General features: G+C 64.2%; 89 protein-coding genes, 4 tRNA genes and 3 pseudogenes (1 of these 96 cut by a window edge). 33 read left to right on the top strand and 63 right to left on the bottom strand.

Going from position 1 to position 107562, the window contains the following annotated elements; genetic code table 11:
* Window positions 1–351 precede the first annotated feature (351 nt).
* Window positions 352–612: a DUF2798 domain-containing protein gene (locus tag ACIPZ5_RS20110; protein WP_343598875.1), complete on the bottom strand. Its 261-nt coding sequence runs from the start codon at window positions 610–612 to the stop codon at window positions 352–354.
* A 114-nt stretch (window positions 613–726) separates the two neighbouring features.
* On the opposite strand from ACIPZ5_RS20110, the gene ACIPZ5_RS20105 reads away from it, so the two are divergent.
* Window positions 727–1656, top strand: a complete 930-nt coding sequence (locus tag ACIPZ5_RS20105) for a LysR family transcriptional regulator (protein WP_400810270.1) — start codon at window positions 727–729, stop codon at window positions 1654–1656.
* Window positions 1657–1697: 41 nt separating this feature from the next.
* Here the strand turns inward: ACIPZ5_RS20105 and ACIPZ5_RS20100 are convergent, their stop codons facing one another.
* The 3 genes from ACIPZ5_RS20100 to ACIPZ5_RS20090 form a co-directional block, all read right to left on the bottom strand.
* A complete protein-coding gene (locus tag ACIPZ5_RS20100) occupies window positions 1698–2963 on the bottom strand; it encodes an OmpP1/FadL family transporter (protein WP_261941205.1) in 1266 nt (421 codons plus the stop codon).
* Window positions 2964–3109: 146 nt separating this feature from the next.
* Window positions 3110–3592: a hypothetical protein gene (locus ACIPZ5_RS20095; protein ID WP_085675364.1), complete on the bottom strand. Its 483-nt coding sequence runs from the start codon at window positions 3590–3592 to the stop codon at window positions 3110–3112.
* Window positions 3593–3840: 248 nt separating this feature from the next.
* Window positions 3841–4065 carry a hypothetical protein gene (locus ACIPZ5_RS20090; protein ID WP_012313162.1) on the bottom strand — a complete coding sequence of 75 codons (225 nt, stop codon included), beginning with the start codon at window positions 4063–4065 and terminating at the stop codon, window positions 3841–3843.
* A 958-nt stretch (window positions 4066–5023) separates the two neighbouring features.
* Between ACIPZ5_RS20090 and ACIPZ5_RS20085 the strand changes: the two are divergent.
* Window positions 5024–5365, top strand: a pseudogene (locus ACIPZ5_RS20085) (sel1 repeat family protein); the annotation flags it as partial.
* Window positions 5366–5537: 172 nt separating this feature from the next.
* Window positions 5538–6911: a DNA recombination protein RmuC gene (gene rmuC / locus ACIPZ5_RS20080; protein WP_261944349.1), complete on the top strand. Its 1374-nt coding sequence runs from the start codon at window positions 5538–5540 to the stop codon at window positions 6909–6911.
* Here rmuC and ACIPZ5_RS20075 read toward each other — a convergent pair.
* Together ACIPZ5_RS20075 and ACIPZ5_RS20070 are read right to left on the bottom strand one after the other, a co-directional pair.
* On the bottom strand, window positions 6883–10359 hold the full coding sequence (locus tag ACIPZ5_RS20075; protein WP_261941203.1) for a hybrid sensor histidine kinase/response regulator: 3477 nt from the start codon (window positions 10357–10359) through the stop codon (window positions 6883–6885). The genes rmuC and ACIPZ5_RS20075 overlap by 29 nt on opposite strands.
* Before the next feature lie 280 nt (window positions 10360–10639).
* On the bottom strand, window positions 10640–11818 hold the full coding sequence (locus ACIPZ5_RS20070) for an MFS transporter (RefSeq protein ID WP_400810267.1): 1179 nt from the start codon (window positions 11816–11818) through the stop codon (window positions 10640–10642).
* 150 nt (window positions 11819–11968) lie between these two features.
* Between ACIPZ5_RS20070 and ACIPZ5_RS20065 the strand changes: the two genes are divergently transcribed.
* From ACIPZ5_RS20065 to ACIPZ5_RS20055, 3 genes are all read left to right on the top strand, one after another.
* Complete coding sequence (locus ACIPZ5_RS20065) at window positions 11969–12700, top strand: GntR family transcriptional regulator (protein ID WP_343598889.1); 732 nt, start codon at window positions 11969–11971, stop codon at window positions 12698–12700.
* 139 nt (window positions 12701–12839) lie between these two features.
* Window positions 12840–14114, top strand: a complete 1275-nt coding sequence (locus ACIPZ5_RS20060) for an MFS transporter (RefSeq protein WP_261941200.1) — start codon at window positions 12840–12842, stop codon at window positions 14112–14114.
* Between the two features lie 21 nt (window positions 14115–14135).
* On the top strand, window positions 14136–14969 hold the full coding sequence (locus ACIPZ5_RS20055) for an amidohydrolase family protein (protein WP_400810266.1): 834 nt from the start codon (window positions 14136–14138) through the stop codon (window positions 14967–14969).
* A 213-nt stretch (window positions 14970–15182) separates the two neighbouring features.
* Here ACIPZ5_RS20055 and ACIPZ5_RS20050 read toward each other — a convergent pair whose 3' ends face one another.
* Window positions 15183–16046, bottom strand: a complete 864-nt coding sequence (locus ACIPZ5_RS20050; protein ID WP_400810274.1) for a methyl-accepting chemotaxis protein — start codon at window positions 16044–16046, stop codon at window positions 15183–15185.
* Window positions 16038–17102 (bottom strand): annotated as a pseudogene (locus ACIPZ5_RS20045) (methyl-accepting chemotaxis protein); the annotation flags it as partial. The pseudogene ACIPZ5_RS20045 and the gene ACIPZ5_RS20050, both read right to left, overlap by 9 nt.
* Before the next feature lie 266 nt (window positions 17103–17368).
* Here ACIPZ5_RS20045 and ACIPZ5_RS20040 point away from each other — a divergent pair.
* A complete protein-coding gene (locus ACIPZ5_RS20040; protein ID WP_400810264.1) occupies window positions 17369–19246 on the top strand; it encodes a 1-acyl-sn-glycerol-3-phosphate acyltransferase in 1878 nt (625 codons plus the stop codon).
* A 9-nt stretch (window positions 19247–19255) separates the two neighbouring features.
* Here ACIPZ5_RS20040 and sugE read toward each other — a convergent pair whose 3' ends face one another.
* The 3 genes from sugE to rdgC form a co-directional block, all read right to left on the bottom strand.
* The gene (gene sugE / locus ACIPZ5_RS20035; RefSeq protein ID WP_085675375.1) at window positions 19256–19573 is read right to left on the bottom strand and encodes a quaternary ammonium compound efflux SMR transporter SugE; all 318 of its coding nucleotides are present in this window, start codon (window positions 19571–19573) and stop codon (window positions 19256–19258) included.
* A 231-nt stretch (window positions 19574–19804) separates the two neighbouring features.
* Complete coding sequence (locus ACIPZ5_RS20030) at window positions 19805–20770, bottom strand: bile acid:sodium symporter family protein (protein ID WP_343598900.1); 966 nt, start codon at window positions 20768–20770, stop codon at window positions 19805–19807.
* Between the two features lie 187 nt (window positions 20771–20957).
* Window positions 20958–21878, bottom strand: a complete 921-nt coding sequence (rdgC, locus tag ACIPZ5_RS20025; protein WP_261941195.1) for a recombination-associated protein RdgC — start codon at window positions 21876–21878, stop codon at window positions 20958–20960.
* 216 nt (window positions 21879–22094) lie between these two features.
* On the opposite strand from rdgC, the gene ACIPZ5_RS20020 reads away from it, so the two are divergent.
* The 4 genes from ACIPZ5_RS20020 (at window position 22095) to ACIPZ5_RS20005 (ending at window position 22596) form a co-directional block, all read left to right on the top strand.
* Window positions 22095–22170: transfer RNA gene (locus ACIPZ5_RS20020), tRNA-Val, on the top strand.
* Between the two features lie 13 nt (window positions 22171–22183).
* Window positions 22184–22260, top strand: a tRNA-Asp gene (locus ACIPZ5_RS20015).
* A gap of 170 nt (window positions 22261–22430) precedes the next feature.
* Window positions 22431–22506: transfer RNA gene (locus ACIPZ5_RS20010), tRNA-Val, on the top strand.
* Window positions 22507–22519: 13 nt separating this feature from the next.
* Window positions 22520–22596 (top strand) — tRNA-Asp (locus ACIPZ5_RS20005).
* A gap of 79 nt (window positions 22597–22675) precedes the next feature.
* On the opposite strand, the gene map is transcribed toward ACIPZ5_RS20005, so the two are convergent.
* Window positions 22676–23452 (bottom strand): type I methionyl aminopeptidase, encoded by a 777-nt coding sequence (gene map, locus ACIPZ5_RS20000; protein WP_343598902.1) that lies wholly within the window; start codon window positions 23450–23452, stop codon window positions 22676–22678.
* A 337-nt stretch (window positions 23453–23789) separates the two neighbouring features.
* On the opposite strand from map, the gene ACIPZ5_RS19995 reads away from it, so the two are divergent.
* From ACIPZ5_RS19995 to pcaQ, 4 genes are all read left to right on the top strand, one after another.
* Entirely contained in the window at window positions 23790–27800 is a 4011-nt protein-coding gene (locus ACIPZ5_RS19995; RefSeq protein ID WP_400810262.1) for a molybdopterin-dependent oxidoreductase, read from the top strand.
* Between the two features lie 302 nt (window positions 27801–28102).
* A complete protein-coding gene (gene nirB, locus ACIPZ5_RS19990) occupies window positions 28103–30652 on the top strand; it encodes a nitrite reductase large subunit NirB (RefSeq protein WP_400810261.1) in 2550 nt (849 codons plus the stop codon).
* Window positions 30652–31014, top strand: coding sequence for a nitrite reductase small subunit NirD (gene nirD, locus ACIPZ5_RS19985; protein ID WP_343598908.1), 363 nt, complete (start codon window positions 30652–30654; stop codon window positions 31012–31014). The genes nirB and nirD overlap by 1 nt, the downstream gene beginning before the upstream one ends.
* 134 nt (window positions 31015–31148) lie before the next feature.
* Window positions 31149–32081 (top strand): pca operon transcription factor PcaQ, encoded by a 933-nt coding sequence (pcaQ, locus tag ACIPZ5_RS19980; RefSeq protein ID WP_400810259.1) that lies wholly within the window; start codon window positions 31149–31151, stop codon window positions 32079–32081.
* 74 nt (window positions 32082–32155) lie between these two features.
* Here the strand turns inward: pcaQ and ACIPZ5_RS19975 are convergent, their stop codons facing one another.
* Window positions 32156–33436: a hypothetical protein gene (locus tag ACIPZ5_RS19975; RefSeq protein ID WP_400810257.1), complete on the bottom strand. Its 1281-nt coding sequence runs from the start codon at window positions 33434–33436 to the stop codon at window positions 32156–32158.
* A gap of 325 nt (window positions 33437–33761) precedes the next feature.
* Between ACIPZ5_RS19975 and ACIPZ5_RS19970 the strand changes: the two genes are divergently transcribed.
* The 4 genes from ACIPZ5_RS19970 to ACIPZ5_RS19955 all read left to right on the top strand — a co-directional run bounded on the left by ACIPZ5_RS19970 (window position 33762) and on the right by ACIPZ5_RS19955 (window position 36042).
* A complete protein-coding gene (locus tag ACIPZ5_RS19970) occupies window positions 33762–34520 on the top strand; it encodes an FKBP-type peptidyl-prolyl cis-trans isomerase (protein WP_085675388.1) in 759 nt (252 codons plus the stop codon).
* Window positions 34521–34796: 276 nt separating this feature from the next.
* Complete coding sequence (locus ACIPZ5_RS19965; RefSeq protein WP_343598913.1) at window positions 34797–35237, top strand: YkvA family protein; 441 nt, start codon at window positions 34797–34799, stop codon at window positions 35235–35237.
* 101 nt (window positions 35238–35338) lie between these two features.
* Entirely contained in the window at window positions 35339–35677 is a 339-nt protein-coding gene (locus tag ACIPZ5_RS19960) for a helix-turn-helix transcriptional regulator (protein ID WP_343598915.1), read from the top strand.
* Window positions 35674–36042, top strand: coding sequence for a hypothetical protein (locus tag ACIPZ5_RS19955; protein WP_400810255.1), 369 nt, complete (start codon window positions 35674–35676; stop codon window positions 36040–36042). Before ACIPZ5_RS19960 ends, ACIPZ5_RS19955 begins: the two co-directional genes overlap by 4 nt.
* Before the next feature lie 57 nt (window positions 36043–36099).
* On the opposite strand, the gene ACIPZ5_RS19950 is transcribed toward ACIPZ5_RS19955, so the two are convergent.
* Together ACIPZ5_RS19950 and ACIPZ5_RS19945 are read right to left on the bottom strand one after the other, a co-directional pair.
* Window positions 36100–37080: an EAL domain-containing protein gene (locus ACIPZ5_RS19950; protein WP_343598917.1), complete on the bottom strand. Its 981-nt coding sequence runs from the start codon at window positions 37078–37080 to the stop codon at window positions 36100–36102.
* Window positions 37081–37194: 114 nt separating this feature from the next.
* Window positions 37195–39276 (bottom strand): carboxy terminal-processing peptidase, encoded by a 2082-nt coding sequence (locus tag ACIPZ5_RS19945; protein ID WP_343598919.1) that lies wholly within the window; start codon window positions 39274–39276, stop codon window positions 37195–37197.
* A 143-nt stretch (window positions 39277–39419) separates the two neighbouring features.
* Between ACIPZ5_RS19945 and ACIPZ5_RS19940 the strand changes: the two genes are divergently transcribed.
* On the top strand, window positions 39420–40382 hold the full coding sequence (locus ACIPZ5_RS19940) for an NAD(P)H-quinone oxidoreductase (protein ID WP_261941180.1): 963 nt from the start codon (window positions 39420–39422) through the stop codon (window positions 40380–40382).
* Between the two features lie 121 nt (window positions 40383–40503).
* Here ACIPZ5_RS19940 and ACIPZ5_RS19935 read toward each other — a convergent pair whose 3' ends face one another.
* From ACIPZ5_RS19935 to ACIPZ5_RS19910, 6 genes are all read right to left on the bottom strand, one after another.
* Window positions 40504–41157, bottom strand: coding sequence for an HAD family hydrolase (locus ACIPZ5_RS19935; RefSeq protein WP_343598923.1), 654 nt, complete (start codon window positions 41155–41157; stop codon window positions 40504–40506).
* Window positions 41158–41170: 13 nt separating this feature from the next.
* Complete coding sequence (locus ACIPZ5_RS19930; protein ID WP_400810252.1) at window positions 41171–42160, bottom strand: ABC transporter ATP-binding protein; 990 nt, start codon at window positions 42158–42160, stop codon at window positions 41171–41173.
* 1 nt (window position 42161) lies between these two features.
* Entirely contained in the window at window positions 42162–42956 is a 795-nt protein-coding gene (locus ACIPZ5_RS19925) for an ABC transporter permease (RefSeq protein WP_261941177.1), read from the bottom strand.
* Window positions 42946–43785 (bottom strand): ABC transporter permease subunit, encoded by an 840-nt coding sequence (locus ACIPZ5_RS19920; protein WP_103449558.1) that lies wholly within the window; start codon window positions 43783–43785, stop codon window positions 42946–42948. Before ACIPZ5_RS19920 ends, ACIPZ5_RS19925 begins: the two co-directional genes overlap by 11 nt.
* Window positions 43782–44588 carry an alkaline phosphatase family protein gene (locus ACIPZ5_RS19915; RefSeq protein ID WP_261941176.1) on the bottom strand — a complete coding sequence of 269 codons (807 nt, stop codon included), beginning with the start codon at window positions 44586–44588 and terminating at the stop codon, window positions 43782–43784. The genes ACIPZ5_RS19920 and ACIPZ5_RS19915 overlap by 4 nt, the downstream gene beginning before the upstream one ends.
* 146 nt (window positions 44589–44734) lie before the next feature.
* Window positions 44735–45799 (bottom strand): ABC transporter substrate-binding protein, encoded by a 1065-nt coding sequence (locus tag ACIPZ5_RS19910; RefSeq protein ID WP_261941175.1) that lies wholly within the window; start codon window positions 45797–45799, stop codon window positions 44735–44737.
* A gap of 317 nt (window positions 45800–46116) precedes the next feature.
* Here ACIPZ5_RS19910 and ACIPZ5_RS19905 point away from each other — a divergent pair, with 317 nt between their 5' ends.
* The gene (locus tag ACIPZ5_RS19905) at window positions 46117–46830 is read left to right on the top strand and encodes a UTRA domain-containing protein (protein ID WP_261941174.1); all 714 of its coding nucleotides are present in this window, start codon (window positions 46117–46119) and stop codon (window positions 46828–46830) included.
* Between the two features lie 39 nt (window positions 46831–46869).
* On the opposite strand, the gene ACIPZ5_RS19900 is transcribed toward ACIPZ5_RS19905, so the two are convergent.
* From ACIPZ5_RS19900 to minC, 7 genes are all read right to left on the bottom strand, one after another.
* Window positions 46870–49023, bottom strand: coding sequence for a mechanosensitive ion channel family protein (locus ACIPZ5_RS19900; RefSeq protein ID WP_343598934.1), 2154 nt, complete (start codon window positions 49021–49023; stop codon window positions 46870–46872).
* A gap of 44 nt (window positions 49024–49067) precedes the next feature.
* Window positions 49068–49235 carry a hypothetical protein gene (locus ACIPZ5_RS19895; protein ID WP_177408523.1) on the bottom strand — a complete coding sequence of 56 codons (168 nt, stop codon included), beginning with the start codon at window positions 49233–49235 and terminating at the stop codon, window positions 49068–49070.
* A 205-nt stretch (window positions 49236–49440) separates the two neighbouring features.
* Complete coding sequence (locus ACIPZ5_RS19890; RefSeq protein WP_343598937.1) at window positions 49441–50730, bottom strand: M18 family aminopeptidase; 1290 nt, start codon at window positions 50728–50730, stop codon at window positions 49441–49443.
* 168 nt (window positions 50731–50898) lie between these two features.
* Window positions 50899–51534, bottom strand: a complete 636-nt coding sequence (locus tag ACIPZ5_RS19885; RefSeq protein WP_019472567.1) for an RluA family pseudouridine synthase — start codon at window positions 51532–51534, stop codon at window positions 50899–50901.
* A 176-nt stretch (window positions 51535–51710) separates the two neighbouring features.
* On the bottom strand, window positions 51711–51965 hold the full coding sequence (gene minE / locus ACIPZ5_RS19880; RefSeq protein ID WP_003252572.1) for a cell division topological specificity factor MinE: 255 nt from the start codon (window positions 51963–51965) through the stop codon (window positions 51711–51713).
* 3 nt (window positions 51966–51968) lie between these two features.
* Entirely contained in the window at window positions 51969–52781 is an 813-nt protein-coding gene (gene minD, locus ACIPZ5_RS19875) for a septum site-determining protein MinD (RefSeq protein ID WP_054893840.1), read from the bottom strand.
* Window positions 52782–52880: 99 nt separating this feature from the next.
* The gene (minC, locus tag ACIPZ5_RS19870; protein ID WP_343598940.1) at window positions 52881–53645 is read right to left on the bottom strand and encodes a septum site-determining protein MinC; all 765 of its coding nucleotides are present in this window, start codon (window positions 53643–53645) and stop codon (window positions 52881–52883) included.
* A gap of 111 nt (window positions 53646–53756) precedes the next feature.
* On the opposite strand from minC, the gene ACIPZ5_RS19865 reads away from it, so the two are divergent.
* Window positions 53757–54692 carry a lipid A biosynthesis lauroyl acyltransferase gene (locus tag ACIPZ5_RS19865; RefSeq protein ID WP_343598942.1) on the top strand — a complete coding sequence of 312 codons (936 nt, stop codon included), beginning with the start codon at window positions 53757–53759 and terminating at the stop codon, window positions 54690–54692.
* 136 nt (window positions 54693–54828) lie between these two features.
* Complete coding sequence (locus tag ACIPZ5_RS19860) at window positions 54829–55977, top strand: patatin-like phospholipase family protein (protein ID WP_400810250.1); 1149 nt, start codon at window positions 54829–54831, stop codon at window positions 55975–55977.
* A gap of 216 nt (window positions 55978–56193) precedes the next feature.
* Here the strand turns inward: ACIPZ5_RS19860 and ACIPZ5_RS19855 are convergent, their stop codons facing one another.
* Together ACIPZ5_RS19855 and ACIPZ5_RS19850 are read right to left on the bottom strand one after the other, a co-directional pair.
* The gene (locus tag ACIPZ5_RS19855; protein WP_400810273.1) at window positions 56194–56937 is read right to left on the bottom strand and encodes a VacJ family lipoprotein; all 744 of its coding nucleotides are present in this window, start codon (window positions 56935–56937) and stop codon (window positions 56194–56196) included.
* Between the two features lie 73 nt (window positions 56938–57010).
* Window positions 57011–58309 (bottom strand): serine/threonine protein kinase, encoded by a 1299-nt coding sequence (locus tag ACIPZ5_RS19850; RefSeq protein WP_261941167.1) that lies wholly within the window; start codon window positions 58307–58309, stop codon window positions 57011–57013.
* A gap of 189 nt (window positions 58310–58498) precedes the next feature.
* Between ACIPZ5_RS19850 and ACIPZ5_RS19845 the strand changes: the two genes are divergently transcribed.
* Window positions 58499–58867 (top strand): hypothetical protein, encoded by a 369-nt coding sequence (locus ACIPZ5_RS19845; RefSeq protein WP_261941166.1) that lies wholly within the window; start codon window positions 58499–58501, stop codon window positions 58865–58867.
* Window positions 58868–59031: 164 nt separating this feature from the next.
* Here the strand turns inward: ACIPZ5_RS19845 and ACIPZ5_RS19840 are convergent, their stop codons facing one another.
* Entirely contained in the window at window positions 59032–60597 is a 1566-nt protein-coding gene (locus tag ACIPZ5_RS19840; protein ID WP_400810249.1) for a glycosyl hydrolase family 17 protein, read from the bottom strand.
* A gap of 196 nt (window positions 60598–60793) precedes the next feature.
* On the opposite strand from ACIPZ5_RS19840, the gene ACIPZ5_RS19835 reads away from it, so the two are divergent.
* From ACIPZ5_RS19835 to ACIPZ5_RS19825, 3 genes are all read left to right on the top strand, one after another.
* Window positions 60794–61654 carry a glycine betaine ABC transporter substrate-binding protein gene (locus ACIPZ5_RS19835; RefSeq protein WP_261941164.1) on the top strand — a complete coding sequence of 287 codons (861 nt, stop codon included), beginning with the start codon at window positions 60794–60796 and terminating at the stop codon, window positions 61652–61654.
* Between the two features lie 216 nt (window positions 61655–61870).
* Window positions 61871–62182, top strand: a complete 312-nt coding sequence (locus ACIPZ5_RS19830) for a DUF485 domain-containing protein (protein ID WP_110639578.1) — start codon at window positions 61871–61873, stop codon at window positions 62180–62182.
* The gene (locus ACIPZ5_RS19825) at window positions 62179–63843 is read left to right on the top strand and encodes a cation acetate symporter (RefSeq protein WP_085675414.1); all 1665 of its coding nucleotides are present in this window, start codon (window positions 62179–62181) and stop codon (window positions 63841–63843) included. The genes ACIPZ5_RS19830 and ACIPZ5_RS19825 overlap by 4 nt, the downstream gene beginning before the upstream one ends.
* Before the next feature lie 55 nt (window positions 63844–63898).
* On the opposite strand, the gene ACIPZ5_RS19820 is transcribed toward ACIPZ5_RS19825, so the two are convergent.
* Window positions 63899–64051, bottom strand: coding sequence for a DUF3309 family protein (locus tag ACIPZ5_RS19820; RefSeq protein ID WP_012271016.1), 153 nt, complete (start codon window positions 64049–64051; stop codon window positions 63899–63901).
* A 251-nt stretch (window positions 64052–64302) separates the two neighbouring features.
* Here ACIPZ5_RS19820 and ACIPZ5_RS19815 point away from each other — a divergent pair, with 251 nt between their 5' ends.
* Window positions 64303–65112, top strand: a complete 810-nt coding sequence (locus ACIPZ5_RS19815; RefSeq protein WP_261941163.1) for an SDR family oxidoreductase — start codon at window positions 64303–64305, stop codon at window positions 65110–65112.
* Window positions 65113–65240: 128 nt separating this feature from the next.
* Window positions 65241–65429, top strand: coding sequence for a carbon storage regulator CsrA (gene csrA / locus ACIPZ5_RS19810; protein ID WP_261941162.1), 189 nt, complete (start codon window positions 65241–65243; stop codon window positions 65427–65429).
* 113 nt (window positions 65430–65542) lie between these two features.
* Here the strand turns inward: csrA and ACIPZ5_RS19805 are convergent, their stop codons facing one another.
* From ACIPZ5_RS19805 to ACIPZ5_RS19785, 5 genes are all read right to left on the bottom strand, one after another.
* A complete protein-coding gene (locus ACIPZ5_RS19805) occupies window positions 65543–65770 on the bottom strand; it encodes a YheU family protein (RefSeq protein WP_003252629.1) in 228 nt (75 codons plus the stop codon).
* Between the two features lie 55 nt (window positions 65771–65825).
* On the bottom strand, window positions 65826–67010 hold the full coding sequence (locus ACIPZ5_RS19800; protein ID WP_110639583.1) for an osmoprotectant NAGGN system M42 family peptidase: 1185 nt from the start codon (window positions 67008–67010) through the stop codon (window positions 65826–65828).
* 115 nt (window positions 67011–67125) lie between these two features.
* Window positions 67126–68871, bottom strand: a complete 1746-nt coding sequence (gene ngg / locus ACIPZ5_RS19795) for an N-acetylglutaminylglutamine synthetase (RefSeq protein ID WP_343598961.1) — start codon at window positions 68869–68871, stop codon at window positions 67126–67128.
* Between the two features lie 3 nt (window positions 68872–68874).
* Complete coding sequence (locus ACIPZ5_RS19790; protein ID WP_400810246.1) at window positions 68875–70662, bottom strand: N-acetylglutaminylglutamine amidotransferase; 1788 nt, start codon at window positions 70660–70662, stop codon at window positions 68875–68877.
* Window positions 70663–71068: 406 nt separating this feature from the next.
* Entirely contained in the window at window positions 71069–71992 is a 924-nt protein-coding gene (locus ACIPZ5_RS19785; RefSeq protein ID WP_261944200.1) for a LysR substrate-binding domain-containing protein, read from the bottom strand.
* A gap of 377 nt (window positions 71993–72369) precedes the next feature.
* On the opposite strand from ACIPZ5_RS19785, the gene cprA reads away from it, so the two are divergent.
* Window positions 72370–73518: a cationic peptide resistance protein CprA gene (cprA, locus tag ACIPZ5_RS19780; RefSeq protein ID WP_400810244.1), complete on the top strand. Its 1149-nt coding sequence runs from the start codon at window positions 72370–72372 to the stop codon at window positions 73516–73518.
* 135 nt (window positions 73519–73653) lie between these two features.
* On the opposite strand, the gene ACIPZ5_RS19775 is transcribed toward cprA, so the two are convergent.
* From ACIPZ5_RS19775 to ACIPZ5_RS19710, 14 genes and pseudogenes are all read right to left on the bottom strand, one after another.
* Complete coding sequence (locus ACIPZ5_RS19775) at window positions 73654–74619, bottom strand: 2-hydroxyacid dehydrogenase (protein WP_400810242.1); 966 nt, start codon at window positions 74617–74619, stop codon at window positions 73654–73656.
* Window positions 74620–74636: 17 nt separating this feature from the next.
* Window positions 74637–75921 (bottom strand): annotated as a pseudogene (locus ACIPZ5_RS19770) (MFS transporter).
* A gap of 63 nt (window positions 75922–75984) precedes the next feature.
* Complete coding sequence (locus ACIPZ5_RS19765) at window positions 75985–76935, bottom strand: sugar kinase (RefSeq protein WP_400810240.1); 951 nt, start codon at window positions 76933–76935, stop codon at window positions 75985–75987.
* Window positions 76928–77713: a sugar phosphate isomerase/epimerase family protein gene (locus ACIPZ5_RS19760; RefSeq protein WP_400810238.1), complete on the bottom strand. Its 786-nt coding sequence runs from the start codon at window positions 77711–77713 to the stop codon at window positions 76928–76930. The genes ACIPZ5_RS19765 and ACIPZ5_RS19760 overlap by 8 nt, the downstream gene beginning before the upstream one ends.
* Window positions 77714–77783: 70 nt before the next feature.
* Complete coding sequence (locus ACIPZ5_RS19755) at window positions 77784–78806, bottom strand: LacI family DNA-binding transcriptional regulator (RefSeq protein ID WP_261944194.1); 1023 nt, start codon at window positions 78804–78806, stop codon at window positions 77784–77786.
* A 263-nt stretch (window positions 78807–79069) separates the two neighbouring features.
* On the bottom strand, window positions 79070–80308 hold the full coding sequence (locus tag ACIPZ5_RS19750; RefSeq protein ID WP_400810236.1) for a c-type cytochrome: 1239 nt from the start codon (window positions 80306–80308) through the stop codon (window positions 79070–79072).
* Window positions 80309–80320: 12 nt separating this feature from the next.
* On the bottom strand, window positions 80321–82105 hold the full coding sequence (locus ACIPZ5_RS19745; RefSeq protein ID WP_261944192.1) for a GMC family oxidoreductase: 1785 nt from the start codon (window positions 82103–82105) through the stop codon (window positions 80321–80323).
* Between the two features lie 3 nt (window positions 82106–82108).
* Window positions 82109–82843 carry a gluconate 2-dehydrogenase subunit 3 family protein gene (locus ACIPZ5_RS19740; protein ID WP_400810234.1) on the bottom strand — a complete coding sequence of 245 codons (735 nt, stop codon included), beginning with the start codon at window positions 82841–82843 and terminating at the stop codon, window positions 82109–82111.
* A 285-nt stretch (window positions 82844–83128) separates the two neighbouring features.
* Complete coding sequence (locus ACIPZ5_RS19735; protein WP_400810232.1) at window positions 83129–84412, bottom strand: OprD family porin; 1284 nt, start codon at window positions 84410–84412, stop codon at window positions 83129–83131.
* A gap of 41 nt (window positions 84413–84453) precedes the next feature.
* Window positions 84454–85770: an MFS transporter gene (locus ACIPZ5_RS19730; protein WP_400810231.1), complete on the bottom strand. Its 1317-nt coding sequence runs from the start codon at window positions 85768–85770 to the stop codon at window positions 84454–84456.
* Between the two features lie 67 nt (window positions 85771–85837).
* A complete protein-coding gene (locus tag ACIPZ5_RS19725; protein ID WP_400810229.1) occupies window positions 85838–86362 on the bottom strand; it encodes a gamma carbonic anhydrase family protein in 525 nt (174 codons plus the stop codon).
* On the bottom strand, window positions 86363–87565 hold the full coding sequence (locus ACIPZ5_RS19720; RefSeq protein ID WP_400810227.1) for a CaiB/BaiF CoA transferase family protein: 1203 nt from the start codon (window positions 87563–87565) through the stop codon (window positions 86363–86365).
* On the bottom strand, window positions 87565–88485 hold the full coding sequence (locus tag ACIPZ5_RS19715) for a hydroxymethylglutaryl-CoA lyase (protein ID WP_261944186.1): 921 nt from the start codon (window positions 88483–88485) through the stop codon (window positions 87565–87567). The genes ACIPZ5_RS19720 and ACIPZ5_RS19715 overlap by 1 nt, the downstream gene beginning before the upstream one ends.
* A gap of 98 nt (window positions 88486–88583) precedes the next feature.
* Complete coding sequence (locus ACIPZ5_RS19710) at window positions 88584–89495, bottom strand: LysR family transcriptional regulator (RefSeq protein ID WP_400810272.1); 912 nt, start codon at window positions 89493–89495, stop codon at window positions 88584–88586.
* A gap of 90 nt (window positions 89496–89585) precedes the next feature.
* On the opposite strand from ACIPZ5_RS19710, the gene ACIPZ5_RS19705 reads away from it, so the two are divergent.
* Both ACIPZ5_RS19705 and ACIPZ5_RS19700 read left to right on the top strand, forming a co-directional pair.
* Window positions 89586–90437: a LysR family transcriptional regulator gene (locus ACIPZ5_RS19705; protein ID WP_400810225.1), complete on the top strand. Its 852-nt coding sequence runs from the start codon at window positions 89586–89588 to the stop codon at window positions 90435–90437.
* 99 nt (window positions 90438–90536) lie between these two features.
* Complete coding sequence (locus ACIPZ5_RS19700) at window positions 90537–91532, top strand: aldo/keto reductase (protein WP_400810223.1); 996 nt, start codon at window positions 90537–90539, stop codon at window positions 91530–91532.
* Window positions 91533–91669: 137 nt separating this feature from the next.
* On the opposite strand, the gene ACIPZ5_RS19695 is transcribed toward ACIPZ5_RS19700, so the two are convergent.
* From ACIPZ5_RS19695 to ACIPZ5_RS19680, 4 genes are all read right to left on the bottom strand, one after another.
* Window positions 91670–93019 carry an MFS transporter gene (locus ACIPZ5_RS19695; protein ID WP_400810221.1) on the bottom strand — a complete coding sequence of 450 codons (1350 nt, stop codon included), beginning with the start codon at window positions 93017–93019 and terminating at the stop codon, window positions 91670–91672.
* Between the two features lie 126 nt (window positions 93020–93145).
* Window positions 93146–93475, bottom strand: coding sequence for an NIPSNAP family protein (locus ACIPZ5_RS19690; protein WP_313712402.1), 330 nt, complete (start codon window positions 93473–93475; stop codon window positions 93146–93148).
* Entirely contained in the window at window positions 93475–95193 is a 1719-nt protein-coding gene (locus tag ACIPZ5_RS19685) for an FAD-dependent oxidoreductase (protein WP_261944175.1), read from the bottom strand. Before ACIPZ5_RS19685 ends, ACIPZ5_RS19690 begins: the two co-directional genes overlap by 1 nt.
* Entirely contained in the window at window positions 95190–96017 is an 828-nt protein-coding gene (locus ACIPZ5_RS19680) for an SDR family NAD(P)-dependent oxidoreductase (protein WP_400810219.1), read from the bottom strand. The genes ACIPZ5_RS19685 and ACIPZ5_RS19680 overlap by 4 nt, the downstream gene beginning before the upstream one ends.
* Before the next feature lie 177 nt (window positions 96018–96194).
* On the opposite strand from ACIPZ5_RS19680, the gene ACIPZ5_RS19675 reads away from it, so the two are divergent.
* Window positions 96195–97073 (top strand): helix-turn-helix domain-containing protein, encoded by an 879-nt coding sequence (locus ACIPZ5_RS19675; RefSeq protein ID WP_400810217.1) that lies wholly within the window; start codon window positions 96195–96197, stop codon window positions 97071–97073.
* Between the two features lie 137 nt (window positions 97074–97210).
* On the opposite strand, the gene ACIPZ5_RS19670 is transcribed toward ACIPZ5_RS19675, so the two are convergent.
* The 8 genes from ACIPZ5_RS19670 to ACIPZ5_RS19635 form a co-directional block, all read right to left on the bottom strand.
* On the bottom strand, window positions 97211–98584 hold the full coding sequence (locus tag ACIPZ5_RS19670) for a hypothetical protein (protein ID WP_400810216.1): 1374 nt from the start codon (window positions 98582–98584) through the stop codon (window positions 97211–97213).
* A gap of 181 nt (window positions 98585–98765) precedes the next feature.
* The gene (locus ACIPZ5_RS19665; protein WP_400810214.1) at window positions 98766–99830 is read right to left on the bottom strand and encodes a lipocalin-like domain-containing protein; all 1065 of its coding nucleotides are present in this window, start codon (window positions 99828–99830) and stop codon (window positions 98766–98768) included.
* A complete protein-coding gene (locus tag ACIPZ5_RS19660; RefSeq protein WP_400810213.1) occupies window positions 99820–102267 on the bottom strand; it encodes an ABC transporter permease in 2448 nt (815 codons plus the stop codon). Before ACIPZ5_RS19660 ends, ACIPZ5_RS19665 begins: the two co-directional genes overlap by 11 nt.
* Window positions 102267–102923, bottom strand: a complete 657-nt coding sequence (locus ACIPZ5_RS19655; RefSeq protein WP_400810211.1) for an ABC transporter ATP-binding protein — start codon at window positions 102921–102923, stop codon at window positions 102267–102269. Before ACIPZ5_RS19655 ends, ACIPZ5_RS19660 begins: the two co-directional genes overlap by 1 nt.
* 189 nt (window positions 102924–103112) lie before the next feature.
* Window positions 103113–103886 carry an IclR family transcriptional regulator gene (locus ACIPZ5_RS19650; RefSeq protein WP_400810210.1) on the bottom strand — a complete coding sequence of 258 codons (774 nt, stop codon included), beginning with the start codon at window positions 103884–103886 and terminating at the stop codon, window positions 103113–103115.
* A 69-nt stretch (window positions 103887–103955) separates the two neighbouring features.
* Window positions 103956–105413, bottom strand: a complete 1458-nt coding sequence (locus tag ACIPZ5_RS19645; protein WP_400810208.1) for an amidase — start codon at window positions 105411–105413, stop codon at window positions 103956–103958.
* Window positions 105410–106720: a citrate-proton symporter gene (locus tag ACIPZ5_RS19640; RefSeq protein WP_313712411.1), complete on the bottom strand. Its 1311-nt coding sequence runs from the start codon at window positions 106718–106720 to the stop codon at window positions 105410–105412. Before ACIPZ5_RS19640 ends, ACIPZ5_RS19645 begins: the two co-directional genes overlap by 4 nt.
* A gap of 82 nt (window positions 106721–106802) precedes the next feature.
* A protein-coding gene (locus ACIPZ5_RS19635; RefSeq protein WP_400810207.1) for a M20 aminoacylase family protein crosses the window boundary here: on the bottom strand, window positions 106803–107562 show its 3' portion. The gene runs 416 nt beyond the window's last position; only the last 760 of its 1176 coding nucleotides appear in the window; its start codon lies off the right edge, out of view; its stop codon occupies window positions 106803–106805.

Here is a 107562-nt window from a genome sequence, read left to right as displayed (position 1 = left end):
TCATTTGCGATGGCGACGCACAGTCACCTTTCCGCCCTTACGGCGGGTCACTTTTTGTCAAACGCGACAAAAAGTAACCAAAAAACGCTGGCTCCTATCATCCGGCCCCTGCGCTGCGCTCCGGGGTTCCCTCACTCCGGCCTTGCTCCCGGGAGGACCGCGCTGAACGGCTCATCCTGGGCCGCAGCGCTTGACGGGCATCCATGCCCGTCACCTCCCTCCGCAAGACCTGCGTTCGGCCTCCTGAAGTCGCATCCGGCGTTTGCTGAACTACCGCGCGCTTAGAAGCAAAAGCAGAGCAAAAACAGAGCAAAAGCAGAGCAAAAGCAGAGCGAGAGCCAGGCAGGGCGGTTAGTGTGGGTGCACTGTAATTGCCACCAGTTTTAGCACCACCGGCCTCACCATCAGTACGCATACGAATGCCACTGGCATCGCCAGCTGATAAGCCTTCAGCACGTTGCCCAGATACTCTGGGTTCACCCCGGCATTCGCCGCTGTGATCACGAAGCACATCAGCAGCGCCATGATCGAAGACATGTAGAACGCGAACACATATGGCGTAGCGCGTGGGCCTAGTTTGCGCCGGCTGCGCGCGTGGGACAGATTGCTCATGCGATCTCCTGAAGGTTGGCTGAGGGCGCAGGTTAGCAATGCCCCAGGCCGCGGCTGTAGACCATCGGGATTGAGTTCTTTATAAAGAGATTCTTACGAATCCAAGAGCTTGCCATGGATCTGCTCAACGCCATCCGCAGCTTCGTCAAGGTGGTCGAAGCCGGCAGCATTGCCGCTGGCGCGCGTAATCTGGGCCTCAGCCCGGCGGCGGTCAGCCAGAACCTGGCGCGCCTTGAAGGGCACCTGCACGTGCGCCTGCTCAGCCGTACCACCCGCAGCATGGCCCTCACGCCTGCCGGTGCCCAGTACTATGAACGGGTCAGGCACATCGAGCGCGACCTGGCCCTTGCCGAACAAGCGATCACCACGCCCGACAGTGAGCCCCAAGGGCGGCTGTGCATCGCCTCGACGTCTGCATTCGGTCGCCACGTCCTGGCACCGCTGATCCCGGCCTTCAGTTCCCGCTATCCGCTGCTTTCGATAGAGTTGATAACGACTGATCGCAAGGTCAATCACGCCCGCGAAGACGTCGACGTCAGCCTGCGCATCACCCCGCAACTGGAAGACCAGCTACTGGCGCGGCACATCGCCCGAATCCCGTTCATCTGCTGCGCGTCACCGGGTTACATCGCCAGCAGCGGTCTACCGACCGCGCCAGAGGTGTTGCGTGATCACCGCTGCCTGGTGTTCCGTTACCCGGTGGACGGCCGATTCCTGCGTTGGGGGTTCGTGCGCGACGGCATGCGCTTCGAGGCGGAGTTTGGCACTGTATTGATCAGCGACGACATCGATGCCCTGACCCAGATGGCCCTCAATGATGGCGGAATCACCCGGTTGGCCGAGTTCATCGTCAGGCCACATCTGGCCTCGGGGGCGCTGGTGCCGCTGTTCGAATACAGCGGCAGCGGCCAGGCATATGCCCAGACCGAGCCGATGGATATCTACCTGTGCGTGGCCGACCGTTTCGCCATGACCGCTAAAGTGCGCGCATTCATGGACTACCTGCGCGATGCCTTGGGCGATACCTGGCAAGTCCGGGCATGAAAAAACCGCCACGAGGGCGGTTTTCTTGAGGCAGGTACGAATCAGAAACGGTAGGTGAGGGAAGCACCGATACCGTGAGCGCTGTTCTCGTACTTGGCCTGGTAACGGCCCTTGGTCGGGCTGGCCAGGTTGACCTTGGTGTCCTCTTCCCACAGGTAGGAGTAGGCCACGTCGATGGTCATGTCGTCGGTTGGGCTGTAACCGGCACCAATGCTGATTGCCTTGCGATCACCCGTAGGGATGCGCGGCGAGCGGTCGGTGTTGTTGGTTGGCGACTGGTCGACGGAGAAGCCGGTACGCAGCACCCACTCCTTGTTGACCTTGTAGGACGCGCCAATGGCGTGCGCCCAGGTGTCGTGCCAGTTCTGCTCCTCGCTGATGGTGCCGAACTGAGCGGCCAGCGGTGCCGGGACTTCGTTGTTGACGGTGATGTCTTTCAGGCGGCTCCAGCGGGTCCAGGTGCTGCCTGCGTACAAGGTCCACTGGTCGTCCAGCTCGTGGGTAACCGAGAAGTCCACCGACTCTGGGGTCTTGATCTTCAGGGTGGCGTCGAACTTGCTGCCGCTGAACGGCCCGATCAGGGCGTTGTTGATCTTGGTATTGCCTTCGAGCTTGTAGTCGACCATCGAATGGTAGGTCAGACCCAGGCGAGTGCGATCGGTGGCCTGAACCAGGATACCGACGTTGTAGCCGACGGCAGTGTCGTCGCCCTTGATCTTCACTTCGCCATCATTGACGCCAGGAGAGCGCGGGTTGATGGTGTTCGACCCCAGTTCGCCCTTGATCTTGTTGATGGTTGGGCCAAAACCGATCGAAACCACGTCGTTGAAGGCGTAGCTGACGGTTGGCTGGAAGGTGATGACCTCGACGTGGCTCTTCTTGCCCCAGTAGCGTGCGGCGTCGCCGCTGCCGTAGTCGGTTACCAGGCCGAACGGTACGTAGACACCGAAGCCGACGCTCCAGTGCTCATCGAGCGGCTTGACGTAGTAGCCCATCGGTACCCCTACCGTTGGCACCATGTCACCGTCGGTTTCGCCTGGCAGCGGGCTGCTGCCTGGGCCCGAGATGTCGGTCTTGGCGATGACGGCTGCGCCCCCCACGGTCACTTGCTGGCGCTTCAGGCGGGACATGCCGGCAGGGTTGCCATAAACCGTGCTGGCATCTTCGGCAGCGGAAGAACGACCCGCGAAACCTGTCCCCATGCCGCTGATGCTTTGTTCGTTGAGGGCGAAGCCGGCAGCGAACAGTTGGCTGGAAGCGAGAGCAACGGCTACGCCGAGGGAGGTTTTGAGCATTGCTTTTTTCATTATTAGAAACTCCTTGGGATCTCCGGGGCGAAAAGCTACCAACAAATCACGCGCCGCGCTATAGGCTGAATCACGGGAGATAGAGCGGTTTTGTAGGACAATCCGACCAAAATTCCCTTTTTTCCGGTATTGATGTAGGACGCTTCTTAAGACGCCTGTGGCAATTTCTGCTCAACACACAATTGCCAGGCCTGGGTGAAGTCGCGAAGGCGACCTTGAGGGTGGAAAATCTGCCGCCAGATACGTGCCAGGCCGAGCAGGTCGTCAGCCGCTGGCAAGGGCGTGGATTGCTCTTCGATGAGCATCCAGGCGATGGCGGTGGAGTAGCGCAGGTTCACCGTCAGCTCCAGGTGCGGCCCGCCGAGGAAGGCGTGCTGGCTTGCCAGGCCGCGGACCAGGCTGGCCAGTTCCGGGTCGCGGGCAAGAAAGTGGTCCCAGACGGCCTGGTGTCGGCTTTCGCCAATGCGGTAGAGGCCGTGGCCACGGCGGTCGTGCAAGGCTGAACCGAGTGCCGATTGGCTGGCCGCGATACCGAGCAGAAGGGCCTCGGCGCTGGCGCAATGACGATTCAGATAGACCAGGGTTGGTCGGATCACATACTGACACAATTCATTCGCCGCGATACCCATGATGCCCTCGAGCAGTAAAGGGCCGACGGGCGCTGGAGCTTGGCAGCTGGTGATTGGTCAGGCCCGCCGGAAGCGGTAAGGACCGCTCGAGTTGAAGTGTAGTGTGATAATCGTGGTGTAAAGGGCTGTTTTTAAATCGATTGCTGCCTGCTTCTCGGCGCTATATGCCCTGCGGCAATTAGGCCAAGAACGATCAGGCAGCTCGCGGCAGGTGCCATTCAGGCCTTGAATGCCACGATATTCGCCACTCACGCGGTGAGCGATTGGCGCGTGCGGGCGATCACTGCCTGCAGCGGTTCCGAGCGGCTGTACTGTTCGGGGTACAGGCGTTCGGTGTGGCAGGCGACGCCGTGTTCGTCCACCAGGGTGAAGCTGAAGTTGCCCTTGCGTGGGGCAGTGATCAGGCACTTCAACGGCGAGAAGGCCTGGGAGAGGGTGCCAATGGCAGCCTGAATTTGATGATGAGTTTGCATATTGTTTGGATGTTCCTGCTTTAAACACGGGGTTTATGATCCGTGCATGATAGAAACGTTCCAGTGACGCCTTTATTAAGGGACGAACGAACCTGACTGGAACAGGGCAGCCAGAGAGAGCGCAATCAATGTGTGGGCGCTGGGGCTGACTGGTAGGTACTTCAGAAGGCAGGCAGCACGCCGGGGCCAAGGTTCTAGGCCATCGGGGTGGAATCCTGATCAATCTTCCGTTTGATTCGTGCTTGAACAGCGCTGGGCTGGCGAGGGAATCATCGAGTGGGCCGGTCCTGGTTTCAGCAGCGATCGTTCGGGAGAGCGAGTGGGCTGCAAGGACGCTTTTGGCCAGAATTGACTTTCAGCTTGGGTACTAACGGAGCGAACCTTACCGAAAATGTGCGGGCATTGCAAGCGTTGTACATTTCTTGAGGCGAGCCGCGCAGTATGGCGCGTCTTTGTTCTCATGTGAAGAGGGGGCAACTGGCCTCCAACCGGCCCGATGTGCCAATTTCGTGCATCCAAACGCAGGCTTTCGGTGCACTTGTTCACATTCGAGGCGTGACTTGTAACAGCTCGGCAACAGCCCCGTTCGGGCTCGCCAATGACTTGACTGGCACCTTAAGTCAATGAAAAAAAACACTAATTTTAGCTGGTGAAAAAATCGTCAGTTTGACTGTAGGCCCCATTTCACGGGGCTTTGAGGGCTCATTGAAGGGGTTGTCCACCGAGTTATCCACAGGAACTGTGGATTGTCCCGAGCGCTTGCTCTAGGACGGGCGTGCCAGCAATTCAAAGAACTGTCCGACAATCGACAGGCATCAGCCGACCAGCCAGTCACCCACTCGAAAACGTCAAGAAAAAATCATCGAAAAAAAATTTCAATGCTCCGGAAATCGACAGGTCATGCACGAAAAAAAGGAGTAGAGTGGCGCGCCTTTCGAGTTGCCATTCTTGTTCGGTCATGAAGTTTCGCGGTAAATCCCTCGCCAGCCCCGCTGTTGCCTCGCCAGCCCCTTCGCCCAAACGGTTTTCCCTGAAAGTGGCCCTCTGGTTGCTCGACAGCCCGCGCCTGGGCGACAAGCAGCAGGTCAAGCACATCGCCGGGCACCTGCTCAAGCAGCCCGCGCGCGAAGGCGTGGTGGTGGCGCAGAGCCGGTTGGGGCAGATGCTCTGCCGCGAATGCGGCAATGCCCGGGACCGTCGCATCGGCCATGAACTGCTGCGCCAGGCGGCACGGGCCGGGGACCGGCGCGCGCAGCTGGAGTATGCGCGGCTGTTCCCGGCCGATGTGCCGGAACAGGCGCCCGACTCAGCAGACTGATAAGCTGCACACCACTCGCAATAGTGTGATCGGGGTAAGCATGGCAGTGGATCTGACCAGCATTCTGCTGGGCTTGGTGGCAGGGGCCTTGCCTTGCCTGGGTTGGGTCATGCAGATGCAGCGCCGCCAGGGCGCGCGTCAGGGCGAGCAGGCCCTGCTCGAAGAGCGCCTGGGCAGCGCGCAACTGGCTCTGGCCGGCCTGCAGGCGCAACTTGATGCCAGCCGCGACGAGGTCAGCGACCTCAGCGAAGCCAACACCGTCAAGCAGACCCAACTGGCCGCCCAGGGCCGTGAACTGGAGCTGCTGCAGATCGACCGCGACAACGCCCGTGATGCCGCCCACGCCTGGCACCTCGAACGCGCCACTCGTGAAGCCGAACTGCGTCGTCTGGAGGCCCAGACTGCGCGTCTGGAGGCCGAACTGCGAGAGCAACAGGACAGTCATCAGCAGCGCCTGGAAGACCTCCAGGAGGCCCGTGACACCTTGCGCGCCCAGTTCGCCGACCTGGCCACGAAAATCTTCGACGAGCGTGAGCAGCGCTTCGCCCAGACCAGCCAGCAGCATCTGGGCCAGTTGCTCGATCCGCTCAAGGAGCGCATCCAGGCCTTCGAGAAGCGCGTCGAGGAAAGCTACCAGCAGGAAGCCCGCGAGCGCTTCTCGTTGGGCAAGGAGCTGGAGCGCCTGCAGCAACTCAACCTGCGCCTGTCCGACGAGGCCACCAACCTCACCCAGGCACTCAAGGGCCAGAAAACCCAGGGCAACTGGGGCGAGCTGATTCTCGAGCGGGTGCTGGAACATGCCGGCCTGGAGAAAGGCCGCGAGTACCAGACCCAGGTCAGCCTGAAGAGCGCCGATGGCGAGCGCTTCCAGCCTGACGTGCTGATCATGCTGCCCGGTGACAAGCAGGTGGTGGTCGATGCCAAGGTCAGCCTTACCGCCTACCAGCAATTTGTCGGCAGCAACGACGACGCCGCACTCAAGCAGCACGTGCAATCGCTGCGCAACCACGTCAAAGGCCTGTCGAGCAAGGACTACAACCGCCTCGAAGGCTTGCACAGCCTGGATTTCGTGCTGCTGTTCGTGCCCATCGAGGCGGCCTTCTCGGCGGCCTTGCAGGCCGAGCCAAACCTGTTCCAGGAAGCCTTCGACCGGCACATCGTGATTGTCAGCCCGACCACCTTGCTGGCCACCCTGCGGGTCATCGACAGCCTGTGGAAGCAGGAGCGCCAAGGCCAGAATGCCCGCGAGATCGCCGAGCGCGCCGGGTGGCTGTACGACAAGTTCGTGCTGTTCATCCAGGACCTGGACGAACTGGGCAACCGCCTGCAACAGGTCGACAAGGCCTACGCCGCAGCGCGCAACAAACTGTGTGAAGGGCGCGGCAACCTGGTCAGCCGCAGCGAGCAGCTCAAGCTGCTCGGGGCACGCGCCAGCAAGAGCCTGCCGGCCGAGCTGCTGGAGCGAGCACTTTCGGACGAAGCACTGGCCGACGAGGCGGTTACTGAACCAGGCTCAGATGGCGATTGAGCAGGGCGCGCAAGGCTGCCGGCTTCACCGGTTTGGCCAGGTAATCCAGGCCTGCGGCATGCACGGTGGCCAAGGTTTCCTTGCTGCCGTCGGCACTGATCACCACACCGGGCACCGGCTCGCCCAGGCGCGTCCGTAGCCAGCCCATCAGCCCGGTGCCGGTATCGCCGTCGTCCAGGTGGAAGTCCACCAGCGCCAGGTGCGGGCGCATGCCCTTGGCCAGCAGCGCTTCGCATTCTGCGCGGTTGCGCGCGGTCCAGACCTGGCAGCCCCAGCGGCTGAGCAGGCTGTTCATGCCGATCAGGATGCTGTCTTCGTTGTCCACGCACAGCACCTGCAAGCCGGCCAGTGGCTGGCTCGTCGTCTCCACCGGGGCGCTCGGCGCCACTGCGGCCTGCTGGGCAATTGGTACATTGACGCGGAATACCGTGCCCTTGCCGGGCCACGAGCGCACTTCCAGCTTGTGGCCGAGCACCCGGCACAAGCCATCGGCGATCGCCAGGCCCAGGCCGAGGCCTTTTTCAGCGCGGGTCTGGTGGCTGTCCAGGCGCTTGAACTCCTGGAAAATCACCTGCAGCTTGTCGTCGGCAATACCCGGGCCACGGTCCCATACCTCCAGCCACAGATGATCCCCCTGGCGGCGCACCCCCAGCAGGATCGGGCTCTTGCCATAGCGCAGGGCATTGGTGAGGAAGTTCTGCAGCACCCGGCGCAGCAGTTTCATGTCGCTGTCGACCCGCAGGCGGCTGCCGCGCAGGCGGAACTCCAGGCCCTTTTCGGCCGCCAGCACCTTGAACTCGGCGCCTAGGGTGTCGAACAGTTCGTTGAGGGCGAAGGGTTTGGCGTCGGGGGTGATCTTGCCGTTTTCCAGGCGCGAGATGTCCAGCAGGTCGCTGATCAGCTCTTCGGCCGAGCGCAGCGAGCTGTCCATGTGCTGCACCAGTTGCTGGGCCTCTTCGTTCATGCCTTCGGCCTGTTGCGACAGGGCGGCGGAGAACAGCCGCGCGGCGTTCAGCGGCTGCATCAGGTCATGACTGACCGCAGCGAGGAAACGGGTCTTGGACTTGCTCACCGCTTCGGCCTGGCTCTTGGCTTCCGAGAGTGCCTGGTTGAGCTGCGACAACTCATGGGTACGTTCGGCCACGCGCTGCTCCAGCCTTTCGTTGGCGTCACGCAGCGCCTGCTCGGCTTCGCGGAACGGCGTGATGTCGGTGAAACTCATGACGAAGCCGCCACCGGGCATCGGGTTGCCGATCAGCTCGATCACCCGGCCGTTGGGGAACAGCCGCTCGGAAGAGTGCGCGCGCCCCTGGCGCATCCAGTGCAGGCGCCGCGCCACGTGAACTTGCGCCTCACCCGGGCCGCACAGGCCGCGCTCGGCGTTGTAGCGGATGATGTCGGCGATCGGCCGGCCAACGCTGATCAGCCCGTCGGGGTAGTTGAACAGCTCCAGGTAACGGCGGTTCCAGGCCACCAGGTGCAGGTTCTGGTCGACCACGCTGATGCCTTGGTTGATGTTCTCGATGGCACCTTGCAGCAGTGCGCGGTTGAACTGCAGCACCTCGCTGGCTTCGTCGGCGATGCGCACCACGTCCTCGAGCTGCATGTCGCGGCCCTCGATGGCGGCCTTGACCACGGCGCGGGTCGAAGAGCTGCCGAGCACGCCGGCGAGCAGGCGCTCGGTGTGTTCGATCCAGTCGCCGTCGGCGTTCTGGTTGGGGTTGAAGCCTTTGCCTTGGCGGTAGGCAAAGCGAATGAAACTCTGCCGTGCGCGTTCTTCACCAACGAAGCGCGAGGCCAGGTTGAGCAGGTCATCGATCTGCACCGCCAGCAATGGTTTGCTGCTGGGCCGGGCGCTGGTCTGCTGGCCGATGAAGCGGCCTGCCTGCCAGTGTTCCGACACGCGGGTGCGCGACAGCATCGACACCCACACGAACAAGGTGAAGTTGCCCGCCAGCGACAGCACCACGCCCTGGGTCAACGGGCTGATCGGCAGGTCGAGCGGGTTGCCGTGCAGCCAGGCCAGGCCCGGGAACAGCCCGAGCGACAGGCCCAGGCTATGGGCGATGATCGGCAGCACCAGCGTGTAGAACCACAGGAAGATGCCCGCCGCCAGGCCGGCGAACACGCCGCGGCGGTTGGCCTGCTTCCAGTACAGCGCGCCGAGCATGGCCGGGGTCAGCTGGGTGACGGCGGCAAAGGCAATCTGGCCGATGGTCGCCAGGCTCGCGGTGGAGCCGAGCAGGCGGTAGCTGACATAGGCCAGCAGCAGGATCACCACGATGGTTACCCGGCGCACCGACAGCATCCAGTGGCGGAATGCCTCGAACGGCCGCTCGGCGTTGGTGCGGCGCAGCAGCCACGGCAGCAGCATGTCGTTGGAGACCATGGTCGACAGCGCCACCGCCTCGACGATGACCATGCCGGTGGCGGCCGAAGCACCGCCGATGAAAGCCAGCAGGGCCAGGCTCGGGTGCGCCTCGGCCAGCGGCAGGCTGATGACGAAGGAATCGGAAATCACCGTTCCTGGCAGCAGCATCTGCCCGGCCAGGGCGATCGGCACCACGAACAGCGCGGCCAGCGCCAGGTACAACGGGAATACCCAGCGCGCCAGGCGCATGTCCTGGGGTTCGATGTTTTCCACCACGGTGACGTGGAACTGCCGCGGCAGGCAGATGATCGCCATCATCGCCACGGCGGTCTGCACCACCATCGACGGCCAGTTGATGGTTTCCTGCCAGTAGCTGTCCAGCTGCACCGACTGGCGCGCCTGGGTCAACAGGTCGTCGAAGCCATCGTACAGGTTGAACACCACGAACACGCCCACGGCGAGGAACGCCAGCAGCTTGATCAGTGACTCGAAGGCGATGGCCAGGACCATGCCACGGTGGTGCTCGGTGACGTCCAGGCTGCGTGTGCCGAAGACGATGGCGAACAGCGCCAGCACCAGCGACACCACCAGCGCGGTGTCCTGCACGCGGGTACCGGTGGCGTCGGCGTTGGCGCCGATCAGCAGGTTGACGCCGAGCACGATGCCTTTGAGCTGCAGGGCGATGTAAGGCAGCACGCCGACCAGGCAGATCAGCGCCACCACCACGGCCAGGGACTGCGACTTGCCGTAGCGTGCGGCGATGAAGTCGGCGATCGAGGTGATGTTCTGCTGTTTGCTGATCAGCACCATCTTCTGCAGCACCCAGGGCGCGAAGATCAGCAGCAGGATCGGCCCGAGGTAGATCGGCAGGAACGCCCAAAGCTGTTCGGCGGCCTGGCCGACTGCGCCGAAGAACGTCCAGCTGGTGCAGTACACTGCCAGCGACAGGCTGTACACCCACGCACGCAGACGCGGCGGCAACGGTGTGCTGCGGCGGTCGCCGTAGAAGGCGATGGCGAACATGACGGCCATATAGGCCAGGGCGACCACGGCGATCAGCCCGCTGGACAACGACATGAAAACTCCGGAGCAAAAAGGATAACGCGGTCCCGATCAATCAGTCTGGCACGCGGGCGGCGGTTCGTCAGCGCAGACGATGGTCGCAGCGGCGAGTCGTCGCAGGGTCAGCGTTTGCCTGTACTGGCCTCTTCGCGGGACAAGCCCGCTCCCACAGGGATCGCGCCAGATTCTAGAAACTGAGCAAGACAGTTGCTCCCACAGGAAACTACCGTGCTCAAGAGCTGCAGCGAACCTGTGGGAGCGGGCTTGTCCCGCGAAGAGGCCAGTAGTGACAACCTCAACCTCTGCGGGTGCCCAGCCAGTAAAACACCCCTGCCAGTATCACCGACATCACCAGCAGGTAGAAGATCACCCCCGGCCACCACCGCCCCAGGGCAAAGCCCACCATCACCGGCCCCAGTGCCGCCCCGAGGTTGGACAGGTTCTGCGCCCCGTAATACACCCCACGCAGGTGTTCCGGGGCAATCAGGTCGATGAACATGTACTCGGCGGGTATGACGATGATCTCACCAAGGGTGAACACCAGCATCGCCAGGCACCAGGCCATTACCGACCCGGCCATAGTGAAACCCAGCAATCCGGCAATGAACAACGCCATGCCGGCCAGCAGCCAGGGCATCAGCTGCTGGCGGCCGATGCGCCGGCCGATCAGGTACTGCAGGGCGATCACCGTGACCGCGTTGGTGGTCACCAGGTAGCCGACCAGCCGTGCTGCTTCGCTGGCGCTGCTGGTCACCACCAGGTACTGCGACAGGTAGGCGGTGAACTGGCCGAACACCACCGCGCTCAGCACGCCCCCCAGGGTAAAGCACACCAACCGGCGGTCGCGCGCCAGCCCCAGAGCCACCTGGGCGAACCCAGCACTTTGCTGCTCCTGGGCGCTGGCCTGTAACCCACGGTCGCCGAGCCGCCAGTAAGCCAGGCACATGCCCAGGCCGGTCAGCGCCGAGGCGATGAAGGGCAGGTGGTCATCGAACTCGAGCATGGCGACGCCGAGCATCGGCCCGACGGCGTAACCGATATTGCTCAGGGTGTACTTGATGGCGAACACCTCGGCCCGCTGCGCCACGGGCAGCAGCGCGCAGAAGCCGGCCTTGGCGGCAATGTCGACCACGGCCAGGGCCAGGTTGATCAGCACCAGGCAGAGGAAAAACAGCAACGCCGATCGGCTGGCAATGGCGGCCACGAAGGCCATTGCAAAGACCAGCGTGCTGGCGCTGACCAGAGTGTGATTGCGCACGGTATCGACCAGGTGCCCGCCATACAGGCTCAACAGCGAGGCAACGATCAGCGCGCCACCGATCAGCAGGCCGATCTGGCCGACCGCAAGCTGAAAGTTCTCGGCCAGGTAGACCACCAGGTAGGGCAGGGTGATGGCACGCGCCACGGTGAGGGTGAAAGTGGTGGCCAGCAGCAGGCGGACGCTGGTGGGGTAGCCTTTGAGGGCGGCGAGCATTGCCACGTCCTTGTTGTGGGTGTTTTCCGAAGCCTGAGGATATGTGAGGCCGGCGGCGGCGACCAGCGGAGGATTGACAGCCCGTCAGCCACCGGGAATACTCTGGAAAAATTCATATATATGTTTACATAACAAGACGAGAGCCGACCCATGCACCCACTGTCCGGTGATGCTCGACTGCCACGCTATCAACAGCTGCGCGATCACTTGATCGAGCAGATCGCCAACAACCGCTGGCGCCCGGGCGAGGCCATTCCGACCGAAGCGGCCCTGGCCACCGAGTTCGACATGTCCGTCGGCACGGTGCGCAAGGCCGTTGACGTGCTTGTCGCTGAAGGTGTGCTGGAGCGCCAGCAGGGCCGTGGCACCTTCATCCGTCGCCCGCAGTTCCAGTCTTCGCTGTTCCGCTTCTTCCGCTTCGAGAGCGCCACCGGCGAGCGGGTGATGCCGGAAAGCCGCATCCTCTCCATCGAGCCGGTACCGGCACCCTCGGCCGTTGCCCAGGCCCTGGGCCTGGCCGCCGAGGCCGAGGTCATTCGCATTGTCCGTACCCGTCTGCTCGGCGCCCAACCGGTGCTCGCCGAAGAGATCTGGCTGCCGCGCCAGACCTTCCAGCCGCTGCTCGACGTCGAGCTGCAAAGCAAAGGCCCGTTGCTGTACCCGATCTACGAGGAACTATGCGGCCAGGTGGTCGCCTACGCTGAAGAGACCCTGACCGCCGAAGCGGTCGACGCGGCCCATGGCCGCTTGTTGCAACTGCCGGTCGACAGCCCGGTGGTGGTGATCGAGCGCCTGGCCCGCGATTACGCCGGCAAACCTCTGGAATGGCGCCGCTCGCGCGGCCACGCGCAGCACTTCCGCTACCGCGTCGACATTCGCTGAGCCGTTAACCCGGCCGCTTCGCCTTTTACCCGTCTGCGCCGTTCTGCCACGGCGCAGTGGCTTCGCCTGCCCGGTCGCCAGCGTGCCAAACGCTTCGGCGCGCCCGGCCGGAACACACACGACTAGAAGGATAACAATCATGTTCAGCTGGTACCGCCAGATCACTTCACGGGAACGCAAGACGTTCTGGGCCTGTTTCGGTGGCTGGTCGCTCGATGCGCTGGAAGTGCAGATGTTCGGCCTGGCCATTCCCGCGCTGATCGCCGCGTTCTCCCTGACCAAGGGCGATGCCGGCTTGATCAGTGGCCTGACCCTGGTTACCTCGGCAATCGGTGGCTGGCTCGGCGGCACCCTGTCGGACCGTTATGGCCGCGTGCGAACCCTGCAGTGGATGATCCTCTGGTTCTCCTTCTTCACCTTCCTCTCGGCGTTTGTCACCGGCTTTTACCCACTGCTGTTCGTCAAGGCCATGCAGGGCTTCGGCATCGGTGGCGAGTGGGCGGCCGGCGCGGTGCTGATGGCCGAGACCATCAACCCGAAATACCGCGGCAAGGTCATGGGTACCGTGCAGAGTGCCTGGGCCGTGGGCTGGGGCCTGGCGGTGGGGCTGTTCACCCTGATCTACTCGCTGGTACCGGCCGAGTACGCCTGGCGGGTGATGTTCTTCGTCGGCCTGCTGCCTTCGCTGCTGATCATCTGGGTGCGCCGCAACGTGCCGGAGCCGGACAGCTTCCAGCGCCTGCAGAAAGACAAGGCCATCCCCGGAAGCTTCTTCAAGTCCATGGCCGGCATCTTCCGCCCCGAACTGCTGCGCGTGACCTTGCTTGGCGGTCTGCTGGGCCTGGGTGCCCATGGGGGGTACCACGCGGTGATGACCTGGCTGCCGACATTCCTCAAGACCGAACGCAACCTTTCGGTACTCAACTCTGGTGGCTACCTGGCGGTGATCATCTTCGCCTTCTGGTGTGGTTGCGTGGTCAGTGGACTGCTGATCGACCGTATCGGCCGGCGCAAGAACATCCTGCTGTTCGCCCTGTGCTGCGTGCTGACCGTGCAGGCCTATGTGTTCTTCCCGCTGAGCAACACGCAGATGCTGTTCCTCGGCTTCCCGCTGGGCTTCTTCGCCGCTGGCATCCCGGCGAGCCTGGGGGCGTTCTTCAACGAGCTGTACCCGGCTGACGTGCGCGGTGCCGGGGTCGGCTTCTGCTACAACTTCGGCCGCGTGCTGTCGGCGGTGTTCCCGTTCCTGGTGGGCCACATGAGCGAATCCATGTCGCTGGGTAGTGCGATCGGTATCGATGCCGGCATCGCCTACGGCGTGGCCATGCTCGCCGCGCTGTGCCTGCCGGAAACCCGTGGCCGCACCCTCGAGGCCACACCCGCGCCGGCAATGGCTGGCGCTGTCGCCAAGTAACCTGACTGTTCTGTGAAAACCATGCCCGACGTTCCTGCTTCACACCTGACCGCCATCGACAGCCATGCCCACGTGTTCAGCCGTGGGCTGAACCTGGCCAGCGAGCGGCGTTACGCGCCCTGCTACGATGCGCCGCTGGGCGATTACCTGGGCCAGTTGCTGGCTCATGGTTTCAGCCATGGCGTGCTGGTGCAGCCCAGCTTCCTGGGTACCGACAACCGCTACCTGCTCAGTGCCCTGCAGACCGTGCCGGAGCAACTGCGCGGGGTGGTGATGCTTGACCGGGACGTCGAGCGTGAAACGCTGCAGCAGATGGATCGGCTTGGGGTCAGGGGGGTACGCCTGAACCTCATGGGCCAGCGCCTGCCAGACCTGACCGGTGGCGAATGGCGGCCGTTGCTGGAGCGCATCGGCGAGCAGGGCTGGCACCTGGAACTGCACCGTCATGTGGCGGACATTCCGGCACTGGTGCGGGCACTCGAACCTTATGGCCTGGATATCGTGGTCGACCACTTTGGCCGGCCCGATGCCCGGCTGGGCCTGGGGCAGCCGGGCTTTGCCGAGCTGTTGACGCTGGGCGGCAAGGGCAAGGTGTGGGTCAAGGTATCGGGCATCTACCGGCTGGAAGGCTCGCCGGAGCAGAATCTGGCGTTTGCGCGTCAGGCCCTGGGGGCCCTTGAAGCGCACTATGGTGCCGAACGGCTGATGTGGGGCAGCGACTGGCCGCATACCCAGCACGAGTCATCCGTGAGCTTTACCACGGTGGTCGAGCAGTTCGAGGCCCTGGGGTGCTCGGCGGAACTGCGCCGGGCGCTGCTGGTGGATACTGCGCGGGCGCTGTTCGGCTTCGAGTGATGTGGCGCCTGTGCCGGCCTCTTCGCGGGTAAACCCGCTCCCACAGGATCTCCACCGGCTTGAACACTGTGTAGTACACAGGGTTTGAACACTGTGCAGTAACATGTGGGAGCGGGTTTATCGAGGCGTCGAACCGCCGCGAAAGGGCCGGCACAGGTGAAACACCTCTCACAGGTGCCCCACCGCCTTCACAAGCAGTGGGGCATGTTTTGATCAGAACCGGAACCGGCTGATCATCTGCTGCAACTGCCCACCCAGTCGCGCCAACTCCACGCTGGACGCCGAAGTCTGCTGACTGGCCTCGGCGGTCTGTTCGGAAATATCCCGCACCGTCACCACGCTGCGGCTGATTTCTTCAGCCACCGCACTCTGCTGCTCCGAAGCCGCGGCAATCTGCTGGTTCATCAGCTGGATCCCCGACACACGCTGGGTAATCCCCTCCAGCGCCACCCCGGCCTCACGCACCAGCGCCACGCTGCTTTCGGTCAGGCTCTGGCTCTGCTCCATCAACTCGCTCACCGACCGGGTGCCTTCCTCAAGGCTGCTGATTGCCGACTCGATCTCCAGTGTGGATGCCTGAGTACGCTGTGCCAGGCTGCGCACTTCATCGGCCACCACGGCAAACCCCCGGCCAGCTTCACCGGCCCGTGCCGCTTCGATGGCGGCATTGAGCGCCAGCAGGTTGGTCTGCTCGGCCACGGCCTTGATCACGTCCATGACCTTGCCGATCCGCTGGCTTTCGCTGCGCAGGGCATCCATGGCTTCGCCAGTGGCATCCACCTGGCTGGCCAGGCGGCTGATCTGGACCACGGCGCGGTTGACCACGCTGTCGCCTTCACGGGCTTCCTCGTCGGTGGCGCTGGCGGCCTCGGAGGCTTCGCCGGCATTGCGCGCCACCTCGTGCACGGTGGCGGCCATTTCCTGCATGGCCGTGGCCACCTGGTCGGTTTCCACTTTCTGGTTGTTGGCGCCGGCGCTGGTCTGCTCGGTGATCGCCGAGAGTTCCTCGGTGGCGCTGGCTATCTGCGAAATGCCATCGCGCACCTGGGCGATCAGCTCACGCAGGTTGCGGGTCATGCCCTGCAGGGCGTTCTGCAACTGGCCGACTTCGTCACGCCGGCGGCTGGCCGGTTGTTCGCTGAGGTCACCGGCGGCCACCTGCTCCATGGCGCTCAGTGCCTGGCGCAGCGGCTGGCTGATCTGCCGGGCAATCACCACGGCCGCCAGGGCACCGATCAGCAAGGCGAGCAGGGTGGTGGCAATTTGCAGGGTTCTGGCGAAATGGCTGTCTTTGGCGACCAGCATGGCCTGGTCATCGAGCAGTTGGCCAATGACGCCGTTGAGGGTTTCGATGTCCTTGGCCATGGCCGCGCGGTAGCCGACCAGGTTGCTGACCTCGCCACGGAACGCTTCGACAGCCGCGGCATAAGCCTGTACTTGCTGCTGCAGTTGCTGGAACTGCTGTGGGAAGTTGCCATTGAAGCGAGCGACCAGCCCAGGCAGATCGTTCACCGTGGTGGCGATCTGGGAGTTCATCAGCTTTTCGGTCTCGGCGTTGGTGTTACCCGTGTAGCCGCGAACGTGGTAGCGCAGCAGAATCAGGTTTTCGCGGATCTGGTTGATCGCCTCGCTACGCACAAATCGCTGCTCGGCGTCGGGCAAGGCACGTACCTGGTTGCGAATCTGCTCGATGCTGGCGAACGACTGGGTGGCCAGCACACCCATTTCCTTCTGCGCTGCGCGCATCTTTTCATAGGCACGGAAACTGGCGGCCTGGTTGGCGCTGTAGCCCTGCAGTGCCTGGTCGGCGGTATCGATCAGCGCCTGGCTCTGCGCCCTGATCATCACTTCGCGCAGCTTGGCCAACGTGGGCTTGAACGCCTCCAGCGCGGCCTGCAACTGTTTGCTTTCGGCGGGCGCACCATTGGCCATGGCGTGACGCAGGCGCGCTTCGCGCAAGTCGCCCAGGGCATCGTTGAGGCGCGAAACATCGCTCACCACCTCGCTGCGCCGCACCAGGTTGCCCAGGCCATCCCAGCTGATCAACGATTGCGCCAATGTCAGGCACAGCACCAGGCCGAAACCGAGGAAGAGTTTGTGGGCGATCTTGAGGTCGCCGAACCAGGTAAACATTACTGCCGAGCTCCTTTTCTTATGCGTTGGAGGAGACCTGAGGTCTGTTCCTTCTGTCAGATATAGTCATCTATATGAATTATCGGCGCGTGTAACAAAATCTGAACAGTGCTTTTGATGAAATTGGTGTCACGGTGATATCAAACTGTGCGCTGGTTCCCGAGTCGTCCGGTGTCGCTTGCCAGTCCAAGGCTTTCCCATGCAGATTTGTGGCTTGCAGCGCTCTGCGTGCCTCCAATGACAAAAGACACTCAGGAACAAGGACGATGAGTCACCCCTCGCAATTCACCTTGCTCGGCAAGCGGCGTTTCCTGCCGTTCTTCGTCACCCAGTTGCTGGGTGCCTTCAACGACAACCTGTTCAAGCAATCGCTGATCCTGGCGATCCTGTTCAAGCTCAGCCTGGGCGACGGTGACCGTTCGATCTGGGTCAACCTCTGCGCGTTGCTGTTCATCCTGCCTTTCTTCCTGTTCTCGGCACTGGGCGGGCAGTTCGGCGAGAAGTTCGCCAAGGACGCGCTGATCCGCGCGATCAAGCTGGCCGAAATCGCCATCATGGCGGTCGGCGCCATTGGCTTCGTTACCAACCACCTCACACTGATGCTGCTGGCCTTGTTCGGCATGGGCACCCACTCGGCGCTGTTCGGCCCGGTGAAGTACTCGATCCTGCCCCAGGCTTTGCGCGAAGAAGAGCTGGTGGGTGGTAACGGCCTGGTCGAGATGGGCACCTTCCTCGCCATCCTGGTCGGCACCATCGGTGCCGGGGTGATGATGGCCACCGACAGCTATGCCACGGTGGTGGCCGGTGGCGTGGTCGGTACCGCCGTGCTGGGCTACCTGGCCAGCCGCTGGATCCCACGGGCTGCGGCCGCGTCGCCGCAGATGGCGCTGGACTGGAACATCTTCAAGCAGTCGTGGGTGATCCTGCGCATGGGCCTGGGGCAGACCCCGGCAGTGTCGCGTTCGATCGTCGGCAACTCGTGGTTCTGGTTCGTCGGCGCCATCTACCTGACGCAGATTCCGACCTACGCCCAAGAATGGCTGCACGGTGACGAGACCGCAGTGACCCTGGTGCTGACCCTGTTCTCGGTGGGCATCGCCCTCGGTTCGCTGCTGTGCGAACGCCTCAGTGGGCGCAAGGTGGAAATCGGCCTGGTGCCGTTCGGCTCGTTCGGCCTTACCCTGTTCGGCCTGCTCTGGTGGTGGCATTCCGGCGATGTGCCGGCTGGCGCTGTAGCGCACGACTGGCTGGCGCTGCTGGGCATGCACCAGGCCTGGTGGATCCTGCTGTCGATCGTCGGCCTGGGTGTGTTCGGCGGCTTCTACATCGTGCCGCTGTACGCCCTGATCCAGGCGCGCACTGCCGAGGATCAGCGGGCCCGGGTGATCGCTTCCAACAATATCCTCAATGCCCTGTTCATGGTGGTCTCGGCGATCTTCACCATTGTCCTGCTGAGTGTGTTCAAGCTGAGCATCCCGCAGCTGTTCCTGGTGGTGTCGCTGCTGAACGTGCTGGTCAATGCCTACATCTTCAGGATCGTGCCCGAGTTCACCATGCGCTTCCTGATCTGGCTGCTCAGCCACTCGATGTACCGCGTGCAACACCGCGACCTTGAGCGCATCCCCGATGAAGGCGCGGCGCTGCTGGTGTGCAACCACGTGTCGTTCGTCGATGCGCTGCTGCTGGGCGGGGCGATCCGCCGGCCGATTCGCTTTGTCATGTACTACAAGATCTACAACCTGCCAGTGCTCAACTTCGTGTTCCGCACGGCGGGCGCCATTCCGATTGCCGGGCGCAGCGAAGACCAGGCCACCTACGAGCGTGCCTTCGCCCGTATTGCCGAGTACCTGGCGGACGGTGAACTGGTGTGCATCTTCCCGGAGGGCAAGCTGACCGGCGACGGTGAAATCGATGTGTTCAAGGGGGGCGTCAGCCGCATCCTCGAAGAAACCCCGGTGCCAGTGATTCCCCTGGCGCTGCAGGGCTTGTGGGGGAGCTTCTTCAGCCGCGACCCGGCCAAGGGCTTTTTCAAGCGCCTGTGGTCGCGGGTGACCATCGTGGCAGGCGCCGCCATCCCGGTGGAGGCGGCGCAGCCAGACGCCTTGCGTGAGCAGGTCAGCCGCTTGCGCGGTGGCCTGCGCTAAGGGAGGGGATCAGCTGGCGCTGACTTTCAGGCCGACCAGGCCGGTAACGATCAGCGCCACGCTGACCAGCCGCACCAGGGCCATCGACTCGCCGAACAGGATGATCCCGGCGATCACCGTGCCGACGGCGCCGACGCCGGTCCAGATGGCATAGGCGGTGCCCAACGGCAGTTCCTTCATGGCCAGGCCCAGCAGGCCCAGGCTGATGGCCATGGCGGCGACGGTGAGCGCGGTCGGGAGGGGTTTGCTGAAGCCGTCGGTGTACTTCAAGCCGACGGCCCAGCCGACCTCGAACAGGCCGGCGAAGAACAGGATGATCCAGGACATGATGCGTCTCCATCGTTGCGAAAGATGGGGCCGTCCCCGGGATGGTCACGCGGTGCGTCGTGAGGTCGTCCTCACTGTGGGCACTATGGTGCACACCAGCAGCTTTGCGGGCAAGCCTGTGCCGGCTCTTTCGCGGGCCAAGCCCGCGCCCACAGGTAATGCGCAGCCTTCAGGCCTGAGTTGATCCTGTGGGAGCGGGCTTGGCCCGCGAAGAGGCCAGGGCAGGCGACATCAATGTCGGGCCGGCTCAACACCTTGTGCTTCTACCGATGGTTCCTCCATCCGGCGGAACCAGGTCGATAGCAGCGCCCCGGAAATGTTGTGCCAGACACTGAACAGCGCGCTCGGCACCGCCGCTAGCGGCGAGAAGTGCGCTGCCGCCAGCGCCGCCCCCAGCCCCGAGTTCTGCATGCCGACCTCCAGCGCCAGCGACTTGCGCTGGGCCAGCGGCAGCTTGCAGAGCCGGCCGGTCAGGTAGCCCAGCAGATAGCCGAAGGTGTTGTGCAGCACCACCACCGCCATGATCAGCAGCCCCGATTCGGCGATTTTGGCCTGGCTGGCCGCCACCACCGCGCAGACGATCATCACGATGCTCACCACCGACACCAGCGGCAGCACCTGCACCGCCGTCTGCACCCGTGCACCCAGCAAGCGTTGCGCCAGCACGCCGAGCACGATCGGCAGCATCACCAGCTGCAGGATCGACCAGAACATGTCCATGAAGGACACCGGCAGCCAGGCGGAGGCGAGGAACCAGATCAGCGCCGGTGTCAGCAGCGGGGCGAGCAAGGTTGTGACCGCAGCGATCGCCACTGCCAGCGCCAGGTCGCCCTTGGACAGCCAGACCATCACGTTCGACGCCGTACCGCTCGGGCAGCAACCGACCAGGATCACGCCCACGGCAATTTCCGCCGGCAGGTGGAACAGCTGGCACAACAGCCATGCCATGCCCGGCATGATCACGAAATGCGCCACCACGCCGAGGGCCACACGCCAAGGCTGGCGGGCGAGGGCGGCGAAGTCGTCGAGCTTGAGGGTCAGGCCCATGCCGAACATCACCAGGCCCAGCAGCGGCACGATGGCGACCTTGAGGGCGATGAACCACTGGGGCATCAGGAAGGCCAGCACGGCGAACACCAGCACCCACAGGGCGAAGGTGTTGCCGACGAAGCGGCTGAGGGCGGCGAGGGCGCGCATGGGGCAATTCCTTTTCTAGTTATAGCTATCTGAATTTCACTGGCCCCTTCGCGGGACAAGCCCGCTCCCACAGGTACCCCACAGTTTTCAGATTCTGTGGAGTACCTGTGGGAGCGGGCTTGTCCCGCGAAAGGGCCGGCACTGGCTAAAACTGAACATCAGGCCAGCACCGGTCTTTCAAATCACATCAGACCCCTTGCGGAATCTCTTCGCCACCGAGCACTTCGAACAGCGCCGGCAGGAACTCGGCAAAGGTCATCATCATCAGCTGGAAGCTGGCATCGAACTGTTGCGCGGCTTCATCGCCACCGTCCTGTTCGGCCTGCTCCTGCAGCAGCTCTTCGAACTTCAGGCGCTTGATCACCATCTTGTCGTCGAGCACGAACGACAACTTGTCCTGCCAGGCCAGGGCCAGCTGGGTGACCACCTTGCCAGTGCTCAGGTGCAGCTGGATTTCCTCGCTGGTCAGGTCCTGGCGCTTGCAGCGCACGATGCCGCCGTCTTCGGCGGTGTCACGCAGCTCGCACTCGTCCAGCACATAGAAGCCTTCGGCAGCCTGTTGCGACTTGACCCAGTCCGTCATGGTCGCGGCTGGTGCGATCTTCACCGTGGCCGGGCGTACCGGCAGCGAACCCATCACCTCGCGCAGGGTCGACAGCAGGTCTTCGGCACGCTTGGCGCTGGCCGAGTTGACCAGGATCATGCCCAGGCGCGGGGCGATGGCGGCGAAGATCATCGAGCGGCGAATGAATGCGCGTGGCAGGAAGGCCTGGATGATCTCGTCCTTGATCTGGTCGCGCTCTTTTTTGTAGACCTTGCGCATTTGCTCGGTCTCGATCTCTTCGACCTTTTCCTTCACCGCATCGTTGACCACGCTGCTGGGCAGGATGCGCTCTTCCTTGCGCGCGGCAATCAGCAGGAACTCGCCGCTGACGTGCACCAGAGGAGCGTCTTCGCCCTTGCCGAACGGCGCGATGAAACCGTAGGTGGTCAGCTCCTGGCTGGCGCAGGGGCGGGCCGGCTTGGAGGCCAGCGCAGCTTCCAGCGCTTCAGGCTCGAACGGTACTTCCTGGGTCAGGCGGTAGGACAGCAGGTTCTTGAACCACATGAGGGGGAATCTCTCCTTAATGCATAAGGCGGGCATTATTCTCCGAGCAGTGGTCCCAGGCCAACCCTGTCAGAGGGCCACCAGGGCCATATAAGGCAAGAAAACCCCTGGCTGCGCTAGGTCGTTGAAAGGCCTGGGGTTTTTTTTGAAAAAAGTTGAAAAAGTGCTTGCCAGGGTAACGGGCCCTCCGTAGAATGCGCGCCACACCGAGACGAAGGGTGATTAGCTCAGCCGGGAGAGCATCTGCCTTACAAGCAGAGGGTCGGCGGTTCGATCCCGTCATCACCCACCACTCGATGTATAGCGCAGCGGTAGTTCAGTCGGTTAGAATACCGGCCTGTCACGCCGGGGGTCGCGGGTTCGAGTCCCGTCCGCTGCGCCATATTCCACTTCCAGGGCCCACTGAACACCCGGAAGTAACAAAGAAAGCGACCTTAGGGTCGCTTTTTTTGTGCCCGAAATTCGCGATTGATAATTTTAGCGAAAAAGTTGCATCAATGGCTTGCCAGGCTGCTGGAACGTCCGTAGAATGCGCGCCTCACCGAGACGAATGGGTGATTAGCTCAGCCGGGAGAGCATCTGCCTTACAAGCAGAGGGTCGGCGGTTCGATCCCGTCATCACCCACCACTCGTTGATTAGCGCAGCGGTAGTTCAGTCGGTTAGAATACCGGCCTGTCACGCCGGGGGTCGCGGGTTCGAGTCCCGTCCGCTGCGCCATATTCCGCTTCCAGGGCCCACTGAACACCCGGAAGCCACAAAGAAAGCGACCTTAGGGTCGCTTTTTTTGTTTCTGGTCTTACCGGTTGCGCTCTTCTTCGCGCAACGTCAGCACCTCGACCCCATCCTCGGTCACTGCCACGGTATGCTCCCATTGCGCCGACAGGCAGTGGTCCCGGGTAATCACCGTCCAGCCATCCTTCAATGTCCGCGTCCCGCGCCCACCCTGGTTGATCATCGGTTCGATGGTGAACACCATCCCCGGCTGCAACTTCATGCCCATGCCGCGCATACCGAAATGCAGTATTTCGGGCCCTTCGTGCATCTGCTGGCCGATGCCATGGCCGCAGTACTCGCGTACCACGCTATAGCCCGCCGCTTCGGCATGGGCCTGGATGGCGTGGCCGATATCGCCCAGCGTCGCCCCCGGGCGTACCTGCGCGATGCCTTCCCACAGCGCGGCGTAGGTGGTATCGACCAAACGCTGCGCGTCCTCGCTGATCGGCCCGATGCTGTACATCTTCGACGAGTCGGCAATGTAACCGCCCTGTTCCAGGGTGATGTCGACGTTGATGATCGAGCCTTCCTTCAATACTTCATCGACCTTGGGGATACCGTGGCAGACCACATGGTCAACCGAAGTATTGAGCGAGTAGGGGAAACCGTACTGGCCCTTGCTGGCCGGGCGGGCCTTGAGGGTGTCGACGATGAACGCCTCGGCGCGGTCGTTGATTTGCATCGTGGTCACGCCGGGGCGGATGAAGCGGTCGAGGTCGGCGAACACCTGGGCCAACAGCTGGCCGGCGTTGCGCATCAGTGCGATTTGAGCGGGGGTCTTGAGGATCACCTTGGCCATGGAATGCGGGCTGTAGCTCTTGCTGGAAATTGCCCCAGCATAGCGCCATGGATGGCTTGCTTGCCACCGCGTGGTGCGCTGCCTGTGCCGGCCGCTTCGCGGGTAAACCCGCTCCCACAGGTACTGCGCAGTCTTCAAACCTGTAGCGGTCCTGTGGGAGCGGGTTTACCCGCGAAGAGGCCGGCACAGCTGGCCCACTAATTGCTGAATGACCACTATCCAGGGCGATCAACGTCGATAGCCCAATCAACTCACGACAAAGGCGCCGTGTTGCCCCGCTTGCTTTGCAAGCCCGGGCAGCCGGCGCCTTTTGCGTTCCTGAAAGGGGAGACCGCCCATGACCACCCGCGAAGTACGCAGCGTTTGCCCCTACTGTGGCGTCGGTTGCGGCATCGTCATGAGCGTCGCTGACGGCAAGGTCAGCAAGATCAGTGGCGACAAGCAGCACCCCAGCAACTTCGGCCGCTTGTGCACCAAAGGCCTCACCGCCCACCTGCCACTGACCGCGGCCGGGCGCATGGAGGACGCCTACGTGCGCCAACACCGCAGCCTGCCGCCAGCACGCAGCAGCATGGACCAGGCCATTGCCCAGGCCGGCGAGCGCTTGCGCGGCATCATCGACCAGCACGGCGCGGACGCGGTGGCGCTGTATGTGTCCGGGCAGATGTCGCTGGAGGCCCAGTACCTGGCCAATAAACTGGCCAAGGGCTATATCCGTACCCGCCATATCGAGTCCAACTCGCGGCTGTGCATGGCCAGCGCCGGCAGCGGCTACAAAATGTCGCTCGGCGCCGATGGCCCGCCCGGCAGCTACCAGGATTTCGACCGCGCCGATGTGTTCCTGGTCATTGGCGCGAACATGGCGGACTGCCACCCGATCCTGTTCTTGCGCTTGCTCGACCGGGTCAAGGCTGGCGCCCGGCTGATCGTTGTCGATCCGCGGCGCACCGCCACCGCCGACAAGGCCGATCTGTTCCTGCAGGTGCGCCCCGGCACTGACATGGCCTTGCTCAACGGCCTGCTGCACCTGCTGCACCACAACGGCCATACCGATCCTGACTTCATCGCCCGTCACACCGAAGGCTGGGACGAGCTGCCGGCTTTCCTCGACGATTACACGCCGGCGCGTGTGGCCGCCCTGACCGGCCTGAGCGAAGCCGACATCCGCCAGGCCGCCGAATGGATCGGCACTGCCGGGGAGTGGATGAGTTGCTGGACCATGGGCCTCAACCAGAGCGTCCACGGCACCTGGCACAGCAACGCCCTGTGCAACCTGCACCTGGCCACCGGCGCCATCTGCCGCCCGGGCAGCGGGCCTTTTTCGCTGACCGGCCAGCCCAATGCCATGGGCGGCCGCGAGATGGGCTACATGGGCCCGGGCCTGCCGGGCCAGCGTTCGGCGCTGGTGGCGGCTGACCGCGCCTTCGTCGAGGCACAATGGCAGCTGCAACCGGGCAGCCTGCGCAGCGAAGGCGGCGAGGGCACGATCGCGCTGTTCGAACAGATGAAGGCCGGCGAGGTGAAAGCCTGCTGGGTGATCTGCAGCAACCCGGTGGCCAGCGTCGCCAACCGCCAGCAGGTGATCGACGGCCTGCGTCAGGCCGAACTGGTGATCACCCAGGATGCCTTCCTCGACACCGAGACCAACCGCTACGCCGATATCCTCCTGCCCGCCGCGTTGTGGGCCGAAGGCGAGGGCGTGATGATCAACAGCGAGCGCAACCTGACGCTGATGCCGCGCGCGGTCCAGGCGCCCGGTCAAAGCCTGGCGGACTGGCAGATCATCGCCCGGGTCGCCTGTGCCATGGGCTACGCCGAGGCCTTCGACTACCCCGACGCCGAGGCGGTGTACGACGAGATCCGGCGCTTCTGGAACCCGGCCACCGGCTACGACCTGCGCGGCATTGGCTATCAACAGTTGCGCCACAGCCCACGGCAGTGGCCCTGCGCGCCGGGCCGCGAAGATGACCGCAGCCCGCTGCGTTACCTCAACGACGGCAGCAGCCAGCACCGATTGCGCGATGCCGAGGGCCAGGCGCCTGCCCTGGCATTCCCCACCGCCAGCGGAAAGGCGCGTTTCTACGCCCGGCCCTGGCTGCCAGCGCCCGAGCTGCCGGACGCCGACTACCCGCTGGTGCTCAATACCGGCCGTGTACAGCACCAGTGGCACACCCTGACCAAGACCGGCAAGGTGCCGGCGCTGAACAAGCTGGAGCCTGGCCCCTTTGTCGAAATCCACCCCGAGGATGCTGCCCGTCTGGGCATCGCCGACAAGGACCAGGTCGCCATTCGCTCGCGTCGCGGTCAGGCCGTGTTGCCGGCACGCCTCAGCGACCGGGTCATGCCCGGCAACTGCTTTGCCCCGTTCCACTGGAACGACCTGATCGGCGAGCAACTGGCGATCAATGCCGTGACCTGCGATGAAGTCGACCCACTGTCGCTGCAGCCAGCGTTCAAACATTGCGCCGTGGCCCTGGAGCGGGTCGCTGGCGAGCGTATCGATGCCCTTGAGCTGAACACTACTATTCCGGAGCCTGCGCGCATGCCGACCGCGACCCTGTCCCGCCTGCTTGGCCTGGACACCCTGCCAGCCCCGGTGTTGGCCGATGACGAGCGTCATTATCTGCAGGGCTTTTTGCTCGGCCTCGACCAGGCGCGTGCCGAGGGCGTGCCCAGCTTGCCGGCCAGTGCGCCGTTGGCCGCACATCGGCGGTTGTTCGTCGATGGCTTGCTGGCCGGTTTGTTCGCGCAGCCAGCCGCCGCACCGGCCATCCCAGTGCCGCGCCACCAGGTGCTGTGGGCTTCGCAGACGGGTAATGGCGAAGCGCTTGCCGAGCGTTGTGCCGAACGCCTGCGCAGTGCCGGTCTTGAGGTGCAGCTCAGTTGCATGGACGCGGTCAGTCCCAGCCAGCTGCAAGGCGCCGCCAGTGTGGTACTGATCACCAGCACCTTCGGCGACGGTGACGCGCCTGACAGCGCCACGGCGTTCTGGCAGGCGCTGCAAGGCGAACAAGGCGCCTGCTGCGCGCAGCTGCCATACGCCGTACTGGCCCTGGGCGATTCCAGCTACGACCAGTTCTGCGGTTTTGGCCGCAAGCTCGACCAGCGCCTGACCGAACTGGGTGGGCGCCGCTTGTTGCAGCGGGTCGATTGCGAACCGGATTTCGATGAGGCCTTCGCCGGGTGGCTCGAAGCCCTGCTGCCGGAGCTCGCCAGCGCCGGCTCACCAGCACCGGTCAGCGAACCGGCGCCAGTCGCGCGCTACAGCAAGCAGCGACCGTGGTCGGCCCCGCTGCTGGAAAATCACCTGCTCAACGGCCCGGGTGCCAGCAAGGAAACCCGCCAACTGGTGTTCGACCTGTCCGGCAGCGGCTTCACCTACGTCGCCGGTGATGCCTTGGGCGTATGGCCGCGCAACTGCCCGGCATTGGTCGAGGAACTGCTGACGCTGATGCAGCTTGATGGCAAGCAAATGGTGGAGTTGAAGGGGCAGCTGGCGATGCCGCTGGCCGAGGCCCTGGAAACGCACTTGGAAATCGCCAAGGTTACCCCGCAGCAACTGCAGGTGTTCAGCGGCCATGCTGGGGACCTGCAGCGCCTGCTGCTGTCTGAATGCAAGGCCGAACTGCAGGAGTGGCTGTGGGGGCGGCAGTTGGTCGATGTGCTGCGCGCGTTCCCTCAGCGCTTGCCGTTGGCTACCTGGCTGGACTTGCTCAAGCCGTTGCAGCCGCGGCTGTATTCGATCAGTTCCAGCCTGTTGGCGCATCCGGAGCAGGTGCACCTGACCGTATCCACCGTACGCTATGGCGAGCGCAAAGGGGTTTGTTCAACGTTCCTGGCTGACCGCGCGCAGGGGCTGAAGGTGGCGATCTTCCCGCAGGCCTCGAAGCACTTTCGCCTGCCTGAAGATGACGACGTGCCGGTGATCATGGTCGGTCCCGGCACGGGTATCGCGCCTTTCCGTGCCTTCCTCGAAGAGCGCGAGATGTGCGGTGCCAAAGGTAAAAACTGGCTGTTCTTCGGCGAGCAGTATGCGGCCACGGATTTCTACTATCAGGAACAGCTTCAGGCCTGGCAGGCGAGCGGGCACCTGCGCCTGGACACGGCATTTTCGCGGGACCAGGCCGAGAAGATCTATGTGCAGCAGCGCATGCTCGAGCAGGGCGCACAGCTGTGGCAGTGGCTGGAGGCAGGGGCGTATTTCTATGTCTGTGGCGATGCCCAGCGTATGGCCAAGGATGTGGATGCGGCGTTGCGTGAGGTCATTGCGGTGCATGGCGGCGTGGATGCCGATGCCTATGTCCAGACGTTGAGCAAGGCCAGGCGGTATCGGCGTGATGTGTATTGATGTGCTCCAGGATGGTGAGCGCTGCACTTGTAAAGTGCATCGGCTCTACCGGCCTTTTCGCGGGCAAGCCCGCTCCCACAGGTTTGATGCATCGCAAATATAGCGCAGGCCCTGTGGGAGCGGGCTTGCCCGCGAATAGGCCGTCACAGGAAGCAGGATTGGCACAGTCCCTGCTTTGTTCCCGTTACAACAAAGCCCATTGATCAACGGCGATCAACCCGGGCCACCCACCGTGATGAATACAGGCAAAGGCGCCTGGAGCTTCGGCTCCAGGCGCTTTTTTTTTGATCGAGGATCGGCTTATGAAGGCAACAGCGAGCGGGCAACGAGAGCGACTGGTCATCGTCGGCAACGGCATGGTCGGCCACCATTGCGTCGAGCAACTGGTCGAACGCGGCGCCCTTGAGCGCTTCGAACTGCACGTGTTCGGCGAAGAACGCCAGCGTGCCTACGACCGTGTGCACCTGTCGGAGTACTTCGGCGGCAGCTGTGCCGAGACCTTGGCCCTGTGCGATCAGGACTATTACGGCAACAGCGGTGTGCACCTGCACCTGGGCGAAGCGGTGCTGGACATCGACCGTGAGCGCTGTGAAGTGGTGACTGCCGAAGGCCGCTACGGCTACGACCAGTTGGTCCTGGCCACCGGTTCGTACCCGTTCGTGCCACCGATCGAAGGCTCCAGCGGCAATGCCCGCCTGGTCTACCGCACCCTCGATGACCTCGATGCCATTCGTGCTGCCGCCGGTGAAGCACGCCGCGGCGTGGTGGTCGGTGGCGGCCTGCTCGGTCTGGAAGCTGCCAACGCGCTGAAGTCCCTCGGCCTGGAGGCCCACGTGGTGGAGTTCGCCCCGCGGCTGATGCCGGTGCAGCTGGACGGCGAGGGTGGCGCCGCGCTCAAGGCGCAGATCGAAGCGCTGGGGGTGGGTGTGCACCTGTCGCGCGCCACCCAGTCGATCAGCGCAGGTGAAGCCTACCGCTACCGCATGAATTTCGACGGCGGCGAACACCTGGAAACCGACCTGATCGTGTTCTCCGCCGGTATCCGCCCGCAGGACACCCTGGGCCGTGCCTGCGGCCTGGAGATCGCCGCACGCGGTGGCGTGGTGATCGACAACCATTGCCGCAGCAGCGACCCGCGCATCTTCGCCATCGGTGAATGCGCCTCGTGGAACGGCAGCGTATTCGGCCTGGTCGCCCCAGGCTACAGCATGGCGCGCAACCTGGCGGCGCTGCTGATGGGCGAAGCCGCCAGCGAATTCACCGGGGCCGACATGTCGACCAAGCTCAAGCTACTGGGCGTGGATGTTGGCTCCATCGGCGATGCCCACGGCGCCACGCCGGGTTCGCGCAGCTACCGCTTTATCGACGAGGCCAACAGCGCCTACCGCCGGCTGGTGGTGGATGCCAGCGGCAAGCACGTGCTCGGTGCCGTGCTGGTGGGCGACAACAGTTACTACGACACGCTGCTGCAGTACGCCCAGAACGGTATTGCCCTGCCGGCCGACCCGGCCGTGCTGATTCTGCCGCAGGGCAGTGGCGCACCGGCCCTCGGTGCCGACGCGCTGCCCGACAGCGCGACCATCTGCTCGTGCCACAACGTCAGCAAGGGCGCGGTGTGCGCGGCCATTGACAGCGGCTGCGGCGACCTCGCTGCGGTCAAGGGCTGCACCAAGGCGGCCACCGGCTGCGGCGGTTGTGCGGCGTTGCTCAAGCAGGTCTTCGAACACGCGCTCACCGCCCGTGGCGTCACCGTCGACAAGAGCCTGTGCGAACACTTTGCCTATACCCGGCAGGAGCTCTACGGGCTGGTGCGGGTCGAGGGTATCCGCACCTTCAGCGAACTGCTCGAACGCCACGGCAAGGGCCATGTCGGTTGCGACATCTGCAAGCCGGCGGTGGGCTCGATCCTCGCCTCGTGCTGGAACCAGCCGATCATGGACCCGGCGCTGGTGCCGCTGCAGGACACCAACGACACCTTCATGGCCAACATGCAGAAGAACGGCACCTATTCGGTGGTGCCGCGCATCCCTGGCGGCGAGATCACCCCGGACAAGCTGATCGTGATCGGCCAGGTGGCGAAAAAGTACGACCTCTACACCAAGATCACCGGCGGCCAGCGCATCGACCTGTTTGGCGCCCAGCTGCACGAGCTGCCGCTGATCTGGGGCGAGCTGATCGAAGCCGGCTTCGAAACCGGCCACGCCTATGGCAAGTCGACCCGCACGGTGAAGTCATGCGTGGGCAGCACCTGGTGCCGGTATGGCGTGCAGGACAGTGTCGCCATGGCGCTGCGTCTCGAGGACCGCTACAAGGGCCTGCGCAGCCCGCACAAGCTCAAGTTCGCCGTTTCCGGCTGCACCCGCGAATGTGCCGAGGCGCAGAGCAAGGACATCGGTGTGATTGCCACCGACAAGGGCTGGAACCTGTACATCTGCGGCAACGGTGGCATGCGCCCACGCCACGCCGAGCTGTTCGCCACCGACCTGGATGACGAAACCCTGGTGCGCCTGATCGACCGCGTGCTGATGTTCTACATCCGCACGGCCGACAAGCTGCAGCGCACCTCGGTCTGGCGCGAAAGCCTGGAAGGCGGCCTGGATTACCTCAAGCAGGTGATCCTCGACGACAGCCTGGGCCTGGCGGCCGAGCTGGAAGCGCAGATGCAGCATGTAGTCGACCAATATGAATGCGAATGGACCAACGCCCTCAACGACCCCGAGAAGCTCAAGCGCTTCCGTACCTTCGTCAACGACCGGCGCGCCGACCCGGACGTGCACTTCGTGCGCGAACGCGAACAGCGCCGGCCGGCGGCATCGCTGCACCTGATCCCAACCGTCGAGGAGGCTGTCTGATGAACCTGTCCAATGCTGCTGTGAAAACCCAGGAGAACTGGCAGGCGGTGTGCCAGGCCGATGACCTGGTGGCCGACTCTGGTGTGGTGGTGTGGCTTGACGGTGCGCAGGTGGCGCTGTTCTACCTGCCGGGGCTCGAGCAGAGCCTGTATGCGGTGGACAATCGCGACCCTCGGTCGGGGGCCAACATCATTGGTCGTGGGCTGGTCGGTAGTTTGCAGGGGGAGCTGGTGGTGGCGGCCCCGTTGTACAAGCAGCACTTCAGCCTGCAAAGCGGCGAGTGCCTGGAAGATGCCGGTCAGCGGCTGCGGGTTTGGCAGGTGCGGATGAATGGCGGTGCAGTGGAGCTGGCGGTGGTGTGAGCTGGTCCGGGAGGCGTACCGGCCTTTTCGCGGGCAAGCTCGGTCCCTCCCGAGTCGATCAGCAGAATAGATAGCGAGATTGGCGCCACCCTTGGCGAAGGCGCCGAGGGTGGCGATGCGGTAAGCTTGCCGGCATGAACCTCGACACCCGCATCAAGTACCGCCACCTGCTGTGTTTCCTGGAGATTGCCCGGCAGGGCAGCCTGGCCAGGGCTGCCGATATCCTGGCGATCAGCCAGCCGGCGATTTCCAAGACCCTCAAGGAGCTTGAAGACCTGCTTGAAGCGCGCCTGTTCGAGCGCAGTCGCCAGGGCGTCGAGCTGACCCCGGCCGGCACGCGCTTCATGCGCTACGCCGGGCCCAGCGTGCAGGCGCTGCGCGATGGCGTGAGCAGCCTGCGCGGTGAAGCGCGGGCACCGTCGCAGGTGCGCATTGGCGTGCTGTCGACGGTCGAAGGGCTGCTGATGCCTGAGGTGCTCTGCCGGCTGCATCAGCGCCATGAGGCGTTGGTGATCAGTGTGGTGACCGGAGTCAGTGCGCAGTTGCTCGGCCAGTTGCACTTGGGCGAGCTGGAATTGGTCGTTGGACGCATGACCGAAAGCCCGCAGATTCAGGGGCTGTCATTCGAGCATCTGTACAGCGAGTCCATGGCCCTGGTCGTGCGCCCCGGTCATCCCTTGTTGGCGAGCGCACCCGTGGAGCGGCAGCGGGTCGGGCAGTATCCGTTGGTGCTGCCACCGCCGGGCACCACCATCCGCCAGCATGCCGACAGCCTGTTCGTGCAGTGCGGCATCCCGATGCCAGCGCAGCGCCTGGAGACCTTGTCGTTGGCGCTGAGCCGGCGTTATCTGCTGGGTAGCGATGGGGTGTGGGTGGCGCCGCGGGATGCGGTGCTGCTCGATTTGCGCCGGGGGGAGTTGGCTGAGCTTGATCTTGGTGTGCGCGAGCCAGGTGGGTCGGTGGGGATCTGCCGGAACGCGGCCTTGCCGCTGAGTCTGCCGGGGCAGTGGGTGTGCGAGGTGTTGCGCGAGCTTGCTGAGCAGTATCGGGAGGGGCGGTATCCTTGAGGGCTGCCAGGTGCCTGTTACAGCATCTCACAGGCGCTGAAGATGCTGGGCCAGGCAGCGGTGGCGTGAGTTGCTCAAGACTTCATTTTGTATGAAATGGCTGCCACCGCAGCATCTGCGCTAAAGCCGTTGTTATAAACCCCCTGCCCGGCTACCAGCATCCGTTGGCTCTCTGGCACGAACGCGATAGAGGCATCGCTATTGGCAAAAAATCCATCTGAATTTGCGTCTACACCCAATTCCCCATAGCCATCCGGGGGGACGAAGCTGGAATCGAGTGTGCCTTCAAGCGTGTAACAGACCGCTAGGTGGTAAGTGTAGAAGGAACCATATCCCATTAGGCGACCATCGAATTCATACATATGGTGCCATCCACCAGCTGCGTAGAACCGCACGGGTTTACCATCGTTGAATTGCAGAAGCGGCTGGCCGCTTGCATCGAGTCGCTGGACTTGCGGATACAGCAGGGCGGGATCATCGAGGTGGTGGCCGAACAGGGTGATCACTGCCGAGGCATCGTGGACGGACAGGCCGCGATGGCGAATCCCGTTTTCAGACCTATACATACCTTGATCAGCGAAGGCCGTGTCCAGAGTTCCGTTGCTGTTGAAGCTGGCCAGGACGGAAAAGTACTGTTCGGCATCGGTCGCCAGGAAGGAGACCAAGATCTTCTGACCCGATGTGGCCATGGCGCTCGCACTACCGCGATACTTGAAGATCGCTTCCAGGTCGACAACTCCCCCGTCGCCGAAGTCTTTTTTCAGGTTTCCATTTTGATCGAGCGCGGCGAGGATTTGTGTTCGATCTCTACTCCCGATGAGCAGGTATCCGTCAGTGTACGAGATGAACTGGGGAGCAAAGTCAGCGTCCAGCGTCAACTCAGTGCCGTCTACGTAGCCTTTATCCGCAAAACTATTGTCCAGGGTTCCATCGGCATTGAAGCGCCAAAGTCGCGAAAAATCCGTGTCGGCGTCATACAGCCGGCCTAAGCAAAGGACCTTGCCAGCAGCATCTTCGACCACTTCCATGGGAACAAAAGACAGTTGTTGGGTCAGATGAGCGTCGAACTTGATGAAGCCGGGTTCGATCTTCCCGTCTGCGTCCAGGCGCTGGATGAAGCTGTAATCCTTATCGTCTGGCGTTCTGTAGAAGTACCCAGCAGCGTAGTAAACCCCAGGCCGGGTCAAGCTTGCGATAACGGCGGTGCATATCGAATGGCGTGCGGCGTCCTGTCCCAGCACGTAGCTGTAACCTTGTGTTCCGTATTTTTCATCCACGGGCGCCGGTTGAAGCTTCTTTCCCCTATCTTTGATCGCGACATGTTTAGGCAGTAGATGTAATTGTTCGTTTTTCATGATCATTGATTCTCGCTTTTAAAGGGATAAAGCAGTACACATCGTTTGCAACTCAATTAGGCGCCCGTGCATGACTCAGTGCTACTGGCAAAAATGACAGTAGACGTCGGCACCCCTGGCGAGAATTAGTCCTCGCTGATGAGGAAAAAACGACTGATCGGGTCAATACTGGCCAGTGGCTGCAGATCCACACATGAAGATGCCCTCAGCCACTGAACTTCCTTACAAAAACCCGCTCCTATGCCGGTAGCCATTGGTGATGGCCGCCTGATAAGCTCGCGGCTTTACCCTGATTGCCCCTATGGCGCATGAACAAGGAAATAGCATGAAACAGCATCGTCTGGCGGCTGCGGTTGCCCTGGTAGGCCTGGTACTGGCTGGCTGTGATCAACAGGCCAGCAGCCCCGAGCTGAAGACTCCGGCACAGAAAGCCTCCTACGGTATCGGCCTGAACATGGGCAAGAGCCTGGCTCAGGAAGGCATGGAAGACCTTGATTCGAAAGCGGTCGCCCTCGGCATCGAGGACGCTGTCGGCAAGAAGGAGCAGCGCATCAAGGACGAAGAGCTGGTAGAAGCCTTCACCGCGCTGCAGAAGCGTGCCGAAGAGCGCCTGGCCAAGGCCAGCGAAGAAGCCGCCTCCGCCGGCAAGAAATTCCTCGAAGAGAATGCCAAGAAGCCTGGCGTGGTCACCACCGCCTCGGGTCTGCAATACGAAGTCGTGAAGAAGGCCGACGGCCCGCAGCCGAAGCCGACCGACGTGGTCACCGTTCACTACGAAGGCAAGCTGATCGATGGCAAGGTGTTCGACAGCTCGGTCGAGCGCGGCAGCCCGATCGACCTGCCAGTCAGCGGTGTGATCCCAGGCTGGGTCGAAGGCCTGCAGCTGATGCACGTTGGCGAGAAGTACAAGCTGTTCATCCCGGCTGAGCTGGCCTACGGCGCCCAGAGCCCGAGCCCGCTGATCCCGGCCAACTCGGTCCTGGTGTTCGACCTGGAACTGATCGCCATCAAAGACCCGGCCCAGCTGCAGGGTGGCGAAGCGCCGGAAGCTGATGCCCCGGCCGAAGCACCCGCCAAGCAATAACGGCTGGTACCTGTACAACGCCCCGTCTTGACGGGGCGTTGTCGTTTGTGGGGATCATTCGGCGAACCTCGTGAAGTGGGTATTGTCCGAGCAAAGGGCAGTGTGAAGAAGCCAGAAGCTTCTGACGCAAATCGTTTGCGGATCTGAAACCACTGTGTAAAAAACGCCCGATCTGACCGGGACCCTTGCCTTGTGGGCGCCCGCCGTCACAAACTTCACCCTGTTCACAAGGTTATCCACAATAAATGTGGATAACCTTTCCCTGCTGGAGGCTCCATGAGCGCACCCTGGAATTTTGCCCGTTTCCTGCCCCTGGCCGAGCGCCTGCTCAGCCGTGGTCGGCTGCCGGCCTTGCTGTTCGCCGTGGCCCGCAAAGGCCCACGCATCGGCCAGTTGCGCGACGACGTCAAGCTGCTGCAGTCGCTGTGCCTGGCCTGGTGGCGCGGTGAGTACCGTGCCATTAGCCCCAAGGCCCTGGTGACCATCGTCGCGGGCCTGCTGTATTTCGTCAGCCCTGTCGACGCCATTCCCGACTGGATCCTGGGTGTCGGCTTTCTCGATGACATTGCCGTGCTCGGCTGGGTGCTGAAAACCGTGGCCGATGAGCTGGCACGTTTCAAGGCCTGGCGCGACAGCCAGGCGCCTGAGCGCCTGCGGGTGGTCGAGCGCCTGCCCAATACCCCCGAAGCGCTGCGCCTGGAGCGCAATACGCACTGAAAAAGAGCAAGTCCCCACAGACTCCCGCGCTTGGTAATATAATTGGCATAAGCGTTATGCCTACGGATTACATGCGGTAATCCTTACGTAAGGGGGTTGTAATGGGTATTCAGGTCATTAGCCGGGACGGTCAGCCCGAGTACGCCGTCGTACCCTGGGAGCAGTACCAGGCGCTGCTCAAGGCAGCCGGGCAGGCACCTGCCGAGGTAGTTGCCGAAACTGCGCAACAGAGCGCCCCGGCGGTCAGCCTGCCAGCGTTCAGTGAAGTGGGGCAACTGCGCCAGGCCAAAGGCATCGCCCCTGAGCAGTTGGCTCGTAACGTCGGGGTCAGCCCGGCCTACCTGGCCATGATCGAATCGGGTGAGCGCCAGCCGGATGCTGCGATCCGCCGCGCCCTGGCCTGGCACTTGGGGCTGGCCGGCTGGAGCGAGCCGTCATGAGCCAGGTCAGGATCAGCCGTCAGCATTGGCAAAGCCTGCTGGACGAGCTTGACCTGGCCCGCCGTCAACGCCACCTGCTGACCTACCGTGCGCTGATCGAGCGCCTGCAGTTGCCCAGCCCGGCCATGCAGACCCTGACCGCCGCGCTGGAGTACCTGGCCGTGCTCGATGCCCGTGCCGAGCAGCCGCTGCGCAGCTCGCTGGTGATCAGCCAGGGAGCCAGCCGTTTGCCGCGCACCGGCTTTTTCGAATGCGTGGAGCGCCTGGGGCGTTTCTCGGGGCCGGTCGATGGCATGGAGGCGGCGTCGTGGCATGCCTCCGAGGTGGTCAGGGTGTTCGAGTACAGCTATCCCGAGCATGTCTGAGTATAAGGGGCTGCTTGCACTGGCCTCTTCGCGGGTAAACCCGCTCCCACAGGGCTATCACTGCCCTTGAATAGTGTGAAGTACCGGTGGGAGCGGGTTTACCCGCGAAGAGGCCAGCACTGACAGTGCATCCCGATGGATCACACCACAGGGGCTGCCATCAGCCCCTCGTACATCCAGTGCTTCCAGGTCATCATGGCGGCCAAACAGATCCATGATCTGGCCAAGCGTGGCATTCAGCCCTACCGTCGGCTGCTCGACCAACGCTACCGGCAGTACCTGCGCCAGTAACTGCGGATTCTCCCGCACTCCCAACTCCTGCGGCCGCCCCAGCAGGTACCCCTGCACCAGGTCCACCCCCATCTCGGTCAACACTGCCAGCTCTTCCGGCAACTCGATCCCTTCGGCAATCACCTGCGCCTTCGACGCCCGGGCAATCTGCAGGATGGAACCGACGAACTCGCGCTTGAGCGGGTCGCGGTGGATGCCATCGATGAAGTGGCGGTCTATCTTGACGTACTCCGGGCGCAGCTCCGACCACAGGCGCAGGCTCGAGTAACCCGCACCCAGGTCGTCCAGTGCAATGGAAAAGCCCATGTCACGGTAGTGGTGCAAGGCATTGGACAGCAGCTGGAAGTCGTCGGTAGGGGTCTGTTCGGTCAGCTCGATCACCACCCGGCTGGGGGCCAGCCCGACTTCTTCGAGAAGCTTGAGGGTGCGCCCGGAAGGGTAGTGGGGTTCCAGCAGCGATTCAGGCGAGATGTTGAGAAACAGCTTGCCGTCGAGCCCCTGCTCGCTGAAGCGTCGGCACGCGCTTTCCCGGCACGCGGCCTCCAGTTCGGTCAGGTGACCGGCCTGGCGGGCGATGGCAAACAGGTTCAACGGCGAGTGCAGCGGGCTATTGGAGGGGCCACGGCTCAAGGCTTCATGGCCGAAGACGCGCCGTTCGCTGAGGCAGACAATCGGCTGGAACAGGCTGTGAATGCTGCGCTGAGCCAGAATGGCGCTCAAGGCACTGAGCTGTTCGGCGACGGTCATGAGGATATCCTGAAAATGAAAGGGCCGGGCATTTGCATGCCCGGCCCCTCTATTTCACGACAGTGCGATGACTATTTGATGACGGATCACATTAATCTGCCATCATCGGTCGGCTTACTTCTTCGCCATCTTGGTGCTTTCGCTCAGGTAGTCGATGAGGATGCGACCGGTCTCGGCAAGGTAGGCATCGTCTTCCGGCTTGGTCTTGTCATCTTCCTCAGGCAGGGCGTCCTCGTCGACTTTCTTCAGCTCCTTGAGCGGCTCTTCGCCCTTGGCCTTGCGACGGATGTTCTCCATGGCCAGCTGCTTGGCTTCGACGTCATCGTGGCGGGCACGGCGTTCCTGCTCGTTGAGGCTGACGGTCTTCTCGTCCATCAGCTTCTGGGTCAGGGCGAGGCGATCACGGATGTAGGTGAACTCGGCATCCTTGGCGCTGCGTGCGTCATGCTTGGCCTTGAGGTCGGCCAGGAACGGCTTGAACGGGTCGACTGCCGGCTTGACCACCGGGCGGATGGTGTCCCACGGCATGGCCTCAGGCAGGGCGCTTTCGCCGATTTCCTTGGTGTCGATGATCGACGGGTAGTCGATGTCCGGCAGCACGCCCTGGTGCTGGGTGCTCTGCCCGGAAACCCGGTAGAACTTGGCCAGGGTCAGCTTCAGCTCGCCGTGGTTGAGCGGCTGGATGGTCTGCACGGTGCCTTTGCCGAAGGTCTGGCCACCGATGATCAGCGCGCGGTGGTAGTCCTGCATGGCGCCGGCGAAGATCTCCGAAGCCGAGGCGGACAGGCGGTTGACCAGCAGCGCCAGCGGGCCTTTGTAGAAGGCGCCCGGGTTTTCGTCTTCGAGCACGTCGACACGGCCGTCGCTGTTGCGTACCAGTACGGTCGGGCCCTTCTCGATGAACAGGCTGGTCAGCTCGGTGGCTTCCTGCAGGGAACCGCCACCGTTGTTGCGCAGGTCGATGACCACGCCGTCGACTTTTTCCTTCTGCAGTTCGGTGAGCAGTTTCTTCACGTCGCGCGTGGTGCTCTTGTACTCAGGGTCACCGGCACGGTAGGCCTTGAAGTCCAGGTAGAAGGCCGGGATCTCGATGATGCCGAGCTTGTAGTCACGCCCGTCCTGCTTGAGCTTGAGCACCGACTTCTTCGCCGCCTGCTCTTCGAGCTTCACGGCTTCGCGGGTGATCGAGACGATCTTGCTGGTCTGGTCGCTAGGCGCATTGCTGGCCGGGATGACCTCCAGTCGCACCACCGAGCCTTTCGGGCCACGGATCAGCTTGACCACTTCGTCCAGGCGCCAGCCGACCACGTCGACCATTTCCTTGTTGCCCTGGGCGACGCCGATGATCTTGTCGGCCGGTGCCACCTGCTTGGTCTTGGCGGCCGGGCCTGCCGGCACCAGGCGCACGATCTTGACCTGGTCGTTGTCGCTCTGCAGCACCGCGCCGATGCCTTCGAGCGACAGGCTCATGTTGATGTCGAAGTTTTCCGCGTTGTCCGGCGACAGGTAGTTGGTGTGCGGGTCGTAGGACTGGGCGAAGGTGTTGATATAGGCCTGGAAGATGTCCTCGGCACGGGTCTGGTCCAGGCGCGCCAGCTGGTTCTTGTAGCGCTTGGTCAGGGTTTCCTGGATCTGCTTGGGCTCTTTGCCGGCGATCTTCTGGCGCAGCACCTCATCCTTGACGCGTTTGCGCCACAGCTCGTCGAGTGCGGCCTGGTCCTTTTCCCACGGGGCATCCTTGCGGTCGATCAGCAAGGTTTCCTTGGTGGTGAAGTCCATCTTGTCGACGCCCTTGGCCAGTTCGGCCAAGGCGAAGTCCAGGCGCTGCTTGACCCGGTCGAGGTAGCGCTTGTAGATGGTGAAGCCGGGGTCGAGATTGCCACTCTTGAGGAAGTCGTCGAATTGCGTCTTCCACTTGTCGAACTCGGCGATGTCGGCTGCGGTGAAGTAGCTGCGGGCCGGGTCGAGCAGCTTGATGTAGCTGTCGTAGATGATCACCGAGCGGGCGTCATCGAGCGGTGGCTTGCTGTAATGGTGGCGTTTGAGCAACTCCACCACGTTCAGGCTGGCGACGATTTCGTCACGGTCCGGCTGCAGGCTGTCCCACTTGTTGGCGGCCGCCGCATTGCCGCCGAGCGTGAGGCTGCCCAGGCCAACCATCAGGGCCAGGGCGGTGCTAGGAAGGAAATGCTTCATGCTGATTCGACGTGGGGGCAATTGATCACGCATAGTAGGCCGTCTTTTCCGTTCGCCGGTTCCATCGGAGCCGGGCAAATACTGCAAAAAGCCTGAGGAGCGGGCTCCTCAGGCTCAGTCTGTGATTCAACTATGGAGGCACTGTGAAGGCATTGCAAGGCGTTGACGGACATGTGGCCTGGGTCGAGGCCGAACGCCCGGCCTGTGACGCGGGCCAAGTGCGCATTCGGGTGGCTGCTGCGGGGCTGAACCGCGCCGATCTGCTGCAGATGAAGGGCTTGTATCCACCACCGCCAGGCGCCAGCCCTTACATGGGGCTGGAGTGCTCCGGGGTAATCGAGGAGGTCGGTGCCGGCGCTGACTGGCGCGTGGGCGACCGCGTCTGCGCGCTGCTGGCCAGCGGTGCCATGGCCGAAGAAGTGGTGGTCGATGCCCGCCATGTACTGCCGGTACCCGAGGGTTTGAGCCTGCACGAAGCGGCGGCGCTGCCGGAGGTGTATGCCACGGCGTGGTTGAACATCTTCCAGCTTGGCAAGGTAAAGGCCGGCGAAAAGGTGTTGGTGCATGCTGGCGCCAGTGGTGTGGGCTCGGCGGCGATCCAGCTGTGCAAGGCCTTCGGCAGCCCGGTGTGGGTCAGCGTCGGCTCCCAGGACCGCCTGGACTACTGTGCAGCGCTGGGCGCCGCGGGTGGTGTGGTGCGTAACCAGAACCTCGATGCGCTTGAAGGCTTGGGGCCGTTCGACGTGATTCTGGACCCGGTGGGTGCCAGCTACGGCGAGCTCAACCTGAAGCTGCTGGCCCGGGACGGGCGCTGGGTGATCATCGGCCTGATGGGTGGGCGCAAGTTCGAGCTGGACCTGGCCCAGGTGCTGGGCAAGCGCCTGGAAATCACCGGTTCCACGCTGCGCAACCGCGATGACGGCTTCAAAGCCGAGTTGTTGCGCGAGCTGCAGCAGCAAGTGTGGCCGCTGTTTGCCGAAGGGCGCCTGTCGCCGCAGCTGGTCGACACTTATCCGGTCGAGTTTGCCCAGGCGGCGTATGCCGAACTGGAGAGCAACCAGGTGTCCGGCAAGCTGGTGATGGTCATCGACCCGAGCCTGGCGTAAGCAGGCCCGGCCTCTTCGCGGGTCAAGCCCGCTCCCACAGGTTTCCATACTTCGGGAAAATGTGCGGTCCCTGTGGGAGCGGGCTTGCCCCGCGAAGAGGCCGGAACAAGTGATGCAGGTTTCACCTCCAGCTCAGCACCGGCCAGCCATTGGTCTGTGCATGCTCACGTAAAACCGCATCCGGGTTCACCGCATGCGGATGATCCACCTTCAGCAACAGCGGCAGATCGTTCCGCGAATCAGAATAGAAACTCGCCCCCTCCAGGTTCTCCTGCTCCTGATCCAGCCATTCCAGCAACCGGGTGATCTTGCCCTCGCGGTAGGTCAGCACCCCATGGGTCTTGCCGGTATACACCCCGTTCACCGCTTCCAGCTCGATCGCCAGGTATTCGTCCACCCCGAGCCGCGCCGCAATCGGCCCGACCAGGTGCGTGCCTGAAGCGGAAATGATCAAAATCCGGTCGCCCCGCTGGCGATGTTCGGCAATGCAGCGGCAGGCGTCGCCGTAGATGATCGGCTCGATCACCTCTTCGACCCACGGTTCCACCAGATGCTCGACTTCCTCCAGCGTGCGCCCGGCAATCGGCTCCAGGCTGAAGGCCATGTAGTCCTCCATCTGCAGGTGGCCCTTGCCGTAAGCCTCCATCAGTTCATGGTCGCGGCGCAGAAAGTCCTTGCCATCGACCCAACCCAGCCGGGCCATCTGTTCGCTCCACAGCGACGCACAGTCGCCGTGGATCAGGGTTTCGTCCAGATCGAAAATTGCCAGTGCCATATGTTGATTCTCCTTAGGCCACTTCGCGCAGCGCCGTGGGGTCGATCGACAGGGAAACCCGCTGGCCGTCGGCATGCAGGTCGCCAGGCGAACGGTTGAGCACATCGACCACCAGTTCCACCTCGCGCACTTGTACGCGGTAGCGGATGACGTTGCCAAGCAGGCTGTGACTGCGCACTTCCGCGTCCAGTTCACCGTTGACGCCCAGGGTTATCGATTCCGGGCGGATCGCCAGGCGGCCGGCCACCGGGCGCTGCAGCAGGCGGCTGGCGCTGTCGGCGTCGAGCAGGTTGTAGTTGCCGATGAAACCGGCGGCGAACAGGTCCACGGGCGCGGTGTAGAGGGTTTCGGCATCGCCACTCTGGACGATGCGCCCCTGGTTCATCAGGAAGATCCGGTCTGACATGGTCAGTGCCTCTTCCTGGTCGTGGGTGACGAAAATGGTGGTCAGCCCCAGCTCGCGCTGGATCGCCCGGATCTGCTCGCGCAGGTGCTTGCGGATGCGTGCATCCAGCGCCGACAGTGGCTCGTCGAGCAGCAGCAGGCGCGGGCGGGTGACCAGCGAGCGGGCCAGCGCCACGCGCTGGCACTGGCCGCCGGACAGCTGGTGCGGGTAGCGCCCGGCGAAGCTGCCCAGCTCCACCAGGTCCAGGGCTTCACGCACGCGCTGCTGGCTTTCATCGGCCTTGACCTTCTGCATGCGCAGGCCGAAGGCGACGTTCTGTTCCACGGTCATGTTGGGGAACAGCGCGTAGCTCTGGAACACCATGCCGATGCCGCGCTTCTGCGGGCTCACCGGCACGATGTCGTGGCCGTCGAGGAGGATCTGGCCGCCGTCCACCGGGGTCAGCCCGGCGATGCAGCGCAGCAGGGTGGACTTGCCGCAGCCGGAGGGGCCGAGCAGGGTGACGAACTCGCCGCGCTCGATCTGGCAGTCGATGTTTTCGAACACCGGGCTGCCGGCGTAGCTTTTTTGCAGGTTCTGTACGCTGACGAAGCTCATGTCAGGTGTTGTCCTTGTTCAGGCGGTTGGCGACCCAGGTCAGCACCAGCACGAAGGCGAAGTACGAGATCACCAGCGCGCTGTTGAAGTGGCCGCTGCTGTTGCGCATGTTGTTCAGGTACACCTGCAGGGTCTCGTAGCGGGTGCCGACCAGCAGGTTGGCGAACACGAACTCGCCGAACAGGAACGAGAACGACAGCAGCAGCGCCACCATCAGGCCCTTGCGCAGGTTTGGCAGTACCACCAGCAGGGCAGCCTGCCAGGTGCTGGCGCCGAGCAGCTGGGCGGCATCCATCAGGTCGCGCAGGTTGATAGCCTGCAGGTTGTTGGTGATCGCCCGGTACATGAAGGGCAGGGCGATGGTGAAGTAGCAGCCGATCAGGATCCACGGCGTGCCGACCATCGCCATCGGGCCGCTGCCATACAGCTGCAGCAGGCCTACCGACGACACCACCGGCGGTACCGCGAACGGCAGCAGGATGAGGATGTTCATCAGTGCATCGAGTTTCGGGAAGTGGTAATGCACCACGAACAGCAGCGGCAGGATCAGCACCACCGACAGCAGCAGTGCGCCCACGCACACCAGCAGCGACTGGCCGAACGCGGCCAGGAAGCGTGGTTCGCTCCACAGTGCGACGTACCATTTGAAAGTCAGGCCGCTGGGCAGCAGGCTCGCCGACCAGCTGGTGGCCAGTGAGTAGAGCAGGGTGCCGGCCAGCGGTAGCAGCAGGATCAGGAACAGCAGGTACACCACCAGCCGGTGGTAGAGCCCGGCAGATGTTTTTTCAGCGCGCATGGTAGCTCCTCTTGAGCAGCCATTGATGAACCACGGTGACCAGTGTCATCAGCCCCACCAGCACCATCGCCAGGGCGCTGGCGAGGTTCGGATCGAGGCTGATGTCGCCGGCCACCAGGCCGGCGATGCGGATCGGCAGCACGTTGAAGTTGCCGGTGGTCAGGGCATAGACGGTGGCGTAGGCGCCGAGGGCGTTGGCCAGCAGGATGACGAAGGTGCCGAGCAGTGCCGGCGTCAGCACCGGCAGGCCGATATGCCGCCAGAACTGCCAGTGGCTGGCGCCGAGCAGTGCGGCCGACTCGCGCCAGTCTTCGCGCAGGGCGTCGAAGGCGGGGTAGAGCAGCAGCACGCCGAGCGGGATCTGGAAGTAGGTGTACACCAGGATCAGGCCGCTCTTGGAGTAGATGCTGAAGTCCTCCAGCAGGCCGATCTGCTTCAGCAGCAGGGTGAGTGCGCCGTTGAAGCCGAGCAGGATGATGAAGGCGAAGGCCAGCGGCACCCCGGCGAAGTTGCTGGTCATGTTGGCGAAGGCGCTGACGAAGTCGCGCAGCTTCGAGTCCACCTGGCGCAGTGAATAGGCGCCGAGGGTGGCGATGACGATGCCGAACAGGCTCGACCAGAAGCTGATCTCCAGGCTGCGCTGCAGCGCCTGCAGGTAGAACTTCGAGGCGAACACCTTGCTGAAGTTTTCCACGCCCCAGCCTGCTTCCGACTGCAGGCTGTTGATGGCCACCCAGGCCAGCGGGGCGATCTGGAAGATCACGAAGAACACGGCGAACGGCAGCAGGCAGAGCAGGGCCAGGTAGCGGCCACGGTTACCGGCCTTCACTTGAGCAGCTCCCGGCACACGGTCTTGTCGTGCGCTGCGCCAAGCAGCTCGCAGATGGTCCCGCACAGTTCGGTCTGCAGCGGTTTGGCGGCCGGGTCGAGGCTGAAGGCGTCGCCGAACACGAACAGCGGCACTTCACGCTCCTCGGCCAGCAGGCCGTTGTGCGAGCGGTCGTTGTTCATGCCGTGGTCGGCGGTGACCAGTACCTGGTAGCCCTCTTCCAGCCAGCCTGGCAGGTAATCGGACAGCAGGATGTCGGCACTGCGCGCGGCATTGCGGTACTGGCTGCTGTCCAGGCCATGGCGGTGGCCGACATCGTCGATGCTCATCGGGTGCACCAGGAGGAAATTCGGCGCATGTCGGCGGCGCAGGTATTCACCGTCGGCCAGCAGGTGTGAGTCGGGGTAGCGGTCGTCCCAGTAGAACAGGCCATGCTGGATCGGCAGTTTCGGCGCGTGGGTGTGGCGGTCGCGCTGTGGGTCGAAGGGCGAGCGGTTGTACAGCTCGCTCATCCAGTGATAGGCCGCCGCCGCAGTGCCCAGGTTGGCCTCGCGGGCGTAGTGGAACACGCTGCGCTGGTTGGACAGGCGGTTGACGTTGTTGTGCACGATGCCGCTGTCGATCGGTGCCACACCGGTGAGGATGCACTCGTACAGCGGCCGTGACAGTGACGGCAGTTCGCATTCCACACGGTACAGCGCGGCGCGGTCGGCCTCGACATAGGCGTGCAGGTGGCCCATGGCGTGGTGGGCGACCTGGTAGTTGAGGCCGTCGAGCAGGACCAGGATGACGTTTTGATTCATTCGAAGCTCCGCGGGTTTTCAAGATCGGCCGCTGTGCGGCCTTTCGCGGGTCAAGCCCGCTCCCACAGGTCATTCACAGGCCTTGAGCCCTGTGGTGTTCCTGTGGGAGCGGGCTTGACCCGCGAACGAGGGCGCAGCCCTCGCGATTACTCCATCTCGATGATCACTTGCTCCTGCCACTTCTGCGGCAGTGCCTTGGAGGTGGCTTCCCAGGCTGCGGCATCCTTGATCGGTTGCGCCGCCTTGTACTGTTCGTTCGGCAGCAGCTTGGCCTGTACATCCTCCGGCAGCTTCAGGTGTTCGGCACGGATCGGCCGCGCATGCCCCTTGGCCAGGTTGATCTGGCCGGCGTCGCTGAAGATGTATTCACGCGCCAGCTTGGCCGCATTCGGGTGCTTGGCGTACTTGTTGATGATGGTGGTATAGCCGGAGATCACCGTACCGTCCGACGGGATCAGCACTTCGAAGCGCTTGGGGTCGATCTGCTCGCGGTAGCTCAGGCCGTTGAAGTCCCACACCACGCCGACCTCGACCTCGCCTTTCTCGATGGTCTGGATGGTCGGGTTGGCCAGCGACAGGCGTTTCTGCTGCGCCAGCTTGGTGAACAGCTGCAGGCCCGGTGCCAGGTTGCTTTCGTCACCCTTGTAGGCAATGGCGGCAGCCAGCACGCCGTTGGCGGCCTGGGCGGCGGTGCTGACGTCACCGATGGCGACCTTGTACTTGCCCTTTTCCAGGTCGTGCCAGCTGGTCGGGCGGTCGCCTTCCTTGACCAGGTCCTTGTTGATGATGAAGGCGATGGTGCCGGTATAGGCCAGTGCCCAGTGGCCGTCCTTGTCCTTGGCCCACTCAGGCACCTGGTCCCAGGTGCTCGGCTTGTACGGCTGGGTTACGCCCTTGCTGGTGGCGATCGGGCCGAAGGCGGCACCGACGTCACCGATGTCGGCGCTGGCGTTGTCCTTCTCGGCCTCGAACTTGGCGATTTCCTGGGCCGAGCTCATGTCGGTGTCGCTGTGCTTGAGGCCGTACTTGCTGGCCAGGTCGTCCCAGGTGCCTTTCCAGTTGGCCCAGGCATCGGGCATGCCCACGCTGTTGACGTTGCCTTCCTTGCGGGCGGCGTCTTCCAGGGCCTTGAGGTCGGGGCCGGCGGCCATGGCCGAGGTGCACAGGGTAATGGCCGAACCGAGCAGTGACGCCATGAACAACTTTTTCATCCGAAGCTCCTTGGGTGGGTGCCTTTAGCGATCGTTGTTATGAATGAAGCTGTTTTCGCTGACCGTTGGTCTAGGTCAGCAAAGCTTGAGCCAAGGTAGGCCGCTTGCGTGACAGTTTGATGTAGGGCAGGGCCCGCACAGGCCTTGAAGCTACAGCGTAGACCAGGTAATCGCCCCGGTTCTGCTGGCTTGGCGCGTTTCTGGCAGTGCCGGGGCAAGGCCTTTGTCACAGGATGTTCATCAGCCCTGCCTAGGCTTGCACTATTCTCCAAAGGCCCCATCATGGGGCTGGACTAGTCCAGATAGGTAACCTTTTGATGCAGTCGACGCCACCGCGCGCGGTAACAGCCATCTGCCATGCCCTGCAGGAGCAGATCGAGCACGGCCTGCTGGCGCCGGGCGGCAAACTGCCGGCTGAACGCAAGCTCAGCGAAGTGTTCGCCACTACCCGTATCACCCTGCGTGAAGCGCTGGTACAGCTGGAGGCCCAGGGCTTGATCTACCGCGAAGAGCGGCGGGGCTGGTTCGTCGCACCGCAGCGCCTGACCTACGACCTGATCGAGCGTAGCCACTTCCATGCGATGGTGCGTGATCAGGGGCGGGTGGCCAGCACCGAACTGCTCTCGGCGCGCCTGCAGCCGGCTTCGGCGGCAATCTGCGCGCGCCTGCAGCTGCCGGCGCTGTCCAGTGTGGTGCGGATCTGCCGCTTGCGGCGCATCGATGGGCGGGCAGTGCTGTATGCCGAGCACTATCTGAACCCGAGGTACTTCCCGGGGATCCTCGATCAGGACCTGGCGCAGTCGCTGACCGAGATCTACGGGCGGGTGTATGGCATCCAGTACGGGCAGGTGTGCTTCGAGATCCTGCCGACCGCCCTGCCGCTGGAGGCTGCGGGGGCGTTGAAAGTATCGGTGGGTAGCCCGGGGTTGCACATCACCCGGGTCAACAGCGACCAGCATGGGCACTTGATCGATTGTGACCTGGAGTACTGGCGGCACGATGCCATCCGCATCCGCGCCCTGGCTGGCTGAGGTGCTGGATTCTTCGCGGGCTTGCCCCGCGAAAGGGTTCTAACTGGAGGAACCTGATTCTGCCATCTTGCCACCCCCGGCCGTGACTACCTGCACCGACAGGCGCGGCGTGGCCAGGTCCAGCCCGGCCTCGTCAAGCTGGCGCTTGAGCGCCAGGTTGAAAGCCCGCGACACTTCCCACTGCTTGATCGGCGCGGTCTTGAAGCGTGCCCGCAGGATCGCCGAGCCCGACTCGAAACTCTCCACCCCCTGCAACTCCAGCGGCGACCAGATGTTGCGGCGCATCAGCGGGTCGTTGCGCAGTTTCTGCCCCACTTCGCGGATCAGCGTGATCGCCTGGTCGATGTTCATGCTGTGCGGAATCGCCACGCGGAAGATCGCGTAGCCGAACTCGCGGGAGTAGTTCTTGATGCTCTTGATCTCGCTGAACGGGATGGTATGCACGATGCCGTCGATGTCACGCAGGCGGACGGTACGGATAGTCAGGCCCTCGACCGTGCCCAGGTGGCCGCCGACATCGACATAGTCATCGATTGCCAGCGAGTCTTCGATGATGATGAACAAGCCAGTGATCAGGTCGGCCACCAGCGACTGCGCGCCAAAACCGATGGCCAGGCCGATCACACCGGCACCGGCCAGCAGCGGCGTGACGTTCATGCCCATGTTGGCCAGGGCGACGATCACCGCGATGATGAAGATGACCACGAACATCACGTTGCGGATCAGCGGCATCATGGTCTGCGCGCGGGCGTTGGCCAGGCCGCGGCGCGACCGCACCAGGGCATGGTGCACGGCGGTATCGGCGAGGATCCATACCAGCCAGGCAACGATCAGCGTGCCGGCCAGGCCCAGCAGGCGCACACTCACTTCATGGCCCTCGCCTTCGGCGAAGCCGATCATCGACAGGCCCCACACGCGCAGCCCCAGTTCGATGAACACCAGCCAGATGAACAGGTGCACCAGCAGGTAGCCGAAGTTGCGCAGGCGCTCGGCGTACACCGCCTGGCGCTTGCTGGCGCGTTTCGGGTTGGCGGCGTGGCGGCGCACCAGGCCGTTGAGCACCATGCACACCACCACCAGCACGGTGCACATCAGCGACTGGCGCAGGGCGGTGCTGGTGTCGCCGGCGGAAATGAAGGTGGCGAACAGCGATACGGCCACCAGGATCAGCGCCGGCACGAACCAGAAGCTGCCGAGGATCTCGATGGTGTCGCTCAGGGTGCGCCGGGTCAGGCGCCGGGCCAGGGGCTGGTTGCGGATCAGGTGGGCGATCGGCCGGCGGAAGCGCAGGATGAACAGGCCCGACGACAGTGCCGCGATGACATTGGCCAATGTCGCCAGGGCATGGGCCAGGTGGGTACCCAGAGCGACCAGCATGCGCGGGTCGCTCATGGCCTCGCCAAAGGCGGCGAAGCTGCCGATCAGCCACAGCGGGCGGAAAGCCTGGTGGCGCAGGATATGCAGGGCACGGTGACGATGGGGGCCGTCGAGCAGCGAGAAGGCGATCACGCAGATGGCCGAGAAGCAGGTGCCGACCACCAGTGCATAGGCCAGCACCATGGCCAGCGACTTGCCCAGCGAGGGCGGCAGGGCGAAGCTCAGGTAGATGGTGAAGACCAGTGCCACCAGCCATGGCCCCAGCTTGCGCAGGGCAAAGCGCACCAAGTCCCAGGTGCGCGGGTGTTGGGGCAGCTCCTCGGTCAGGCCGAAACGCACCCGCACGCGGTGGCCGACCCAGTTGAAGGCATAGGCCAGCAAGCTCCACACCGCGATGACTGCGGCAAAGCCGAACAGGATAGCCGGCCACTGATGTACCGGAACGATCAGTTCGGTCAGTTCGACCTGGGCCTGTTCTATTTCCTGCGACCAGCGGTAGAACGGGCTGGAGTCACCGCTGAACTGTTTTTCGAAGTCGTGCAGGGCGCCGCCGATCAGGCCCAGAACACCCTGTTCGACGGTAGGTTGCGATTGCTTGGTGGCGTCGCGCAGTTTCTTCAGGTCGGCCAGCAGCTTGGCACGTTGCTGGTCGTTCTCGAGGTTCTTGATCACCTCGTCCAGCGATTTGCCCAGGGGCTCGGTGGCTTCGGGCTGGGCGGGGGCGCTGGAGCCCAGCAGGCTGGGCAAGCCCGCCGCCTGGACCGGGGACATGAAGATGAACAGCAGCAGGGCTAGGCAACGCAGAAAGGCTGGCACCGGGAAATCTACCTCAGGTCAAACGATTGACCGAGTGTAGAGGTTTATGTCGGCAGTTTCTCCAGGATCGTCCAGCAGGTGAGGCCAAAGATGCCCAGTGTGCCGATCCACATCATCAGCACGCCGATGTTGCGCTCGCGCAGGCTGAAGCCGATGGTCAGCAGCATCAGGAACAGGAACACCGGCACGAACAGTGAGAGGAAGGGGGACATGGGCAGCAGTCCTTCTGCTTGGGGGCCATATAACAAGCATAGCGGGTTGGGCAGAAGGGGGATTGATCCTGGACAGTTGTTTTCAGGCCCGGCCTCGTCGCGGGGCAAGCCCGCTCCTACAGGCCCTCCACAGGGCTCAAGCCCTGCGCGGTCACTGTGGGAGCGGGCTTGTCCCGCGAAAAGTCCGGGCCTGCCTACATCAATCTCAAGGCAGCTCGCGGCTACGGTAGAAGGCACTCAGTACCTTCACCAGATGCGCCAGGTCATGGCTGCCGCACAGTTCACGAATCGAATGCATGGCAAAGGTCGGCAAGCCGATATCCACCGTCCGCACACCCAGGTGGCTGGCGGTAATCGGCCCGATGGTCGAACCACAGCCCATGTCGCTGCGTACCACGAAACTCTGCACCGGCACTTCCTCGGCCATGCACAGGTGGCGGAAGAACCCGGCGGTTTCGCTGTTGGTGGCGTAGCGCTGGTTGTTGTTGACCTTGATCACCGGCCCGGCGTTGAGCTTGGGCCCGTGGTTGCCGTCGTGCTTGTCGGCGTAGTTGGGGTGCACGCCGTGGGCGTTGTCGGCCGAGACCATCAGCGAGCGCTGGATGGTGCGCACGTAGGCGTCGCCGTCCGGCAGCAGGCGCTGCAGGGTCTGTTCGAGCATCGGGCCGTCGGCACCGCAGGCCGAGCAGCTGCCGACTTCTTCATGGTCGTTGCACACCAGCACGCAGGTCTCGTCGCTGTCGGCACCCAGCAGCGCCTGCAGGCCGGCGTAGCACGACAGCAGGTTGTCCAGGCGGGCGCCGGCGATGAAGTCGCCATTGAGGCCGATCAGTGCGGCGTCCTGGGTATCGTAGAAGCTCAGCTCGTAATCCAGCACCACGTCGGCGTTGAGGTCGTGCTCGCGTGCCAGCTGCTCGGTGAGCACGGCGCGGAAGTCGATGCGCTCGTCACCGGCCACCTGCGCCAGAATCGGCGGCAGCTCGTTCTGCGGGTTGATCTGCCAGCCTTCGTTGGCGGTGCGGTTCAGGTGGATCGCCAGGTTGGGGATGATCGCGATCGGCAGTTTGAAGTCGATCAGTTGGCTTTCGACCTTGCCGTCACGGCGGAAGGTGACCCGCCCGGCCAGCGACAGGTCGCGGTCGAACCACGGCGCCAGCAGCGCGCCGCCGTACACTTCAACGCCCAGTTGCAAGAAGCCCTGGCGCTGCAGCTCGGGCTGCGGCTTGACCCGCAGGCACGGGCTGTCGGTGTGCGCGCCGACCATGCGGATGCCGTTCAGCAGCGGCGGTTGCTTGCCCAGCTTGATGGCGATGATCGAGGAGTCGTTGCGGGTAACGTAGTAGCGGCCACCGGGCACCGTGGCCCAGCTGTCACGCTCGTCCAGGCGCTGGTAGCCGGCCGCTTCCAGGCGCTGGGCCAGGCTGGCGGTGGCATGGAAGGGCGTCGGGGAGGCCTTGAGGAATTCGATCAGGCCGGTATTCAGTGCTTCGCGCATAACTCACTCCAGACAGCAGTGGCGCGAGTTTAGCCTATTGAGTCGAAAATTTGTGTCGGCCTCTTCGCGGCTAAAGCCGCTCCCACTGGGACCGCACTGCTCTCAAGGCTGCGCAATACCTGTGGGCGCGGCTTCAGCCGCGAAGAGGCCGGTACAGGCCTAGCAAGATCAGAAGGGGGCAGGGCACTCGAACTTCAGGCGCTCACCGCTGACCGGGTGGGTGAAGCTCAACATCGAGGCATGCAGGCACAGCCGTTCATGGGCCGCCAGCGCCTCTGGGTTGGCATACAGGCGGTCACCCAGCAACGGATGGCCGATCGACAGCATGTGCACGCGCAGCTGGTGCGAGCGGCCGGTGATCGGCGTCAGTTCGACGCGGCAGTGGTCCCCGCAGCGCTCGACGATACGCCAGAAGGTCAGGGCATGCTTGCCCTGCTCGTGGTCCACCACGTGCCGCGGTTTGGTGGGCGGGTCGTAGCGCAGCGGCAGGTCGATGCTGCCGCTGTCCAGCGCCGGCTGGCCCCAGCACAACGCGGTGTAGGCCTTTTCGGTCTCACGGTCGTGAAACTGGCGCGACAGCTCGCGGTGGCTGTCGGCATCGCGGGCCAGCAGGATGATGCCGGAGGTTTCCCAGTCCAGGCGGTGCACGATCAGTGCGTCCGGGTAGCCGTTTTCCTGCAGGCGGGTGATCAGGCAGTCCTTGTTGTCCTCGGCACGGCCAGGTACCGACAGCAGCAGGGTCGGCTTGTTGATCACCAGGATGGCGGCGTCTTCATGGAGGATCTGGATGTTCGACAGCGGCATTGCGGAGTCTCTGTGAAAAAGGGGGAAAGCATTGGGGCCGCCTTGCGGCCCTTCGCGGCGGTTCGGCGCCCCGACAAGCCCGCTCCCACAGTGCTGTGCTTATCCTGTGGGAGCGGGCTTGTCGGGGCGCCGAACCGCCGCGAAGGGCTGCACGGCAGCCCCAGCTTTCAGCCGGATCAGCGATCAGGCAAGGTGATGTTCAGCTCCAGAATCGAGCAGCTGCCCTGGTTTTCCAGCTCGATATGCACATCATCGTTGCCGATGTTCACATACTTGCGGATCACTTCCAGCAGTTCTTTCTGCAGCGCCGGCAGGTAGTCCGGTTCGCTGCGCTGGCCGCGCTCATGCGCCACGATGATCTGTAGACGCTCTTTCGCTACCGACGCGCTGGTCTGTTTCTGTCTGCCACGAAAGAAGTCAAAAAGGTTCATGGTTTACTTGCCTCCAAACAGGCGCGCGAAGAATCCTTGCTTCGGCACTTCGATGAAACGCAGGGGTTTCTCTTTGCCCAGGAGGCGGTCAACAGTGTCGCTGTACGCCTGGCCGGCATCGCTCTGGTCGTCGAGGATGACCGGGATACCTTGGTTGGAGGCCTTGAGCACGGCCTGCGACTCGGGGATCACACCCTTGAGCTTGATCGCCAGGATCTCTTCGACGTCGGCGATGCTGAGCATTTCGCCCTTTTCGACGCGCTCTGGGTGGTAACGGGTGATCAGCAGGTGTTCCTTGATCGGCTCCTCGCCGTTCTCGGAGCGGCGCGACTTGCTCGACAGGATGCCCAGCATGCGGTCCGAGTCACGTACCGAGGACACTTCAGGGTTGGTCACGACAATGGCTTCGTCGGCGAAGTACATCGCCAGGTGCGCGCCTTTCTCGATACCGGCCGGCGAGTCGCAGATGACGTAATCGAACTGTTCTTTCAGCTCCATCAGCACCTTTTCGACGCCTTCCTGGGTCAGCGCGTCCTTGTCGCGGGTCTGGCTGGCGGCCAGCACGAACAGGTTCTCGAGGCGCTTGTCCTTGATCAGGGCCTGCTGCAGGTTGGCTTCGCCGTTGACCACGTTGACGAAGTCGTACACCACGCGGCGCTCGCAGCCCATGATCAGGTCGAGGTTACGCAGGCCCACGTCGAAGTCGACGATGACAGTCTTGTGGCCGCGCAGTGCGAGGCCGGTGCCGATGGCGGCGCTGGTGGTGGTCTTGCCCACACCCCCCTTGCCGGAAGTAACGACGAGAATCTTGGCCAAGGTGTTTCACCCCTAAATAAGTCGGGACAGGTGTCCCAGCAAAATGCAAAAAACGGCAACAGATAAAAAAGTTGCTCTAAAAATGACGGCAAGTATCCGTTAAAGACGGGTGATGTTCAACACGTCACCGGACAGGCTGACTTGCACGCCGGCGCCCCACAGCGGGTCGCGGCGCAGGTCTTCGCACACCTTGTACTGGCCGGCGATCGAGACCATTTCGGCGGTCATCTGCTGGCAGAAGATACGCGCCTTGGTATTACCCTTGATCCCGGCCAGGGCGCGGCCGCGCATGGCGCCGTACACATGGATGTTGCCATCGGCGAGAAGTTCCGCACCTGGGCTGACCGAGGCGGTGACGATCAGATCGCCACCCTGGGCGTATATCTGCTGGCCGCCTCGTACGGGCGAGGTGATGATGCGGGTCGGGCGCACCTCTGGCTCGGGAGCGGGAGCCGGCGCTGGGGGCGGGGCCGGTTCGGCCTTCTTCACCTCCGGCTCGGGCTCCAGCGGCCGCTCGCGGGCGCCGGATGGCGGCAACACCGGCAGGTCGATGGCGATCGCCGCGGCGATGTCCTCGATGCGGTTGGCGCGGATCGCCAGGGTTCGCAGGCCATGATGGCGGCAAATACGCATCAGCCCGGGCAGGTCGATCGCCCCTTCGTCGGCTGGCAGTTTGTCCAGCGCCAGCACCAGCGGCGTGTTGCTGAAGAAATTCGGGGCCTGGGCCACTTTCGCCGCCAGCTGGCGGTCGAGGGCTTCCAGGTCGTTGCGCCCCAGTTCCAGCACAGTGATGGCGAGCATGCTGCCCTTGAGCTGGAACACGGAGGCGGTGTCGGGTGTGTGGTTTGGGCTCATGGTCTGCATAGACGGCTTGTTGCGAAAAAAGTGCCCTGACTTATAACGATAAGACCGGTTGGCCGCAACCGGTGCCGATCCGATGTAGAATGCTCGGCCTTTGTCTTGCCGGAAGCTTCAATGGAACGCCCGCGTTTTCGACCCTACTTCCTTCACCCGCGATTCTGGGGCCTGTGGCTTGGCCTGGGCCTGCTGTGGCTGGTGGTGCAGTTGCCATACCGAGCCCTGCTGTGGCTCGGCAGTGCCCTGGGTGCGCTGATGTACCGTGTGGCCGGCGAGCGCCGGCGCATTGCCGCGCGTAACCTCGAACTGTGCTTCCCGGAGCTGTCCGACGACGAACGGCGGCGCCTGCTCAAGGCCAACTTCGCCTCCACCGGTATCGCCTTCTTCGAAATGGCCATGAGCTGGTGGTGGCCCAAGGCCCGCCTGGCGCCCCTGGCCCACATCGAAGGCCTCGAGCACCTGCAGGCAGCGCAGCAGGCCGGGCAGGGCGCCATTCTGATGGCGGTGCACTTCACCACCCTGGAAATCGGCGCCGCACTGCTCGGCCAGGCCCATACCATCGACGGCATGTACCGCGAGCACGGCAACCCGCTGTTCGACTTCATCCAGCGCAGTGGCCGTGAGCGGCACAACCTCGATTCGCTGGCGGTGGAGCGTGATGACGTCCGTGGCATGCTCAAGTTGCTGCGCTCGGGCCGGGCGATCTGGTACGCACCGGACCAGGATTACGGCGCCAAGCAGAGCATCTTCGTGCCGTTGTTCGGTATCCCGGCGGCCACGGTCACCGCAACCACCAAGTTCGCCCGCCTGGGCAAGGCGCAGGTGATTCCGTTCACCCAGAAGCGCCTGGAGGACGGCAGCGGCTATCGTCTGGTGATTCACCCGCCGCTGGAGGGTTTCCCCGGTGAGAGCGAAGAAGCCGATTGCCTGCGGATCAACCAGTGGGTCGAAGGCGTGCTGCGCGAATGCCCCGAGCAGTACCTGTGGGCGCATCGGCGCTTCAAGTCGCGGCCCGAGGGTGCGCCGCGGCTGTATGACAAGAAAAAACGCTGATTTTTGTATTGCCTGTACCGGCCCTTTCGCGGGGCAAGCCCGCTTCCACAATGACCGCGTAAAGGCTGGCTCTGTGGGAGCGGGTTTGTCCTGCGAAGAGGCCGGGCCTGAAAACAGCTGATCCAGGAAGGAATCCATGGCGCCACCCCCGGTAACCGGTCTCATCCTTTCTGGCGGCGGCGCCCGTGCCGCCTATCAGGTCGGTGTTCTCGCCGGCATCGCCGAGCTGCTGCCGCCCGGCGCGCACAACCCGTTCCCGGTCATCGTCGGCACCTCGGCCGGTGCCATCAACGCCGTGACCCTGGCCAGTGGCGCCACCCGCTTCCATGACGCCGTGCAGCGCCTTACCGCGTTCTGGCAAAACTTCCGCAGCCGCCTGGTCATCCGCAGCGACTGGCCCGGGGTGGTGCACCAGGCCAGTCGCTTCGTCGGCCACAGCCTGCTGGGGCTGGGCGGGCCGGTGCCGGTGGCCTTGCTCGATAGCCGCCCCTTGCGTGGCCTGTTGGAGTCGCATCTGGACCTGGATGGCATTGGTCACGCCATCGCCGCCGAGCAACTCCGGGCAGTCGCCGTGACCGCATTCGGCTACGAAAGCGGCCAGGCGGTGACGTTCTACCAGGGGCGCGGCACCATCGACGCCTGGCTGCGCCACCGCCGCATCGGTGTGCCCACGCCGTTGACCATCGATCACCTGCTGGCCAGCGCGGCGATTCCGCTGCTGTTCGCCCCGGTACGCCTGGGCGACGAGTACTACGGCGACGGCGCGGTGCGCCAGTCGGCACCGATCAGCCCGGCCCTGCACCTGGGCGCCAGCCGGGTGCTGGTGGTCGGGGTCAGCGGCAACCCGCAGCGCCCGGCGGCACCGTTGCCGACCCAGCGCGTGTTCAGCGGCCAGCAGCCGAGCCTGGCGCAGATCGGCGCGCACATGCTCAACAGCACCTTCATCGACAGCCTTGAGGACGACATCGAGCTGCTGCAGCGGCTCAACCACCTCAGCCGGCTGCTGCCGGCGCACCTGGATGCACGGCGCCTGGGCCTGGCGCCGATCGAGGTGCTGGTGGTTGCGCCGAGCCAACCGTTGGATGAGATAGCCGCGCGCCACCGGCGGGAATTGCCGGCGGCGTTAAGGTTGTTCCTGCGCGGGCCGGGGGCGACGCGCACGAGCGGGGCGGGGGTGTTGAGCTATCTGCTGTTCGAGGCCAGCTATTGCAGCGAGCTGATCGAACTGGGACGGCGCGATGCCTTGGCCAAGAAGCGCGAGCTGTGTCAGTTCCTGGGGATTTGATGTTGCCTGCACCGGCCTCTTCGCGGGACAAGTCGGGGCGCCGAACCGCCGCTCCCACAGGGATTGCGCATGCCTCGAGGTAAGCATTGAACCTGTGGGAGCGGGTTCACCCGCGAAGAGGCCGGCACAAGCAGCACAAGACAGTTGCTCCCACAATGACCGCGTAGACACAAATCCTGTGGGAGCGGGCTTGTCCCGCGAAGAGGCCGGGCCTGCTTATTCAGCTATTTGCAGCTTGCGCGCCTGGGTATACACATAGCGCACCTTCTCGTACTCGAACGGCGAGTTGAGCTGCCCGTAGCGGAATTTGGTGGTGTAGCGCTTGTCCACCACGCGCAAGGCGAAGATCTCTGGGTGGTTTTCGCTGGCCTCGGCCACGTTCAGGTAGTTCACCGCCTGCTCGCCGGCGTAGTCCACCGCCAGCCCGGTGGTGTCGCGCAGGTTCGACGGGCCGAGTACCGGCAGCATCAGGTACGGCCCCTCCGGCACGCCATAGAAGCCCAGGGTCTGGCCAAAGTCCTCGCTCTGGCGCGGCAGGCCCATGCTGGTTGCCGGGTCCCACAAGCCACCCACGCCGATGATGGTGTTGAACATCAGCCGCGCGGTGATTTCTGCCGAGCGCTTGGCCTTGAGTTGCAGCACGCTGTTGAACAGGTTCGGCACGTCACCGAGGTTGTTGAAGAAATTGCTCACGCCGGTACGCACGAAGCTGGGCGTGACGTACTGGTAGCCACTGACCAGCGGCAGCAGCACCCATTGGTCGAGCCGGTAGTTGAAGTGGTAGATGCGCCGGTTCAGCGACTCCAGCGGGTCGTACACGTTCAGCGCCTCCAGGGTCGAGCGTTCGAATTCGCGCTGGTCGAGCCCGGGGTTGAATTTCAGTGCGCGCAGCGGGTCGATGAAGCCGTCAGCCTCCGGCGCCAGTGGCGCCTGGGTGACTTGTGGGTCGGCTTCGACCACGCTGGCCCGGGGCGCGGTTTCCGCGGCCAGGGCATTGCCGGCAATCAGCAGGGCGGTGGCGAGGAGGAATTTGTTAGCCACGGAAGAACTCCAGCATGGCGTCGCTGTTGACGCGGTAGTTGAGGTTGCCGCAATGGCCGCCATGGGGGTAAAGGGTCAGACGATCACCGAACACCTTGCGCAGGAAACCGATATCGCCGGGGCCGAGGATGACGTCGTCGGCGTTGTGCATCACGGCGATCTTGTCGCTGTTGTGCAGGTAGTCCTCCAGTGCATATAGGCTGACCTGGTTGACCAGTTGCAGGATGCTGTTGCCATCGGTGCGGGCGCGCCACATCGGGATCACCTGCTCGGTCATGTAGCAGTCGAAGTCGCACTGCAGGGCACGCTTGAAGAACGGCGTCAGGCTGCTGCCCTCGGTAATCGGGAACTTCGGCGGAATGATCAGGCCGCGGCGGTTGATCAGGTCGGAGGTGAAGGCGATGTCGGCCGCCGAGAAGCGGAACGAGGTGCCGATGAGCATGGCCATCTGTTCGTTGGACAGGTGTTGCTTCGACTGCTGGAAGTCGTACAGCAGGGCATCGTTGAGGTCGATGTAGCCCTTGTCCTGGAAGTAGCGGGTGAGCTTCTCCAGCATCAGCTCGTAGAAGGTGGTGCTGCGGTCGATGCCCTTGACCTGGGTCTGTACCAGTTTGTCGAGGTTGTTGATCGAGGTATACAGGTTGACCGGTGGATTGAGCAGCAGCACGCGCTTGAAGTTGAAGCTGCGACGAGTTTCGTCGAGGTGGCTGACGAATGCAGCGTCCAGCGCGCCCAGGCTGTAGCCGGTGAGGTAGTACTCGCTGACGGGCAGACGCGGGTGCTGGGCACGCACGGCCTGCATCACCCGGTACATGTCTTCGGCGTCTTCCTGGCTGACCCCGGGAGTGGCGAAGCGTGAAGCTGCGCTCATGAAGTCGTAGCTGGTCGGCGACGACAGTTGCACCACGTGGAAGCCGGCCTGGTAGAACAGCTTCTTGAGGTATTCGTTGATGCTGCTGGAGTAGGGCGCACCGGTACCGGCGATGAGGAAGATCAGCGGTGCCTCGTGGTCCTGGCGTGCCAGGCGATATTTGAGCTTCTTCACCGCCCAGAAGTTGTCGGGCAAGCTGAACTCGCGCTCCGGGCGCAGGTTCAGGCTGTAGTCGGACTGGTCGATGTCATCGTCGCTGGGCAGGGTCGGGCGCTGCTCCGGTGGCGTGGTGGCGATGGTCGCCTCGAACGGGTTGGTCAAGGGGTAGCCGTAGCTCGCGGCGTCGATATCCCGCGCCGAAGCGGCCGCAGCCATGAGCAGGCCGCCAAGAAGGGCGGCGAGGCGCCAAGATCGAAGCATGTATTCCCCCAGAAGGATCAAGGTCGTGCAGTACGCAGGCTAGGACCACGGTTGCCTGGGCAAAGTTGCCTGGTGCGGTGGCCTTTGGTGTGCTTGTTATCTGCAACATAGCTGCAGGGTTGTGATTTTGCCTTACAACCGGGCTTGGGCGATCATGGATGATTTCGATTACCGCTATTGGAGAATGGGATGTCTCGATCGCTGCCGGCCGCTCTACTGCTGATGTTTCTGGCACTCTGGCTCGCCGCCAGTTATGGCGTGCGCTACGGGCTGATGGAGGATGGGCAGTGGGTCGGGCTGTGCGTGGTGCCAGGCGACCACTGGCAGTGCCAGGTGCGTTCGTTGCTGGGGTTGGGCATTCACTTTCAGGTGATGGCCTGGGCCGGGTTGGGCATGGCCTTGCTCGCGCAGCTGGTTTCGGGGCGCGCCGGGTGGTGGCTGGCGGTGTTGGCATTGGTGTTCGGCATTCCCGCCCTGGTGCTGTACACCGCCAGCATTGCCGTGTTCGTGGTGGTGCTGGCGGGGTTGCGGTTGGTCCGGCAACCGCGCCGGGGCTGACAGGGGCTGCTGTGCAGCCCATCGCCGGCAAGCGCGGCTCCCACAAGGGACTGTGCAAGCCCGCAGGCTTGTGCAGTCCACCGACCGTGTAAGCCCGCGGGCTTGTGCAGTCCCTTGTGGGAGCCGCGCTTGCCGGCGATGGGCCGCAAAGCGGCCCCAGGGTATCAAGCCAGGCGCAACCGCAAGCTTCTCCACAAGGCTGCAGTCATCAACACACTGACCAGCGCCCAGCCCCAGGCCTGCTGATTCTCCAGCCCTTCCCGATACAGCTGCGGCAACACCCCGGCCCCGACGATAAACGCCAGCAACGCCACTTCCGCGCGCCGTGCAGCCACCGGCCTCAGCAGGTACACCAGCGCCGGCAGGGCCAGCGCCACGCTCGGGAAGCTGCGGTAGCGCGGGTCGAACACCATCGCCAGCATGCTCACCGCTGCGGCAAAGCCGGCGGCCAGCAACAGCCACCCCGCACGCGCCTGCAGGTAACCGAACAACCGCTCGCGCCAGCCGTTGCGGCGGACCAGGGCAAGGGCTGCATGCATCAGCACCAGCAGGTTCAACCCGGCCAGCACCACCGCCCACACCCATTCCCCGGCAAACCGTGCATGGGTACGCATCAACTCGCCCCACAGCCCCAGGCAGCCTGCGCCAAACGCGGCCAGCAGCGGCAGCAGCAAGGCCGCCAGCGGTGTGGCGGGGCGCCCGGCCATCAGCAGCGTGAGTGCCATCAACAGCACGCTCGCCAGCAACCACTGCGGCCAGTAATGCAGGTTGCTGACCGGCCCTTCGAGCACCCCCTTGTCTTGCCGGTCGGCATCGTACAGCCCCCAGTAACCGCCCACGGCGCCTTCACTGGCACGCTTCCATGGCTGGTCGAATGCTTCGATCAGGTTGTAGTGCCAGCCATTGGCCTCGGCCATGCCGACGAAGCCACGAATGAACCGCGCCTCGTTGGCGCGGCTGGGCACGGCGGTCTCGCGTTGACGGCCTTCGCTGGGCCAGCCGGTTTCGCCGATGAAGATGTCCTTGGGCGCGAAACGGTTGCCGAACACCCGGCGCACGTCGGCGACGTGGGCCAGGGCATCGTCGATGCCGCGCGGGTCGTCTTCCCAGTAGGGCAGCAGGTGGATGGTCAGGAAGTCCACCGCTGGCGCCACCTGCGGGTGCTGCAGCCAGAACTCCCAGACATCGGCATAGGTCACCGGCACCTTGACCTGGCTTTTCACTTTGTTGATCAGCGTGGCCAACTGCTCGCCAGTCACTTCCTTGCGCAGCAGCGCCTCGTTACCGACGATCACCGCGCTGACCACGTCCGGGTTGGCGTTGGCAGCGGCGATCAGCGCGTCCACTTCCTTCTCGGTGTCGACCGGGTTGGCGTTGACCCAGGCGCCGAGCATCACCTTCAGCCCATGCTTGCGCGCCAGCGCCGGGATTGCCTCAAGACCGCTCATCGAATAGGTACGGATGCACTGGAATCGCTCGGCCAGCAGCGCCAGGTCGGCATCCATGCGCGCCGGGCGCAGGCGAAAAGGCTGGTCGAACGGCGACTGGTCCTTGTCGAACGGCGTGTACGACGCGCACTGCAGTTTGTGCGTGGGGCTGGCTGCGTCGGGCAGCACGACGGGCTTGCCCAGCCCGTACCAGAGCGCCCCCAGCCCGAGCAGGGCGAGCAGGCAGGCAAGCAGGTACATCGGCAGCAGCAGGCGGGAAGCTTCAGGCATCGGGCGGTCCATCGTCAGGCACAAAACGCTAGATAGTAGCCCGGCGCCAAACCTTTGGCATGCAAGGATCGCGCAGGCTGCCGTAGGCCGATGCCGCTAATGGCATAGTGCTGTCGCATATGGGCGGGTACAGGTCGCAGTGGGAGCAGGTCGACCTGTGTTGCAGGAAGATGATGCAGTCTCCAAGACCTGACGAGGGGATGCTTTGATGGCTACTTTTACAAGAATGCGCCGTTTCCTGGGTGTGGGCACCGCCCTGGTATTGACCATGAGCGCTGCACAGGCCATGGCCAAAGAAGTAAGCATTGGTTACGTTGATGGTTGGTCCGACAGTGTGGCGACCACCAACGTCGCCGCAGAAGTGATCAAGCAGAAGCTCGGCTATGACGTGAAACTGCAGGCCGTGGCCACCGGCATCATGTGGCAGGGTGTTGCCACCGGCAAGCTCGACGCCATGCTCTCGGCCTGGCTGCCGGTCACCCACGGTGAATACTGGGCCAAGAACAAGGACAACGTGGTCGACTACGGCCCGAACTTCAAGGACGCCAAGATCGGCCTGATCGTCCCCGAATACGTCAAGGCCGTGAGCATTGCCGACCTCAAGACCGACAGCAGCTTCAAGCAGAAGATTGTCGGTATCGATGCAGGCTCCGGGGTGATGCTCAAGACCGACCAGGCAATCAAGGACTACGACCTGACCGGCTACAAGCTGCAGGCCAGTTCCGGCGCGGCTATGACCGCCGAACTGGGCCGCGCGTATGCCAAGCAGCAGTCGATTGCAGTGACCGGCTGGGTGCCGCACTGGATGTTCGCCAAGTGGAAGCTGAAGTTCCTCGAAGACCCGAAAGGCGTGTACGGCGCGGCTGAGACCGTGAACAGCATCGGCAGCAAGGAACTGGCGACCAAGGCGCCGGAAGTGGCGGAGTTCCTGAAGAAGTTCCAGTGGCAGTCCAAGGATGAGATCGGCGAGGTCATGCTGGCGATCCAGGAAGGTGCCAAGCCTGAAGCGGCGGCCAAGGACTGGGTGGCCAAGCACCCGGACCGTGTTAAGGAGTGGACTGGTAAGTAACAACCCTTTTTGGCCAGTTTTGATTCATCGCGGATGAATCCGCTCCTACAGAGATCCCTGTAGGAGCGGATTTATCCGCGAAAGGGCCATCACTTTGTTACGCAATCGGTAAAACACCGTTGCATCTAAGACTAAGGTCGTCTGGTTGGCGTCCAACAGCTGCATAAAGTAAGGGTGTGGGTTCCATCCCCTACCTGTGCTGCTAGGACAAAAACAATGAACGACAGCATTTACCTCTCGATACAAAACAGCCCGCGCTTCAAGGAGCTGGTCAGCAAACGTGAACGGTTCGCCTGGATTCTCTCGGCGATCATGCTCGGCCTCTACTGCGCTTTCATCCTTCTGATCGCCTACGGTCCTCAGATTCTGGGCACCAAGCTCAGCCCTGACTCGTCGATTACCTGGGGCATTCCCCTGGGCGTCGGCCTGATCGTGTCGGCATTCGTCCTGACCGCCATCTACGTGCGCCGCGCCAACGGCGAGTTCGATGAGCTGAACAAGGCCATCCTGAAGGAGGCGCAACAATGATTCGCCACGCCAAAGCCCTGGCCGTACTGGCCTGCGGAGCCTTCGCACCCGCCGTGTGGGCCGCCGATGCCCTGACCGGCGAGGTGCAGAAACAACCGCTGAACGTTCCGGCGATCGCCATGTTCGTGGCCTTCGTCGCCTTCACCCTCGGCATCACCTACTGGGCCTCCAAACGCAACAAGTCGGCGGCCGACTACTACGCTGCCGGTGGCAAGATCACAGGCTTCCAGAACGGCCTGGCGATTGCCGGTGACTACATGTCGGCGGCCTCGTTCCTGGGTATTTCCGCCCTGGTGTTCACCTCCGGCTACGATGGCCTGATCTACTCGATCGGCTTCCTGGTCGGCTGGCCGATCATTCTCTTCCTGATTGCCGAGCGCCTGCGCAACCTTGGCAAGTACACCTTTGCCGACGTTGCCTCGTACCGCCTCGGGCAGAAGGAAATCCGTACCCTGTCGGCCTCCGGTTCGCTGGTGGTGGTGGCGTTCTACCTGATCGCGCAGATGGTCGGCGCGGGCAAGCTGATCGAGCTGCTGTTCGGCCTCGACTACCACGTCGCGGTGATCCTGGTGGGTATCCTGATGTGCCTGTACGTGCTGTTCGGCGGCATGCTGGCCACCACCTGGGTACAGATCATCAAGGCCGTGCTGCTGCTGTCTGGTGCCAGCTTCATGGCGCTGATGGTGATGAAGCACGTGGGCTTTGACTTCAACACCCTGTTCTCCGAAGCGATCAAGGTGCATGCCAAGGGCGAGGCGATCATGAGCCCGGGCGGCCTGGTCAAGGACCCGATCTCGGCGTTCTCCCTGGGCCTGGCGCTGATGTTCGGTACCGCTGGCCTGCCACACATCCTGATGCGCTTCTTCACCGTCAGTGATGCCAAGGAAGCGCGCAAGAGCGTGCTGTACGCCACTGGCTTCATCGGCTACTTCTACATCCTGACCTTCATCATCGGTTTCGGCGCGATCCTGCTGGTCAGCACCAACCCGGACTTCAAGGACGCCGCTGGCGCCCTGATCGGCGGCAACAACATGGCGGCGGTGCACCTGGCCGATGCCGTGGGTGGCAGCGTGTTCCTCGGCTTCATCTCGGCCGTGGCCTTCGCCACCATCCTGGCGGTGGTGGCCGGCCTGACCCTGGCCGGTGCCTCGGCGGTGTCCCACGACCTGTACGCCAGCGTCTGGCGCAAGGGCAAGGCCAACGACAAGGACGAGATCCGTGTGTCGAAGATCACCACCATCGCCCTTGGCGTGCTGGCGATCGGCCTGGGCATCCTGTTCGAGAAGCAGAACATCGCCTTCATGGTCGGCCTGGCGTTCTCCATTGCCGCCAGCTGCAACTTCCCGGTGCTGCTGCTCTCGATGTACTGGAAGAAGCTGACCACCCGCGGCGCCATGATCGGCGGCTGGCTGGGCCTGGTAAGCGCGGTGACGCTGATGATCCTTGGCCCGACCATCTGGGTGCAGATCCTCGGCCATGAAAAAGCCATCTACCCGTACGAATACCCAGCGCTGTTCTCGATGATCATCGCCTTCGTCGGTATCTGGTTCTTCTCGGTCACCGACAAGTCCAAGGCTGCCGATGACGAGCGTGCGCTGTTCTACCCGCAGTTCGTCCGTTCGCAGACTGGCCTGGGTGCTTCTGGCGCTGTCTCACACTGATAGCCCTCGCCCATGAAAAAACCGCGCCTCGGCGCGGTTTTTTCATGTTGTGCCGCTAGATCATGCCTAGCAGCAATAGCACCAGCAGAATCACCAGCACCACGCCCACGATGCCGGACGGGCCGTAGCCCCAGCTGCGCGAGTGCGGGAAGACCGGTAAGCCACCAATCAGCAGAAGGATCAGGATGATGATGAGAATCGTGGTCATGACGGAGTCCTTGCGTGGTTTAGGGTCAAGGGCCTCGGACTGCTGGCCTCTTGTAAATTCGGACTGTTGCCGCTTGTGAAAGATTCAATCTGGATGGTTGCCTGTGCCGGTCTCTTCGCGGCTTAAGCCGCGAAGAGGCCGGTACTGACCACGCAGTCATGCCCGCCCATTCACTATCCTGATGAACCCTGCCTCCCACCAAGGCCTTGATTAGACTCGTTGCACAATCTGTCAGAACAAGGCGTGCCACCATGCAAAACCGCATCATGATCACTGGCGCCGGCTCGGGCCTGGGCCGCGAGATCGCCCTGCGCTGGGCGCGCGAGGGCTGGCGCCTGGCGCTGGCCGATGTCAACGAGGCGGGCCTGCGCGAAACCCTGGCGCTGGTGCGGGCTGCGGGCGGCGAGGGCTTCGTCCAGCGCTGCGACGTGCGCGACTACAGCCAGCTCACCGCCCTGGCCCAGGCCTGCGAAGAAAAATTCGGCGGCATCGATGTGATCGTCAACAACGCCGGCGTCGCCTCGGGCGGCTTCTTCGCCGAGCTGTCGCTGGAAGACTGGGACTGGCAGATCGCGGTCAACCTGATGGGCGTGGTCAAAGGTTGCAAGGCGTTCCTGCCACAGCTTGAGCGCAGCAAGGGGCGAATCATCAACGTCGCCTCCATGGCGGCGCTGATGCAGGGGCCGGGGATGAGCAACTACAACGTGGCCAAGGCCGGTGTGCTGGCGCTGTCGGAAAGCCTGCTGGTGGAATTGCGCCAGCTGGAAGTGGCGGTGCACTGCGTGTGCCCGTCGTTCTTCCAGACCAACCTGCTCGAATCGTTCCGCGGGCCGAACCCAGCGATGAAGGCCCAAGTCGGCAAGCTGCTGGAAGGCTCGCCGATCAGCGCGGCGGATATCGCCGACTACATCCACCAGCAGGTCGCGGCGGGCGAGTTTCTGATCCTGCCCCATGAGGCCGGGCGCCAGGCCTGGCAGCTCAAGCGTCAGGCGCCGGAGCGGCTGTATGACGAGATGGCAGACATGGCGGTCAAGATGCGGGCCAAGGCGCAGTCGCGCTGATTGTAGGAGTTGTCTGTAGGAGAAATTACCAACCCTTGTAGGTTTGCTCTGAATTGCTGGCGAAGTATTGTCCAGACGAATATCCCCAAGCACGCTGCGGTTTTTTCCTGTTGCGAGAGGACCGGAGCATGTTGGTGATCGGGCGTGAAGTCGGCGAAGTCATCACCATTGGTGACGATATTCGGATCAAGGTAGTGGAGTCGCGCAATGGCATGGTGCGCTTTGGCGTGGAAGCACCGCGCAAGGTGCCGGTGCACCGGGCCGAGGTGTATCGGCGGATCAAGGCAGCGCAGGCGTGCAAGGCTGATCAGCCCTGACCAGCCTGCTCCGGCCTCTTCGCGGCTGAAGCCGCTCCCACAGGTACTGAGCAGGTCTAAGGCTCAAGGTGATCCCTGTGGGAGCGGCTTGAGCCGCGAAAAGGCCGGCCCTGTCAGTCGAGCAGCTCGCGGGGCACGTCGTGCTTGGCCAGCAACTGGCACTGTTGGCTCTCCAGGTCGAACAGGATGAACGCCTGGCCCTTGGCCAATGCCTGGCGTACCCGCAGCACACGGGTTTCCAGCGGGGTGTCGTCGCCGTTGTCGGTACCGTCGCGGGTGACGAAGTCCTCGATCAGGCGGGTCAGGGTTTCGGCTTGCAGTTGGTCGTAGGGGATCAGCATGGGCAGCGCACGGTCTTGTTCATGAATGGCTGCATGCTACGCGATTCCACGGCCATCAGCTTTTGTTTCCTACCAGGCTGTCCACAGCCGGCACCCGGGTGTCGCTCTCCATCTGCGCATCGTGCTCCAACTGGTGGCTGAAGCGCTCGAGCGAGGCATTGGCCGGTTGCGAATCGCTGGCGAACACCGGTGGGCTGAGCAGGTAGGCCGAAAGCAGCCGGCTGAGCGCGGCCAGGCTGTCGATATGGGTACGCTCGTAGCCATGGGTGGCATCGCAGCCGAACGCCACCAAAGCGGTGCGAATGTCATGCCCGGCGGTCACGGCCGAGTGCGCATCGCTGAAGTAATAGCGGAACAGGTCGCGGCGTACCGGCACATCCTGGTCGCCGGCCAGCTTCAGCAGGTGGCGTGACAGGTGGTAATCGTACGGCCCGGAAGAATCCTGCATGGCCACGCTCACGGCATGCTCGCTGGAGGCCTGGCCGGGGGCGACCGGGGCGATGTCGATGCCGACGAACTCGCTGACGTCCCAGGGCAGGGCGGCGGCCGCGCCAGAGCCGGTTTCCTCGGTGATGGTAAACAGCGGGTGGCAGTCGATCAGTGGCTGGCGGCCGCTTTCCACCACTGCCTTGAGTGCGGCCAGCAGGGCCGCGACGCCGGCCTTGTCGTCGAGGTGGCGGGCGCTGATGTGGCCGCTTTCGGTGAACTCCGGCAGTGGATCGAAGGCAACGAAGTCACCGATGGCAATGCCCAGCGCCTCGCAATCGGCGCGGGTGGTGCAATAGGCGTCCAGGCGCACCTCCACGTGTTCCCAGCTGATCGGCATCTGGTCGATCGCGGTGTTGAAGGCGTGCCCGCTGGCCATCAGCGGCAACACGCTGCCGCGGAAAACACCGGTGTCGGTGAACACGCTGACCCGGCTGCCCTCGGCGAAGCGGCTCGACCAGCAGCCCACCGGGGCCAGGGCCAGGCGGCCGTTGTCCTGCAACTGGCGCACGCTGGCGCCGATGGTGTCGAGGTGGGCCGAGACAGCGCGGTCTGGCGAACTCTGCCGGCCCTTGAGGGTGGCGCGAATGGTGCCGCGGCGGGTCAGTTCAAAGGGGATGCCCAGTTCGTCCAGGCGTTCGGCCACGTAGCGCACGATGGTGTCGGTGAAGCCGGTTGGGCTGGGGATGGCGAGCATCTCCAGCAGGACGCGCTTCATGTAATCGAGGTCGGGTTCGGGGAGTCGTTCGGTCATGAGGGGGTCCTCTTTTCCTATGCTGGCCCTTTCGCGGGACAAGCCCGCGCCCACAGGGGCCGTGTGCGCGGTCATTGTGGGCGCGGGCTTGCCCCGCGAAAGGGCCATCACTGGGTTACGCCAATGCTCGGCTATGCGGGAACAGCAGGTCGACAAACCGTTCAGCCGTCGGCTGCGGTTCATGGTTGGCCAGGCCGGCGCGTTCGTTGGCTTCGATGATCACGTAATCCGGGTGTTCGGCATCGCGAACCATGAAATCCAGGCCTACCACAGGGATTTCCAGCGCCCGCGCCGCCCGCACGGCGGCATCGGCAAGCACCGGGTGCAGGCGCTCGGTGACGTCTTCCAGAGTGCCTCCGGTATGCAGGTTGGCCGTGCGCCGCACAGCCAGACGCTGGCCTGCCGGCAGCACATCGTCGTAGCCCAGACCCGCGCCACTCAGGGTGCGCTCGGTTTCGTCATCCAGCGGGATGCGGCTTTCGCCACCAGTTGCTGCCTGGCGCCGACGGCTCTGTGCCTCGATGAGCTGGCGGACGCTGTGCGTGCCATCACCGATCACCTGGGCCGGGTGGCGAATCGCTGCTGCCACCACCTCATAGCCAATCACCAGGATGCGCAGGTCGCAGCCGGCATGGAAGCTTTCCAGCAGCACACGGCTGTCGAAGCGGCGGGCGTTTTCCACGGCCTGGGTCACGTCCTCGATGCAGGTGAGATTGACTGCCACGCCCTGGCCCTGTTCGCCATCCACCGGTTTGACCACCACCGCGCCATGCTCGTCGAGAAACGCCAGGTTGTCGTCGGCATTGCCGGCCAGCTGCTGCGCCGGCACCTGCAGCCCGGCGGCGTGCAGGGCATGCTGGGTCAGGCGCTTGTCCTGGCACAGGGTCATGGTCACGGCGCTGGTCAGGTCGCTCAACGACTCACGGCAGCGGATGCGCCGCCCGCCCAGGCTCAGGGTGAACAGCCCAGCGGCAGCATCATCCACCTGTACCTCGATACCACGGCGCAAGGCTTCGTCGACGATGATGCGAGCGTAGGGGTTCAGGGTGGCTTCCGGGCCTGGACCGAGGAACAGCTGCTGGTTGATGCCGTTCCTGCGTTTGACCGCGAAGGTTGGCAGGTTGCGGAAGCCTAGTTTGTCGTACAGGCGCTTGGCCTGACGGTTGTCGTGCAGCACCGACAGGTCGAGATACGCCAGGCCGCGGCTCATGAAGTGCTCGATCAGGTGGCGCACCAGCACCTCGCCGACGCCTGGGCGGGTGCACTGCGGGTCCACCGCCAGGCACCACAGGCTGCTGCCGTGTTCCGGGTCGTCGAACGCCTTGCTGTGGTTCAGGCCCATGACACTGCCGATCACCGCGCCGCTGTCTTCATCTTCGGCCAGCCAGTACACCGGGCCACCGAGGTGGCGCGGGGTGACCAATTCAGGGTCGACCGGCAGCATGCCGCGGGCCTGGTACAGGGTGTTGATCGCCTGCCAGTCGCCGGGGTTTTGCGCCCGGCGCACGCGGAAGCCGCGGAACACCCGCTGCGCCGGTCGGTAATCGGTAAACCACAGGCGCAAGGTGTCGGACGGGTCGAGGAACAGTTGCTGCGGTGCCTGGGCCAGCAGCTGCTGTGGCGCCGCCACGTACAAGGCGATGTCGCGCTCGCCGGGGCGTTCGTCCTGCAGCGCGGCCGCCAGGCTGGCGGCGTCCGGGTAGGTGTGGCCGATCAGCAGGCGCCCCCAGCCACAGTGCAAGGCTCGCGGCTGGTCGTGGGGCTCGCTGCCGTCGCCGGCCAGGCGCGCCTGCAGGCGCTCGTAGGACGGCGCCTGGCCGCGCAGCAGGCGCTGACCGTAAGCGATTTCGTGGGCTTTCATCGGTCAGATTCCTTGTTCGCTGAGCCACAGGTTAAGGGCCGCCAGTTGCCACAGCTTGGAGCCGCGCAGCGGGGTGAGTTGGCCGTGCGGGTTGCTCAGCAGGCGGTCGATCATCGCCGGCTTGAACAGGCCGCGGTCCTGGCTCGGGTCGGTCAGCAGGTCGCGCACCCAGCCCAAGGTCGCGCCTTCCAGGTGCTTGAGGCCGGGCACCGGGAAGTAACCCTTTTTGCGGTCGATCACCTCGTGGGGGATCACCCGCCGTGCGGCCTGCTTGAGCACCTGCTTGCCGCCGTCGGGCAGCTTGAAGCGTGCCGGAATGCGCGCCGACAGTTCGACCAGGCGGTAATCGAGGAACGGCGTACGCGCCTCCAGGCCCCAGGCCATGGTCATGTTGTCGACCCGTTTGACCGGGTCGTCGACCAGCATCACCGTGCTGTCCAGGCGCAATGCCTTGTCCACGGCATCGGGTGCGCCGGGGCGGGCGAAGTGCTCGCGGACGAAGTCGCCGGCAGCGTCGGTTTCCAGCAACCAAGGGGCCTGGACCGTATCGCGGTACTCGTCATGGCTGCGGTCGAAGAAGGCGTCACGGTAGGCCGTGAAGGCATCCTCGGCACCGTCCAACTTCGGGTACCAGTGGTAGCCGGCGAACAGTTCGTCGGCGCCCTGGCCGCTCTGCACGCCCTTGCAATGCTTGGCCACCTCCCGCGACAGCAGGTAGAAGGCGATGCAGTCGTGGCTGACCATCGGCTCGCTCATGGCGCGGAAGGCCGCCGGCAGCTGTTCGATGATCTCGTGCTCGGCAATGCGCAGCTGGTGGTGGCGGGTACCGTAATGCTTGGCGATGAGGTCGGAGTACTGGAACTCGTTACCGCGTTCGCCCCCGGCATCCTCGAAACCGATGGAGAAGGTCGACAGGTCGTCCACGCCGACGTCGCGCAGCAGGCCGACCAGCAGGCTGGAATCGACACCGCCAGACAGCAGCACTCCGACGTCCACGGCGGCGCGCTGGCGGATCGCCACCGCCTCGCGGGTGCCGTCGAGCACGCGGGTGGTCCAGCCTTCCAGGTCGAGGTCGCGTTCGTCCGGGTTGGGGCCATAGTGCAGCTGCCACCAGGTCTGGCGCTCGACTTCACCGTGGCGGTCGACACGCATCCAGGTGCCGGGCTCGAGCTTCTGCACATTGGCCAGCAACGTGCGTGGCGCCGGCACCACGGCATGGAAGTTGAGGTAGTGGTTGAGTGCCACCGGGTCGAGCATCGGGTCGATGTCGCCACCCTTGAGCAGCGCCGGCAGGGTCGAGGCGAAGCGCAGGCGCTCGCCGTTGCGCGACAGGTACAGCGGCTTGACTCCGAGGCGGTCGCGGGCCAGGAACAGGCGCTGGTTGTCGCGCTCCCAGATGGCCAGGGCGAACATGCCATTGAGCTTGGGCAGCAAGGCCGCGCCCCAGGCGTGATAGCCCTTGAGCAACACTTCGGTGTCGCCGTCGGACCAGAAGCTATAGCCCAGATCCTGCAGCTCCTGGCGCAGTTCGGGGAAGTTGTAGATGGCACCGTTGAAGGCCAGCGAGAGGCCCAGGGTATTGTCGACCATCGGCTGCGCCGAACCGTCGGACAGGTCCATGATCTTCAGCCGGCGATGGCCGAGGGCGATCGGCCCCTGGCTATGGAAGCCCCAGGCGTCGGGGCCGCGGGGCGCCAGGTGATGGGTGATGCGCTCTACCGCAGCCAGGTCGGCTGGGCGAGGGGCTTGATCGATGGGGGTGAAACGCAACTCTCCTGCTAATCCGCACATAGGTCCTTACCGGTTTTTCCGTTGGGGAATGAGTGCCCCGGATTAGGGCACCCTGTAAGGAACTGACCTGTGCGGTTTGTGGGAGTTTTAGATCGATCTGTTATAAAGGCGAGTGGGGCTTGGAGTGTAGGCCGATAAATTTGTGTCGCCGGTGAGATCGAGCGCCGCCCGCGCGGCGCATCGCGGATAAATCCGCTCCTACATTTGTTGCAACGTGCCGAACCTGTTACGCCATGGTTGCCTGCCTTTGGCGCATGACTTGAGTCGTGCAAACCGGCTGACAACCATGGCCTCACAGGCATGGCCACGTTGCAACAAATGTAGGAGCGGATTTATCCGCGATGCGCCGCGCGGGCGGCGCTCGATCGCACAAACACTGAAAATCCCCCGCCGAACACCTCATCCCCTACCCGACCCGTATCTCACGATTGCCACTCATGTAGTACTCCAACCGCCCACGCAGCCAGCGCTCTGCCGGGTCGCTGTCGGTAGTGCTCAGCCAGACCATGGCCAGTTCCAGCGGCACGGTATCGAACGGCAAGGTTTCTGCCTGCAGGTTGCCCCAGCTGGCCATGGCCTCGGCAGCGTAGTCCGGGCAGCAGGCAAGCAGGTCGGTGTCGGCCAAAATGGCCGGCAATGAACTGAACTGCGGCACCGACAACACCACATTGCGCGAATGGCCGATTTCCTTCAGCCAGTCATCGACCACTCCCTGGGTGTTTGCCGTTGGCGACACCTGCACGTGGGGGCGCTGGCAAAACTGCTCCAGGGTCAGCGCTTGCGCGGACTTGTCGGCCCTGAGCACCCGCGCCTGCATGGTACGTAATACTTTACGCTTGGCATTGGCCGGCAAGCCGCGGGTCTGGCTGATGCCCACCGTGACCTCCCCCGACGCCAGCAGGTCGGGGATACGCCAGTAGTCGACATGCTGCACGACCACCACCACATGCGGCGCCTCGGTGCGCAGCGCCCGCAGCAACGGCGGCAGCAGCCCCGATTCGACATCATCGGACAAGCCGATCCTGAAGGTCATCGTACTGGTCGGCGGGTCGAAATCATGGGTCAGGCTCAGGGCAGCCGACATCGCGTCCAGTGCCGGGGTAAGGTGCTTGATCACCTCCGCCGCCCGGGCAGATGGCTCCATGCGGTTGCCGACACGGACCAGCAACGGATCGTTGAACATCGTGCGCAGCCTGGCCAGGGCCGCGCTGACCGTGGGCTGGGCGAGAAACAGCTTCTCGGCGGCGCGGGTGAGGTTGCGCTCTTGCATCAAGGCTTCGAACACCACCATGAGGTTGATGTCCGCCTTGCGCAGTTCGTTTCGATTCATGCCCGCTCCTGATTGTCGTCCAATGCCAACAGGATAGGCGTCAGGTCAGTGCGCCGCCCAGCCCCGGCTTATCGCCCCGGATAATGGTCTCTGCGCGCGAGTTTCCCGGCGCCCTCAGAGCCTGAAGGTATTTTTCACGTTTAACTCACTTGCTCATAACAACGCCTATGTCATGTTTGCACAGCGCATCATTTAATTAATAAAGGCTAATACTTTCATTAACTTTTGTTTCATATGAAACCCGCATTTCGTTAATTGCAACTTCCCTCCAAACGCCCTGACAATCGGCTCCGCTCCGAGCTGAACGCCAGTCCCTGCGCGCTCCAGGCACGAGCTCAACCCTCGATACCCGCCAATAAACTTTTCAGAGGAAGTTTATGAACGCGCCTGCCCCACACATCAACTTCGCTCTTCACGAACATCTGCTGCTGACCGGCGCCACCGGTTTTCTCGGTGGTTCGGTCACGGCCCAACTGATCGCCAATGGCCGCAGTGCCAACTTATGTTTCCTGGTCCGTGCCGACAGCCGAGAGCAAGGCCTCGAACGCCTGCGCGACAACCTTCGCCAACACGGCGTTGGCGAACGTGACTGCCTGGCCTTGCGCGCCGACCAGATCATTTGCGGCGACTTCCTCGATACCCGCTGGCTGGCCGAGGCCACGCCCCGGCTGATGCAGATCGACCGGGTGATCAACTGCGCGGCGGTGGCGTCGTTCTCGAAGAACCCGAACATCTGGCCGGTCAATGTCGAAGGCACCTACGCCTTCGCCGAGGTGATGAGCCGCTCGACGCGCCTCAAGCGCTTCCTGCACGTGGGCACGGCCATGAGCTGCGGCCCGCAGCGTGAGTCGCCGATCAGCGAGTCGTGGGACTTCCCCGCTGCCGAGCAACAGCTGGTCGACTACACCGCCTCCAAGGCCGAGATCGAACGGCGCATGAGCGAGCAGCTGCCGCAACTGCCGCTGGTGGTGGCGCGCCCGTCCATCGTGGTCGGGCACCGCACCCTCGGTTGCCAGGCTTCGGCCAGCATCTTCTGGGTGTTCCGCATGGGCTTCGCGCTGGAGAGCTTCACCTGCGAGCTGAACGAGCAGATCGATGTGATCCCGGTCGATTACTGCGCCGAAGCGCTGATCGGCCTGACGCTCAAGCCACGCCTGGAGCACAACCTGTACCACATCTCCGCCGGCCACCAGGCCGCCTGCACCTTTGGCGAGATCGACCAGGCCTTCGCCCATGCCAACGGCGCGCAGCCGGTTGGCGAGCGCTACCGCAAGGTCGATGTCGATGACCTGAAAAGCCTGGCGCAGGACTTTGAAGCGCGCATCGGCCCGGCCAACCCGCGCCTGGTACTGCGCGCCCTGCGCCTGTACAGCGGCTTTGCCGACCTCAACTACCTGTTCGACAACAGCCGCCTGCTCGAAGAAGGCATCGCCATGCCGCCACGCTTCACGGATTACCTGGATGTCTGCGTGAAGTCATCCAGCGGGGTGAGCATCGCTACTCAGATGCAGTGGGATTTCAAGTAGGTCCATACCTCAAGGCTTGACACTCGCCCTGTGGGAGCGGGTTTACCCGCGAAGAAGGCGACTCGGTGCATGGCACCGGCTTCGCCGGTGTTCGCGGTAAACCCGCTCCCACAGAGAAGCGTTGACCATGCTTAATTAGCGGTCGTTGACCAGATTTGGCGGTCTGTGGCCCGACAAGGCACTCAACAGGTTGTCCACCGCACAACTGGCCATGGCTTCCCGCGTCTCATGGGTCGCTGAACCGATATGCGGCGTCGCCACCACGTTGTCGAGCTGCAACAGCGGCGAATCGGCAGCCAGCGGCTCCTGCACGAACACATCCAGCCCGGCCCCGCGAATCCGCTTGTGCTGCAGCGCCTCGATCAACGCTGCCTCATCCACCACCCGCCCACGGGCAATGTTCACCAGGATCGCCTCGGGCTTCATCAGCGCCAGCTCACGGGCGCCGATCAGGCCCTCGGTGCTGGCACTGAGCGGCACCGTCAGGCACAGGTAATCGGCCTCGGCCAACAGCGTGTCCAGGCTGCAGTAACGCGCGGCATAACGCGCATCCACGTCGGGCTTTGGCCGCGAACTGTGGTACAGCACGCGCATCCCGAACCCGGCCGCGCCACGCCGCGCCAGCGCTTCACCGATGCGGCCCATGCCAACGATGCCCAGGGTCTTGCCATGCACATCGGTGCCGAAGTGCGCTGGCCCAAGGCTCGCCTGCCATTTCCCCTGGCGAACCCAACCGGCCAGCTCGACCACCCGCCGCGCAGTGGCCAGGATCAAGGCAAAACCGGTATCGGCCGTGGTTTCGGTGAGCACGTCAGGGGTGTTGGTGAGCATCACGCCACGCCGTGTCAGGTCGGCGATGTCGTAATTGTCGACCCCAACCGACACACTGGAAATCACCTCCAGCTGCGGCGCCAGGTCGAGCAAGTCGCTGTCCAGGCGCAGACTGGCGCCCAGCAGGCCATGCGCGCCGGGCAAGGCGTCGCGCAGACGCGCCAGGCCATCCGCGGCGCTGGTGTCCACCCAGGTCACCTCCACCTGTTGCTCAAGCTTTGCCTGCAAGGCGTCGGACAGGCGTTTGTACAAGACGATGCGTTTTTTCATTGCAGCTTCCTATTGGCTCATGGCCAGTCGTGGGCCGCCGCGCTTGGCCCGGGCTGAGGTCTGTGAGGTTTTCAGTACGGCGGTCAGGGCGACAGCAGTCAGCAGCGCCCCCGACATGAACAGGTAAGAGGCGCCCGGGCCGCCCGTGGCGCCGTTGAGATAGCCCACCAGCCACGAGCCTCCGAACGATCCCAGCGCGCCCATGCTGTTGATCAGCGCCATCGCCCCGCCGGCCACGTTGCTCGGCAGAATCTCCGGCACGATGGCGAAGAACGGGCCATATGGCGCGTACATGCAGGCACCGGCAATCACCAGCAGCGCGTAGGACAACCAGAAGTGCTCGGTGCCCAAGGCATAGGAGCCGTAGAACGCCACCGCAGCGATCAGCAGCGGCGGCCAGACGAAGCGCTTGCGCTTCTGCAGCCGGTCCGAGGCCCACGACACACCGATCATGCCCAGCACGGCCGCCATGTAGGGCACCGAGGCCAACCAGCCGGCCTCGACGATATCGACATTGGCCGCCTGCTTGAGAATCGACGGCAACCACAGCACGAAGCCATACACACCGATGCTCCAGCAGAAATACTGCAGTGACAGCACGATCACCTGTGGCGATCGGAACGCCTCGCGGTAATTCTTCACCGGTTTGATACCTTGCTGCTCGGCAGCCAGGGCCTGCTCCAGGCTGGCCTTTTCCTGTTCGCTCAGCCACGTCACCTGGGCCGGGCGGTCATCCACCAGGCGCCACCAGATGAAGGCCCAGAGCACCGCCGGCAGGCCCTCGATGATGAACATCCAGCGCCAGTCGAAATGCTTGATCAAGTACCCCGACACCACCGACATCCACAGGATGGTCACCGGGTTGCCGAGCATCAGGAAGGTGTTGGCCCGCGACCGCTCGTCGCGGGTGAACCAGTGGCACAGGTACACCAGCATGGCCGGCATCACCGCCGCTTCCACCACCCCAAGCAGGAAGCGGATGGCGATCAGCAGGTAGACGTTGCTGATCATCCCGGTCAGGGTCGCCAGGCCGCCCCAGAGGATCAGGCTGACGAAAATCAGTTTCTTCACGCTGCGCTTTTGCGCGTAGATCGCGCCGGGCACCTGGAAGAAGAAGTAGCCAAGGAAGAACAGCGCCCCCAACAGCGAAGACAGCACGGGCGTGATCTTAAGGTCGTCGGCCATGCCCGAGGCAGCAGCAAAGCCGTAGTTGGCGCGGTCCAGGTAGGCCAGGCTGTAGGTGATGAAGACGATCGGAATGATGTACCACCAGCGACGTGGTGCGAGGCGAGTCGATTGCATGAAACGTTCTCCTGAGCTTGTTGTTTTTGTCGCAACAGGGCCGGCATGCCGGCGTTCAGCGGTTCAGGCACTTCTGCGCAGTTCGTGCGCTTGCAGCTCAAAGCGGTGTGGTAGGCCTTCCATGTCGCCACGTGATTGCACGGCGCGGCTGCCGCACCAGTTGCCGCGCGCCACCGCGTCGGCCAGCGGGCGGCCTTCGAGCAGCGCGCTGACCACACCGACGGCAAAGGCATCACCGGCGCCCACGGTGTCCACCACCTTGGCCACCGGTACCGGGGCGACCTGCCCCGAGCCTCGGCCATCGCGGTAGTAGGCCCCTGCATCGCCGAGCTTGATCACCACGTGTTCCACGCCCTGGTCGAGGTAGAAGGACGCGATGTCGGCGGGTGTATGCTGGCCAGTCAGCAGGCGGCCCTCTTCCAGGCCGGGCAAGACCCAGTGGGCTTTCACCGCCAGGGCGTTGATTTCACGGACCATGGTCGTGCGGTCGGGCCACAGCGACGGGCGCAGGTTCGGGTCGAATGACACACTCCGCCCCGCCGCCCGCATGCCGTCGATCAGGGCATGGGACAGTGCCCGGCAGCTGGCCGACAGCGCCGGCGGAATGCCCGTGGCATGCAGATGGCGGGCCTGCAGCAGTGCCGGGTCGAGCAGCGCGGTGGAGAGGCGGCTGGCGGCCGAGTCGGTGCGGAAGTACTCCACGGCCGGGTCGCTGCCATCATCGCAACGGCTTTTCAGCTGAAAGCCGGTCGGGCGGCTGCCATCGACCTCGACGCGGCTGCAATCGAGGCCTTCCTGGCGCAGGCTGGCGAGCACGAAACGCCCCAGCGAGTCATCGCCTACCCGGCTCAGCCAGCGCACGCGAAAACCCAGCCGGGCCAGGCCAATGGCAACGTTGCTGTCGGCGCCGGCGATGCGTTTGCCGAAGCTGTCGACGCTGGCCAGGTCGCCGGCCTGTTCGGCGACGAACATGGCCATGGTCTCGCCGAAACACAGCACGTCATGCTCAAGCATGGCTCACCTCCTCGTTCACCCCCAACCCCAGTCTTGCCAGGTTGTGCACCTGGGCGCGGGTCAGCGCCAGCAGGTCATCGCTGACCAACGGGTACTCGACCGCACGCACCAGGCCGGGGCTGAATTCATCGAACAGCGCCGCCCAGGCCAGCAGGTCGGCAGCCTTCGGCGCCGTAGCGTGCAAGCGGCCATCTGCGCCTTGCTGCACCGCCTTGCAGTGCACGTAACGCACCCAGCGGCCAAGCTGGCGGGCGGCTTGCAACGCGGACTCGCCCTGCCACCGCCAGTTGCCGATGTCGAAGGTCATGCCCAGCGGCAGCCCCCAACCCTGCGCTTGCTGGAAGAAACGCAGCAGCGGCTCGATACGCCCACCTTGTGGGGTCTGGTCATTCTCCACCAGCAACACAGGGTCCCCCTCGTGCAGCAGTGCCTGCAACGCACTGACATCGCATTGCTCATGGTAATGCCCCAGTGAAACCTTCAGCGCCACGGCGCCCAGCGCCCTTGCCAGCGCCAGTTTCGCAGGCAGGCGTGGGTCTGGCTGGCCTTGCGCCGTCCACAGTTCCAGTGGCGAGGAATACAGACACTCCAGCCCTGCCCCGGCGATCGCTGCCGAAAGCGCGACAGTGTCCGGCGCTGCGTCAAACAACTCTTCGCGCAGTTCGATGCGCCTGGCGCCGGCAGCCGCCAGCAGTTCGACAAAACTCAACTGGCCGCGTTGCCGCACAAGGTCGGCGCCGTAGCTGGAGAGGCTGATGGAAACGGGGTTCGCGTGCATTGTTGTTGTCCTTATGAAACCGGTTTCATTTTTTAGCTGCAGTAACACGGGCAGCCCTGCTGCCCGCAGGTTATTGATGTGCCTGGGTAGAACCTCGGGTGATCAGCGTGGCCTTGAAATCAATGCGTCGAGGCGCGTCGTGGCTGCCGCGCAGGCGTTCGAGCAGGCACTCGAAAGCGGCCACGCCGATGCGCTCGGTGGGCTGGGCCAGTGCCGTGATGCCGCTGCCGACCAAGGGGTACCAGTCCAGTTCATCGAGGGCGATCAGGCCCACCTCGCTGAACAGCTTGCAGCCCGAATCGTGCAACACGCGGGTAACCGCCAGGGTGGCCACGCCGTTGAAGGTGAAGATCGCCTGCGGCCCGTGGCCCTTGCTGGCAAGAAAGGCGCCGAGCTTGGCCGGCAGGCCGGCGTCGACTTCCAGCAGTTGCTGGCGCATGCCATTGCGGTTGCTGATCGATGCGGTGAACGCCTGTACCCGCTCCAGGCGCGAGCTGGTGCCGTCGAGCGGTTCGGTGACCGCGAGAATATCGCGGTAGCCTTGCGCCTGCAGGTGGTCCAGCGCCTGCTCGATGGCATCGGCGTTGTCCAGGCCGACCAGGTCGACCTTGAGCTCCGGCAGTTGCCGGTCGACCAGCACCATGGGGATGTCGCGCTGCAGGTTGAGCAGTTCGCCGGGATGGCGGCCGAGGGTGTTCACGATCAGCCCTTCGACGTTGTAGGACTGCAAGGCCGTCAGGTGGTGGCGCTCCTGCTCGTCGTCGCGGTTGGTGTTGCACACCACCAGGCTGTAGCCGTGCTGGCGGCATGCGGTTTCCACGCCATGCATCACGGCCACTGAATAGGGGTTGAGAATGTCAGCCACGAGCATGCCGATCAGGCGTGTCTGCCCACGCTTGAGGCCGCGGGCCATTTGGTTGGGCCGGTAGCCCAGGCGTTCGATGACCTGTTCCAGGCGCTTGGCGGTGGCTTCGGCCAGCAGCTGGCGATCGCCGCCGATGTAGCGCGAGACCGTGGCCTTGGACACACCGGCCACACGTGCCACTTCACTGATGGTCACCCGCTCGCGGGCATTGGAAGGTGAATCGGTCATTGCGGGTCCCTTGTGATTGTTTTGGGTGACGGCGAATGAAACCGGTTTCAATACAGCAAAACCTTGCGCGTTCGTCAACCTGACTTTTGCCGGGAGTGTCACAAGGAGAGTGAGGTAAGGCAAGAAGTGTGTGCAATAACCTATTGATATAAATACAAGGTTTAAGCCAGACGGTGTGGGAGCGGGTTCACCCGCGAATGCGATGTCGGGTTCAACAACGCATTCGCGGGTAAACCCGCCCCCACAGAGTTACAGCGCTGCAGTTACCGCAGCTGCTTCACATCAGCGGCGCTGACTGCACTGCCCTGGTTACCCCAGCTGGTGCGAATGAAATTGACCACATCCGCCACTTCCTGGTCGCTCAGGCGCCAGCCGAACGCCGGCATGGTGAAGTTCGACGGCGCTGTATGGGTCGCCGGCACCGTGCCGCCCGCCAGCACCACATGGATCAGCGAGGTGGCATCCGCCGTCTGCACCACCGGGTTGCCCGCCAGGGCCGGGAACACCCGGGTATAGCCGTGGCCATCGGTACGGTGGCAAGCCGCGCAGTTGTCGATGTACACCGACGCCCCCGGCTTGCTGTCGTCGCCCTGCCACAAGGCATCGGCCACCTGCTTGTCATACACATGCGGCTTGTCGTTCGGATCGCTCGGCGGCAGGGTCTTCAGGTAGCGGGCGATGGCGGTCAGGTCGGCGTCGCTCAGGTGCTGCATGCTGTGTTCGACCACATCGCTCATGCCGCCGAACACCGCGCTGCGGTCGCTGCGCCCCGTCTTGAGGAACTGCACCAGCTGCGCCTCGCTCCAGCTGCCCAGGCCGTCCTTGTAGTCGCCGCGCAGGTTCTTGGCGATCCAGCCTTCCAACGGCGCACTGCCAGCCAGGAACTGCTCGCCGTCCGCCGGGCTCAGTGCCTTTTCCTGCATGGTCAGGGCGCGCGGGGTGTGGCAGGCGCCACAGTGGCCCAGGCCTTCGACCAGGTAGGCGCCACGGCTGACCACCGGGTCTGCAGCGGCCGGCGCCTGCCAGGCTTGCACCTCGGGGGCGAACAGCCCGCGCCAGATCGACAGCGGCCAGCGCATGCTCAACGGCCAGGGGATATCGGTCGGCTTGTTGGCCTGCGCGACCGGCTCGACGCCGTGCATGAAGTACGCATACAGCGCCTGCATGTCGTCGTCGCTGACCCGCGCATAGGACGGGTACGGCATGGCCGGGTACAAGGTGCTGCCGTCCTTGGCGATGCCTTTGCGCACGGCCTGGTCGAAGTCGGCGAAGCTGTACTGGCCGATGCCGCTGGCGTGGGGCGTTATGTTGGTGGAATACACCGTGCCGATCGGGGTCTCCATCGGTAACCCACCGGCAAAGGGCTGGCCGCCCTTGGCGGTATGGCAGGCCACGCAGTCACCCGCGCGGGCCAGGTATTCGCCCTTCTTCACCAAGGCATCGTCGGCCTGGGCTGCGGCGGTGGCGCCCAGCAGCAGGGTTGCGATCAACAGGTTCTTCATGTTCATCGCTCCTCAAGCCTGAACCAGCGGGCCGGGGTTCTTCAGGTACTGCTCGCGGATCGCCCGGGCCGACCAGTAGGTCAGCGCGGCTACCAGGCCCGTGGGGTTGTAGCCCAGGCCCTGGGGGAACGCCGAAGCACCGGGGACGAACACGTTGTGCACGTCCCAGCTCTGCAGGTAGCGGTTCAGGGCGCTGGTTGCAGGGTCGCTGCCCATGATCGCGCCACCGTTGAGGTGGGTGGTCTGGTAGCTGGCGGTGTTGAAGTGCTCCTTGACCTTCTTGCCGAGAATGGCGATGGACTTGGGGTTCATCGCCTGGGCGATCTTGCTCAGCTTGTCGACCATGAACTGGTTCATCCTGATGTCGTTCTCTTGCCAGTCGAAGGTCATGCGCAGCAGCGGCTGGCCGTAGGCATCGCGGTAGGTCGGATCGAGGTCAAGGTAGTTACCGCGGTACGACTGGTGCGCACCGTGGGCGTCCATCGACACCTGGTGGGTGTAGTAGTCGGCGGTGGCCTTCTTCCAGGCGCTGCCCCAGGCCGGGGTGCCCGGCGGGTTGGCGACCCCGGCGATCGGCCGGCTGCCGGCCTGGTTGACCCACATCGGCGAGCCACCGACGAAGCCGTGCGGCCCATGGTCGAAGTTGTCGGCGTTGAAGTCGTCGATGGCCACGCCGTTGCCGCCAGCACCGATGAAGTTGTTGGTGTAGGTGTCCTTGTCGAAGAACGCCTTGACCGTGCCCATGTTCTGGTAGGCAAAGTTGCGCCCGACCACCCCTTCGTTCTTGACCGGGTCGTAAGGCTTGCCGATGCCGGACAGCAGCATCAGGCGCACGTTGTTGAACTGGAAGGCGGCAAGGATGACGATGTCCGCCGGTTGCTCCACTTCGCGGCCCTGGGCATCGATGTAGGTCACACCGGTGGCCTTGCGCTTGCTGTCGTCAAGGTTCACCCGCAGCACGTGGGCGTTGGCGCGCAGTTCGAAGTTCGGCACCTGGCGCAGCGCCGGCAGGATGTTCACGTTCGGCGAGGCCTTGGAGTACATGTAGCAGACGTAGCCGCTGCAGAAGCCGCAGAAGTTGCACGGGCCCATCTGCGCGCCGTACGGGTTGGTGTACGGCCCGGAGGTGTTGGCCGACGGCAAGTTGTAGGGTTTGTAGCCGAGGCTGGCGGCGGCCTTTTCGAACAGCTTGGCCGACACCACGTTCTTTTGCGATTCCAGCGGGAACGGGTTGGAGCGGTCAGGCGCGTAGGGGTTGCCGCCCTTCCCTTCGCCCACCCGCTTGCCCTTGACGGTCCAGGCCTGGCCCGAAGTGCCGAAGACCTTCTCGGCGAAGTCGAAATGCGGCTCGAGCTCCTCGTAGCTGACGCCGAAGTCCTGGATGGTCATGTCTTCGGGGATGAAGCGCTTGCCGTAGCGCTCCTCGTAGTGGCTGCGCATGCGCAGCTCCATCGGGTCGACCCGAAAGTGCACGCCCGACCAGTGCAGGCCCGCACCGCCAACGCCCTTGCCCGGCAGGAAGGCGCCGAGCTGGCGGTTGGGCAGCGCAACATCGTTGACGCTGTGGCGGATGGTGACGGTTTCTTTCGACACATCGACGAACAGCTTCTTGCGCACGCTGTAGGTCAGCTCGTCGATCACCTGCGGGTAGCTGCCGTCCGGGTAGGTGTCCTGCATCGGCCCGCGCTCCAGCGCCACCACCTGCAGCCCGGCTTCGGTGAGTTCCTTGGCCATGATTGCGCCGGCCCAGCCGAAGCCGACAATCACCACGTCAGCCTTTTTCATTGCATTGGCCATGCCTTACGCCCTCTCGCCACGAATCGAAACGGCCGGGAACGGGTATGGCGCGTTGCGCTCGACCCAGTCCATGAAATCTGCCCGGGCACCCGGGAAGCCAATCTGCGTCCAGCCGACCATGCCTTTGTTGCCGCCGTGAATCGGGTCGCAGAAGAAGCCTTCGCGGGTGTTCTGTACCAGCAGGCTGAAGAACACCTTGGCCGGCACCTGCTCGAAAACGATCTCACCGGCTTCGATCTTGCCGAGAATCCTGTCTCGGGTAGCGCTATCTTGCTCGGCAAAGGTTTTACCGCTGGCGTTTTTGCTCCAGGCCTCCGTGGCGGCTATCCCTAAGCGGTAGATCTGTTGCGGGCTGAGTTGCAACTGGTAGCCGAGCTCCGGGGCGGCGTCGGCCTTGAACGGGCCTTGCATGTACCACTGGGCGCCGGTGGCGTAAGGGGTGTTCATCTGGCGGTCGATGAATTCGGCGGCGCCAGCTTCCAGTGCTCCGGGGCCGAGTTCGTCGGCGGGAATGATGCGCGACACGGCCGCTTGCAGGAACGCCCACTCTTCGGCGGTGAAGAAGGTCGGCTGATAGTTGCCAGCCGAGGGTGTGGCCGGCACCTTGGGTTCGCGCACAGGCTCGGCCAGCAACTGACTGGCACCGAGGCCGGTACTGGCCACGGTGACCACCGGGATCAAGGTCAGGGTCTTGCGCAGGAAGTCCCGGCGCGGGTTATCGGGGGCATGCTCAGGCATTTCGAGTCCTCATCGGCATTGGGGCGGCCTTGGGTTGCGCCATCTGGTGTCCGGTCAGGCCGGAAAAACGGCGTAATCTAGCTGGTTTGGACATCTTTTGAAACCGGTTTCAGAACCTGCGACATCTTGCACCTTGACACGCCCCCTGTGGGAGCCGCGCTTGCCGGCGATCGAGGGCAAAGCCCTCGCCTGTTACCTGCAGGATTTTTGAAGCCCCGACAACCCTGGGGCCGCTGTGCGGCCCATCGCCGCCAAGCGCAGCTCCCACAGAAGAACTGCCGCACCTCAGAAATCGAAGGTATAGCCGACAATCAACCGGTTCTCGTCCGCCGCATCGGCAAAATTCGAGCGCATGCTCGCGTTACGCCAGCGCAGCGACACGTTCCTGAATGGCCCCGATTGCACCACATAAGTGATGTCCGTGGTCCGCTCCCACTCCTTACCCTCGCCGTCCTGTACCGCGAGCGCCCTGCCCTTGGCCGTGGCGATACGCTGCGGGTCGACCTGGTCACCCTTCACATAACGCACGTTAAATGCCAGCCCAGGGATGCCGAGGGCGGCAAAGTTGTAGTCATAGCGCAGCATCCAGGCACGCTCGTTGGCCAGGGCGAAAGTGCTGACCTGCTGTTCACTGAACAGGTAGGTATCAGTACCGCCCACATAGGCGTAGGCGGTGGCGCCGCTGACCTTCTGGTAGCCGCCGCTGAAGGTGTGGCCGTGCAGGCTGTAGCCGAAGTTGGTGCTCAAGGTGCGGTTGTCGACCTCCCCCAGCAACGCCCGGCCCTGTTCCTTGGCGTTGAACCAGCGCCACTCGGTGAACGCCTCACCCGGACCCAGGGCGATGCGGTACTTGAAACCAGCAAAATCGCGGCGGAACAGGTCTTCGAGTTCACTGCTGTGCACGCTCAAAGTCAGGTTGTTCAAGGGTTGGTAATCGGCCCCGGCGTAATACAACCGGTCACTGCTCACCGTCGCTGAATAGGCGCCTTGTTGCGCCATCGCCGTCAGGTCTTCGAAGTCGGTGGAATCGCGCAGCTTGGTAGCATCCACCTGCAACACGGTGAAGGTGAAATCATCCAGGTCCTTGCTGACCACCTGCACCCCATTGAACCATTGCGGGAACAGGCGGCTGTAATTCGACGCCAGCAGCGGCAGTTGGGGGCTCAACCCACCCGCCTGCAGCTCGGTCCGTGACAGCTTCGCCTTGAAGGTGACGACCGCCTTGCCATAGTTGTCCGCAGCACGCTTGTCACTGCCTCGCGGCAACAGCCCGGTGCCGCTGCGGTCGGGCGCAGAGTCGAGCTTGACGCCCAGCATGCCGGCCGCGTCCAGGCCCAAGCCGATAACCCCGTCGGTATAGCCGGACTGCCACTTGAGCATGAAACCCTGGGCCCACTCGCCGCGCCGCGACTGGTTGGCCGTATCACCATGGAAATCGCGGTCGAAGTAGAAGTTGCGCAGCTCCAGGCTGCCCTTGCCGTCATCGGCCCAGCCAGCCTGGGCTGCCTGGCACGCGCAGCCAAGCGCCGCGAGCATCAGCGATGCCCGCTGGGAGTGAGAAATGTTCATGGTTTCGCCTTGTTATTGTTCTTGTTGGACAGCAGGGGAACTCAGGCTTTGGGGTTCCTGACGTAGCGCATCACCACCAGGCAGGCGATCAGGATCAGCGGCGCAATCGACAACATGCCCATGTAGCTGCTGCCGGTAAGGTCGTTGATCTTGCCGACCATCACCGGCGCGACGATGCCGCTCAACTGGCCGACCGAGTTGATCGCCGCCGTGCCAGTGGCAATGGCCAGGCCCGAGAAGGTCGACTGCGGGATGGTCCAGAAGATCGGGATGGCGATGAAGGTGCCGGCGGTGGCCAGCACCAGCGCCGCCATCATCGCCCAGGACGAGTCCGCGTACAGGCACGCCAACAGGTAACCCAGCGCCGACGCCAGCAGGCAGTACACCAGGTAACGCTTGCGTTCGCCGGTGCGGTCGGAGCGCCGGGTCAGCAGCACCATGCCGATGCAGGCCACCGCATAGGGCAGTGCCGACAGCACACCGACCCAGAGCATGTCCTGCACGCCGGACGACTTGATCAGGTGCGGCATCCAGAAGTTCAGGCCGTAGGAAGCGGTTTTCACCACGTAGTAGATGAACGCCATGATCGCCACTTCACGGGTCAGCAGTACCCGCCAGATCGACCCCAGCACCGGCTTCTGCACGCGTCGGTCCTGGGCCAGGTTCTCTGCCAGCAGGTCTTTCTCCTGGCGGCTCAGCCATTTGGCCGACTCGATGTCGCGGTCCAGTTTCCACAGCACCAGCCCGCCCAGCAGCACGCACGGCAACCCCGACATGAGGAACAGCCAGTGCCAGCCGGCCAGGCCCAGCACGCCATCCATCGTCCCCAGCAGAAAGCCCGCTGCCGGCCCGCCCACGGCACCTGCCAGGGGCACGGCGAGGAACCACAGGCCGTTCATCTTCGCCAGGTGTTTCCTGGGGAACCAGCAGGCCAGGTAGAACAGGATCGCCGGCCCGAACCCGGCCTCCATCACCCCGATCAGAAAGCGCAGGAAGTACAGCGTGTACTGGGTGTAGGCAAACACCAGTGCCGCCGTGGCCAAGCCCCAGGACACCATGATCCGGCAGATCCACGCCGGCGTTCCGTAGCGCTTGAGGCCCAGGCTGCTCGGCACTTCGAACAGCACGTAGCCGATGAAGAACATGCTGGCGGCCAGGCCATAGGCGGCATCGCTCAGGCCCAGCTCAGCCTGCATCTGGGTCTTGGCAAAGCTGATGTTGATGCGGTCAAAGTAGGAAAACAGAAAGCAGATGATGGCCAGCGGCATGATGCGCCAGGCCACACGGCGGTACAGCAGCAGTTCATCGATGTGGCTGTCGGCGCGCTCGCGCGCCACTTCGCCGGTCAGGGCAACCATGGTGGATCTCCATTCTTGTAATTATTGGAGAGCGACGGCGCCCCAGGTGGGCACCGCGTGCAACGCGTCAGGCAATGCGCACGAGCTTGTCCTTGAAGGCCTGGCCCTTGCGCGCGTACTCGGCGGCATTGGCCTGCAGGCCAGCGATGGCTTCTGGGCTCAGCTCCCGTACCACCTTGGCCGGCGCCCCGAGGATCAGCGAGTTGTCGGGGAACACCTTGCCCTCGGTGACGATAGCGCCGGCACCGACCAGGCAGTTGCGGCCGATGACCGCACCGTTGAGTATCACCGCCTGGATCCCGACCAGCGCGCCATCGCCGATGCTGCAGCCGTGCAGCATGGCCTGGTGGCCGATGGTGACGTTGCCGCCCACGGTCAGGGCAAAGCCCGGGTCGGCATGCAGCACCGCCCCTTCCTGGACGTTGCTGTGCTGGCCGATGCGGATTGGCGCGTTGTCACCGCGCAGCACCGCCTGCGGCCACACACTGACGCCCTGCTCCAGGGTGACGTCGCCAATCACTGTGGCCTCCTCGGCAATGAAGGTTTGCGGGTGAATGGCCGGCGCCAGCGTGTCGTATCGATAGATCGCCATTCAGCGCACTCCCTGGTCCTGATCGTCGGTTTTCAGCACGCCAGCCGCGCACAGTTCGGCGATGTGCTCATCGCTGTAACCCAGCTCGCGCATGACCTTGTACGTGTGTTCGCCAATGCGCGGGATCGGCCGGCGCGGCTGCAGGCGCTGGCCGTCCAGCGACAACGGCAGCAAAGGCATCGGCGTGCTGCTGCCATCCTCCAGCAGCTGGTCAGCCAGGCCACCGCTCTGGGTCAGGTGCGGGTCATCGAACAGCTCTTCCGGGCGGCGGATCGGCGCGAACGGAATGTCATTGGCCTCCAGTTCCACAGCCAATTGCCGGGCATCGAGGTTGGCGAACACCTCGGCAAGGTGCGCCAGCAGCCGCGGCCGCTGCAATACCCGGTCATTGTTGCTGGCCAACGTCGGGTCATCGAGCAAGGCGGTCTGGCCCAGCAGCTGGCACAGGGCATGCCACTGGCCCTCACCCGTGGCGGCAACGAACATCTGCTCGCCACCCGCAAACGTGAACACATCGTAGATGGCCCAGGCGCTGATGCGGTTGGGCATCGGCGCCGCCGCCTGGCCCGTCACCACGTACTGCTGCATGTGCTGGGCCGCGAGCAGCACGCAGTTCTCGTACAGCGCGCTCTGCACTTCACGGCCAAGCCCCGTGGTGTTGCGCTCGTTGAGCGCGGCCAGTACACCAATGGCGCCGAACATGCCGCCCATGATGTCGTTCACCGAACTGCCGGCGCGCAGCGGGCGGCCCACCGGGCCGGTCATGTAGGCCAGGCCGGCCATCATCTGCACCACCTCGTCCAGGGCCAGGCGGTTGTCGTACGGGCCACTGAGGAAGCCCTTGTGCGAGGCGTAGATCAGCCGCGGGTTGCGCTGGCGCAACGCGGCATGGTCCAGGCCCAGCTTGAGCATGCGCCCGGGCTTGAAGTTCTCGATGAACACGTCAGCGGTGTCGATCAGCGCCAGCACCGCCTCACGGCCCTGGGGCGTGTCGAGATCGACGGCGATGCATTGCTTGTTGCGGTTGAAGGTGCGGAAGAACCCTGCCCCCGCCCCCAGCAACCGGCGCGTACCGTCACCCCGGGTGGGTTCGATCTTGATCACTTCGGCACCCAGGTCACCGAGGATCATGCCGCAGGTGGGGCCCATGACCATGTGCGAAATCTCGACGACACGAATGCCGTCCAAGGGGAGTCTGGACATTATGCGATTCCTGGGTAATTGAGCGGCAACCCGGCGCGGGCGATAGCGCCGTAGAGCGGTTCATCCGGCAAGGCCTCACGCAGCAACTGGCGTGTGGCGATCAGCGCTGGCAAGTCGATACCGGTGTCCAGGCCCATGCTGTGCAGCATGAACACCAGGTCTTCGGTCACCGTGTTACCCGACGCTCCCGGTGCGAACGGGCAACCGCCAAGGCCGGCAAGCGATGCATCCAGCTCGCGAATACCCTGCTGCACCGCCACCAGGCTGTTGGCCAGGGCCAGGCCACGGGTGTCGTGGAAGTGCGCGGCGCGCAGGCGCTCACCGGCAATGCCTCGCACGGCCTGGATCACCGTTGCCACCTGGCCGGGGTTGGCGTAGCCGGTAGTGTCGCCCAGCGAGACCAGGTCGCAGCCCGCCTCGATCACCTGGCGAGTCAGCTCGCACAAATCGGCCAATGGCACATCACCCTGGCGGGTGCAACCAAAGGCCACCGACATGCCGGCGATCATCTGCACATCGTGACGCCCCAGCTCGCTGCGCAGCTGGCACATGCGCCCCAGTTCCTCGACCATTTCCTGCGGCGTGCGGCGCACGTTGGCCAGGCTGTGGGCGGTACTGACCGATACCGGCGCGACGATACGCTGGGCGCCGGACTCCAGCGCATCCTGCGCACCGCGCAGATTGGGCGCCAGCACTGTCACCAGCAGGTCGGGGTAAGTCAGGGCGTGGGCCACCACCTGCCTGGCGTCGGCCATCTGCGGCAGCAACCGGGCCGGCACGAACGAGGCGACTTCCATATGGCGCACGCCGGCGGCATAGGCGCTGTCGATCCAGCGCAGCTTGGCGGCGGTCGGCATCACCGTGTGCAGGCTCTGCAGGCCATCGCGCATACCGACTTCATTGAGGGTTATTGTTGTCATCGGGGTCTCTCTGTCTGAAGCGTGGGGCCAGACTAAGAGCAGCACGGCGGGCAGAAAAGACGTGTTTCACGGGCTGATCCATCGCCAGCCACGATGGATCAATTGCCTGTTTGCCAGGCCGGCGCGCGCAGCAGCAAATGGTCCAGCAAGCGGCGCGCAGACAGGCTCAAGGCATGACGGTCGCGCATGCAGATGACGAACTCGCCCAGCGCCCAGTCATCGGTCAGTGGAATCACCCGCAGGTCGAACAGCTGCGCATAGCGCGCCACCGCCTCCTGCGGAAACACCGCCAGGCCCAGGCCAAACTGCACCAGGCGATAGGCCGCATCGAACGACGACACGTACGAGCGAAAGCGCAGTTCCTTGCCCGCCGCCTCGGCGCTGTTGCGCATGAACGTGTTGAGCGTGGCGAATGCCGACAAACCCAGGTGTTCGTAATCCAGCGTCTCTTCGAACGCGATGCTGGCCCGCCCGGCCAGCGGGTGATCGACGCCAACCACCACGGCCAGATGATCCTGCCGGTACGGCACGAACTCCAGATCGCCGACGGCCATCGACTTGCGGCAGATGCCCAGGTCGGCACTGCCTTCAGCCACCCCACGTACCACATCAGGGCTGAAACGTTCTTCGATATCGGCCTGGATCAGCGGGTTGTCGAGCATGAACGCCGACAACTCTTCAGGCAGGAACTCCATGATCGACGACACGTTGGCCAGCACCCGCACATGCCCGCGGGCGCCTTCTGCGTACTCGCTCAACTCGCTGTCCAGGCGCTCCATGGCCCGGGTCAGGCCACGGGCATGGCGCAACAGCGCAAGGCCCGCAGGGGTCGGCTCGACGCCGCGCTTGCTGCGCTTGAGCAACGCCGTGCCAAAACGCGCTTCGATATCCGAAATCCGCTTGCTGACCGCCGATGGCGCCATGAATGCCCGCTCGCTGGCACGGGCGATGGTGCCGGCTTCGCAGACCACGATGAACAGGTGCAACGACAGGTGATCGAGGGGCTGCATGGCGGTACCCATTGCGCAAATGGCAGTCATCCTAGCACCTGCCGGGCGGCATAAGGCCGTATCATGCCCCCTCTACTTCAGAGGCCCGCCATGTTCGATTGGGAAGACCTGCGCCATTTTTCCGCCTTCATCAACACCGGTTCGCTGTCGGCTGCGGCCAGGCAGCTGGCTGTCGACCACGCCACCGTGGCCCGGCGCATCGCCGCGCTGGAGGCCGCCTTGAACCTCAAGCTGGTCGACCGCCGCCCCAGGGCCTACGCGCTGACCGAGGAAGGCCGCCGCGTCGGCGAATACGCCGAACGGATGAGCCAGTCGTCGTTCGCCCTGGAGCACTTCGCCAATGCCGGGCAACAGCAAGTGGAAGGCGAAGTGGTGCTGGCCGCGCCGCCTGCGTTGCTCGGTAGCATCATTGCCCGGCGCCTGGGTACGCTGTTGCAGCGCTACCCGCAACTGCACCTGAAACTGGTCGGCAGCAAGTCGCGGGCCTCGCTGGCCCGCCGTGAAGCCGATATCAGTATCACCCTGGCCAGGCCCACCGAGCCGACGCTGGTGGCCAGCCTGCTGGGGTATCTGGATTACCGCTTGTACGCCGCGCCCGCCTACCTGCGCAGCACGGGCGCGCCCCGCTACATCGGCTATGACGAATCCCAGGCCAAGTCGCCGCAGCAGCAGTGGCTGCTCAGCCAGACCGGCAACCCGCCCTTGGTGCTGCAGAGCAACGACCTGCGCATCCAGGCCCAGGCGGCTGCCGGCGGGGTTGGCATCGCCTGCCTGCCGGCATTCATGGCGCAGGAGCATGGCCTGGAGGTCGCCGGTCAGGACCAACAGCAGATGAGCATCGAGATCTGGCTGGCCGTGCACGAGGACGTTCGCAACACCCCGCGCATCAAGGCCGTCACCGACTTCCTGCAGCAACAGGTCAAGCCGCTGCTGCGCTTGTGATTTTTTGCGGATTACGCCTGCACCGATTCGGGATTTTCGCAGCTGGCCACCACCGCTAAGCTTCCCTGCATCGCACAACCGATCACTGAGGAGCAGCGGATGCAATACGTCAAACTGGGCAACACCGGCCTGGACATCTCGAAACTGTGCCTGGGCTGCATGACCTTTGGCGAACCGGATGCCGGTACCCACCCCTGGACCCTGGGCGAAGCCGACAGCCGCCCGATCATCCGCCACGCCGTCGAGCAAGGCATCAACTTCTTCGACACCGCCAACAGCTACTCGGCCGGCACCTCGGAGATCATCCTCGGCAAGGCGCTCAAGGAATTCACCCGCCGCGAGGAAACGGTGATCGCCACCAAGGTGTTCTTCCCCGCCAACATGTGGGAAGGCAGCACCCGCCCCAACGAGCAGGGCCTGTCGCGCAAGGCGATCATGGCCAACATCGACGCCAGCCTGGCCCGCTTGGGCACCGATTATGTCGACCTGTACCAGATCCACCGCTGGGACTACCACACGCCCATCGAAGAGACCATGGAAGCCCTGCACGACGTGGTCAAGGCCGGCAAGGCGCGCTACATCGGCGCGTCGTCGATGTATGCCTGGCAGTTCGCCAAGGCCCAGCAAGTGGCGGCCAGCAACGGCTGGAGCCGCTTCGTGTCGATGCAGAACTACCTCAACCTGATCTATCGCGAGGAAGAGCGCGAGATGATCCCGCTGTGCCTCGACCAGGGTGTCGGCCTGATGCCCTGGAGCCCGATGGCCCGCGGCCGGCTGACCCGGCCGCATGGGCAGCAGACCGCACGTACCCGTACCGATATTTCCGGGCAGTCGTTCTACGAGAAGACCGAAGTGGAAGATGGCCGGGTGATCGATGTGGTCGAGCAGATCGCCGGTGAGCGCGGCGTGCCGATGGCGCAGGTGGCGCTGGCCTGGGTGCTGGGCAAGCGCGGGGTGTCGGCGCCGATTGTCGGGGCCTCGAAGGTGGCACAGCTGGATGATGCGATTGCGGCGTTGGCGTTCCAGCTGAGCGACGCGGAAATCGCCCGGCTGGAAGCGCCCTATGTGCCGCATGCAGTGACAGGGTTCAAGTAAGCCTGCACTGGCCTCTTCGCGGGTGAACCCGCTCCCACAAGGACCGCATCATCTTCAGCTTTGTGGTGATCCTGTGGGAGCGGGTTTACCCGCGAAGAGGCCCGCACAGCCATACAGCGCTGCCGATCTGACTCTGATTATCCTCGCGACGAATGGAGTACATCTGTACTCCTTGCTGAATTTGCGCGCCAACCCTGCAGCAACACCGCCAGTGCCGCCAGCCCCGCCGGCAGCAGCAGCGAGGCGAACACCTGGGCGAAACTCCAGCCCAGCGCCAGCATCTGCGCACCGGCAAAGGCACTGAGAATGGCACCGAAGCGGCCAATGCCACTCATCCAGCTGGCGCCGGTAGCGCGCGCCTCGGTTGGGTAGAACGCCGCCAGCGCATTCATGCCCACGCTCGCGCCGTTCAGGCCAAAGCCCACGGCCCAGGCGATGGCGCACAGCCAGGCGAAATCGCCGGCCACCTGGCCAATCGCGAAAATCACCGCCCCACTGAACAAGAAGGTCAACATCAGCACCCGCTGCGGGTGGCAGCGGTCCATGGCCCAGCCCACCGAAATCGCGCCGACCGGCCCGCCGATCTGGAAGCAGGCCGTGACGATGGCCGCTTGCGACACCGAAAAACCACCACCCTCCTTCACCAGGGTCGGCAGCCAGCCGCTGAACAGGTAGACCAGGAACAGCGCCAGCACGTAGCCCGTCCACAGCATCAGTGTGCCGAAGCGATAGCGGGGAGAGAGGATGGTGCCGATGGCGCCGCCCTTGTGCGCGCTGATGGCGGGTACCACGAAGGTGCTGTCGGGGCCGCAGTGTGCCGGTGCCAGGCGCTGGACGATGCGCCGGACACGCTGCGGGTCGGCGCCTTGGCTGACCAGGAAGGTCACCGACTCGGGCAGGCGCCAGCACAGCAATGGCAAGACCAGCAGCGGCAACACCCCGCCCAGCGCCAGCACGCTGCGCCAGCCCAGGTTGGGGATCATCCAGGCGCTGACGAAGCCACCCAGCGCCGCCCCCAGCGAGAAACCGCAGAAGGCCAGGGTGATCAGCAGCGAGCGGCTGCGCGCCGGGGCGTATTCGCTGACCAGGGTACTGGCGTTGGGCATCGCCGCGCCCAGACCCAGGCCAGTCAGAAAGCGCAGCGCCACCAGGGTTTCCAGGTCGGGGGAAAAGGCCGAGGCCAGGGTCCACAGGCCGAACAGCAGCACGCTGCCAAGCAGCACCGCCTTGCGCCCGTAACGGTCGGCCAAGGGGCCTGCGACCAGGGCGCCGAGGGCCAGGCCGATCAGCGCGGCACTGAGCACCGGGCCGAGGGCCTGGGCGCCTAGCTGCCATTCGCTTTTCAGCTGGGGGGCGATGAAACCGATGATGGCGACGTCCAGACCGTCCAGGGCGATGATCAGGAAACCGAGGAAGACTACCCATTTCTGGTAGGCGCCGATGGGTTGCTGGTCGATCAATTGACGTATGTCGATGGGATGGTTCATTTACCTGACCTCTTGTTGTTTTTATTGGGGGTAATGCGCGGTATTTGTGGGAGCGGGTTCACCCGCGAATGCGTCGTTGAATCCACCACCGCTTTCGCGGGTAAACCCGCTCCCACAGGGGCCCAGTCAACTCATCAAGCTATTGCGCAAGCGCACTGGCTTGATGATCCGCGTCTCCTGCGCCACCACCAGGTCGCGGGTGGCCTGCAGGTACGCGGCAAAATCCGGGTCGGCATCGCGCGCCGCGCTACGCCGCTCGAAATCCGCCAGGCTGTCATACCCCCACAGGTGCACCACCTGGTTCAGCGGCCCGATGCTGCTGACGTAGAACCCCAGCGGTGTCCCCAGGTGCCGGCGCAGGATGGGCATCGCCAGCTGCTCGAAAGCTTCGAGAAACGCGGCCATGCCGCGCGGCCGGATGGTGTAGATACGGTGGTCGACAATCGCCTTGTCCATCACGCCACCTCCCGCGTCTGATCGGCACTGGCCAGCCCCTGCTCGACCCCGGCCAGGTGCCGCCCGGTAATGTAGCCGAAGGTCATGATCGGCCCCAGGGTGATGCCAGCGCCGGGGTAATTGCCGCCCATGATGCTGGCGCGGTCGTTGCCCACCGCGTACAGCCCGGTGATGGCGCGCCGTTCGCCATCGAGCACCTCGCCGACCACACTGGTACGGATACCATCGAACGTGCCCAGGTCGCCCATCACCACCTTCACCGCAAAGTACGGCCCGTCACCCAGCGGCGCCACGCACGGGTTGGGCTGTTGTTGTGGGTCGGCCAGGTAGCGGTTGAACGTGGTGCTGCCACGGCCGAATTGCCGGTCCTCGCCGTGCACCGCACCCAGGTTGTACTCGCGCACCGTACGCTCCAGGCCTTGGCCATCGATACCCGCCTTGGCCGCCAGCTCGGCGAGGGTGTTGCCCTTGAGCAGATAACCGTTACGCAACAGTGGCCCCAGCGGCATCGGCGCAGGCTTGGCGTAGCCCAGGCCGTACTTGGCCAGGGTGCGCCGGTCGCAGACCAGCCACATGGCAGTTTCCGGCTGCTCGGCACAGGCCTCGATCAGCGCCGCGCCGACATCGTGATACGAGTTGGATTCATTGGTGAAGCGCTTGCCGCTGCGCAGCACGCCAATCACCCCAGGCTTGTAGCGATCGAGCAGGTGCGGAAAGGCCACCTGCTTGCCACCTGCCATCGGCACCTTCGAGACCGGCATCCACGCCGCCGCTGCCTGCAGGCGGATGTCCACCTTGCCACCCAGGGCCTCGGCCATGCGTGCACCGTCGCCGGTGTTGCCCGCTGGCACCGGCGAAAAGTGCTCGCCGCCCCGGCGCACATGCGGGTAAGCCTGTTTCAGGCGCTGCAGGTCATGGGAGAACCCCCCGCACGCCAGCACCACGCCCCGGCGCGCCTCGATGCGCAACTCGCCCGCCTGCTGCTGGGCCAGTGCCCCGCTCACCCGCCCGCCTTCGCGCAGCAGCTGCCGCGCCGGGGTGCCGGTAAGGATCGGGATGCCCAGGTCCAGCGCCGACTTCACCAGCCGCGCCGCCAGGGCATTGCCACTGGTGACCTGGGTGCCGCGGCGGTACAGCAGCAGTTCCTTGAAGTGGGTCAGCAGCCGTTTGGCCACGTAGCCGAACGAGGTCAGCGAACGGGTGACGTTGAAGAAGTGCTTGAGGTCGGCGTTCGACGAATTGAACATCATGCCGATGAAGGTGATGGTTTTCAGCGGCGGGCGCAGCCGTGCCATGTCCGCCCCAAGGCCGCGGATATCATACGGTGCGGCCAGGATCGAGCGGCCGATATCGGCACCGCCCTCGGCCTGCGGGTGGTAATCCGGGTACAGCGTGGGGACGAACTTGACCGTGGTCTCGCGCTCGAAAAACTCCACCATCTGCGGCCCATGTCGCAAGAACGCTTCGACCCCAGCCGCATCGAAACAGGCGCCGGTTTCATTGCGCAAGTAGGTCAACGCCTGCTCATGGCTGTGATTCTGGTCATGCCGGTTGCCTGGCACCCACAGCACGCCACCGGAAAACGCCGTGGTGCCGCCGAAGCAGTCGTCCTTCTCGATCACCAGCACGTCCAAACCGTGCTTTTTCGCCGTGATCGCCGTCGCCAGGCCACCAGCCCCGGCACCGATCACCAGCACATCGCAGCTGCGCGTGTTCATGCCTTGACCCCCTCGAAGCCGGGGCGCGGGATCAGCGCCATGGGCATGCTCTCCAGGCCACCATCCACGGTCAGTTCGGCGCCATTGATGTAGTCGGCGCGCGGGCTGGCGAGGAACAGCACGGCATCGGCGATATCCTGTGGCTCGCCGATGCGCTGGTTGGCGGTCATCGCGCTGCGCTGGCGTTCGACCTGCGGGTCGGCATAGAACGCCGCTGACAGCGGCGTGCGAATCAGCCCCGGGCACACGGCGTTGCTGCGCACCCCGCGCGGCCCCCACTCGACGGCGATCTGCCGCGACAGCATGCTGACCCCGGCCTTGGCTGCGCTATAGGCACCGCTGTTGGGTTGCGGGTAATGCGCCGCAATCGACGCCACATGCACGATACGCCCCTGGCCACGGGCAAGCATCGCGCGGCCGAAGCCTTGTGCGCACAGCAGGTAGCCGCTGAGGTTGACCGCCAGCACCTGGTTCCACTGCTCCAGGCTCAGTGTTTCCAGCGCCCCTGGGCGCAGCACGCTGGCATTGTTCACCAATACGTCGCAGCGGCCATGCAGCGCCTGCACCTGGGCGGCAGCCTGCTCGACGCTGGCCGGGTCGGCGATATCGCAGGCCAGCGCACTGACTTCACCGACACTGTGCTCGCCCAGGCTGGCAGCCAGCTCGCGGCACTTGTCAACGTCACGGTCCAGCAGCACCACATGGGCCTGCTGCTCGACCAGTGCCGCGGCCAGCGCCGCACCGATGCCACCGGCCGCGCCGGTGACCACGCAAACGGCTGAATCCAGGCCCAGCCAGTTGGAGGAAATCTTGTTGTTATGCATGCCGCTCTCCAGAGTGTCGCTTGATCTGGCGAACAGCCTAGGGCCGAGGGGCAGGCCGGCAGAATGGACAAAACCTGCAAGCGTCGCCACATTCCGGTCAATTTTGTGACCGGCACCTGAAGCCTGTGCCTGGCTGTGGCACAGTGGCCGGGTAGCGATCAGAACAATTACAACAACATGAACAAGATCCCCAACTACGCCCTGTACGGCGAAACCGCACAGCCGGTGTGGCACGAATCCCTGCATGTGGAGCAGATCTCCCAGCGCTCCGGCGCGTACAACTGGGAAATCGCCGCGCACCGCCACGACGGCCTGCTGCAGCTGCTGTACCTGCAGAGCGGCAGCGGCGAAGTGCTGTTCGACAGCGAGCGCGTGCAAGTCTGCGCACCCTGTGTGGTGTATGTGCCGGCGCAGGTGGTGCACGGCTTTCACTGGGCCGGCGAGGTCGAAGGCCAGGTGATCACCGCCGCCCAGCCACCGCTGGAGAGCATCGCCCAGGTGCTCGCCCCCAATCTGCTGGCGCCACTGCACAGACCCCAGGTCATCGCCCTGCCCCATTGGCCCACCGAAGACGACCCGTTGCTGCCGCTGTGCTTTGCCCTGCGCGAGGAATACCACAACCGCGCCCGTGAGCACGTGGCCAGCAGCATGGCGCTGCTGCTCACCCTGCTGATCCAGGCCTTGCGCCATGCCCAGCAGGCACTCGACCCGGCACATCGCCCCGCGTCACGGCGCAGCCAGCAACTGACCGGGTTTCGCGAGCTGGTGGACAGGCATTACCGCGAGCACCGGCCATTGGGCTTCTATGCCAGTGAACTGGGCATGACCTTGGCGACGCTGGGGCGCCTGTGCCAGGAGCACCTGGGGATGACCCCGATGACTGTGATCAATGCCCGGCTGGTGCTGGAGGCCAAGCGGGTGCTGGGGCATTCGGATGCGAGTGTGAAGGCGATTGCCCATGAACTGGGGTTTGCCGATGTGGGGTATTTCAGCCGGTTCTTTCGCAAGCAGTGCGGCGTGAGCCCAAGTGAGTTTCGCGGTAAAAAGCCCGGGTAGTCCGCTGCCTGTGCCGGCCTCTTCGCGGGCAAGCCCGCTCCCACAACGACGGTCTCACACTTGAGACGCGTGGTACCTGTTAGAGCGGGCTTGCCAGCGACGAGGCTCACATGTCCAGTCACGGCTGCTGGTACTGGCTATTCGACTGGCAGTGCGCTTACCTCGAGATTGTCCAGCACCATGCGCTTGTCTTCACCTCCGTCATCAATATAAACCGTCACTATTTCTGGGCCGTCGATAATAAACTCATCGGTCCCATAGCGCAGTTCGGGCTCCACCGAAAGGACTTTCTGATTTTCCGCAATGGTCGTATATCTCATACAGTAATCGTTGCAACCCCAGTTATATCGTACTTTACGCCGCCCCTTGCCCGGCAATAAAAAATGAATGTAATGCTCGAACGCTAAGTGCTTAAGCTTAATCAGCTCTTGGCCCACATACTTATCATCGCTGATGCCACCGCGGTTAGCCATTAAGAACGTGACACCGTCAACAACAAAATCATTACGTTCACCCACCGGTTCGGATTCGAAATCAATGTTAGGTTCGGGAACAGGTCGCCCCACGGCCTGATCCTCTTCGGCGTAGGTAAACACCATGACCTGATCCTCGTCAGTTGGAAACTTCGTGCGAATGACAGGGATTGACTGGGCATACCGTTCGTAGCGAATCTGGTCATACTGCGCCTTCACCTGCGCTTGTTGATCACCTTCGACATAGAAGAATGCCTGCACTGGTAGCTTGGCCCCGCTGCCCGATGGCCAGACGGGCAATAATATCTCGTTGAACCCCATCCACGTCTCACCCACCAGGCCTGCTCTTACTTCAATTGCCATGTCAAACCATTCGGCTCTCATGTTTGCCGGTTTTTCGCGAAGGTCCCAACCGCAAATCCACGCCCTCTTCACATCCTCAACGCTGTACCTTCTCAGCCAATCGTCCGCACTCGTTATGCTCACCTTCTGGCAGGCATCAGTTGTACTTTCGAGCCCTTCGCGAGGGCCGCACCCCTGTGCAGCTTCGCGCACGTCCGTATTGCCGTCGGTGGGAAAGGTACACAGTACTTCAAGGTTGTTGATCTTGCCTTCCGGCACGCCCTGAGGGGGTGGCAACAAGAACCCGTTCGCCCTATCAAAGGGGCGGCCAAAGTTGCTGTCACGGCGGACCCAGGAAAACGCGATGCTGCCTTTGTCGATATGCTTCTCACTGGGATCCCATGGCAGCGAATCCGGGCTGGTGGCGGTGGCGCGCAGAGCGATACCGCTGCACAGGTAGCTCGGCTTGTCTGGCCCGCCACAATCATCGGTGGTGGAGTCATACCAGCGTTTGAGTTGCTCTACTGCTCGTGCGCCGCGTTGGTTCAGTTCGACCAGCAATGGCGACTTTGCTGTTGCCAGCAAAAGAACTTGGGTTTCTGCAACAGGGCGTACAGGTACGGAAGGGCGCAGCAGAATCCAATATCCCGTCAAACAGCTTGCGATGACAAACAACAGGCACATTAGCAAACGCATTATCGAGCACCGTCTCTTCGAGTGAGTAAGCCATTCAGCGCATTGCTGCGCTGTATCAGGTGATGGCTTAATTTGCTCACAGGTGCAAAAGCGCGCTACTGGCAGATTTACCAGGTGCTGACAGACTTTCCAGCATAACCGCGAAATGAACCCTACATTCGTCTTCGTCGATTCTTCGGCGCTAGTACCCGGTCATCTCCAGATACCCCCGCCCTTGTGCGCTGCCACTCACCCGCACCGGCCCTTCCCAGTAAGGAAATCGGGTGCCCATCCAGGCCTTGGGCTGCAACGCCTCGACTTGCACATCCAGCTGCACCGCGGGCAGCTGAACCCGCCAGCGGGTCGGTACGCGCTTACCGTTGGCCTGGCTTGTCCAGTCCAGAGGCGTCAGCTCGACCTCAGCCCCCTGTAACGCCCGTACCTCCCCGTCAGGCCCAACCCAGGTACCCGCCCGGTACGGCTGCCCCTGGTCCTCACGCACCTGAAACAGCATCAGCTTGGCGCCACTGCCCAGGTGCAGCGAAAACCAGTCCCAGCCGCGTTGCCCTGCCGCCAACGGCTGGCTGCTCCACTCCCGGTCCAGCCAGGCCTGGCCGCTTACCGGAATGCGCTGCCCGTCCCGCTCGACCTCGCCGCTGACCTGGTAGAACGGCTGGCTGTAATAGTACGAAGCCTGGCCCTTGCCGGACTTTTCGCTGTAACCCCGGTCGCCGTGCAGCACCAGCGGCTTGTCACTCGCCAGGGTCAGGTCATAGCCAAAGCCCTGGCCGCCAGCACGCATCTGCAAGCGCTGGAGGTTGTCGTCACCTTGCAGCGACCAGTCGTTGATCCACGCCCGGAACAGCCCGGTCTCGACGCCAGCCTGGCCGATGCCGCCACGGGCCAGGGTTTCACTCACCTGGTGGCCGCCCGGGTCGGTCAGGGCGGCATGGCCCATCCACAGGTTGGGGCTGTTCCAGCCGTGGGTTTCGGGGCCGGGGCGCAGGGCTGACCGGAACAGCGTCCATTGCACGCCCCAGTCGCGGCCCTGGGCATCGCGCAGGTTGGCGGTGACATACCACCATTCGATGCGATAGCCGTCGTGGGCGCCGTGGTCGCGGGGGAACACCAGCGCGGTGTCACGCGTGACCTGCTTGAACGCCGCCGCCTGCGCGCCGAGGCCGGCATAACCGCTGGCCGGCGGCGCAGGCGTGTCACACCCGGCCAGCAGCAGGCAGGCCAGCAACAGCCAGGTTTCAACCTTCATCGGCAAACCGCCGCAACAACTCACTCGGCTGGCGCCGCGTCAGTTGCCACAACGGCCAGGCGCTGGCCAGCAGGCTGGTCAGCACGCCAAGCGCGGCCAGTTGCAGCAGCTGGCTGGCAAACACGTGCCAGGGCAGCCGCCAACCGAATGCCTGAACGTTCACCACCGCCACCAGGCACCAGGCCAGCAGCAACCCGAGGGGGATGGCCAGCAGCACGGTGAAGGCACTGAGCATCAGCGTCTGGCCCAGGCTCAGCCAGGCCAGCCAGCGGCGCGGCACGCCCAGCGCCCACAGCGGTGCCAGCTGCCCCAGGCGCTGCTGGCCCAGGGTCAGCTGGCTGATGAACAGCGCCACGCCAGCCACACCGAGGGTGAGGCTGTTCAGGGCTGCGGTGACGGCGAAGGTACGGCTGAATATCTGCGTCGACCAGGCTTTGAGGCTGGCCTGCTCGACCAATTGCGATTCGTCCAGGCCATAGCGCTGCTGCAACGCGTCCTTGACCTTGGCAACCTGCCCAGGCCGGATCAGCAGGCTCAGACCGCTCAGGCTGGCCGTCGCCGCGTGCTGGCGCAGCCAGTCGGCATTGACCAGTACATGCCCTTTCGGGTTGCCGTAGTCGGCGTGAATGCCCACCACCCGCATAGCCTGTGGCGGTTCGCCCGGCAGTTGCACGGTATCGCCGATGCCTACACCTAGGCGCCGCGCCAATTGTTCGCTGAGCATGGCGCCCTGCCCGTTGGCCACCTGCGCCCAGGCGTCCGGAGCCTGCTCCAGCAGCGGCCAGTGGCTGCGGTAGAACGGATGATCACTCACCCCTTGCATCTGCACCGGCCACCGCTGCAGGCGCCACTCCACTCGCCAGCTTGGCAGCACGGCATCGATGTCGGGGGCCTGCTGCAAGTGTTGGTACATCTGCAGCGCCTGCGTGCTGTCGCGGGGTGTGACATACAGGTCCGCAGCCAGGCGCTGGTCGAGCCAGCCGACGAAGGTGCGGCGGAAACCTTCGGTCATGCCACCCACCCCGACGCTGGCGGCCAATGCCAACAGCAGCGCCATCAGCGCCAGGCTCAGCGCCGGCAACTGCTGGCGGCTGTCGGCGACGAACCACTGCGCCAGCGGCCGCCGGGCATGCCGCGCCAGGCCAGCCAGCAACAGGGCCAGCGTGCCCGGCAACAGCAATGCGGCCGCCAGCAACAGGGCGGCCAGCAGGGTGAAGGCACTCGGCAGGCTGTTGCCGAAGGCGCCGCAGCCCAAGGCCAGCAACGCCAGGGCTGCGGCAACCCACGCCTGGCGCTGCAACCAGGGCCGCTGGGCCAACCGCCAGGCTTGCGGTTGAGCCAACGCCAGCAACGGCAACCGCGCTGCACGCAACAGGCTGTCGATGCCCGCCAGCAAGGCGCCGAGCAGGCTCACGGCGATGCCCACCAGCCACCAGTACAGCGGCAGATGCAGCTGCCCGGAGACCTGGGCACCATACAGGCCGCGCAGGCTGGAGGCGAAGTCGGGCAGCAACAGCGCGGCCAGCAGGTAACCCGCCGCCACGCCCGCCAGGCCGCCGACCACGGCGAATGCTCCCAGCTCCAGGGCCAACGCCGCCAGCAGCACCTTGAGGCTCACGCCGCAAGCTCGCAAGGTGCGCATCAGGCCGCGCCGCTGCTCCAGCGCCAAACCGATGGCGGCATGGGCAATGAACAGCCCGACCACGAAGGCCAGCAAACCGAGGGCCGTCAGGTTGAGATGAAAGCTCGCGGTCAGGCGTTGCAGGTCGCTGTCATCGTCCGGCGGCTGGACCTTCAAACGCTCGGCGAAGGCCTGTGGCAACGGCCGGTCGGTGTCGCTGATCAGCCGCGACAGCTGGCCCGGCGCATCGAGCAAGGCCTGGGCCACGCCGATATCCACCAGCAGCACACCCGGCGCCAATTGCTCATTCAGGGCCAGTGGCGGCAACGCCTGGCCATCCGCCGTGCGCCGCTTGCCCGCCAATTGGCGCAGGGTATCCGGCCCGACCCAGGCTTGCCCTGGTATGCCGATGAAAGCCTGCAGATCGAAGCTCGCCGGGTCGGCACCTGCGACGGCCATGCCGGGCAGCAGGCTCAGTGGCTCGATGCCGATCAGCCTGATGGCAACGGCTGGCTCACCGGCCAGGCGCAAGCGCCCCTCCAGCACCGGCGTCACGTGCCAGCCTTGCCTGCGCAGCTGCACATACAGCGCCTGGTCGAAACGCTGCCCGTCGCGGGCAACGATCTGCCGCTGCGCCGGCCCGCTCAATACGGCGCTGGCCTGGGCATAGTCGCTGCGCGCCTGGGCGTTGAGGGCCTGTACACCGGTCCACAACGCCGTGGCCAGCCACAGGCCGGTAAAGACGCTGATGCACTGCAAGCGGTGGCGCCCCCAGTGGCTGCCCAGTGCCTGCAGGGTGAGCAGCAGGTTGTTCATCAGCCTTGCACCCGGCCCTGGTGCAGCACGCAGCGGCGCTGCAGGCAAGCGGCCAGGCGCGGGCTGTGGGTCACCATCAGCACGCTGCTGCCGGCGTCGCCGACCAGTTGCAGGAGCAAGGCCAGCACCTCGTCGCTGCTGGCTTCGTCGAGGCTGCCGGTGGGCTCGTCGGCGAGCAACAACGCTGGTCGGCTGGCCAGTGCCCGGCCGATGGCGACCCGTTGCTGCTGGCCGCCGGACAGCTGCTCCGGGTAGCGCTCGAGCAAGGCGGTCAGCCCCAGGCGCTCGGCCAGGTAGGCCAGCCACTGCGGGTCGTGGCGCTTGGCCAGGCGCGCCTGGAAGGCCAGGTTGGCTGCCACGTCGAGGCTGCTGATCAGGTTGTACTGCTGGAATACCAGGCCGATGCCCTCGCGTCGCCAGCGGGCCAGGGCGGCTTCGCCTTGGCCATGCAGGGGGGTGCCGTCGATGAGGATGCGCCCGCTGTCGGCGCGGTCGAGGCCGGCGACCAGGTGCAGCAAGGTGCTCTTGCCGCTGCCGGATTCACCCATCAGCGCCAGGCTGCTGCCGTGGGAGAGCGTCAGGTCGACGCCGCGCAGGACCTGGAGCGGGCCCTGGGCGGTAGGGAAAGATTTTTGCAATTGCTCGATGACCAACATGGGGGCTTTGGCCTTTTGGTGAGGTCAGACCTAAGGCATAGCTGCAAATAGCGCTTGCTGGCAAATACATAGGTCGCCTGTTCTGGCCTCTTCGCGGGTAAACCCGCTCCCACAGGATCACCACAGTCTTGAAGTCCGTGCGGTACCTGTTGGAGCGGGTTTACCCGCGAAGAGGCTGGCACAGGCGACCTAGTTCACCAACGCATGCTGAACCTCCCCCACGGTCGCCGCCAAGCTGTTCAGGTGCAAACTCAACACCTGCTCCACCGGCGCCTGGTCCAGCGGCCAGTGCAAGGCAATGCTCCCGGCCAGTTGCCCCTGCACCCGCACCGGCAAGGCAATCGCCCGGATCAGGAACGGCAAGCGCACCGGATACTCCCAATACCCCTCGGTACGCTGCCCGAAGCCCTTCTGCGCGTCCCCTTCCAGGTCACGCAGCAGCGCTTCACCGCCTACCCGCTCATGCTGGGCCAGGCGCTGCACTTCATCTACCGCCAACTCCTTCAGGCACGCCCGGCCCATCGCCGAATGGAACAGGCTGGCATGCTGGCCGACGATCTGGCAGTTGTTCGGGTAACGTTTGCGCAGTACCTGGGGAATCGCGCTTTCCATCACCTCCAGCCGCTCCCCATCGAAGCACGACAGGTCGACCACCAGCCCGGTGCGCTCGCTAAGATCCAGCAACAGCGGCGCGGCGCTTTCCACCAGCTGGCGCTTGAAGCGCTGCTGGCGGTCGCCGAACAGGCGGCGGGCGCACAGGCGGTAGCGCCGGTCGCTGAGCCCACGGTAGACCCAGCCCTGCTCCTGCAAGGTGGCGAGCATGCGCGAAGCCGTGGCCTTGGGCAGCCCGGTGAGGTAATGCAGCTCTTCCAGGCCGAGGGCCTGATGCTCGCCAAGCAGTTCGACGATGGCCAGCGCACGCTCCACCGAGCGCACGCCGCCGCTGTCTGTCGCTGTGCCCATGTTTCCGACCTCCCTGTCTGTGCGTGGATGGTCATCATGCCCAGCAAGATACGGGCCGGGCCAGCCCCCTCAACGTGGCAACAGGCTCGGCGGCGGGCGCCGTTCCACCCAGCGGGTCAGCTGTTCATGTGCATAGGCCAGCTGCAGCACGGCATGGTCGGCCTGGGCCGGGCCTATGATCTGCAGGCCCGTGGGCAGCCCGGCGGCATTGAAACCGACCGGCACGCTCATGCTCGGCAAGCCAGCCAGGGTCGGCCCGATCACCACCTCCATCCAGCGGTGGTAGGTGTCCATGGTCCGCCCCCCGACCACCTTCGGCCACGCCTCGGCTGCGTCGAAAGGGAACACCTGGGCCGCAGGCAGCAGCAAGAAATCGTAACGCTCGAACAATTTGCCCATTGCCAGGTACCACGCGCTGCGGTCCAGCGACGCCTGATACACAGCAGCGGCGCTGAGCTGCAGGCCACCCTCCACTTCCCATTGCGCCTCGGGCTTGAGCAGCGCCCGCTTGGCTGGGTCGGCATAGGCCGCCGCCAGGTTGCCGTGCACCAGGAAGTGGCGGTGCGTCAGCCAGCATTGCCATAACCGCGCCAGATCAAAGGCGGGCTGGCAAGCTTCGACCACGCAGCCCAGCTCGGCGAAATCGGCCAGGGCGGCTTCGCACAGGCCCAGCACCCCATCTTCCATCGGCAGGTAACCGTCGTAGTCGCCTAGCCAGCCGATGCGCGCCCCCTTGAAGTCACGCTGCAGCCCCGCCGCGAAATCCCGCCCGCCGTCATTGAGCGACAAGGGCACCCGCGCATCATGGCCGGCCTGCACCGTCAGCAGGCGAGCGACATCGGTCACGCTGCGCCCCATCGGCCCCTCGGTGGCCAGTTGCTGGACGAACAACTCAGGCGTCGGCCCATAGGGCACCCGCCCCAGCGACGGGCGCAGGCCGAACACGTTGTTGAACGCCGCCGGGTTGCGCAGCGAGCCCATCATGTCGCTGCCATCGGCCACTGGCAGCAAGCGCATGGCCAGCGCCGCCGCGGCGCCACCGCTGCTACCCCCGGCCACGCGGCTGTGGTCGTAGGCATTGGTGGTGGTGCCGAACAGCGTGTTGTAGCTCTGCGAACCCAGGCCGAATTCCGGCACATTGCTCTTGCCGATGATGATCGCCCCGCTCGCCCGCACCCGCGCCACGCTGATGGCGTCGTGTGCCGGCACCTGCTCGGCGAACAGCGGCGAACCCAGCGTGGTACGCAGCCCGGCCGTGGCGGCCAGGTCCTTGATCGCCTGGGGCATGCCATGCATCCAGCCACGGGACTGGCCGCGCGCCAGTTCGCGGTCGCAGGCCTCGGCCTCGGCCAGCAACTCCTCCCCTGCGCGCAGCGACACCAGCGCGTTGACCTGCGGATTGCAACGCTCGATATGGCCCAGGTAAGCCTGCATCACCTCGCGGCACGCCACCTGGCGGGCATGAATGGCCCGGGACAGGGCCTCGGCGTCGAGGGCGACGATTGGGTCGATAGCTAACGCGTTCACGGTTTTACTCCAAGGTTGTAGGCGACGGCCTTGCCGGCGCGCGGTGCTTCTTTCAGGCAATAGGTGCCGAGCAAAGTCAGCAGGCAGGCGAACAGCACGTAGAACGATGGCGCCACCGGGGTGCCGAGCACCTTGCTCAGCCAGGTGACGATCAGCGGGGCAAAGCCACCGAACACCATCACCGCCACGTTGTAGGCCACCGACACGCCGGTTGAGCGCACCTCGACCGGGAACTGCTCGGCCAGCGCGGTCGGCGCAGGGCCGAAGAAGCCGCCGATGGCGCTGCACAGCAGCAGCTGCATCACCAGCAGGCGCTCGATCGAGGGCGCCGCAGCCACCCACACATACAGCGGGTAGACCATGACAAAGAACGCCAGGGTGAAGGCCATCAGCACCGGCCGCCGGCCGAGCCGGTCCGACAGCGCGCCGGACAGCGGAATCACCACGGTCATCAGGCCCACCGCGAGCATCTGCACCAGCAGCACCTGGTCCAGCGGCAGGCCGAGGTTCTTGTGGGCGAAGGTCGGCATGTTCACCAGCACCACGTAGAACGACACCGTCGCGCCACAGGCCAGGCCCATCGACACCAGCAGGCTGCGGCGGTGCTCACGCAGCACCTGCCACAGGCTCGGCGCCTGGCCCTTGGCCTGCTTGCGCGCCTGCAGAAACTCCTCGGGCTCTTCCATGTGCTTGCGAATCCACAGCCCCACCGGGCCGATCAGCAGGCCGAGCACGAACGGAATCCGCCAGCCCCAGCTGTCCAGCGCCTCGGGCGTGCACAGGTGGGTGACCAGCGCGACCATCGCCGCCCCGGAAAACACCGCCAGGCACTGCCCCACCAGCTGCCACGAACCATACAGGCCCTTGCGGTTGGCCGGCGCGCTCTCCACCAGAAACGCCGTGGCGCTGGCGTACTCGCCGCCGGTGGCAAAGCCCTGCAGCATGCGCGCGACCACGATCAGCAGCGGCGCGCCCATGCCGATGGCCAGGTAGTTGGGGGCGAAGGCGATCATGGCGATCGACACGGTCATCAGGCGGATGATCAGCTGCATCGCCGCCTTGCGCCCCTTGCGGTCGGAATACACGCCCAGCAGCACCCCGCCCACCGGGCGCATGAAAAAGCCCACGCCAAAGGTGGCCAGGGCCATCAGCAGCGAGGCGTATTCGTCATCCGAGGGGAAGAACTGGCGGGCGATGATGCTCGCCAGAAAGCCGTACACGATAAAGTCATACCACTCCAGCGCATTGCCGATGACCGCCGCGACCACTTGCCGGGTACGCGACGCGCCTGTATTGGAAATCTGCATGCGGAACACTCCATCTTCTGTTCAAGTGATCACCAGGCGCAGCCGCGCCCGGGCTCCAGCGGCAGTCGTCAATACAGGGCAGTCAGGCAGGCTTGAGCCAGCTCTCGGTCAGCGCGCACCAGTAGGCGGCGCCGGTCAGCAGGATGTCGTCGTTGAAGTCGTAGGCCGGGTTGTGCACCATCGGCCGCTGCACGCCGTTGCCGATGAACAGGTAGGCGCCCGGGCAGCGCTGCAGCATCCAGGCAAAGTCCTCGCTGCCCATCAGCTTACGGGTGTTGCCATCGACCTTGTCGGCGCCCAGCAACGCCTCACCCACCTGCTGGGCAAAGGCGTTTTCCTTGGCATGGTTGACCAGCACCGGGTACGCCGGGCGGTGCTCGATACGGGCTGTGCAGCCAAAGCTTTCGGCCTGGCTGACGATGATCGCCCGCACTCGCTCCAGGGTCTGTGCCCGCACCTGGGCATCCAGCGCGCGCAGGCTCAGGCGCAGCAGCGCTTGCTGCGGAATCACGTTGGCCGCCTCGCCCGCCTGCAGCGCGCCGACCGTGACCACCGCCGCTTCCTGGGCATCGATGTTGCGCGCCACCACCGTCTGCAGCGCCATCACCACACTGGCCGCTGCCACCAGCGGGTCGACCGTCAGGTGCGGCATCGAACCATGCCCGCCGACGCCCTCGAGGGTGACCGTCAGCAGGTCCTGCGAGGCCATCATCGGCCCCTCGCGAAAACCCAGATGCCCGGCCGGCAGCCCCGGCATGTTGTGCATGCCGAACAGCGCATCACAGGGGAAGCGCTCCAGCAGCCCATCGGCCAGCATCGCCTCGGCACCGCCCTGGCCCTCC

It is taken from the genome of Pseudomonas sp. NPDC089428 (genome assembly GCF_044749325.1).
In the GTDB taxonomy this organism is placed as follows: Bacteria; Pseudomonadota; Gammaproteobacteria; order Pseudomonadales; family Pseudomonadaceae; genus Aquipseudomonas.
The sequence above is the reverse complement of the archived record's forward strand: the minus strand, read 5'-3'. Positions and strand labels throughout refer to the sequence as shown.

Coding starts and splice junctions, on each gene's coding strand:
- ACIPZ5_RS19660 (WP_400810213.1), bottom strand. CDS start 102,267: ATGAACAACCTGCTGCTCACCCTGCAGGCACTGGGCAGCCACTGGGGG.
- ACIPZ5_RS19745 (WP_261944192.1), bottom strand. CDS start 82,105: ATGGCCAATGCAATGAAAAAGGCTGACGTGGTGATTGTCGGCTTCGGC.
- ACIPZ5_RS19710 (WP_400810272.1), bottom strand. CDS start 89,495: ATGCAGCCCCTCGATCACCTGTCGTTGCACCTGTTCATCGTGGTCTGC.
- ACIPZ5_RS19820 (WP_012271016.1), bottom strand. CDS start 64,051: ATGACCACGATTCTCATCATCATCCTGATCCTTCTGCTGATTGGTGGC.
- ACIPZ5_RS19760 (WP_400810238.1), bottom strand. CDS start 77,713: ATGCACGCGAACCCCGTTTCCATCAGCCTCTCCAGCTACGGCGCCGAC.
- ACIPZ5_RS20060 (WP_261941200.1), top strand. CDS start 12,840: ATGTTCAGCTGGTACCGCCAGATCACTTCACGGGAACGCAAGACGTTC.
- ACIPZ5_RS20075 (WP_261941203.1), bottom strand. CDS start 10,359: ATGTCGTTGTCCAGCGGGCTGATCGCCGTGGTCGCCCTGGCCTATATG.
- ACIPZ5_RS19705 (WP_400810225.1), top strand. CDS start 89,586: ATGTTCGATTGGGAAGACCTGCGCCATTTTTCCGCCTTCATCAACACC.
- ACIPZ5_RS20110 (WP_343598875.1), bottom strand. CDS start 612: ATGAGCAATCTGTCCCACGCGCGCAGCCGGCGCAAACTAGGCCCACGC.
- ACIPZ5_RS19850 (WP_261941167.1), bottom strand. CDS start 58,309: ATGCTTCGATCTTGGCGCCTCGCCGCCCTTCTTGGCGGCCTGCTCATG.
- ACIPZ5_RS19700 (WP_400810223.1), top strand. CDS start 90,537: ATGCAATACGTCAAACTGGGCAACACCGGCCTGGACATCTCGAAACTG.
- ACIPZ5_RS19930 (WP_400810252.1), bottom strand. CDS start 42,160: ATGAGCTTCGTCAGCGTACAGAACCTGCAAAAAAGCTACGCCGGCAGC.
- ACIPZ5_RS19895 (WP_177408523.1), bottom strand. CDS start 49,235: ATGTCCCCCTTCCTCTCACTGTTCGTGCCGGTGTTCCTGTTCCTGATG.
- ACIPZ5_RS20095 (WP_085675364.1), bottom strand. CDS start 3,592: ATGGGTATCGCGGCGAATGAATTGTGTCAGTATGTGATCCGACCAACC.
- ACIPZ5_RS20090 (WP_012313162.1), bottom strand. CDS start 4,065: ATGCAAACTCATCATCAAATTCAGGCTGCCATTGGCACCCTCTCCCAG.
- ACIPZ5_RS19715 (WP_261944186.1), bottom strand. CDS start 88,485: ATGACAACAATAACCCTCAATGAAGTCGGTATGCGCGATGGCCTGCAG.
- ACIPZ5_RS19685 (WP_261944175.1), bottom strand. CDS start 95,193: ATGAACACGCGCAGCTGCGATGTGCTGGTGATCGGTGCCGGGGCTGGT.
- ACIPZ5_RS19860 (WP_400810250.1), top strand. CDS start 54,829: ATGGCGCCACCCCCGGTAACCGGTCTCATCCTTTCTGGCGGCGGCGCC.
- ACIPZ5_RS19840 (WP_400810249.1), bottom strand. CDS start 60,597: ATGGACCGCCCGATGCCTGAAGCTTCCCGCCTGCTGCTGCCGATGTAC.
- ACIPZ5_RS19640 (WP_313712411.1), bottom strand. CDS start 106,720: ATGCAGATTTCCAATACAGGCGCGTCGCGTACCCGGCAAGTGGTCGCG.
- ACIPZ5_RS19925 (WP_261941177.1), bottom strand. CDS start 42,956: ATGCGCGCTGAAAAAACATCTGCCGGGCTCTACCACCGGCTGGTGGTG.
- ACIPZ5_RS19740 (WP_400810234.1), bottom strand. CDS start 82,843: ATGCCTGAGCATGCCCCCGATAACCCGCGCCGGGACTTCCTGCGCAAG.
- nirD (WP_343598908.1), top strand. CDS start 30,652: ATGAACCTGTCCAATGCTGCTGTGAAAACCCAGGAGAACTGGCAGGCG.
- cprA (WP_400810244.1), top strand. CDS start 72,370: ATGAACGCGCCTGCCCCACACATCAACTTCGCTCTTCACGAACATCTG.
- ACIPZ5_RS19670 (WP_400810216.1), bottom strand. CDS start 98,584: ATGCGTTTGCTAATGTGCCTGTTGTTTGTCATCGCAAGCTGTTTGACG.
- ACIPZ5_RS19830 (WP_110639578.1), top strand. CDS start 61,871: ATGAACGACAGCATTTACCTCTCGATACAAAACAGCCCGCGCTTCAAG.
- ngg (WP_343598961.1), bottom strand. CDS start 68,871: ATGAAAGCCCACGAAATCGCTTACGGTCAGCGCCTGCTGCGCGGCCAG.
- ACIPZ5_RS20105 (WP_400810270.1), top strand. CDS start 727: ATGGATCTGCTCAACGCCATCCGCAGCTTCGTCAAGGTGGTCGAAGCC.
- ACIPZ5_RS19995 (WP_400810262.1), top strand. CDS start 23,790: ATGACCACCCGCGAAGTACGCAGCGTTTGCCCCTACTGTGGCGTCGGT.
- ACIPZ5_RS19890 (WP_343598937.1), bottom strand. CDS start 50,730: ATGCGCGAAGCACTGAATACCGGCCTGATCGAATTCCTCAAGGCCTCC.
- ACIPZ5_RS19835 (WP_261941164.1), top strand. CDS start 60,794: ATGGCTACTTTTACAAGAATGCGCCGTTTCCTGGGTGTGGGCACCGCC.
- ACIPZ5_RS19750 (WP_400810236.1), bottom strand. CDS start 80,308: ATGAAGAACCTGTTGATCGCAACCCTGCTGCTGGGCGCCACCGCCGCA.
- sugE (WP_085675375.1), bottom strand. CDS start 19,573: ATGTCCTGGATCATCCTGTTCTTCGCCGGCCTGTTCGAGGTCGGCTGG.
- ACIPZ5_RS19825 (WP_085675414.1), top strand. CDS start 62,179: ATGATTCGCCACGCCAAAGCCCTGGCCGTACTGGCCTGCGGAGCCTTC.
- ACIPZ5_RS19885 (WP_019472567.1), bottom strand. CDS start 51,534: ATGCCGCTGTCGAACATCCAGATCCTCCATGAAGACGCCGCCATCCTG.
- ACIPZ5_RS19905 (WP_261941174.1), top strand. CDS start 46,117: ATGCAGTCGACGCCACCGCGCGCGGTAACAGCCATCTGCCATGCCCTG.
- ACIPZ5_RS19675 (WP_400810217.1), top strand. CDS start 96,195: ATGAACAAGATCCCCAACTACGCCCTGTACGGCGAAACCGCACAGCCG.
- ACIPZ5_RS19765 (WP_400810240.1), bottom strand. CDS start 76,935: ATGCTTGAGCATGACGTGCTGTGTTTCGGCGAGACCATGGCCATGTTC.
- ACIPZ5_RS19730 (WP_400810231.1), bottom strand. CDS start 85,770: ATGGTTGCCCTGACCGGCGAAGTGGCGCGCGAGCGCGCCGACAGCCAC.
- ACIPZ5_RS19735 (WP_400810232.1), bottom strand. CDS start 84,412: ATGAACATTTCTCACTCCCAGCGGGCATCGCTGATGCTCGCGGCGCTT.
- ACIPZ5_RS19945 (WP_343598919.1), bottom strand. CDS start 39,276: ATGAAGCATTTCCTTCCTAGCACCGCCCTGGCCCTGATGGTTGGCCTG.
- ACIPZ5_RS19805 (WP_003252629.1), bottom strand. CDS start 65,770: ATGCTGATCCCCTACGACCAACTGCAAGCCGAAACCCTGACCCGCCTG.
- ACIPZ5_RS19690 (WP_313712402.1), bottom strand. CDS start 93,475: ATGGACAAGGCGATTGTCGACCACCGTATCTACACCATCCGGCCGCGC.
- ACIPZ5_RS20030 (WP_343598900.1), bottom strand. CDS start 20,770: ATGCGCGCCCTCGCCGCCCTCAGCCGCTTCGTCGGCAACACCTTCGCC.
- minC (WP_343598940.1), bottom strand. CDS start 53,645: ATGCAGACCATGAGCCCAAACCACACACCCGACACCGCCTCCGTGTTC.
- ACIPZ5_RS19775 (WP_400810242.1), bottom strand. CDS start 74,619: ATGAAAAAACGCATCGTCTTGTACAAACGCCTGTCCGACGCCTTGCAG.
- ACIPZ5_RS19950 (WP_343598917.1), bottom strand. CDS start 37,080: ATGACCGTCGCCGAACAGCTCAGTGCCTTGAGCGCCATTCTGGCTCAG.
- ACIPZ5_RS19975 (WP_400810257.1), bottom strand. CDS start 33,436: ATGAAAAACGAACAATTACATCTACTGCCTAAACATGTCGCGATCAAA.
- ACIPZ5_RS19960 (WP_343598915.1), top strand. CDS start 35,339: ATGGGTATTCAGGTCATTAGCCGGGACGGTCAGCCCGAGTACGCCGTC.
- ACIPZ5_RS19965 (WP_343598913.1), top strand. CDS start 34,797: ATGAGCGCACCCTGGAATTTTGCCCGTTTCCTGCCCCTGGCCGAGCGC.
- ACIPZ5_RS20040 (WP_400810264.1), top strand. CDS start 17,369: ATGAGTCACCCCTCGCAATTCACCTTGCTCGGCAAGCGGCGTTTCCTG.
- ACIPZ5_RS19935 (WP_343598923.1), bottom strand. CDS start 41,157: ATGGCACTGGCAATTTTCGATCTGGACGAAACCCTGATCCACGGCGAC.
- map (WP_343598902.1), bottom strand. CDS start 23,452: ATGGCCAAGGTGATCCTCAAGACCCCCGCTCAAATCGCACTGATGCGC.
- ACIPZ5_RS19665 (WP_400810214.1), bottom strand. CDS start 99,830: ATGAAGGTTGAAACCTGGCTGTTGCTGGCCTGCCTGCTGCTGGCCGGG.
- ACIPZ5_RS19915 (WP_261941176.1), bottom strand. CDS start 44,588: ATGAATCAAAACGTCATCCTGGTCCTGCTCGACGGCCTCAACTACCAG.
- minE (WP_003252572.1), bottom strand. CDS start 51,965: ATGAACCTTTTTGACTTCTTTCGTGGCAGACAGAAACAGACCAGCGCG.
- ACIPZ5_RS20055 (WP_400810266.1), top strand. CDS start 14,136: ATGCCCGACGTTCCTGCTTCACACCTGACCGCCATCGACAGCCATGCC.
- ACIPZ5_RS20065 (WP_343598889.1), top strand. CDS start 11,969: ATGCACCCACTGTCCGGTGATGCTCGACTGCCACGCTATCAACAGCTG.
- ACIPZ5_RS19695 (WP_400810221.1), bottom strand. CDS start 93,019: ATGAACCATCCCATCGACATACGTCAATTGATCGACCAGCAACCCATC.
- rdgC (WP_261941195.1), bottom strand. CDS start 21,878: ATGTGGTTCAAGAACCTGCTGTCCTACCGCCTGACCCAGGAAGTACCG.
- ACIPZ5_RS19725 (WP_400810229.1), bottom strand. CDS start 86,362: ATGGCGATCTATCGATACGACACGCTGGCGCCGGCCATTCACCCGCAA.
- ACIPZ5_RS19680 (WP_400810219.1), bottom strand. CDS start 96,017: ATGCATAACAACAAGATTTCCTCCAACTGGCTGGGCCTGGATTCAGCC.
- ACIPZ5_RS20100 (WP_261941205.1), bottom strand. CDS start 2,963: ATGAAAAAAGCAATGCTCAAAACCTCCCTCGGCGTAGCCGTTGCTCTC.
- ACIPZ5_RS19845 (WP_261941166.1), top strand. CDS start 58,499: ATGTCTCGATCGCTGCCGGCCGCTCTACTGCTGATGTTTCTGGCACTC.
- ACIPZ5_RS19755 (WP_261944194.1), bottom strand. CDS start 78,806: ATGACCGATTCACCTTCCAATGCCCGCGAGCGGGTGACCATCAGTGAA.
- ACIPZ5_RS19785 (WP_261944200.1), bottom strand. CDS start 71,992: ATGAATCGAAACGAACTGCGCAAGGCGGACATCAACCTCATGGTGGTG.
- ACIPZ5_RS19720 (WP_400810227.1), bottom strand. CDS start 87,565: ATGTCCAGACTCCCCTTGGACGGCATTCGTGTCGTCGAGATTTCGCAC.
- ACIPZ5_RS19815 (WP_261941163.1), top strand. CDS start 64,303: ATGCAAAACCGCATCATGATCACTGGCGCCGGCTCGGGCCTGGGCCGC.
- ACIPZ5_RS19970 (WP_085675388.1), top strand. CDS start 33,762: ATGAAACAGCATCGTCTGGCGGCTGCGGTTGCCCTGGTAGGCCTGGTA.
- nirB (WP_400810261.1), top strand. CDS start 28,103: ATGAAGGCAACAGCGAGCGGGCAACGAGAGCGACTGGTCATCGTCGGC.
- ACIPZ5_RS19800 (WP_110639583.1), bottom strand. CDS start 67,010: ATGACCGAACGACTCCCCGAACCCGACCTCGATTACATGAAGCGCGTC.
- ACIPZ5_RS20070 (WP_400810267.1), bottom strand. CDS start 11,818: ATGCTCGCCGCCCTCAAAGGCTACCCCACCAGCGTCCGCCTGCTGCTG.
- ACIPZ5_RS19790 (WP_400810246.1), bottom strand. CDS start 70,662: ATGTGCGGATTAGCAGGAGAGTTGCGTTTCACCCCCATCGATCAAGCC.
- csrA (WP_261941162.1), top strand. CDS start 65,241: ATGTTGGTGATCGGGCGTGAAGTCGGCGAAGTCATCACCATTGGTGAC.
- pcaQ (WP_400810259.1), top strand. CDS start 31,149: ATGAACCTCGACACCCGCATCAAGTACCGCCACCTGCTGTGTTTCCTG.
- ACIPZ5_RS19655 (WP_400810211.1), bottom strand. CDS start 102,923: ATGTTGGTCATCGAGCAATTGCAAAAATCTTTCCCTACCGCCCAGGGC.
- ACIPZ5_RS19865 (WP_343598942.1), top strand. CDS start 53,757: ATGGAACGCCCGCGTTTTCGACCCTACTTCCTTCACCCGCGATTCTGG.
- ACIPZ5_RS19910 (WP_261941175.1), bottom strand. CDS start 45,799: ATGAAAAAGTTGTTCATGGCGTCACTGCTCGGTTCGGCCATTACCCTG.
- ACIPZ5_RS20050 (WP_400810274.1), bottom strand. CDS start 16,046: ATGACCCGCAACCTGCGTGAGCTGATCGCCCAGGTGCGCGATGGCATT.
- ACIPZ5_RS19650 (WP_400810210.1), bottom strand. CDS start 103,886: ATGGGCACAGCGACAGACAGCGGCGGCGTGCGCTCGGTGGAGCGTGCG.
- ACIPZ5_RS19955 (WP_400810255.1), top strand. CDS start 35,674: ATGAGCCAGGTCAGGATCAGCCGTCAGCATTGGCAAAGCCTGCTGGAC.